This window comes from Flavobacterium sp. (assembly GCF_031409475.1).
Taxonomy (GTDB): Bacteria; Bacteroidota; Bacteroidia; order Flavobacteriales; family Flavobacteriaceae; genus Flavobacterium.
This window is the reverse complement of the sequence record NZ_JANNXH010000023.1, coordinates 1-87,289: the sequence shown is the minus strand read 5'-3', so window position 1 is coordinate 87,289 and position 87,289 is coordinate 1. Positions and strand designations below refer to the sequence as shown.

Genomic DNA, 87,289 nt, shown 5'->3' with positions numbered 1-87,289 from the left:
AAGGTGGTTATTGCGGCGGGGCTCACCTCTTCCCATCCCGAACAGAGTAGTTAAGCCCGCCTGCGCAGATGGTACTGCAGTTATGTGGGAGAGTATGTCGTCGCCTTTCTTTATGAACCCCAACCCGATAAGGTTGGGGTTTTTTTTATAAATTTTTATAATAGCTGCAATTTCTATTCATAACACACGCTTCACAGTTTGGTTTTGGTCTACAAATTTCTTTTCCTAAAAAAGAGATTGCCATCCCAATTTCTCCCCAAATTTCTTTTGGTAGCAGTTGCATGAGTTGCTTTTCTGCTTTGATACCATCCAAAGTTTCTGGAATTAATCCAATTCTTGGCGCTACTCTAATGACATGTAAATCTGCTATAATTCCTTCGGCGGAAACATCTGATTCTCGCATTATGACATTGGCAGATTTTCGGCCAATGCCTTTTAGAGCAGTTAAACTATCCATCGTGAGCGGAATATTTTCATCGTTTTTGATGGTTTTGGCTATTTCTAGTAACCAGCTGGCTTTGGTGCCAAAATTCCTTACTTTTGAAACATAAGGAATTAATGCTTCTAAATTTGACAAAGCTAAACTTTCTATATTGGAAAAGTTTTCGAATAAAGCAGGAGCAATTTTATTGATATTGGCATCAGAATCTTGAGCGGATAAAACAACCATTACTAGTAACTGATAAGTATTTTTAGCTTCTAATGGATGTTCTCGTTGGTTGTATTTTTCTAGAATCGGAGTTAAAATTACTTTCCAATTTGGCACTTCTTCAAACAAATTTTCCATTTTTTAAATATTAAATTTTTTTGAAACATTTGATTACTATTTATTGTTTGTTCTTTAATTTGAAAATGTAAAAATACTTATTTTGTTTTACTATTATAAAAAAGAATTTAGCGTTGTATATTTGAAATCCGATTTTTCAAAAAGTTATCAAAATGATTGTAAAACAAAGGGTTAATTTGACTATTTTGCAAATTCAAGAATACGGTTTATGAGCACAAAAAGACACCTTTTGATTATTGGTTTTGTATGGCCAGAACCTAATTCTTCTGCTGCTGGTGGTCGAATGTTACAATTAATTTTGTTGTTTAAAGAACAAGGTTTCAGCATTACGTTTGCTAGCCCAGCTTTAGATAGTGAGTATATGATAGACTTTGAATCTATTGGAGTTGCCAAAAAATCTATCACATTAAACTGTTCTAGTTTTGATATTTTTATAAAAGAGTTTAATCCTGATATTGTTTTGTTCGACCGTTTTATGATAGAAGAACAATTTGGCTGGCGTGTTGCCGAAAATTGCCCTGATACTTTGCGATTGTTAGACACCGAAGATTTGCACAGTTTGCGTTTGGCACGCCAAAAGGCATTCAAAGAAAACCGACAATTTGAAACCAATGATTTGCTAGTTGAAGATGTTTCCAAAAGAGAAATTGCCAGTATTTTGCGTTGCGATATTTCGTTTATAATTTCTGAGTTTGAAATAGAATTATTGGAGACGGTATTCAAAATTGATAAAACGTTGCTGTATTATTTGCCTTTTTTATTAGAACCGACTCCTGTTTCAACTATTCAAAATCTGCCTTCATTCGAAGAGCGAAATAACTTTATTTTTATTGGAAACTTCCTTCATGAACCCAATTTGAATGGGGTTCAATATCTAAAAGAAACGATTTGGCCACTCATCAGAAAGCAAATGCCGAAAGCTGTTTTGCAAATTTATGGTGCCTATCCTTCTCAAAAAGTATTGCAATTGCACCAACCAAAACAAGGTTTCCATATTATGGGTCGAGCCAATGATGCTCAAGAAGTGGTCCGAAATGCCCGAGTGGTTTTAGCGTCTTTACGTTTTGGAGCAGGAATAAAAGGGAAATTAGTAGAAGCAATGCAATGCGGAACACCAAGCGTAACAACAACAATTGGAGCTGAATCAATGTGTGGCGATTTGCCGTGGAATGGTTTTATTACTGATGAACCACAACTTTTTGCCGATAAAGCTGTGGAATTGTATCAAGACAAAATCCTTTGGATAAAAGCCCAAGAAAAAGGATTTAAAATTATAGAAAATCGCTATTTGAAATCTTTTTTTGAGAATGATTTTGTTGAGTATATTTTAAAAAAACAAACCCATTTAAAACAACATCGATTGCATAATTTTATGGGGACACTATTGCAACATCATACTTTGACAAGTAAAAAATACATGTCGAAGTGGATAGAAGAGAAGAATAAGAAATCCTAGATTAAAATACTATAAATATAATTGTTCCGATAAAAGCATACAAAATGCTAAGCAATATTTCTAAACGAAATTTTTTGATTGTATTTTCCATAATTTGAAGTTTTATTCTACAATAAGTTTTTTTGAAGCTAAACCCTCTCCTGTATTTATTTTTACCATATAAATTCCTTTAGCCAAATCAGAAACATCGTATTGATTTTGATTTTTGAAGGCCTTAATTAATTGACCTTGTAACGAATAAACATTGACTTCGTTGATAATAATGTTTTTATTGGATGATAATTCAAAATTATTCTTCGAAGGATTTGGATGCATTTTAAACGAATCATTAATTGTAAATATGTTAGTTGAAAGTGCTGTTGTGTAATCGTAAATTCTAGCATGACCAGTTGTGTTATTTGAAACAGGAGCACCAACCACTACTTTATTTCCATCTGCACTTATTGCCAAGGCAGTTCCTAATTCATCATTAGTTGCAGAACCCGTTACAACCGTTCCTACAGATGCCCATGCAGTTCCATTATGTTTGTAATAAACCATTAGCCCCGCAAAAGTAAATGAACCATTTATGTAGTTTGGCATTCCCACAACCATAGCGTCTCCTGCATCTGTTATACTTACCGATGTTCCTAAATTACCACCATTCACCCAGCCACTAATAGTTGACCCAAATTGAGTCCATGCAGAGCCACTATATGAATATACTTTTACATTTCCTTGACCAGATGCACCAGCTAATGGAGCACCCACAACAACTCTATTTCCATCGGAAGAGATACTTACACTTGATCCTGATTTATCTGTGCCACCATCGGATATTGTTACTCCTTTTTGAGCCCAAGCTGTTCCGTTCCATGTATATACTTCTACATAACCGTTTGACGAATTTGCCCATTTGCTTCCTGCAACTAAATTAACTCCGCTTGGAGACATTGCGATAGATTCTCCAAATTGATCATTTGCTGCATTACCATTAATATCAACACCTTTTTGAGTCCATGCAGTTCCATTCCACTCATAAATCCTAATATGTCCACTGTCTTCGGTCGTACCGTTTAAATTATTTTTTGGAGCACCAACAGCAATTATAGTCCCAGAATATGAAATTGAAACCGTTGTGCCAAACTCATCTCCTAAAGCTTCCCCATTAATATCTGCACCCATTTGAACCCAAGTAGCAGTTCCAGAATCAAAAGTATAAACTCGAACATGTCCTGAGTTTGCTCCGTTACCATCATTAAATTTTGCTCCAACAATTAATCTAGTCCCGTTTCCTGATAGTTGTACTTCTCCAAAAAAATCACTTGCGGCTTCTCCGTTAATAGTTTGCCCTAACTGATTCCAAACCGTTCCACTTCGTTGATAAACTCTTACATAACCAGACATAGTAGTTGCTAAATCATTGTAAGGTGTTCCAATTGCAACACGGTCACCTAAAATTGTTGAAGATATTGAAACCGATGTTCCTGTATCTTCACCTAACACTGCGCCAATAATATTGGAACCAATTTGTGTTTGTGCAACGGCAAAATTTGAAAATGCCATAACAAACATTCCGTAAAGTATTTTTTTATTCATGATTTGGGTTTTTAATGGTTGTATTTCAACAAAGCAATAAAAAACAATATAAAAGTTGAGATAAAAATGAAAAGTGATATACTTGGGTTTGTAATTGTGCTAATTCGTATTAAAACTGATGGATTGTTCATTATAAATGTTGTCCTTAAAAAAGGAGGTGTTGATTTTTAATTCTAAATTTGTTGAATACACGATAAAAATGATAAGAAAATCCATAATTTTTATTCTCCTCTTATTTTTTCAGAAAAACCATTCCCAAGAACCCTATTCTATCAATATTAATAGAAAAGATGGCTTGCCTACAACAAATGTTTATGCCTCTTTTCAGGATAAAAACAACTTTATGTGGTTTGCAACTGATATGGGAGTGATAAAATATAATGGATTTACTTTTAAACATTTCAGCACTGATGATGGGCTTTCTGACAACGAAAATTTTAATTTTTTTGAAGATTCTAAAGGACGAATGTGGTTCAATTCCTATAATGGGAAATTATCATTCTTTCAGAATAATAAATTTTATAATGAAAAAAACACTAAAAAATTAGCCCAATTAAAGGATTTGGGTTTAATCATTCAAATTTCAGAAAACAGTCATGGCGATATCATAATTACGTATCGCAACGGAACAATTTATACGCTGAATTTAAATTCAAATGGAAGTTATTTAACATTTGAGCAAAATCCTATTTATTTCACTTTGCAAAATGGCAACTACTTTACATCAAGAGGGATTTGTAATAAATACGGAAAATGCATAACGCCTTTTATAAATATCAAAAACATTTCTAATTTTAATATTAAAAATTTCAAATTCAAAAACAAACATTATTTTGCCTACAACAACAAAGTTTTTGTAATAGAAAACAATCAAATTAAAAAAATAACCGAATTCGATTTTAAAAACAATGAGATTATTAGCCTTTTTATAGACTCAAAATCAATGTTATGGATTGGCACAAGAGATGGGGTTTTTGAAAAAAATTTAGATAAATGGAACGCCAAAACTAGTTGTTATTTTAAAGGGAACACCGTTTCGAGTGTTAATGAAGATTTTGAAAATAACATTTGGATTACCACTTTAGAAAACGGAATCTATTTTTTGCCAAACAGAAACACATCAATATTAAATGACCAAAACAATCAAATACTCAATATTAATTGTTTGTCAAAAGATAAGTTCAACACACTTTGGGCTGGTTCTAATGATAACGATTATTTTGCCATAAAAAATAGTTCTGTTGCTAATTTCAAGGCTACTTCAACATCTAAGCCTAATAATATAATCTCGCAGATTTACCACACAAATCAGAAAACTGTAGTTATAGGAAATCATGCAATTCAAATTAAAGATAATAAGAGTACGAATACAATTCAATTTGTGGGTGGTAGATGTTTCCTTGAAGATATTGAAGGAAATTATTGGCTTGGCGCTTCCTATTTGTTTAAATTAAAACCAAATTATTTTCAAAAGTTGACTAATCTGGGACTACTTTCTACAAATTCTTCGGTAATGATAGCCAACAAAACTACTTCTTTAATACAAAATAAAGAATTTATTTGGGCTGGAACAAACAAAGGAATTTTTTGTCTAGAAAACCGCAAAACTATTAATATCTCAAAACAATTTCCAGAAACGGCTACAGCAATTTCTGATTTGTATTTTCACGAAAGTACGCAAAATCTCATTGCTGGCTCTAACTCAAAAGGGATATTTGTTTTTAAAAACAATAAATTAATAAAGCATATTTCTAAAAAAAATGGACTTTCTAGCAACACAATTTATGCTATTAAGAAAGGCTTTCTAGATAATTCAGTTTTAGTATGTAATAATTTTGGAATAGATGCAATCAATTTCAAGGCAAAGAATTATACAGTTAAAAACTTAAACAGCACTTTTGGTATAGAGGGAACTAAGATAAATGATGTCGAAATAATTGGTGACAACTTGTATATTGCCTCTGATAACGGATTGCTAGTTGTGAATTATAAAAACTTAAAACAAAATACGATTAAACCTAAAATCGTAATTGAAAGATTTGTTGTTGAAAACAAAAATTATTATTTGTCAAAAAACAAACGCTTTAATTACAATCAAAACGATATCACTATTTCATATATTGGGCTGTCATATAAATCACAAAAAAATATTCAGTATCAATTCAAACTTTTAGGAAGTGATAAAAAATGGACAAGATCAAAATCATCTGAAATAAACTATAAATCACTTTCACCTGGCAAATATGAGTTCGTAGTTTATTGCGTTAATTCTAGTACTATTTATAGCAATCCTGCTAAAATTTCATTTATAATAAACAAACCATTTTGGTCAACCTATCCATTTATGTTTTTAGTTGGTGCAATTTTAATTGCAATTGGATATTATTTTTGGAAACAAAAGGAGCATTCTATTAAGCGAAAATTTGAAATAGAGCGCAACCAAATTCAGAGCGAAAGAGATAAAGCGAATATCGAAAAGCAAATCATAGCATTAGAACAAAAAGCGCTAAGAATGCAAATGAATCCGCACTTTATCTTCAACGCTTTAAACACTATAAAAGGATACTATTCAGAGGGAAATGATGAAAAAGCAGGAGATTTTATTTCTAAATTTTCTACACTTTTGCGAATGTTACTAGAAAACACAGAACAAATAATTCCGCTTTCGACAGAAATAAAAATGTTATATTTATACATAGATTTAACTAAAATTAGATATAAAAATGCGTTCGAATATAAAATTGAAGTTGATCCAGCAATTCATCAAGACGAAGTAGCTATTCCTATGCTTTTATTACAACCCATTGTTGAAAACGCGATTATTCATGGTCTTTCGCCAAAAAAAGGACATGGTTTTTTGCTTGTTTCTTTTTATAAAAAAGGCAAACAATTAGAATGTGTTGTAAAAGATAATGGGATTGGTAGAATAGCTTCGGCAGAAAAACAAAAACACAAGCTGCATGAATCGAAAGCCATCGAAATTACAAAAGAGCGACTAAATTTATTAGAAAATGATGAAAATATAAAAGCTGATTTAGTACTTGAAGATTTATTGGATGACAATAATAATTCAACTGGAACTTTAGTAACGATCAATATCCCATATAAAAACATTTGGTAATGCGCACAATACTCATTGAAGACGAAGATCAAGCAATTTCTGCACTACTAGCAGATATAAAACAACATTGCCCAGAACTAGAAATTATTGGCACTGCGGGAAGTGTTGAAGAAGGGGTTAAACTTATTCAGAAATTAAGTCCTGAACTCGTTTTTCTTGACATTCAGCTGTCAGATGGATTGGGTTTTGATATTCTGGAGACATTTAAAAACAATAATTTTAAAATAATATTCACCACAGCTTATAGTCAATACGCCATTAAAGCTATTAAATTCAGCGCTTTGGATTATTTACTTAAGCCTATCAATACAGGTGAATTAAAGATTGCGGTAAAGAAAGCTTTCGATACCAATAAAGAAACCAATCAGGCTCAAATTGAAAATTTTATTAAAAATCAAAACTTATTAAACCCTAACAAACGAATTGCTTTGCAAACCTCTCAAGGGGTTTTTCTTTATGAGTTACAAACCATCATACGCTGCAATTCTGAAGGAAATTATACCTCTATTCATTTTACAAATGGAAAACGGTTGTTAATTGCAAAGCCATTAAAGGAATATGAGGATATTTTATCTTCATTTGGATTTGAAAGAATACATCATTCTCATATTATTAATCTGAATCATTTAGTTAGCTACCTCAATAAAGATGGCGGTTATGTAGTTTTAAGTGATAATACTTCTTTGCCTGTTTCAATAAGAAAGAAATCACAATTGCTAAAAATTTTAGAAAGTTTTAATACGTAAACAAAAAATCCCGTTTTGAATTTCAAAACGGGATTTCATATATAAACCAACAAGCTATTACGCTAGCATCGTTACTGGGTTTTCAATATATTGTTTCAAAGTCTGCAAGAACTGTGCTCCGGTTGCACCGTCGATAGTTCTGTGATCGCATGCTAGAGATAACATCATCGTGTTTCCTACCACGATTTGTCCATTTTTTACCACTGGTTTTTCTACAATTGCTCCTACGGATAGGATGGCAGAATTCGGTTGGTTGATAATGGAGTTGAATTCAGTAATACCAAACATTCCAAGGTTAGAAATCGTAAACGTACTTCCTTCCATTTCGGTAGGTAATAATTTTTTGTTTTTGGCTCTTCCTGCAAGATCTCTTACACTTGTTCCAATTTGAGATAAACTCATTCCATCTGTAAAGGGCAATACAGGCACAACTAATCCGTCTTCAACCGCAACGGCTACACCAATATTCACGTGATAGTTGATGGTAATTGCATCAGCAGACCATTGTGAATTGATTTTCGGGTGTTTTTTCAAAGCCAATGCACTTGCTTTTATTACCATATCGTTGAATGATACTTTGGTATCAGGAACGCTGTTAATAATTGCTCTTGATTTCATTGCTTCGTCCATTGTTACCTCAATTACTAGGTTGTAATGTGGTGCAGTGAATAAAGATTCTGCCAAACGTTTCGCAATGATTTTACGCATTTGCGAATTTTTGATTTCTTCTGTAGCAATTTGACCTGCTGGAATGTATGGTTTTGAAACGATTGTCGGTTGTGAGTTGTCGGTTGTGGGTTGAGCAACTTGGCTTGGCATTGCTGAAGCTGATGGTGTGAAATTCTCGACATCACTTTTGGTAATGCGTCCGTTTTCTCCTGAACCTTTTACTTGTGATAATTGAATTCCTTTTTCGCTTGCAATTTTCTTTGCTAATGGCGATGCCAAAATGCGTTGTCCGTCAGTTGCAACTTCTTGTAAAATAGCAGTGGCAGTTTCTGCTGATGCTGCTTTTGCTTCTTCTGGTGTTGCAGTCGCTGGAGTTTCACCAACTTTATAATTTTCGGCAATACCGCTAATGTCTGTTCCTGCTGGTCCAATTATTGCTAATAAACTGTCAACTGGTGCTGTATTTCCTTCTTGAATTCCAATGAATAATAACGTTCCTTCATTGAAAGATTCAAATTCCATGGTGGCTTTATCGGTTTCAATTTCGGCAAGAATATCGCCTTCGGCTATTTTATCACCTACTTTTTTTAACCAAGTCGCTACAGTTCCTTCGGTCATCGTATCGCTCAAACGAGGCATTGTTACTACGATTACACCAGAAGGAATTTCTGATTTTTGAGTAACGATTTCTGATTTTTGATTTTCTAAAAATGGGGTTTCAGCTACAACTGGCACTACAGAACCTCCAGTAATTAAAGCTGAAACATCTTCGCCTTTTTTTCCTATTATTGCTAATAATGAATCTACTGGTGCGGTTTCACCTTCTGGAATTCCTATGTATAAAAGTGTTCCTTCATTAAAGGATTCAAATTCCATTGTTGCTTTGTCGGTTTCAATCTCGGCAAGAATATCGCCTTCACTGATTTTGTCGCCAACATTTTTTAGCCAAGTTGCTACCGTTCCTTCCGTCATAGTATCGCTCAAACGAGGCATTGTTATAATTGTTGCCATAATTGATTAAAGTTTATGAGGGATAAATGGATAGTTTTCTTGGTCGTAAACAACATCGTATAGTTGTTGTATTTCTGGATAAGGTGATTCTTCGGCAAATGTTACACATTCTTCAACCAAATCTTTCACACGTTGATCAATTGCTTCAATTTGTGCATCAGTAGCAAACTTTTGATCTTTGATTACATCTAAAACTTGAGTAATTGGGTCAATTTTTTTGTACTCTTCAACTTCTTCTTTCGAACGGTATAATTGTGCATCAGACATTGAGTGTCCTCTGTAACGGTAGGTTTTCATTTCAAGAAAAGTTGGTCCGTCGCCGCGACGTGCTCTTTCGATAGCTTCGGTCATTGCTTCAGCAACTTTTACTGGATTCATTCCGTCAACTGGACCACAAGGCATTTCGTATCCTAAACCTAGTTTCCAAATATCAGTATGATTTGCGGTTCTTTCTACAGAAGTTCCCATAGCATAGCCATTGTTTTCTACGATAAATACTACTGGAAGTTTCCAAAGCATTGCCATGTTAAAAGCTTCGTGTAAGGAACCTTGACGAGCTGCGCCATCACCAAAATAAGTCATGGTTACACCACCAGTTTCAAAATATTTGTCGGCAAAAGCCAATCCAGCACCAACGGGAATTTGTCCTCCTACGATTCCGTGTCCACCATAAAAACGGTGTTCTTTTGAAAAAATATGCATAGAACCACCCATTCCTTTTGAAGTTCCGGTAACTTTTCCTAAAAGTTCTGCCATTACTCTTCTTGGATCAACACCCATGCCTATTGGCTGAACGTGATTTCTATACGCCGTAATCATTTTGTCTTTTGTCAAATCCATGGCATGCAATGCACCAGCAAGAACTGCTTCTTGACCATTGTATAAGTGTAGAAATCCTCTAACTTTTTGTTGGATGTATAATGCTGCAAGTTTGTCTTCAAACTTTCTCCAAAGGAGCATGTCTTCGTACCACTTTAAATAGACCTCTTTTGTAACTTCTTTCATATGGATTGTTTCTTTTTACTAAAATTTAATGTTATCAATTATCACCTAATAACACAAAATAGTTTACTCACACAAATTTGCATCCCAAAGGTTTGGAAAGCAAAAATAAGACATTCCAAGTAAGTACTAAAACTTATCGTGCAATTTTTATTTTTTTACAAGAATTTTTTATCAAACATAAAGGGAAGTAAGTTTTTTAAGGAGTCAGACTTGTAAATAAGACCTATTTCTCCCATAAAATAAATCTCGATTGGAGTTTCTTGTTTAATTTCATATTCGGCTATAGATTGCCTGCAAGCACCACATGGAGGAATTGGCGCAGTTGTCTTATTAGTGTCCGAAGCTGCTGTAATGGCCATTTTTAAAATTTTTGCATCTGGATAAATTGCTCCTGCATGAAAAATGGCTACGCGTTCTGCACAAAGTCCCGATGGGAAAGCTGCATTTTCTTGGTTTGATCCCAATACTATTTTTCCATTATCCAAAAGAATGGCAACTCCCACTCTAAATTTTGAGTAAGGTGCATAGGCATTTTTTCTAGCTGCAATAGCCTGTTCCATTAGATTATGAATTTCATGAGGTAATTCCTTGATGGAATCAAAAACAAAAAATCGACTGGTTATAGTTATTTCTTTCATTATTTTAAAGTAAAAAAATCCAAATTTAGGTAGCTACTACTCAAAATTTGGACTTTTAATGTATAAATTAATTGCGATTAATATTCATCATATTTGTCTCCAAAATTGAATGTAAGTGAAAATCGTAAGGTGTTCTCTAATGGGTTTTTTACTTTGGATGCTGAAAATAAATAAGAGACATCTACTTTTACTACATTATATTTAAATCCTGCACCAAGTGATAAATAGGCTCTAGCTCCTTTTACGGGACTTTCATGAAAATATCCTAAACGCATGGCAAACGAATCTTGGTATAAATATTCTGCACCAACTGAGTAGGTAAACTCTTTTAATTCTTCACTGAAACCGCCAGGCGCATCATTAAACGACTGGAAAACACCCGATGACCAGCCAATTGAACTGTAATTATCTAGGTTTTGAGCTCTTTCGTCTGGTGTGATTGTTCCATTTCCATCTAAATCTGGGTTTTGAGGTGTAGGAACTAGTAATTTATTTAATTCAATATTTAGGGCTACCTTATTATAATCATCGAGAATAAAATCAAATCCAGTTCCTATTTTTAAATTTGCTGGCAAAAAATTAGTGCTGATTTCGGTATTGTCATAACTGATTTTTGGGCCTAAATTTTGAATATTAAAACCCGCTCTCCATCTTCCGTTAAAATCATTGTATGCAATTTCTTCGGATTGATAAAAACCAGCTACATCAACCGCAAAAGAACTTGCTGGTGAAGCATCGCCATTATCAGTAGCCACTTTTAAACTAGAACGAATGTATCTTCCGGCAACAGCCATAGAGAATTTTTCGCTTAATTTTAAGGAGTAAGATACGTCAAAAGCAAATTCATTTGGTGAAACTATTCTTGGTACTTCGTCAGGATTTCCTGTCTCGCGTAGTTCGATTTCGCCTAAACCAAAAAATCTAAAACTTCCTGCAAAAGCACTTCGCTCGTTTAATCTATTATAATAATTTACTTGCCCTAGTGAAATATCGTTTACTAAGTCTGTAAGATATGGTGTGTAACTTATTGCGAATCCTTGTTTGTCAAGAGCAAAAGCATATTTAGCAGGATTCCATTGTTGTGAGAATGCATCTGCTGATGTGGCAACGCCGTTGTCTGCCATACCTGCAGCTCTAGCATCTGCAGCAACTAATAAAAAAGGAACTCCAGTTGTGATGACGTTTTCAGGGGTTTGTGCTTTGGCAAAAGATACAAAAAACAAACAGATTAAAAGGGCGGTAATTTTTTTCATTCTAGTAAATTATAGATTAAACAAATATAGTATTTTATTAAAGTATTACAAGTTTTTCATATTTTTCGGTTCTTTTATTAGTTAGGCTCGATTTTACACTGAGCTTGTAAATGTAAACTCCTTTTCCAATTTTATCTCCAAAATCGTCTTTGCCATCCCAAGTAATTTCTTTTGATAGAAATCCTTCGGTGTTGATGATTTGATTTTTTGACCAAACGACTTTTCCGGTAATTGTCATCACTTGAATTTGTACCTCTAAAGGTTCATAAGGGTGATTGTGTGTAAACCAAAATTCAGTGTAGTTTACAAATGGATTGGGATAATTCAACACATGTGTCAATGTTAAAGATTCATCCCCAATAACGATAAACTGAATTTCGGCCGATATTGGATTATTGTATACGTCCCAAGCCTTAAAGGTTATGGTGTGTAATCCAACGGCTAAATTCCTAAAAGGAAACCGCAGTGTTCCTTTTGTAATATCATCAAGTGCAGTTTGATAATAGTCATTTAGTATATAGGGATTATTTACATCGCCATCAAGAATTGCAACAATATCATGACCAATACCACTTGCAGTATTTATTCCGTTTTCATCTTCTAAAATGGCCAGTAAAAAAGGCGATTCATTTGTAATGCCACCAGAAACAAATGTTTCGTCGTTCATATATAACTTAACTGTTGGACTTATATTGTCTGCGATAGCATTTTCATTTACTCCGCCAATTTTTATAATGGTATCAAATCCAGTTTGATTCTCTAGGATTAGATTTTTTTTAGAATAAAAACTAATTTTTCCATTAGACAAAGGAACTCTTATGTCCCTTGGAACAACAAAATTAAATTCAAATTGACCATTTGTAACCGATGCATTTCCTCGAAAAATTGTTTCTCCTAATGCATTAAAAGCTATTGGTGCGCCATTCCCATCGTTGTTTAAAGTTGCTCGGGTAATTTTTTTATCAAATATGGTTGTAGAAAGCGCTCCAGAATAGTTTGTAAGTGGGTTGTTATTTTCATCGGTAATTTCACCCGTTATTTTCATTCGAGCCAGTGATTTAAAATCGTCTATAGGTTGCGAAACAGGTACATCGTTTACTTTTGTCAATCGAATTCTAGGTTTTGGTATGGCTAGCATTATGGCTGGATCACCTATATAAAATACTACGTTTGTAGATGAGTTTGGGTTGCTGTTTTTAGATATTCGCAAGGCTTCTGCTATGGAGTTGTATTGGTTTGAACCATAAGAAAATAAATTTCTAGCTAGAAGATCGTTGAAATTTTCTGCACTAAATTGTCCAATTTCTCTAATGGTTGTAATCATAGAAATGGCGCCGCCTTTTGGGTTCCAATAGGTATATTCGCCTGCTGTAGGTCTTGAGGGATTGTCAAATCTAGAAAAATCACAGGTAATAGTTATAAATAATGGATATTTATATTGATTGCTTAAGTTTTGACCATCGGATTTTTCCCATATTCGCTCGCTCGATAATCCGTCTTCACCACCATGCCCTAAATAATTAAAGACTAAAGCGCCTTTTTCAAAAGCACTAAATATATCAGCTCTAGCTTTAGAATATCTAAACCCGCCAGCCGACGCTTCTTGTGTGTAGGAATCTAAAAGAATTTTAGTAACATTCAAAAATGGTTTTTGGCTGGTTATAACATCTGCTAGTTGATTTTGTCTGCTTTGTAACGAAATATCAGAGGCTTCATCTATATCATCGCTAATTGTTACATAATTATTTCTCCAACTTCCGTATGATTTTAGGTCATGATATTCAATTACTTTGTTTACCATTTCTTCGGCTTGTTTATTGTCGCCAACTAACATTCTTCCCACAGCGATATCAATTCCTCCAAAAAAGTTGATAACATTTCCTTCGCTTTCATCCATCAAACCAAAGAAATCATCAGATGCAAAGGAAGATTCTCCAATGGAATTACTGTTTAAAGCATGGTAAATGGGAACAATATTCGTATTATTCGCAATTCGGTTTTTATAATCATAGGAAGCATCCCCAAAAAGGTTTACGTATTTTATTTTTTTTGCAGGATTTAGTGGGTTGTCATAAATATATTTTATACAATTTCTAATAGCAGCAATGTCTTGTTTTCCGGATGAAAATTCTTGATAAATAGATTCAAGGGTTATTACTTTTACATTCAAATTAGAATAGGATCTATGGAAAACAGCTAATTTTTCGGCTTGAGGCACTAAAAAAGCTGGAGCGATTATTACATAATCTATAGTATTCTCAGAAAACATGCCTTTCAAATTCTGGTTGGCAATTTTTGGTTTGTTGCCTTTTAATGGAGTAAAATAATCTGCAGTATCTAGAGCAACATATTTCCGTATTAGACCTAAATTTGCCTTAAATACAATTGAACTTTGATTTAAGTTTTCAACTTTAGTTACATTATAGATATCGGTTACATCCCAAATTTTTGAAATCGTATTTGCATTGGAAATGGTATAAGTCACAATGCCAGAATTAGCTCCAGCTAAATCATATTGAAAGTAAAATTGTTTGCCGTAACCTTGTAGTTTTCTTTTGGCAACGAGTCGAATATTATCAAGATATCCTTTTGAGCCTGGAACTCCGTTGTTATCGTAAGTCAGTTTTATTTTTACGTTTTCGGTTGCAGTAAAATTAGCGTTAGGTAATGATCCAGCTATAAATTGAGTTCCAGAATTAACGACTAATGACGGAAAATTCATAGTGCCCAACTCTTGACCATTTGCGGCAACTTTAAAACTTGTATTTGTAAAAGCTGCAGAAGCTGTAGTTGTACTTAATTTTATAGGAGTTGCAGCGTCAATATTTGGAAAATTAAATGAAAATTCTTGCTCTTGATTAATTTCAAAAGATTCGCCAAACCATTGTCTGCCAAGTCGAGCGATATTTATTAAATCTAATTCATGATATTGATGATCGTCAAAAGTGTCTAGATTTAAAGTACTACTTCCTGAAGGTTGAGCCATTGTTGAGATTCGTTTACCCGTTCCACCTTGAACGGTTACATAATAATAGGATTTTGTATCATATAAATTAGAATTAGTTTGACTTTCGGCGTTATAAGTATCAACGCCTTCTCCATAGAACAAAATATAGTCTTCATTATTAAATACACCATCAATCTCGCCGGAAATTTCAATGGCGTTTTCGGATAAATCCAATGGATAAAAGGTGCTATTCGCCAGTGGAAGCATACGTCCGCCGTTGCCAAAAATTTTTATATTTCTTGGATCAACAGCACTCATGTTTAGGCCTAACTGCTGTAGGAAATTTTTAGAAATTTTGTAAACACCTGATTTTTCTATATAAAATTGATACCAATCTCCAGTAGACAAAATGGAGTTTGTTATAACATTTGTATTTGTGATTTTATTCATTTGGTAATTTCTGGCGCTGCTATTACTCAGAGAATAGGAAAATGATTTAATTCGTTTGTATCCAAAATCATCTTTGATTATTGGAGAAAGAACAAGAAACGACTGACTAACATTGCGTGATTCAGTGTTTTTTATAGTTGCTTTTATTTTTTTTGGAATATTCTCTTTGGATAAATCTCCTAATTGAGACTCTAACAGTGTTTCATAAACAACGTTAGTTATTTGTAGTGAATTATCATCGAATGATGCCGAGCTAGATAAATTTAAAACATAAAAGATAGATTTATTCAAAGCGTCATAACTATAAGTATTTCCTACAAACTGAGGAACATTGACTTTATAATTACTCGTAGAATTTTCTTTTTTTTCATGCCATTCAATAGCAATATCACCTTTGATTTGAGCAATTGAAACAAAAGGCAACAAAACTAAATATAGTATAAATTTTTTCTTCATTATTCTCTTAAACGGGGTTTATGGCTAAATATTACAATCAGTAAAAATATATCATTTAGTGTTATTGTAAATAATAAATAGTATAAATTTGCGTTAGTGTAATGTAAATTAATTTATGTAAATTGTAATCTAAATTAATTCAATAAATGTTGTGGCAGTTTAATTGTTAATTATTATATTGCGACACTGAATTATCACCTACTAAAACAATATGAAAGTAAACAAAATTAATGCCCTGCGACTGATGTTATCATTGTTATTGATAGCTAGTTTTGCTAGTTGTAGCAAGAAATCCAGTACAAATAATACTTCAAGAGCAACGGGTTGGAACGACCCAAAGGGTAAATCAAATAAAGCTTCGGGTAAAAAACAAATTGCTGGACCAGGTCTTGTATTTGTTGAAGGAGGAACATTTACTATGGGTAAAGTCGAAGACGATGTTATGCATGATTGGAACAATACTCCAACTCAACAACACGTTCAATCCTTCTATATGGATGAAACTGAAGTTACAAATTTTATGTATATCGAATATTTAGATTGGTTAAAACAAGTATTTCCTCCAACCGAAGAAAACTATAAAAACATTTACGAAGGTGCATCACCAGATACATTAGTTTGGAGAAATAGACTGGGTTACAACGAAACCATGACTAATAATTATCTAAGACATCCCTCTTATGCAGAGTATCCAGTTGTAGGAGTAAACTGGATTCAAGCAAATGAGTTTAGTAAATGGAGAACGCAACGTGTTAACGAAGCCCTATTAGAAAAAAATGGTTACTTAAAGAAAAACGCAAAAACTTTAGATGTAACTGCAGAAAGCAATTTTGATTCTGAAACTTATTTAAACTCACCAACTCTTGCTTACGGAGGAAATGAAGATATTGTATTGAAAGGTCGAAAAGGAGCAAGAAAAGCACCTAGAGCCGGTAAAGACGGTAAAGTTGTCGAGCCAAAAAATATCTACGCACAACGTTCATCAGGAATATTATTGCCAGAATATAGACTTCCTACAGAAGCTGAATGGGAGTATGCAGCAGCTGCAGATGTAGGTCAAAGAGAATATAACATATACAAAGGGCAAAAAAAATATCCTTGGTCAGGAAGTTATACTCGTTCAGGAACAAGACAAAGCAAAGGAGATCAATTGGCCAATTTCAAACAAGGAAATGGGGATTACGGTGGTATTGCAGGTTGGTCTGATGATGGAGCAGATATAACACAAGTTGTTAAGTTTTATCCGCCTAATGATTTTGGATTATACGATATGGCAGGAAATGTAGCCGAATGGGTTGCGGATGTATATCGTCCGATTATAGATAATGAAGCGAACGATTTTAATTATTTTAGAGGGAATCAATACACCAAAAATAAAATTGGTCAAGACGGTAAAATTCAAGTTGTAACAAAAGATAATATAAAATACGACACTTTAAGCAACGGAAGAATTGTTGCAAGAGCATTTCCAGGTACAATTGCTCAAGTTCCAGTTGATGACAAGGAAACTTATTTAAGACAAAATTTTGATAAAAGTGACAATGTCAATTATAGAGATGGTGACAGACAATCCTCTAAATATTTTAAATTTGAATCTTCAGACTCCGAAGACACTAAGAGTAAAGATGAAAAAACCATGTATAACGCACCCAAACATAATGTGTCAACAGATAGTTTAGGAAAAATGGTAAGGAAATATGACAAAACAAACAAGCGAACCACTTTAATAAATGACAACGTAAGAGTATATAAAGGAGGTTCATGGAGAGATAGAGCCTACTGGCTCGATCCGGCACAAAGAAGATATTTCCCACAAGATATGGCTACAGATTATATAGGATTTAGATGTGCAATGTCGAGAGTTGGAGCAAAATCTGATAAAAGAAAATCAGCAAGAAATTAATTTTTATATATAATCGAAATAAAAGCCCTTTAATTAGGGCTTTATTTTTTTAATAGTTTTTAAAATGGACATCAAATACATTCATAGTTGTTTTTTAAAATGTAAATCGGTTTCAATTGATACGCGTAAAATAGAGTCAAACTCATTATTTATTGCAATAAAAGGAGAAAATTTTGATGCAAATACTTTTGCTAAAACCGCTCTTGGAAAAGGGGCCAGTTTTGTTATAATTGACAATAAAGATTACTACATTGATAAAAGAACAATAGTAGTCGAGAATAGCTTAAAAGCACTTCAAGAATTAGCAAGTTACCATCGTCAATATTTAAAACTTCCCATAATAGCTTTGACAGGAAGTAATGGGAAAACTACAACAAAGGAATTAATACAAGTAGTACTTTCAAAAAAATACAATGTAAAAGCAACACAAGGAAACTATAATAATCATATTGGTGTTCCATTAACAATACTTTCATTTTCTAATGAAACCGAAATAGGAATTGTAGAAATGGGAGCCAATCACCAAAAAGAAATTGAGTTTTTATGCGAAATTGCACAACCTAATTATGGTTATATAACAAATTTTGGAAAAGCACATTTAGATGGATTTGGAGGATTTCAAGGAGTGATAAAAGGAAAAAGTGAAATGTACCAGTATTTGATTGAAACAAAAAAAGAAGTTTTTGTAAACTTAGATGACGCTATTCAAGAAGAAAAAACAAGAAACCTAACTCGTTATACCTTTAGCCATAATAAACATCCAGCAACTGTTAATATTGACTCAATAGAAGCCAATCCTTTTGTTGCTATTAGTGCTTTAGGGACAGAAATAAATTCAAAATTAATTGGCTTGTACAACGCTAATAATATTAATGCAGCATTAACAATTGGCTTTCATTTTGGTGTAGCTATTGATGATATAAAATCAGCCATAGAAAATTATATCCCTGATAATAATCGTTCTCAAATGATTGTAAAAAACTCTAACGAAATTATTTTAGACGCTTACAACGCTAACCCAAGTAGTATGTCAGTAGCTTTAGAAAACTTCATTCAATTAGACAAACCTAATAAATTAATTATTATAGGCGACATGTTCGAATTAGGAACCGAGAGTTTTAATGAACACCATTATATAGTAGAAATGTTAAAAAATAAAACTTCAATACAAAGCCATTTTATAGGAAAAGATTTTTACGCAAATACAATAGAATTACCCAATTTTAATTTCTACAACACATTTGAAGATTTTGTAAAATATTTATCTTCAAATAAATTTGTAAACAAAACAATTTTAATCAAAGGTTCAAGAGGAATGGCTCTTGAAAGAACATTAGAATTTATATAAAAAAAAAACTCCACTATTTCTAATGAAGTTTTTTGTGGGCGATGAGGGGTTCGAACCCCCGACCCCCTCGGTGTAAACGAGGTGCTCTGAACCAGCTGAGCTAATCGCCCTAATGCGAGTGCAAATATAAAGCACTTTTTTAAATATACAACTAAAAAAGAATAAAAATTACAAAATTTCCGCGACTACAAAAGTACTTCCCCCGATATATAAAAAGTCTGTTTTTGCAGCCATACGTAAAACTTCATTATAAGCTTCTGAAACAGAAATGAATACTTCGCCATTCAAGCCATGTTCGTGAGCTTTTTGTTCCAAGATAGTAGCTTCTAGACCTCGAGGTATATTGGGTTTGCAGAAATAATATTTTGCTTTTTTGGGAAACAAAGGTAAAATTTCATCCAAATCCTTATCGTTTACAACACCTAAAACGATATGCAAAGTGTCAAATGTTTCTTTTAATATTTGATTCATGACGATTTCTAGACCGTGTTTATTGTGTGCTGTATCACAAATTATTTTTGGGAAATTACCCAGTTGTTGCCATCTTCCTTGAAGTCCAGTGTTTTTTACAACGTGCAATAAGCCATTTTTGACAGCAATTTCACTAATTTTAAATTCCTTTTGAGAATTTAAAATTGCAATAGTTTGAATAACAGTTTTCTTATTATGTAGTTGATAATCTCCTAGTAAATCCGATGGTTGCGTTTCTGATATCAATTCCGAAGCAAAGTAAATTTCTGAATGATTTTCTTTGGCTTTAGCCAAAAAAACAGGTTTAGTTTCAGGCGTATATTCTCCTATAACGACAGGAATATTAGGTTTTATAATTCCTGCTTTTTCTCCCGCAATTGCCTCGAGTGTGTTTCCAAGAAACTGTGTATGGTCAATGCCAATATTTGTAATTACGGAAATCAATGGTGTAATTATATTCGTTGCATCCAATCTTCCCCCTAATCCTACTTCGATTATAGCGATGTCAACTTTTTCTTTTTTAAAATATTCAAATGCCAAACCAACTGACATTTCGAAGAAACTCATATCGTTTTCTTCGAAGAATATTTTATTTTTTTGGATAAATTCACAAACAAAATCCTCCGAAATTTCTCCCGAAGCTTCGGGAGCATTTATTTTGATCCTTTCCCTGAAATCTTTGAGATGCGGAGAAGTATAAAGTCCTACTTTATACCCAGATTCTTGCAGTATTGAGGCTAACATGTGCGATGTAGAACCTTTGCCGTTAGTTCCAGCGACATGAATGCATTTTATATTTTTATGAGGATTATCAAGGTGTTCAGCCAATAAATGAATATTTGTCAAATCTTTTTTATAAGCCGATGCGCCTTGAATTTGGTACATTGGCAACTGATTGAACATCCAATTTGTGGTTTCTTGATACGTCATCTTTTCTATAAAATAAGCTGGGATTAAAATATTTTTCACTTTTTTTAGTTTAATACTTTAGTGAAAAGTATCTTTAGTGCAAAATTGAAATATTTTTTAGAATTAATCCATAAAATACAATAATAATATATGTTTAGTTTAATACAACTACAAACCGACACTCTTGCTACGGCAGCATCAAACCTAGTTATCGAAAAAATTGCTCCAAATACTGAAATCTCTGTTTTAGGCTTTATTCTAAAAGGAGGTTTTTTCTTAATTCCCATTGCCATCTTACTGTTTTATACTTTTTATGTAATAATTGAGCGCTATTTATACATTAGTAAAGCCTCAAAAATTGATAATAACTTGATGCGGGATGTTCGAGAGAATTTGAATTTTGGTAAATTAGATTTGGCGCAAACTATTGCTGAACGAAGCAATTCAGCATCAGGAAATATTCTTAAAGAAGGAATCCTAGTTATTGGCAGACCAATTGCTGAAATCGAATCGAATATGGAACGCGCTGCTAATATCGAAATTGGCGAAATGGAAAAACGTTTGGGACATCTTGGGCTTATTGCAGGAATTGCGCCTACGCTTGGATTTATTGGAACAATTTCGGGAGTTATAAAAATATTTTATAGTATTTCCGTAACCGAAAATATTAGTATTGGTAATATTTCTGGCGGTTTGTACGAAAAAATGATTAGTAGTGGTGCTGGATTGTTAGTGGGTATTATTGCCTATAGTGCGTACCATTTGCTAAATGGGAAGATTGATATTTTTGCTTTAAACATACAAAAGCAAGTGTTAGAATTTGTAAATATTATTCAAAGACCAAGCCATGTCAATAAAACGAAGTAGAAGATTTCATGCCGAAGTTGCCACTTCGTCCCTGAGTGATATCATGTTTTTTTTGTTGTTGTTTTTTCTAATTATTTCTACTTTGGCAAATCCAAATGTGATTAAAATGACCTTGCCAAAAGCCAAAGCCAACGAAAAAACCAACAAACAATACATCAGTTTATCCGTAACCGAAGACAAACAATTCTTCATAGACAAGCAACCCGTAACTTTCGAAGCATTAGAAACCACCTTAATGTCGAAAATGAATGGCGCAACCGACCAAACGGTTATTGTGCGAATTCCGTTTAATTTACAAGTACAAGATTTAGTCGATGTGTTGCAAATAGGAGTGAAGAATAACCTGAAATTTGTGATTGCTACAAGCCCGAAGTAGAGTTTTTTTTGGAGTTTTCACGAAGCAATATAATTGTTATACACCATTTTATTTATGAGTAAATTATCAAATCTCGACATCGAAGAAATATTCAGACAAGATGCTCAAAAAATAATTGATGCTAGAAAGCGCTCAAAAGTGATTCATGCAACAAGTGATATTAAAGCTTCGGGAAATGAAGTGGAGCATTCTGTACGTGATTTTTTACGAAGTAGAATGCCAAGTAATTTCTATGTTGGTCATGGACATGTAGTGGATTGTAATCAACAAACAAGTCCACAGTTTGATGTATTAATATCTGATAATACTTTCATTCCAATACTTTTAAGAACTAATGATTCTACAGAATATTTTCCATGCGAATCACTTTATGCGATCGGAGAAATTAAATCAACATATAATAAATCTGAAAAACCAATTGAAAAGTTTTGCGAGAATTTAAAACTGGTAAAGGAAAATATGAAAAGAGAAGAAGTATTTAATACAGCATATAAAGGAGAATTTAGCGATTCAACACTAATGCGTGATATGATTTTACAAAAAAACAATAAAGTTTTGAATGCGATTTATTCATTTATGTTATTTGTAGATTCGGAGAAATTTGACATAAGCGAATTTAATGATTGTTACAAAAAATATGGAAACAAGTATCTCCCAAATCATATTATTTTGTTAGATAGAGGCGTTGTTTTTTTTGGAAAAATAACAGAATCACAAATGATATTTGAAAGATATCCAGAATATGATGAAAACGAAGAAAATGAATGGATATTATCAGCTTTTGGCTTGAATGAAGAAAAAGAAAAAGCTGGAAATCATCTTGGATTTTTGTATTACAATTTATTAGAACACATGAATTCAAGTTTGTTAGAACCTATAAATTTGATGCCATATTTTAACAGCTTATTCACTGGAAGAAAAAGTAAAATGATTAAAATAAAAAACAGTGTATAATAACAGTTGATTAAAGTTGGTTTTTATTTGTGCCAATTTTTTTAATCTTTGCAATCCTTGACCCATTCCCCTAATTCAAATTGAAATTATAAACAATCTTCCCAACTTGTTTTTCTGGCGCATCACTACTGGGTTGCCATTTAGTATTCATAGCCGCCATTCTGGCTTGGTCTTTCAAGCATTTTGCCGTAATATTTGTTCCTCGTATTCCCGCAATAGCACTTATGGTATTGCCATTTTTATCAACAGTTACTTCTACAACAACCATTCCTGTTTCGTCGCTACAACTGCTGTTGGGCAAAGGTTTAGAGAGTGCTTTTCGGTTTCCTAACGAGTAACCGCCACCAGAACCAGAACCAGTTCCGCTTCCATTTCCGGAGCCATATCCGCTTCCTGTACCTATTCCGTTTCCAGTTCCGTTTCCTCCGCCAGTTCCACCACCAGAACCGCCAGTTCCATAGTATTCTTTAGAGTTTAAGGTTCCGTTTGCTTTTCCTTTGTTTCCAGCTACTTTGTCATCGCCATCGCCGCCTTTGTTCGACCCTTTTAAAATACTTGACAAAGCATCATTCGTATTATTAGAAACTTTTGGCTTTACAACAACTGGTTTTACCGTTTCTTTTACAACAACTGGGTTTTTTACTTTTTCTTTTATTGGAATAACAACACTTTCTTCGGTGGTGTTTTCTTGGGATAAAATGGCTTCGTCGGGCGTGTTTTTTGTAGGAGTTTGTTTGGCTTGGTTTTTTACATTCAAAACTTCGCTTATATAATTCGCGCCAGAACCCAAATCGCTATCGCCAAAATTTACAGTAACGCCACCACCACCGCCACCGCCAGTTAATTCAGCCAAGTTTGATGGTGGCCAAAACCGAATAAAAAATAAAATCAGCAACAAAGTTCCGTACAAAAGAATTGTAATAAGGAGTGATTTTTTATGATCGGAAGCAATAGTGGAACTCATTTTGACTTTATAATTTAAAAAAGGAATACATGCATTAAAACGTTGAAATTTACTAAAAATTGTTAATAGAAAAAAGCGATACGCTTTTGTTTCTAAAAATTTTACCGCAGATTCACAGATTTTAAATAATCTGCGAATCTGCGGTAAAATTTAATACATTTAATAGTAGTACAGACTTCAGTTTGCTAACAAAATTTGAGAAATTCAAGTCTATAATGTTTTATTTTAAGTAAGCTGTTTCAATGCTATTTCAAAAGCGGTTGCGCTAATATTTGTTTTCGATGCATTTAGCGTATGTGTTTTTTCTAAAGCTTTTTTTATCGTTTCCGATATGTCTAAAAACACAGCTTCATCAGTCATTTGCACTTTCTTTTCCATGAAATAAGCAAAAACTCTTGCCATACCACAATTCGAAATAAAGTCGGGAATTAGGCTTACTTCTTGGTCAACATGCTCCATGATTGGTCCAAAAAAGATTGCCGCATCGGCAAAAGGAACGTTGGCACCACACGAAATCACTTCGAGTCCATTAACAATCAAACTATCAATTTGGCTTTGCGCTACTAATCTTGAAGCCGCACAAGGGGTGAAAATTTCCGCACCAATGGTCCAAATCTTTTTGTTGATTTCTTCAAAAGGAATCATGTTTTCGGCAACTAATTTGTTTCCGTCTTTGTCTAGAAATAATGTTTTTATTTCGTCGAAAGTAAAACCATCTTCGTTAATCAAACCGCCATCTCTATCAATAATACCTATGATTTTTGCACCCATTTCTGCCAAATAAAAAGCAGCAGCCGAACCCACATTGCCAAAACCTTGCACAATGGCTTTCTTTCCTTTTACATCGCCACCATAAATACTATAATAATGACGCACGGCTTCGGCAACGCCATAACCAGTAATCATATCAGCAACGGTGTATTTTCGAGTTACATCTGGAGAGAATTTTGGGTTTTCAATTACCTTAATAACACCTTGACGCAACTGCCCAATTCTATTAATTTTGTCGGCTTCAGTAGGTTTAAAATGTCCGTTAAAAACACCTTCTTGCGGATGCCAAACGCCACATTCTTCGGTCATGGGAATCACTTCGTGAATTTCGTCTACGTTCAAATCGCCGCCAGTTCCGTAATAACTTTTCAATAAAGGAGAAACCGCTTTGTACCAACGTTGCAAAACGCCTTTTTTTCTTGGGTCGTTCGGGTCAAAATTTATTCCTGATTTTGCACCACCAATTGCTGGTCCAGAAACCGAAAATTTCACTTCCATAGTTTTTGCCAATGACAAAACTTCATTCATATCCAACCCTTTTCTCATTCGAGTTCCGCCACCAGCTGCGCCACCACGAAGGGAATTGATTACTGTCCAGCCTTCGGCTTCAGTTTCAGCATCTTTCCAGTTGAAAACGATTACAGGCTCTTTATTTTCGAATTTCTTTAATAAGTCTTTCATTTGTTGCGATATGTTTAATTTTGGCAAATATAAAAAATAGAATAATGCGAATTATGTATTTGGTGTTTTATTTGAATTTGTATATAACTCCAGAGCTGTGATTTGTTTTTGCTCCCGTTACGCTACTCAAAACATTGATTTCGTTGCGCAATTTTAGCACGCCAAGTAATCCAAAAATCAAAGCTTCTTTGAATTCTAGAATTTTACTTTCGGGAATAATAAGGTTCATTTCGGGTAAATAAAATTGCATTCGCTCGATAAGAAAATCATTGTAAGCTCCGCCACCAGTTATAAAAAGACTGCCCTTCTTGTCAGGCAAAGCCAAAGCAATTTGAAAAGCCACATGTTCTGTGAAAGTATGTAATTTGTCTTCGATAGTGATTTGAAAACTTTCGATTAGTGGTAAAACAGTTTCTTTTACAAACTCAAAGCCTAAAGATTTTGGGTATTTTTTTTGATAATAATCCAAAGCGTTTAGCTCGTTTAACAAATCTTGGTTGCAATTTCCTGTTCTTGATATTTGCCCTTTATCGTCATAATCCAAGCCTAATTTGTTTGCATAAAAATTCAAAACGGTGTTTACAGGTGAAATGTCAAAGGCAATTCGGGTATTATTTTCTTCGAAAGAAACATTCGAAAAACCGCCTAAATTAATGCAATAATCGTATCCTGAAAATAATAGTTGATCACCAATAGGTACTAACGGCGCACCTTGACCACCAAGTTGTACATCTTGAACTCTAAAATCACAAACCACAGTTTGATGAATCAAAGTGGCAATTTCGGGTAAATTCCCTATTTGTAACGTGAACCCGTTTTGGGGTTGATGCAAAATCGTGTGTCCGTGTGAGCAAAGGGCATCGAGGTTTTCGATTTTATGTTTTTGGATAAATTCCGAAATAATTTTTGCTAAAAGTTGCGTATAGTTTTGGTTTAAAACTTCGAGTTGTTCTTTTGTAAAATCTACTGCGTTTTTTAACTGCTGAATCCAGTTTTGGCTATAGCCAACTGTTTCACATTCAAGGATTTTGAAAGTCCATTTCTGGTCCACAATTGCAAAGTGAATATGGGCTAAATCAACGCCATCAAGAGAAGTTCCAGACATTACTCCGAAAACGTTGTAGTTTTCTTTTTTCATTGTTCAAAATTACACAATAAAAAAATTATCTTTGCTGAAATATTCAAACAAATCACAACTTTTTATATAAAATTATTATGGATTTTAATCTTACCGAAGAGCAATTAATGATTCAACAAGCAGCCAAAGATTTTGCTCAAATCGAGTTGTTGCCAGGTGTTATTGAGCGTGATGAACATTCTAAATTTCCAACAGAGCAAGTAAAAATGATGGCGGAACTTGGATTTTTAGGCATGATGGTTGATCCCAAATATGGTGGTTCAGGATTGGACAGCGTTTCGTATGTTTTGGCTATTTCCGAAATTGCCAAAATCGATGCTTCGGCTGCGGTAATTATGTCGGTAAACAATTCTCTGGTTTGTGCCGGAATGGAAAAATATTGTAGCGAAGAGCAAAAAATGAAATACTTAGTGCCTTTGGCTAAAGGAGAAGTTATTGGCGCTTTTTGTTTGTCAGAGCCAGAAGCCGGAAGTGATGCGAGTTCGCAAAAAACTACTGCCATCGATATGGGCGATTATTATTTGTTGAACGGAACTAAAAACTGGATTACAAATGGAGGAACAGCATCTACCTATTTAGTTATTGCACAAACGGATATCGAAAAAGGACACAAAGGCATCAACGCTTTTATAGTAGAAAAAGGTTGGGCTGGATTTGATATTGGTCCAAAAGAGAAAAAGATGGGAATTCGCGGAAGCGACACGCATTCCTTATTATTTAATGATGTGAAAGTTCCAAAAGAAAACAGAATTGGCGCCGATGGTTTTGGTTTTACTTTTGCGATGAACGTATTAAATGGAGGCAGAATTGGTATTGCATCACAAGCATTGGGCATTGCAACTGGAGCTTATGACTTGGCATTAAAATATTCACAAGAGCGAAAAGCTTTTGGAAAAGAAATTTTCAAACACCAAGCAATCGCTTTTAAATTAGCCGATATGTTTGTCAAAATAACTGCGGCCAAATTATTAATTATGAAAGCGGCTTGTGAGAAAGACGAAGGAAAAGACATTGCACATTCTGGCGCTATGGCAAAATTATACGCTTCGGAAATTGCTCTGGAAGTGGCAAATGAAGCCGTTCAAATCCATGGCGGAAACGGATATGTTGCTGAATATCATGTAGAAAGAATGATGCGTGATTCTAAAATAACACAAATCTATGAAGGAACTTCAGAGATTCAACGTATTGTAATTTCGAGAGGATTAGTTTCTTAAAACGAACAAAAAAATAGTATAAACCATTAAGAAATTAAGTTTCATTAAGCGAAATAATGCTTAGTTTTCTTAATTTCTTAATGGTTTTTAAATTAAAAAAAAGTTACATTTACCCAAAGAATTTTTATGTCCGAAGAATTAAAATATTGGTACTTACGGGATCACAAACTGTTTTGGACATTAAGCATGTCTCAAATCAAACAATTGTGTATTATTACAGGCTTTAAAAAAGCCAAAAAAGGAGATGTTATTTACTTTTCTTCTTCAGATGTGCCACGTATTTTTTTACTCAAAAAAGGAAATATCAAAATTGTAGAAGTCGATGAAGACGGAAACGAAACCATAAAAGACATTATTCAAAAAGGGGATTTATTTGGTGAATTGACATTAGAAAACGATAGAAATTCTAACGAATATGCCAAAGCACTTACAGATGAAGTAGCTATATGTAGCTTTTTGATGTCGGATTTTGAAAATTTAATGTTGCAAAATCCGAATCTAGCTTTGACCTATACCAAGTTTGTGGGACTTAAAATGAAACGCATCAAAAACAATTACTCCAATTTAATTTCTAAAGATGCCAAAACCCGATTGTTTACTTTTATAAAAGAATGGGCTGAAAAAGAAGGCAAGAAAGACGGCAACAAAATAGCTATTGAAAACTACTTGACCCAAGCCGATATTGCTCAAATCATTGGAACTTCACGCCAAACAGCAACACAATTACTCAACGAAATGGAAGAAAATCAATTGATTTTTTACTCTAGAAAAACCATTTTGATTGATGATATTACAAAATTGTAATTATTTTACACGATTTGTAAACTAGCTGACAAAATCCAAATTGCATAGTTATTACGTTTGTATAAATATAAATAACTATCATCATGAAAAAAACAGTCTTACTTTTAGTATTTTCAACATTTCTGATTTCCTGTGAGGAAGAAGGTATTTTGACACCAGATATTGTTCAAATCGTTCCTATTCCTGTAAATACAACTCCTGTAAATGAGGGATTATTTATGCCTACTTCGGGGATAAATGTAACTGGCGGCGCTAAAATTTATCAAGAAAACGGACAGTACAAAGTTGTTTTAGAGAATTTTAGTATTTCGGGTGGTCCAGATTTAAAAGTGTATTTATCCAAAACAAATACACCAAATGAATTTGTCAATTTAGGAAATTTAACAGCAGCCACAATTTATGCCATTCCTCAAAATGTAGTATTGTCTGATTATAAATATGTATTAATTCATTGCCAGCAATACAATCATTTGTTTGCGGTAGCTCAACTTAAATAATGATAAATATGAAAAAGATACTATTTGTAATAATTACAGTTTTGAGTTTTACTATTACAACTGCGCAAGGTTGCAGTGATGCAGGAATTTGTTCTATAAATAATGGTTTTGTGCCAAACGAGAAAGAACAAAAAAACACCATTGAAATAGGAACTGTTTTTGGAGCAGGCGAAGCAGATGTTACTTATATATCTCCCTATATTTCCTATTCAAGAAAATTGAATGAGCGTTTTTCTTGGAGTTCTAGGGTTACATTTTCGTCCGCCGATGGAAGTTTTGGAACACGTGCTGCTTTTGGGGATGCGTTTTTAATTGGTAATTATACTTTTGTTGCGAAAAACAATACCCAATGGAGTGCTCTTGCAGGCTGGAAAATTCCGTTTACAAGCGCTAATTTAAAAATAAATGGGTACTCACTTCCGTTAGATTATCAATCCAGTTTAGGAACTTTTGATTTGTTTCTGGGAACGAATTTAAATTATAAAAATTGGAATTTTAATGCGGCCGTTCAAATCCCAGTTTTCAATAACAATAAGAATTCCTATTTCTCAGCGTTCTCTGGAACCAATGATTTTCCATCGACAAACTTATTCGAACGTAAATCTGATGCTTTGTTGAGAGCTACATATTCAATTAAAACATCTAATAAAAAATTTATTTTCAAGCCAAATATTTTATTTATTTATCATTTAGGCGAAGATACTTTTGAAAATACTTTTGGCAAAAGAGAAACGATAATAGGATCAGATGGGTTAACTGTGAACGGAAATTTAATCACTGCTTATGCAATAAACAATACGAACAGTATTGAACTTTCATTAGCTTCTCCATTTGTAATAAGAGATAGTAGGCCTGATGGTTTAACTAGAAGTTTTGTTTTGGGTTTGCAATATCAACATTCATTTTAATAGCATTACTAAATTTAATTCAATATGAAAAAATTACTTGTGCTATTTGTGGTTTTGACGACTATATCCATTTTTGCTCAATCTAATTTAAAAAACGGATTGGCACTTCAAGGATTTGACCCAGTTGCTTATTTTGAAAGCAATAAAGCAATCGAAGGGAAAAAAGAAATTACTTCAGCATATAATGGCGCTGTCTATCAGTTTTCTTCCGAAAGTAATAAAGAAATATTTCTTAAAAACCCTTCACATTATGAACCAGAATTTGGTGGTTTTTGTGCCTACGGAATGTCAGAAGGTTATGAAGCTCCGGTCAAACCTGAGGCTTTTACTATTGTTAAGAATAAATTATATTTAAATTACAATTTAAAAGTAAAAGAAATGTGGGCAAAAGAACAAAATTCTAGAATAGAAAAAGCTATTGTGAATTGGGAGAAAATAAAAAACGAATAATTTTTTTATCCCTAATGCAAAGTAGCAGACAAAACGCTTTTAGGATCTATTTTATATTTACAGTATCAAATCAAAAAACATAAAAAAATGAAAAAATTAATAATTGTCTTATTTGTTGGTTTATTCTCAACAATTACATTCGCTCAATCGGCAGCAAAACGAGTAAAAGAATTTAATATTGAAAACAAAGTTGCTATTCAAGGGTATGATCCTGTAGCTTATTTTACCCAAAAGAAAGCCGTGAAAGGAAAAGCGACAATTGCATCAACAAATGAAGGTGTTACGTATTATTTTTCATCACAAGCTAATAAAGATATTTTTACAAAAACCCCAACAAATTACGAGCCGCAATATGGTGGTTGGTGTGCTTATGCAATGGGGTCAACGGGCGAAAAAGTTGAAATTAATCCAGAAACTTTTAAAATAGTCGACGGAAAATTGAATTTATTTTACAATGCTTTTTTTAACAACACCTTAAAAAGTTGGAATAAAGAGGAAGTGAATTTGAAGAAAAAAGCAGATTCAAACTGGAAAAAAGTCATTAATTAATTTAAAATAGTGTCATGAAAAACTCAATTTTTATTTGGATTATTAAAATAGTTGCAGTCGTAATTCTTTTACAAACATTGTATTTTAAATTTACTGGAGCAGAAGAAAGTGTTTATATTTTTACTACTTTAGGAATTGAACCTTATGGCAGAATAGGATCTGGATTGGTCGAATTAATTGCGTGTATTTTAATTTTAATTCCAAGAACAACTTTGTTAGGTGCGCTTTTAGGAATTGGCACGATGGTTGGTGCTATTTTTTCGCACCTTTTTGTTTTAGGGATTGAAGTGAAAAACGATGGTGGGGAACTTTTTATTTTGGCAATAATTACCTTTCTTTGTTGTTTAGTATTGATATACAATCAAAAAAATAAAATTCCAGATTTATTAAAGTTTAAAATTTAATTCTAGCTATTTTAAAAACTATATATGCTTATTCCTTCTATTCATAAAACTTTAAACGAGTTGTCTGATTTACTTTCACAATTTAACGATAGTGATTATACTAATCCTTGTTTTGGACTAAGCAATGCAACCGTTGGGGAACATACGCGACACATTATTGAAATGTTTCAATGTTTAGAAAATCAATATGAAAGTGGAATTGTCGATTATGATAAACGTAAAAGAGATTATCAGATCCAAACGGATGTTTTTTTTGCAAAAGAAACGATTAATTCAATTTTAAATCAATTAGACAAACCTAATAAAAATTTGCAACTACAACAAATTGTTGACGGAGAAGAATTACTAATTGATAGCAATTATAACCGAGAATTACTTTATAATTTAGAGCATTGTATTCATCATCAAGCCTTAATAAAAGTGGCTATTTTGCAAATGGATCACATTCAAATTGATAAAAACTTTGGTGTTGCTCGTTCTACAATTGAATATAAAAAGCAATGTGTACAGTAAGTTTTGTTTCAACGAATGGTAAAATTATTATTACTTCAAATCGGGACGAAAAAGTAATTCGACCAAGCGCAATTCCTCCAAAAAATTATGTTGTAAACGGGAAAAATATTATTTTTCCAAAAGACCCAAAAGCCGGAGGAACATGGTTTGTAGTTGATGCTCAAGGAACAATTATAGTTTTATTAAATGGAGCAACCGAAAAGCATGACGTTAAATTGCCTTATAGAAAAAGCCGTGGTTTAATAGTTTTAGACGTAATAAGCAGTAACTCTCCAAAGGATTTTTGGCAAGAAATCGAATTAGAAAACATCGAACCTTTTACATTAGTTTTATTCCAAAACAGCAAACTTTACCAACTACGCTGGAACGGAATTGAAAAAGAAAAAATTACTTTAGATTCAAATAAAAATTACGTTTGGTCTTCATCAACATTATACCCAAAAGAAGTTCGCGAAAAAAGAGCCAAGTGGTTCGAAACTTTTTTAGAAACAAATCCAGAAATTTCCGAAACTAAAATGCTCTATTTTCATCGGTATACTCAAGAGGAAAATCAAGAAAATGGATTGGTTATAAACCGCAATAACGAAATGAAAACCTTGAGTATTACCCAAACTGTGGTCGAACAAAATAAAGTGGTTATATTGCACAGTGATTTAACAGCAAACATGGATTTTGAAACCACATTTATAACAGTTTAAACTAATTTTATAATTTGAAACTATTTCTACACAAACTTACACACTGGGAATATTGGCCTTTTCAGATTGTTTATATTCCAATTTATTTTTTGTGGATTTATTATTCCATTAAGGCAAAATCGCTGTTTTTCTTTAATGCGTCTAATCCAACAATTAAAAATGGAGGCTTTATAATGGAAAGTAAAAAAGCAATTTATGATTTAATTCCCCAGCAATATTATCCAAAAACAGAACTTATAAAAGAAGCAACCTCTCTTGATGAAATCCTAAAAATAATAGAAAAGTCAGCAATAAAATATCCTTTAATTGCAAAGCCAGACATAGGATTGCGGGGTTCGGCTGTAAAAAAAATTGATACTATAGCAGATTTAAAATCCTATTCCCAAAAAGCTAATTTTGATTATGTAATCCAAGATTTAATTCCTTATGCAAACGAAGTTGGGATATTTTACGTGCGTTATCCTCCCGATGCTTCGGGAGAAAATCAAGGGAGAATTACTGGAATTGTTGCCAAAGAATTTCTAATAATTACTGGCGATGGAGTTTCGACAACCCAGGAATTAATAAAACAAAATCCACGTTACGAATTGCAATTGAAAGTTTTAAAACAAGAATACGGTAAGAAATTATTAGCCATTTTGCCCAAAGGCGAAAAATTAAATTTAGTTCCTTATGGGAATCATGCTCGAGGAGCAAAATTTATAGATGGAAGTCATTGGATTAATCCAAAATTGACAGCCGTGATTAATGAAATGTGTCTGCAAATTCCCGGGTTTTATTTTGGTAGATTGGATGTAATGTACAATAGTTGGGAGGAATTATTGAATGGTAAAAATTTCTCGGTAGTAGAATTAAATGGTGCTGCGAGTGAACCTACACATATTTACGACCCAAGACATTCATTGCTATTTGCATGGAAAGAATTGGCACGACACATCACTTTTATGTATGAAATAAGTGTTGAAAATCATAAAAAAGGCTCTCCCTATTTGACATACAAAGAAGGAATTAATGAATATAGATTGCATTTAAAGCAAAGCAAAAAGATTGTAAATTTTTAAAAAGCAACGCACTTGTTGTTATTCTGAGGCACGAAGAATCTTATGATGAGATGAGTTTCTCTCTATCCCAACGACAAGTCGAAATGAAAAATTATGCAAAAATGATACAACTCAAAAACATATTAGTTGGATTTTTAGTCAGCTTTGTTGGTTCAATTCCTTTGGGATATTTGAATATTGTGGGTTTTGAGATCTACTCAAAATTTGGGATAAACAGTTTGTTTTTCTTTTTATTTGGCGTGATGTCTGTTGAGGTTTTTGTAATTTATTTTACGTTGATTTTTGCAAACTCATTAGTAAATAATAAAAAACTGATGAAATTCATTGAGATTTTTGCTGTTTTCTTTTTATTAATTATGGCCTATTCTTTTTATTCACATTCAAAATTAACAGGAACAAATCAGGATTATTTATCAAGTTATATTGCCTATTCTCCTTTTTTAATTGGAGTTTTACTCAATTGCTTGAATTTTTTGCAAGTACCGTTTTGGACCGGTTGGAATCTGTATTTGATAAATTCGAACTACATTTTAGTAGACAAAAATTTAAAGTTTTATTACATTGCAGGAACTTTGTTTGGCATATTTTTAGGAATGTTGGCATTGATATTGGCGTTACATTCCATCTCCCAAAACTCAGGAAGTATTACCCAATATTTTATGCCCGTAATTATTCCGTTATTTTTTATTGGATTGGCTTTGTTTCAAGTTTACAAAGTGTATAAAAAGTATTTTAAAGCATAATTATCTCTGAACACTTATTTCAAATACAATTACACTTATATATTTTATCCTAACGGTTATCAATTTTTCTATTTATTTCTTTTTCTATTTGACAAATACAACTCATAAGGTAGAATTATTCCTTATTTTTGATATTCAAATGATTTCTTCACTATTTGAAAATCAATTTCTATGATAAATAACAAATACTTTTTTAAATTACTTATAGTATTGTTTGTCAGCGTTTTTCCTAAAATTACGTTTGCGCAAGAGGAATGCAATTGTGAGATTCTCTCTAATAACATAAAAGAAAATATCGTTGACGACAAAGATTCACTTGAGGTGTTTAAAAACATTAATTTGCTTAAAAAGTCAAAATTCAAAAGTTGTGTTTTTGAAGGTTTTCAGATTGAATTCGACTATTATATAAGTAATAGAAATTCTAAAAAGGGATATTATGTACTTCAAAAACAACAAAATTTATTAAAAAAAATGAATTGCAAAGGGCAGTTTGATTCTGCTATTTATTCCAATAAAGCTTACTATTACAAAATAATAAATGATCTTGAAAAATTATCTTTTTATGCTTTTAAATCCTTAAAAGTTGCTGAAAAAAGTAATAATCCAGAGAAGCAAATTCAAGCCATTCAAGCATTAGTTTATTTGTTTACAAAAATGAACGAACACGACAAAAATTGGATTTATATAAAACGAGCTCAAAAATTAATTGAGGTTCAAAATGCAAGTAAGCAAAACGTACGAAATTATAGATGGTTAGCCTTTGAGTATGAGTCAAAGTACACACTTATCAAAAGAAAGACGTTACTAGATTCCGCACTTATATTTGCAAATAAATCAAAAATTGGAGCCTTTAGATATAAAATGTACAACGAAATTACTAACTTTTATCGAGTAAAAGAAGCCTGTTCGTATCACAAAGGCGATGTAAAAAACGCTTTAAAACATATCGATTCGGCTATTTTCTTTGCAAAAAAAGTAAAAGGGAATAAAAACATGGCTCCATTGTATTCTGCTAAAGCTTGGGATCATTTAGACAATGGACAATTAGCAGAAGCAAATAAATGGATGGATACTGCTTTAGTCGTTGTCGATAATTCAAAAGATTCTGCTGGCAAGATGATGATGTATTTTGACTCTTCAAATTTGTATTCGAGCACTGGAAATATTAGTAAATCTTTCGAATCTTTCAAGATATATACCAAAATGAAAGATAGCGTTTGGAACATTAAAAAGGTAGAAAAAGTAAACGAATTAGAACAAAAATACAACAAAGCCAAAAATGAAAAAATGATTTTTGAGTTAGAAAAAACCAAACAATTATATACATTTTTGATTATTGGTGGCGTGTTGGCTTTATTAGCTTTGATTTTCTTTTTCAGGCAACGTACGCTTCAAAATAAGCAAAAAATTATGCAAACCGAACAGCGTTTGAACCGAGCGAGAATAAATCCTCACTTTTTTTTCAATGCTATGGCTTCTTTACAGAATCTATCCCTGCAAGAAAAGAGTACAAAAACAACCTTGTTTATTTCTCGTTTTGCAAAAATAATGCGCCAATCTCTGGAGAGTACGTATGAAGAATTAGTTTCGGTCGAAAGTGAAATTGATTTTATTACCCAGTATCTTGAGATTCAAAAATTGCGTTTCCCGTCAAAGTTTGACTATCAATTTCATGTAGATGATACTTTAGAAATTAATGAATTGAAAATCCCAGGAATGATTATTCAACCTTTTGTAGAAAATGCAATCGAACACGGTTTTAAGGATGTTGATTACAAAGGCAAAATCGATATTACTTTTGCTGAAAACGGAGACCAAATCAACATTATTATAAATGATAACGGTAGTGGGCATAATTTAGAAAAAAAGGATATAAAACATAAGTCAAGAGCAATGCAAATTATTAAAGATCGATTGTATTTATTCAATAAACAAAATGGTTCAAATGCATCTTATCATGTACAAGATTCGAATGGAACAAATGGTTTTATAATAATTGTATCTTTACCCAAGACCTATTAATATGAAGATACTTGTAGTAGATAACGAAACCAACATTCGCGAAGGCATTGTAGAGCTTATAAAAAACTTTTGCCCGTTTAAAGCGCAAGTATATGAAGCAAATGGCGTAGATTCAGGATTAAAATCTATTGCTGATATTAATCCGGATATTCTTTTTCTGGATGTAGAACTGGATGATGGGACAGGAATGGATTTACTGTCTAAAATAAACGAAATCAATTTCCATCTTATTTTTATAACGGCGCACAACAAATATGCTTTGGATGCTTTTCGATTTAGCGCCATTGATTTTTTATTAAAACCTATAAATCCAGAGGAATTAATTGAAGCTTTTGATAGAGTAAACAAACATATAAAAAATAGTTTTCTGCAAGATCAACTTCTGATAATGCAAGAGAGTTTGAACAAAATTACCCATAGAGAGAGAAAAATCGTACTCAAAGACAGTAATTCTATCTATTTTGTCAACGTTAATGAAATTATCCGATGCGAATCAGACGGACAATACACCGAGTTTTATATCGAAAACACAAAAAAAATCGTCATTTCTAAATCTTTAAAAGAGTACGAAGAAATGTTAGAATTGTACGGTTTTATTCGTCCACATCATTCTCATTTAATCAATACCCATAAAATTTTACGTTTTGACAAAGTGGATGGAGGCAGTTTGATAATGCAAAACAATGATGAAGTTCCAGTTTCTCATAGAAAAAAAGCACAAATACTACAAATTTTAGATTCACTATAGTTTTACTTTTTTGTTATAAACGATAATTGATCCAATCACTTTTTGAAAAATAGGTTACAGTTATCAAGTCATTTGAATCGTTTGTATATGTGTTAATTTTTCGGTTTATATAAGTATGATTTTTGAGTAAACTTTAAATCTACTCATTATGAAAAAATTATTACTTTTTACTTCGATTTTGCTTGCATTTACTTCAAACGCACAATTTAGACTTGTAAGACAATTGAGTAATCAACCAGATTATGGACCAAGTGGTTTTCTTGAATATAATGGTAAATTATATTTTAAAGATTCTAATTCAAGTTATGTTTGGTATTCAGATGGAACCACAGCTGGAACTCAACAATTAACATTAAATGGTAATCCCCCAACTCAATCTGGAGTGACAAATGGAATTGTTGCTACTACTAAGGTTTTTAATGTTGTAAAAAACGGAGAGTTATTTTTTCAAGGCAATACAACATTTGGACAAACGGATATTTATAAATTGACATCTACAAGCTTAACAAATGCTGTCGTAGCTACTACTTTAGATAATAATTTATATCCAGGTTTAAGCTCAGCTTTTTTTTATCCGGAACTTATAAATAATTCAATTGTATTTTCTCCTGCAAATCCAAATCTTACTGGAGTAGGTGTTGAACCAGCTTACTATGATGGAGCTAATCTTGGATTTTTGAAGAATATAGGCGTTGACCTTCCTAATAGAAGAGGTTCTTATCCTATTTTTGGAGATAAACTGAATGGGTATCTTTATTTTTCGGCAACTGACGGAACTTATGGAACAACAGGTCGAGAATTATATAGGACTGATGGTACTGCAGCGGGAACTGATCTTTTTCTAGATTTAAATACGGGTATTACAGATAGCAATCCTACTAATATTAATTTGTTAGGAAATCAATTAACTTTCGTTGGTACACATCCTACATTAGGAAGAGAATTATTTAAAACAAATGGGAACATAAGTAATTTAATATTGATAAAAGATATTAATACAGCTGGTGATAGTAATCCGTCAAATGTTGCTAATGTTGGTGGAACTCTATATTTTTCAGCCACTAACGGAACTTCGGGACAGGAGCTTTGGAAATCAAATGGGACAAATTTAGGAACTGTTTTAATAAAAGACATTAATGCTACAGGAGATAGTAATCCAAATAACTTTACACAAGTTGGTTCAGATATTTATTTTACTGCTGACGATGGTATTAATGGTATTGAATTGTGGAAAACAAATGGGACTTCATTAGGAACAGTTTTAGTAAAAGACATAACTCCTTCTGGAAGTACTGTTTTTAGTGATTTTATTTTGTATAACAACAAATTGTTTTTTATTGCTACTACAAGCGCTTATGGAAGAGAATTGTGGTCTTCAGACGGAACAAGCACCGGAACCATTGTACATGAATTAAATGCTGGAGCTTTTTCTAGTGAAACTAAAAATATTTTTCTGTATAACAATGAATTATATATAGCTACACGTGGGCCAAGCTTCGGGACAGTCCTACATCTATATGCTTATATGGATCCAGCTTTATCAACTAATAAATTTCAATTATCTGACAAAGCAATTGCATTATTTCCTAATCCTTCAAAAACTTATTTCGAATTATTGGGAGAAGTAACAATTGAGAAAGTACAAGTCTATTCAATGTTAGGGCAATTAGTAAAAACATTCGAGAAACAAAATCAATATGCAATTACTGATATAGCAAAAGGGAATTATATTGTAAAAATAAACACAGCCGATGGGGAGTTAAGTAAAACGTTGATAATTGAATAATCAATTTTAGAAATTGTTGTTGGGGTTTAATTAGATAGAAAACATTTTTCTTGAGGTGTTTTCTATCTTTTTTTAAAAAGAAAAAAAATATAAACTATGTACAGAGACCTTAATAAATTTCTAGAAGTTATTATATTTTCCTTTTTTGCTTCTAGTGTTTATTTAACATTTAGCTCTAGTTGGTTGGCAAAAACCATCAATCAATTGCAAATGCAACTTTGTGCAATCGTGAAATTTTCGCCAGCAATTACTGTTTTCTTAATTTCATTACTACCAATTTTATGGGCTTTTCGGCAAAAAAAGATACTACCAAAAAAATTATTGAAAACTAAATTTTCATGAAACCTCTCGTCTCTTTTATCGAAAAATATCGTTTGGAAATTTTATTACTACTATTATATTCGTCATTTGCAATAGTAATAATCCTAGTTTGCATCTAAAAATTTAAGAACTCTAAATATTAAACCACAGGCACTTTCATATCATACCCTAAAATAAAATAGGCATTATTATTGAATTCGAAATCACCAATAATTGTCCATTTAAGTTTTTCGGTGTGGGCTTTTGTCGAAGGAATATTGTTTTTGTTGATAAAAGTCAAACTCAACGGATAGCGTTTTACAATATGAATTCGCATAAACTCAAACAGCGTATTTATCAATCCTTGACCACGGTATTTTTTGTCGATACAAATTGGTCCATACTGAAAACTGCTTGTAGTTGTAATCTCGAAATCTAAAAAAGAGAGTTTAGGAAACAACGTTATCATGTACTCAAAAATAGGATATTGACTAAAAAAATCCCAACTTTCGGCAAAAATATAAGCAATTACTTTGTCGCTGTCTTTAGCCAGAAACAAACCTTCGTTATTGATTACAAAACTCAATTGTTCAACAGAAAAAGGCGTGGTTACAAAGCCAGCTTTCTTTTCTTCCTCCGTTAAATTTGATACGAGATATAGTTTTTGTAAAGCTAAAACACCATCAATGTCACTTAATTTTGCTACTTGGAGTTGTAGGTTATTCATCATTATTGTTTAAATTAGTCATGCAAAAATAGGACAAATTATTTTGGGTATAAATATTTTAGTACATTTGATAAAAATTAAATATTATGGCAACTATTCAAGATATTCAATTTGAGAATGATGCAAATGGAACTCCACTTTTTGTAAAGATAAATCTCCAAAAATACGGCTCGCAATTGGAGCCATTTCTAAAACAAATTGGAGTTTTAGAAGAAAAGGATGATTTTGATTCCGAATGGGATAATGCAGTTACGTCTGAAGAGTTTTTAAAAAGAGCAATTGACACCATCAAAAAATTGCCTTGGAAAAAATAACCGTTTCCTATACAAACTATGTTCAAGATTATTTTGACGAATTAGTTGTAACCCTTTTTGATAAAGAATATTTCAGTTATCAAGAAAACGCGATTAATTATGTTCAAAAATTAGTCTTTTATATTGAAGAGAATATAGATGTGTTACCTCACAAGAAATCTCCAAAAACATTCCTGAAATATGGTAATTTTTATATTTTTTACCAGTCTAATAATCGAACTACTTGGTATATTTTCTTTTCTAAAAAGAATAAAAAGTATTTGATTAAACATCTTACAAACAATCACATTTTCGAAGCTAATTTTTTAAATATACTCCAATCAAATGAGTAAAAACATCATCATCACAGGAACTTCTAGAGGAATTGGTTACGAATTGGCTTTGCAGTTTGCAAATGCGGGACATCATGTTTTAGCGATTTCCAGAAAAACACCTCAAGCTTTATTGGGCAACAAAAAAATCACTTGTCTTGCTGTCGATTTATCTAATGAAAACGAAATGCAAACAGTTCAAAATTTCCTTTCTCAATCATGGAAACAAGTCGATATTATAATTCACAATGCTGGAAGTTTATTGCTAAAACCGTTCTCCGAATCTACTCAAGAAGATTTTGAGAACATTTACAAAGTAAATGTGTTTGGTGTGGCCAATTTGACTCGTGCGTGTTTGCCGTATTTGCAAAAAGGCTCTCACGTGGTTACTATAAGTTCCATGGGTGGAATTCAAGGAAGTCTCAAATTCGCTGGGCTTGCAGCTTATAGTTCCAGTAAAGGTGCTGTTATTACCTTGTCAGAATTACTCGCCGAAGAATATAAGGAAAAAGGAATTGCCTTTAATGTTCTAGCGCTTGGAGCAGTACAAACCGAAATGTTGCAAGAGGCTTTTCCGAGTTACGAAGCACCAATTTCTGCTCAAGAAATGGCAAATTATATTTTTGATTTTGCCTTAACTGGGAATAAATATTATAACGGAAAAGTACTTCAAGTTTCATCAACAAATCCATAAACATGAAATTATTTTTGTATTATGTACCAGCTTAAAACTTATAAAAATGACAAAAGTAAACGCCATACAATTATTCGAAAATAAAAAAGTTAGATCCATTTGGGATGCTGAACAAGAAAAATGGTATGTTTCTATTGTTGACGTAGTTGCTGCTTTGACTGATAGTCCAAATCCAAACAATTATTGGAAAGTTTTAAAAAATAGACTTAAAAAAGAGGGTAGTCAGTTGGTTACAGATTGTAACCAACTGAAAATGGAATCTTCAGATGGAAAATTTTACAAAACCGATGTCGCTGATACAGAACAACTTTTTAGACTAATTCAGTCTATTCCTTCTCCAAAAGCAGAACCATTTAAACTTTGGTTGGCGCAAATTGCATCCGAAAGATTAGACGAAATGCAAGACCCTGAACTCACCATTGATAGAGCTTTAGAACAATATTTGCAATTGGGATATTCTGAAAACTGGATAAATCAACGATTAAAAAGCATTGAGGTTCGTAAAGAACTTACCGATGAATGGAAAAGTAGAGGTTTGAAAAAAGGACAACAATTTGCCACTTTAACAGATATTATTTCTAAATCTTGGTCTGGAAAAACGACCAAAGAATATAAAGTTCTGAAAGGATTAAAAAAAGAAAACCTTCGGGATAATATGACAAATACCGAATTGATTTTGAATATGTTAGCCGAAGCATCGACCAAAGATATTTCGCAAGCGGTAAACCCTGAAACTTTTGAGGATAATAAAAAAGTGGCAAAACAAGGTGGAAATGTTGCCAAAGTTGCCATGAAAGCATTGGAAGCAAAAACAAACAAAAAAGTGGTAACAGGATTAAATGCTAAATCTTTATTGGAAGCTAATAAAAAGATTGACAATTGAGCGAAACCCTTTCAAAATACCTGCCAGAACATTCTGTAAAACCAGTTTTTGACCTGATTGTAGCCAATCAAGTGCATCTCAAAATCGTGAACGAACGCGTAACTCGACACGGTGATTATCGAAAAGGATTGAGCGGAAAACACGAAATTACGGTCAACGCCAGTTTGAATAAATACAAATTCCTAATTACGTTGGTTCACGAAATTTCGCATTTGGTTGCTTTTGAAAAATTTGGTCGCAATATCAAACCACATGGTAATGAGTGGAAACATTCCTTTCAACGATTGATGGTTCCGTTTATTCGCCCAGAGATTTTCCCCAATCATTTATTACCATTGTTGGCTCGACATTTCAAAAACCCTGCAGCAAGCAGTGACACTGACGCCACTTTGTCATTGGCTCTCAAACAGTTTGATGAACAAAACGATAAAAACTATATCTTTGACATTCCCTACGGAAGTGTTTTTAGAATTCATAACGGAAAAATATTCAAAAAAGGAGCTTTAAGAACCAAAAGATTTGAATGCTTAGAAATAAACTCAGGAAGAACCTATCTTTTTAATCCCAATGCTGAGGTGGAATTATTGCCGAGTTGAGGTTTAATGCTATAATTTAAAAATCAAAAATTCAATTATTAAATAAGAGTAATGATAAAAAGCACATTCGAATTTTTAATGATTTCAGGAGTATTACTTGGAATTATTTTTATAGTTTCCACACAATTTTCTAAAAACGGAAGGGATAAATCTATCATTTATTTGAATTTAGTAGTTTTATTTATAATACTCAATAATCTACAAGCATTTTTACTCGAAACCCTTTTTACTGATGCCAATTTTTTTATTCACAAACTACAAGTCCCATGGTATGTTCTCATTTTTCCTTCTTTTTACACCTTTTTAATCTATTATTTAAAGATTGAAAAGAAGATTTCCTCATTTGTGTATGTTTCTATTTCACTATTTATTATTGAAATAGTTGTAAGGATATCTTTAATTCCAAATTATTTTAATGAAAAGAATAATTTTTTTATTGCAAAATATGTTCAAATAGAAGAAATTATAAACGCTTCCTATTCAATATTTCTTTTTATAAAAGCGTTTATTATTCTTTTTAAATATTCAAAATTATATCAAGAAATACTCACTTTTGATAATACAAAATGGCTTAAAAATTTCATGTTTCTGGGGTGTGTAGTTTTGCTCATGTGGGTTTGTGCGATATTATTAAATCTAGACAAAGCGTTAAATCCTCAAGTTTTTATTTATTATCCTTTGCGGTTAAGTACTACGATTTTGCTGTATTGGGTAGGTTATCAAGGATTTTATAATTATTCATTAATGACTGAAAGGGTAAAATTACGAGCCGAAATTGCCAAAGAAAATATTGGTATTGTTTCTAATTTTAGTGCCAAAGAAATTCAAGAAGATAGATTCACCGCAATTAAAGAATATATCAAGAAAAATAAACGTTTTCTAGATCCTTTATTTAGCCTAGAATGTTTATCAGAAGAAATGGATATCAGTACCAGTAAATTATCATTGCTCATTAACCAAGAAAGCGGAAATAATTTCTCCGACTATATTAACATATTACGGGTAGAAAAGGCAAAAGATTACTTGATTAATAAAGATTATGCTGATTATACCATTGTAGCAATAGGTTTAGAATGTGGTTTTAACTCTAAATCAACATTTTACACTGCTTTCAAGAAATTTACTAATACTACGCCTACCGACTACAAAAAGCAAAAAAGCACTACTGTCCTAAATTCTTAAATTTGTCCTAATTCTTACAAATTGGATAATCTCGGACAGTTTTTTTTGAATCTAATTTTAATTTTGAGTGTGAATTTAAAACTCAAAGTTATGAAAAACACGATCTTTTATTTACTCATTGTTTCGATTTTTTTGCAAGGTTGTTATAGCTACAAAACAATAGATTTAAACCAAACAAAATTACAAGAAGGCAAAATTTATAAAATTAAACAAGAAGATAAATTTGTAAAAGCAACTCTAAAAACGTTAAACGTTAGTACAACAACTTTTTTGGTGGGTAAATCCGAAAAACAAATTCCCATTACAAGTATTAAAGAAATTAAAGTTAAGAAGTTTTCGGTTTTGAAAACGGTTAGTTTATTTCCTATAACTATTGCCGTTATTGTAATTGGTTTTACTGCAACATATAACGGACCTCAATTGGGTCCAATTCAATTCCCTAATTAATATACTTATCGATTAAATGTAAAGAAAAATATTTTCAAGACTAATTTTAAAAAACTAAACTTATGAAAACAACAATTTTATTCTTACTATTTGTTATTCTTGCGGGATGCTCGAATGACAGTGATACTGAATATTTCGACAAAAATGTTCCTTATTACAAGTTTACTAATTCAGATTCTAATTATTTGATAGATTCTTTTAATACTATAGGCGAAGTAATATCTTATAAAAACCAAAACAATCAAATACTTAAATTTAAAGTAATGTCTAAAAAAATTGAAAGAGCGGAAGAAAGAACGGGATCTTTTTCTGGGGGAAATTTACTTAATTATTATTATGATATACAAAGAACAGAATTACTTTCAGTAGAGTATCCTTATGAACATTCAATCTTAAGAATGGATGTGAAAAAAAATAGTTCTACGGTAGTAATAGGTGGTTTTAATTTTCATTTATGGAATGGGTATGAAAATGAAGTGAATTTTAATTTATTATCCTCTCCAACTACAAGTTTAACGATTAATAGTATTATTTATAATAAAGTAATTGTAGTTGAGTCAAAAAACAATTATGCATTTCCTAATGATTATTACCCCAAAAAGGTTAACAAAGTCTTTTATGATATCAATAAAGGTATTATTGGATTTGACGATTTAGACAATAACCAATGGAGGATACAGAATTAGCAAGTCCAATTTTTACTCCACTAAATAAATTACTGCAAAAAAGGGTTGCTACAGCATTAGCAACCCAATAAATAGACCAATAAACAATTTTATTAATCAAAAAATCAAAACAAAAGTATGAAAATTTTTCATTATTTTATTTTGGCTTTTATACTTTGTATTAAAGTCAATGCACAAACTGTTCCAGCGGGCCAAAATATAAGTTTAGACCAGCAATTGTCTAATGTAAACCTGTCGAGTGTTACAAGTGGTATTATTTACGAAAGAGTGATGCAAATATCTAATTTGTATAATTTTAATCAATCAACTACTTTTAACACAGCCAATTTTAGCTATTTCAAGCAGTCTTTGATGGAAATGAATAGAGCTAGTAACGGTTTGAAATTTAATACGTTGCAAAATTTTAAAAATATGATTGCTACTACAATATTAGATAGCGAGGTTGATGTTGCTATACTCAATACACAGTTTAATATACTCAATTATAATGAAGATAATCCTTCTCTTGGCGGTTTGACTTATAATCCTACAACTTTTAAATTTGCTCAAATTAGTGGAGCAGTACCTTTTTATATGTTACACAATACTGTTGTTTCTCCCACTAAAGATAATGTTTCAGGTTCTGCTGTAACTTACAAGATTAGGAATGATTTATTTTTTCAAAATGGTACTAAAACTATTAAAACTTTGACGGCTAATTTTGGGGATGGGGTAAATCGAACATTAATAAGTAATGGAATATTTACCAATCAAAATTGTATTGTAAATTATACTTCAAGTGGGGAAAAAATTAGTACTTACACAATTACTTATTCGGATAATACTACGCTTACAACTTATGGTAAGATATACTTTAATTATGTAAGCAATGATCCAATATACAGAACTCTAGCAATAAGTTGTTCTCCAAACACGCAAGATTTTGATTTGCAAGCAGACATTCCATTTACTGGATATGAAGTGGGAGATCCAACAATAAAAGCAAAAATAAAATACCGTATTTATTTTGCAAATACTGACCGAAAAATAAGAAAGCCTATCATCATTATAGATGGGTTTGACCCAGGCGATAAACGAAAATTTGAAGATTGTGATTGTGAAGCAGATAAAGATTGTGCTGACAAAAACACAACAAATGGAGTTTTTGACCCATTAAAACATCGAGCTATGGTTGATTTAATGGAATATTATGATTTAAATCAAACAAAGGTCAATCTGATACCACAACTTCGAGCTTTAGGCTATGATATTATTATGGTCAATCATCCTAAATATACAACGACTAATTTGCAAAATAATCAACAAGTTGCCATAGACGGTGGTGCTTATTATATAGAGAGCAATGCAATGGCATTGGTAAAATTGATTTCTCAAACCAAACAATTGCTTACTACAAATGGAAGCGCAAACCAAATAGCTATTGTTGGACCAAGTATGGGAGGGCAAATATCACGTTATGCACTAGCTTATATGGAAAAAAACAATATTCCTCATAATACCTATTTATGGATAAGTGTAGATAGTCCCCATCTTGGAGCAAATATTCCAATGGGAGATCAGTCATTGCTGAATCTTGCCAAGAAATTCAGTGATGAAGCCAAAGATTTCTATGAAAAAGATTTGGCTTCTCCAGCAGGACAGCAACAGCTAATAGAATTTCATAAAGAAAAATTAGAATATGTTACTCTTTTTGGCACAACTTTTCCAGTAAATAATTATCATTTAGTAGATCAAAATTATTTAAATGCACAAACTGCTTCACAAGGTTTACCTTTAGATCGAGGGAATTCCTATTTTCAGCAACATTATAACAATCAGAACTCTAATGGTTTACCTAACTCGCATGGGTGGCCAGTAAATTTAAGAAAAATTGCTTTAGTCAATGGTTCACTTTCTGGTTCTAAAGCAGCAGTTGCATTAAATGGGCAACAAATTACGCCTTTTGCAAACGATGGTGAAAAAGTGTTGAATTTGCGAGGGTTTCAAAGAATAACCATACCTCTTTTAATTGGTCAAACAACTATGAGAGTTCATATTGCTTCACTTGAAGTTAATTATATGCCTTTAGTAGGTAGCGAAGCTAGAATTGCAAGGTTAAAAAAACTTTTCGATGATAAGACGACAATTGCAACTAACATAAATTCAAGAGGGAATATGGATAATGTTCCAGGGGGATTTCTTGATGCCCAAAACCTAATTGCTGGGCCAATTTTAGGTAAAGACCCTGTGCCAGGAGTTAATTTATATAATACTAGTAATTGGTCATTAAGTAATATTTCTATTGAAAATATATTTAGGTCTATTAGCGAAAGATTGGGTGGATCATATTGGGATGTTGCTGCATTTAATCCAATTCATTCATTTATTTCAACTTTTTCGGCATTGGGACATTTACAACCCAATCAAAATTGGAGTAATCCATTAAATAGAAATTTGACTTGCTCTTCTAATATACTTACTCCTTTTGATAGTTATTTTGGCACAGATAAGAACTCGCAACATACTTCTTTTACAAAAGAAAGTGTCGATTGGTTGCTTAAAGAATTAGCAGGACAGCCACAAACTCCAACATTTCCTATTCAAGGTAATCAGCTAACAGGAGCTTCGGCAGTTTGTTTGGGAATGAATGCTACTTATACTTTTGCAGACATTTGTAAAATACCAAGTACAGCAACTTGGACAGTTACTTCAAATATTCAAATTGTTAGTTCGACAGGATATAGTTTAACAGTTAGTGGTTTGTCCGGTGGTAATGCAACAATTACAGCAACCTTTCAAAATGGTTTGACTTTTACAAAAACCATTTGGGTTGGTACTCCTAGCGCTCCCACATTTTTAAGAGGTCCTGCAGCAGTTACAACTGGAGCATTAGTAAATTATAGTGGAGGTACTTCTGTTGGAGCAACTTCGTATGAGTGGTGGCTGCCTTATCCTTATGATTCTGTAGATACTTTTGATTTTTATGGAAATAACTGGCAAAAACTAACCAATTATAGTGATACAAACTCAATTCAAGTATTTACAGGATTTGCTCAAAACTCGGGACTGATTCAATTTATGGGAAAAAACACTTGTGGCTGTGGTGGTGTTAAATCTATGGCGGTAAATCACGGGAGTATAGGACCAGGTGGTGGCGGTACACCAAGATTAGCAAATCCAGAAAATGCGTGGTACACGATTTATCCTAATCCAACTAGTGATATTATCAACATAGCATTAGTAAATGAAGCTCTAAAACCCGAAACGACATCAATAATTATGGCAGAACTTTATGACATTCAAGGGCAACCTAGAAGAAAAGTTCAAATAAAAAACAATATAGCCTCTATTAGTGTTGTGGGTTTACCAAAAGGGATTTATATCCTGAATATAAATATTGACGAAATGACAGAAGGTCATCAAATTATAGTTGAATAAATTTTAATAAATTTATTTCTTTATAGCGGTTTTAGTACAATTCTAAAACCGCTTTTTTATTTTCTGTTTGAACCAAATGATTTACTATTTTTGTAAAAAATGATTGCTACGTTCTGAACTGCAATCAGAATTTGCAATTACTATGAATAAAAATTATTACGCAATTTTAATGGCTGGTGGAGTTGGTTCTCGATTTTGGCCTGTTTCCACAGCTGATTTCCCAAAACAATTTCATGATATGCTGGGTTCTGGCGATACATTAATCCAGAAAACTTTCAGTAGATTATCAAAGTTAATTCCTGTCGAGAATATTTTGATTCTGACGAATGAAAAATACAATTCTATAGTTTTAGAGCAATTGCCATTGGTAAAACAAGAACAAGTTTTGCTCGAGCCAGCCATGCGAAATACGGCACCTTGTATTTTATACGCGTCTCTAAAAATTCAAAAGCAAAACCCAAATGCAGTTATGGTTGTTGCGCCCAGTGATCATTGGATTGAAGACGAAACAACATTTGTTCAAAATTTACAACAGTGTTTCGACTTTTGTTCTAGTGAAAATGCGTTGATGACTCTGGGTATTCAACCCACTTTTCCCAACACAGGTTTTGGTTATATTGAATACGATAAAACAAGTGTAAATCCAATAAAAAAAGTCTCTCAATTTAGAGAAAAACCCGATTATGAAACGGCAAAATTATTTTTAAAAAGCGGTAATTTCCTCTGGAATGGCGGTATATTTATCTGGAGTGTGAAAGCAATAACTGCTGCTTTTGAACAATTTCAACCACAAATGAATGCTTTGTTTTTAAAAGGACTAGAATCGTATAATACTTTTAACGAAAAATCTTTTATTGATGAAAATTATGTAAATGCAGAAAACGTCTCAATTGATTATGCTGTAATGGAAAAGGCCAAAAATGTATATGTTCTGCCTGCAACTTTCGATTGGAATGATCTTGGAACTTGGGGTTCGTTGCACGAAAAATTAGATAAAGATGAAAATAATAATGCCGTTGTAAACGCAACAGTTTTATTGAATAATTCATCAAGCAACATTATAAGTACTTCCAAGGATAAACTGGTAATTATTGATGGACTTGAAGATTATATTATTGTTGACAAAGACAACGTGTTATTGATTTATCCCAAAAGTAAAGAACAAGAAATAAAAGGAATTGTTTCACAATTAAAATAGTTAAATCACTTTAAGCAATCAGTTCAAATTGAATAAAAACGAAAATAAATTCCTTATTTACCTTGCTTTTGCAGCCATTTATATCATTTGGGGAAGCACTTATTATTTTATATTTTTAGGATTAAAAACGATACCACCATTTATGATGATGGGAATTCGATTTATAATATCTGGTTTGTTATTGTTTTTTATCCTTAAAATTCAAGGGAAATTAGCACAACCAAAACCAATTGATATTTTAAAAAACTCAATATACGGTACGCTATTACTTGTAGGAGGAACTGGCTCTGTAATGTGGGCTGAACAATATGTGCCTTCTGGAATTGCATCCATTGTGGTTTGTAGTTTGCCGTTTTGGTTTTTGGTTTTGGATTTTCCAAAATGGAAAGTAAACTTCTCAAATTTCAGTTCGTTATTAGGATTGGTAATTGGGTTTATTGGTGTTTATATTCTTTTTTCTGGAAATAATTCAGTTGTTTCCTCACGATTTGTTTTAGGAATAAGTGTAATAACTGTAGGTGGAATTATGTGGGCATTAGGCTCTTTGTTTTCAAGATATTTTCCAACCTCATTATCTACTTTGTTCAATGTTGCCATTCAGTTTGTAGGTGCAGGAATTATTTGTTCGGTAATTTCTTATTTTACGAATGAAACAGAAAATTTTAAACTTGCCGATGTTTCATTAGACTCTTGGTTGAGTACTTTGTATCTGGTCGTTTTTGGAGTTGTAGCTTATGTAGCTTATTTGTGGCTTATTACAAAGAGATCATTAATATTAGTGGGAACTTATGTATATATAAATCCTATAATCGCACTATTTTTGGGTTGGTTATTTGCCAAAGAAAAAATAAGCCAAAAAGAACTTTTAGCATTATTTATAATATTGCTAGGAGTTGTTTTAATAAATTATCGTGATTATCGTGCAAAATTAATAGAATTGAAAAAAAATAATTAACCTTTTAAATAAGCTTCTCGTACTTTTTTGAATAAATTTGAAGAGTAAACGAAATCAACTATTGCTTGGTTGTCGGTTCTAAAAATTTCTTCTTTAGTACCTTGCCATGCTTTCACTCCATTTTTCAGAAATAAAATGTTTTCACCAATTTCCATTACCGAGTTCATATCATGCGTATTTATTACTGTAGTAATATTATATTCTTCGGTGATTTCTTTGATAAGATTGTCAATCAATGTGGCGGTATTTGGGTCTAAACCAGAATTGGGTTCATCGCAAAACAAATATTTTGGGTTGTTTACAATTGCTCGAGCTATAGCAACACGTTTTTGCATTCCGCCTGAAATTTCGGATGGTAACTTATGGTGTGCATCAATAAGATTTACTCTTTTTAGCACAAAATCTACTCGGTCTTGTATTTCTGAATTGGAGTTTTTTGTAAACATTTTTAATGGAAAACCCACATTTTCTGAAACCGTCATGGAGTCAAACAAAGCACTTCCTTGAAAAACCATGCCAATTTCAGTGCGAAGTTCTCGTTTATCCTCTGGAGATAACTCGGAATAGATTCTGCCATCAAAACATATTGTTCCTACTTCTAAAGTGTGTATTCCGAGTAAACTCTTTAACAAAACTGTTTTGCCAGAACCACTTTGTCCAATAATTAAATTCGTTTTTCCAGTCTCAAAAACAGCCGAAACATTTTTAAGGACTTTACTATCACCAAATGATTTTTCTGCGTTTTTTACCTCTATCATGATCCTAATAACAATTGAGTTAGTATATAATTGAAAAGGATAATTGTAACTGAGGTCCAGACAAAGGCAACTGTACTAGCTTTTCCTACTTCGAGTGCTCCGCCTTTCATATAATAACCATGAAAAGATGGAATAGTAGCCAAAAGCATTGCGAAAATCAGCGTTTTTATAAATGCATACACAATATGAAACGGAATAAAATCGAGTTGCGCTCCATTTATAAATTCATCACTCGAGGTAAAACCACCATAAACACCAGCAATCCAACCACCAAGAATTCCTAAAAACATGGCAATTCCTATGACAAATGGATAAAGTAATAAGGCTATTATTTTTGGAAAAACAAGATAATTCAACGAGTTTACACCCATAACTTCAAGTGCATCAATTTGTTCTGTAACCCTCATAGTTCCTATGCTGGATGTAATAAACGAGCCCATTTTTCCTGCCATAATTACCGAGATAAAAGTGGGGGCAAACTCTAACACTATCGATTGACGAGTGGCAAAACCAATGAGGTATTTTGGAATCAAAGGATTAGTCAAATTCAATGCGGTCTGTATTGCAACAACTCCTCCAACAAAAAAGGATATGAAAGCCACAATCCCAAGTGAATTTATAATAATATCATCAATTTCCTTAAAGATAAGATGTTTCATAACCGACCATTTGGTCTGTTTAATGAAAATCTCTCTTAACATTAAGAAATATTTTCCTAATTGTGATATGTATCGAATGAGCATCATAGTTTTGCAAATAAAGGCTAAAGTAAAAAGAAGTTATGAGTTATGAGTTATGAGTCATGAGTTTTTTCAAATAATCAAATTAACTTTTCTTTCATTTTTTGTAATCTATAGTTTCTAATGAATTTGGCTTGCTCTTTTGTAACCAATAAAGGAGTTTTTGCTGATTTAGCTTTCCAAAAACCTTTGATGTAATCTATAAATAGTAATGGCTTTTTCTTCATCATCGCCAGTTTTGCAGCTGCAATTGCCGTGATAAAAAACCCGTAACCAAGTGTGTAAAACGCTTCGCCTTGTTTGTAACGAGCGGTTTTATTGTAGTTTGCGCCTGTTGGTTTTAAGTGTTTTACTTTTAGAGTTGCATCAGTTACTACTTTCCAATTGTAAAATTTACAAAGCAATTCATCCACAGTATCCCAACCCATTGCCGGTTTTAATCCGCCAATCTGTTTGAAAGTTTCCTTTCGGTAAGCTTTAAAAGCGCCACGAATGTGATCTTTATCGGTTAGGTTTTCAAGAATAAATTCACTGTTTTTTTCGATATAAGCAAATCCACCAACCATTCCTATTTTGTCGTCTGATTGAAAATGCTGGATAATGGTTTCAAAATAATTATTTGGAAAAATCAAATCGGCATCAGCTTTTACAATAAAATCATAAGCATCATCAAGACTTTCAAAACCTGTCTGAAACGCCTGAATCACTTTGCTTCCCGGAAGATGTAGGAGCGCTGAAGTTTTTTCTATTAAATCTATAAAAGGATATTTCGAAATAAAATCTAAAACAATTGGTGAAGTTGCATCGCTTGAATTGTCATTGACAACTACAATTTTAGTTGGTAAAACGGTTTGTTCTACCAAAGATTGGAGTGTCAAAGCGATGAAAGCTTCTTCGTTATGTGCTGGAATGACAATGTAATAGTTCATATTTTTTAATCTAAAATCGGAACTCTAAAATCTAAATTCTTTCGGCGTAAACAATATAATATCTTGGTGTAAAATAGCGCAATAAAGGCCTGAAACCAATTTTTTTTACGGGATGTGTAAATTTTTCACGAGCGGTAATTTTCCATCCTGTTTTTTCTAAAAGCCAGTCCAGTTGCCAATCTTCAAACTCGTGATAATGTCTGTCCCACAGATCTGTTTTACTTCGGTATGCTGTTGAAAACCACAATCGCAACGGAACTGAAATCAGCAATTTATCACATTTTACATTTTGCAAAATAGTGTAAGGATTCAATAAATGTTCGAAAATTTCAAAGGCTGTAAAAACGGTATAATCCTGAGTTTGCAAAGCAGTTTGATTGTTGTCTAAATCTTCGCCTGTGGTGTTTTTTACGGTATAGCCATTTGCTGACATTATTTTAGAAAATGGATTTGGAACACCTAAATCAAAAATTGTTTCAGAGGTTGCAACGTGTTTTTGTAAAAATTCTAAGGTGTGTTTGAATCTTTTATTAGGAAATGTTTTTTCGTACATGTTGTGTTTTTAGCCCCGATAGCAGTGGAAATCCTTATTGTTTTTTCTTTAAAAACAATAAGATTGCAACGAATAGCGGGAATAGCTTCTAAAAAAATTAATATCTATAAACAAATGCGTTGACATTCATTCCTGCGCCAACGGATGCAAAGATAATAACATCTCCTTTATGTAGTTCTTGATTTTCGATTTTTCCTTGAATTAATAGGTCAAAAAGTGTTGGTACAGTCGCCACACTGCTGTTTCCGAGTTCGTGAATGCTCATGGGCATGATGTCTTTGGGCGGAGTTTTGCCGTATAATTTGTAAAAACGGAGAATAATTGCCTCATCCATTTTTTCATTAGCTTGATGAATTAGGATTTTTTTTACGTCGTCTATGGCAATATTACTTTTGTCTAAACAGCTTTTCATCGCCGCTGGAACTTGGCTTAATGCAAATTCATAGATTTTTCGGCCGTACATTTTTATGTAACGTGTGTCGGGATCTAAATCTGGATTGTAGGATTTCCCGAAGAATAAATAACCTGCTTCTTCATAAGCGAAAGTGGCACTTTCGTAGGATAACATCCCGGTTTCGTCATCCGAAGCTTCAATAATTGATGCTCCAGCACCATCAGAATATATCATGGAATCTCTGTCATGTGCGTCAACTACTCTAGAAAGTGTTTCGGCACCAATGACTATACAACGTTTTGCCATGCCTGATTTTATAAAAGCATTGGCTTGAAGCACACCTTCTATCCAACCTGGGCAACCAAAAAGAATATCATACGCGACACATTTTGGGTTTTTTATTTGTAATTTATGCTTTACACGTGTGGCTAAACTGGGCACCATATCAGATTGAGTTGTCCCAAATTTTACATCGCCAAAATTATGAGCCAAAATGATGTAATCTATTGTTTCTGGGTCAATATTTGCATTTTCTATTGCTTTTTGCGATGCAAAAAACGCCAAGTCCGATGAATCTAAATGATCTTCAGCATAACGTCTGTGTTCTATTCCGGTAATTCCCTTGAATTTATTAATTACGACTTCGTTTGGATAACCAAAAGGAGTTCCGTCTTCATTTAAGAATACATGCTTATCAAAATCTGTGTTGCTTATTTTTTTTTCTGGAATGTAACTTCCTATCCCGCTTATCTTTATTTTCATCATTCTGTTTTCCAAATTACTAGGCAAAATTAAGTAAAAAAAACAATTATCAGCCACGACATTTAGTATGCGTGCATATAATAATGAAATAATCAATTTTTAGCGTTTAAAATGCGAAAAACGCAATTTATTGAATTTTTTGAGCGATTTTAATTTGCATAATGGTAGCAATGCTCAATGCTTGGGTTTTTATTTTTTCGGCTTTTTCTCCCATAAAATTTTCATCAACTGTTGCGAAAAAGTGGTTTAACCAAATTTTGAATAGCTCTGGAGTTAAAGGTTCTATATTGTCAATATCCAAATGAATTTGGGTCAAGTTTTTCACATAACCGCCAGTTCCTAAAATGGCTTGCGACCAAAAAGTGACTAAAATAGGTAAATGTTCTTCTAAATGAATTTTGACAACATCAGTAAAAATATAACTTATCGAATCGTCCGAAAGTAGTTTTTTATAGAATTCGTTAACAAGTAAATATAAATCCTCTTGGTTTTGTATGTCGTTCATTTTGAATGTTTAAAAGTTTAAAAAAGTATAAGGGTTTAAGGTTAATAGATACAACTTTAAACCCATAAACAATTTTAAACAAATCTAAAACTTATAGATAAGCTTCAATTGGAGCACAACTGCAAACTAAATTTCTATCGCCATACGCTTCATCAGCACGACGAACTGTTGGCCAGAATTTATTTTCTGCAATATAATCTAATGGAAATGCGGCTTGTTCACGAGTGTAAGGATAAATCCAATTATCAGTAGTAACCATCATTAAAGTATGAGGTGCATTTTTCAAAACATTATTTTTATCTTCAATTGTTGCTGCTTCAATTTCTTTTCTAATTGAAATCATAGCATCACAAAAACGATCTAATTCTTCTAGATTTTCACTTTCTGTAGGTTCAATCATTAGTGTTCCCGCTACCGGAAATGAAACCGTTGGTGCATGAAATCCGTAATCCATCAATCGTTTGGCGATATCGGTAACTTCAATTCCTTTTTCTTTAAATGGTCGACATTCCAAAATCATTTCGTGTGCTGCGCGACCCATTTCTCCAGAATACAACGTATCGTAATGTCCGTTTAACTTTTCTTTGATATAATTGGCATTTAAAATAGCATATTCAGTAGATTTTTTCAAACCTTCTGCACCCAACATACAAATATATCCGTAAGAAATTAAGCAAACTAAAGCTGAACCCCACGGAGCAGCAGAAATTGCTGTAATAGCATGTTCGCCACCAGTTGGAATTATAGGATTTGTGGGTAAAAACGGAACTAATTGTGGCGCAACGCAAATGGGACCAACACCTGGACCACCACCACCATGAGGAATTGCGAAGGTCTTATGTAAATTTAAGTGACACACATCAGCTCCAATTGTTGCAGGATTTGTTAATCCAACTTGAGCATTCATATTGGCACCATCCATATAAACTTGTCCGCCATTATCGTGGATAAGTTGTGTAATTTCTTTGATAGCACTTTCAAAAACGCCATGAGTTGATGGATACGTTACCATTAAACAAGAAAGATTGTCTTTGTGTAAAAGTGCTTTTTCACGCAAATCTTCTACGTCAATATTTCCGTTTTCTAATGTTTTTGTAACAACAACTTGCATTCCCGCCATGGCGGCCGAAGCCGGATTTGTTCCGTGTGCCGATGACGGGATTAAAGCAATATTTCTGTGATGATCGCCACGAGATTGATGATAAGCACGAATAACCATTAATCCTGCATATTCTCCTTGTGCACCAGAATTGGGTTGCAAAGTGGTACCAGCAAAACCTGTAATTACGTTTAATTGTTGTTCTAATTTAGTCAGCATTTCTTGATAACCTTGTGCTTGATCTAATGGTGCGAATGGGTGAATGTTATTCCATTGTGCCATGCTTAAAGGCAACATTTCTGATGCAGCATTCAATTTCATGGTACAAGAACCAAGCGATATCATAGAATGATTCAACGCTAAATCTTTGCGTTCTAACATTTTGATGTAACGCATCAAAGCCGTTTCTGAATGGTATTTGTTGAAAACGTCGTGTTGTAAAAAAGTAGATGTTCTTTCTAAATTCGATGGAATTTGAGTTCCGTCTTGTAATTCAGATAGTGTTGAAGCTTGTTTGCCAGTTGCTTCGGCAAAAATGGAAACTATTTTATTTATATCGGCAATACTTGTCGTTTCATTCAAAGAAATTGAAACGGTTTTTTCATCAACATAATAAAAATTCACTTCATTTTGTTCGGCAATTGTACGTACTTTTTTAGCATCAGTTTTGATAACGATTGTATCAAAATAAGCGGTATTAATTTGGTATAAACCTAATTTTTCTAATTCATTTGCCAAAGTTACTGCCGAAGAGTGGACTATATTTGCTATATATTGTAGACCTTTTGGTCCGTGATAAACGGCATACATTCCAGCCATTACTGACAATAAAACTTGCGCTGTACAAATATTTGAAGTTGCTTTGTCACGTTTGATGTGTTGTTCACGAGTTTGTAACGCCATACGAAGCGCCCGATTCCCGTTTGTATCAACCGTAACACCAATAATTCTTCCAGGCATACTACGTTTGTATTCAGCTTTGGTTGCAAAAAATGCAGCATGTGGTCCGCCATAACCTAACGGAATTCCGAAACGTTGTGTAGTTCCAAAAACAACATCAGCACCCATTTCTCCTGGAGAAGTTAGTTTTACCAATGATAAAATATCGGCACCAACGGCAACTTTAATCTCGTTAGTTTTTGCTTTAGCAATAAATCCAGCGTAATCATTTACTTGACCAAATTTTCCTGGATATTGAAGAATTGCGCCAAAAAACGCTGCCGAAAAATCAAATTCTTCGTGATTTCCTATCACTAATTCTACACCAATTGGAGTAGAACGTGTTTGTAAAACCGATAGCGTTTGTGGTAAAATTTCTTCAGAAACGAAGAATTTATTCACGTTATTTTTCTTTTGGTCGCGAGTACGAACATCGAATAATAACGCCATAGCTTCGGCAGCAGCTGTACCTTCGTCAAGAAGAGATGCATTTGCGATTTCCATTCCAGAGAGTTCAATAACCATAGTTTGAAAATTCAAAATCGCTTCTAAACGTCCTTGTGCAATTTCTGCCTGATATGGTGTGTATGCAGTGTACCAACCTGGATTTTCAAAAACATTTCTTTGAATCACAGCAGGAATAATCGCTTGGTTGTATCCCAAACCAATATAGGATTGAAACATTTTATTTTTATCGCCTAGCTTTTTTATGTGATTTGCAAATTCGTATTCGGTCATTGCAGGTTCTAAATCTAAATCTGCTTTTAAGAGAATATCACTCGGAATAGTTTCAAAAATCAGTTGGTTCATTGTTTCAGCACCAATAGTTTTTAACATATATTGTAGGTCGTTTTCACTTGGACCAATGTGGCGTAATGCAAATGCGTCTGTTTTCATAAAATCTGAGAATGTGTTGTATTCGATTGCAAAAATAAATATTAATCTGCTAACATAATGCTTTTTTACAATCGTTTTTCTGTTGATTTTTCAACTAATTCCGATTCTTATTAACACTTTGATTATTTTTGTTGAATGAAGGTTTTTAAATATATTCTTGATTTGTACATTAATGCTAGTATTCACGTTGCGATTGCGGTTTTTTCATTGATTCAACTAACGAAATATGCGTTAAACAGTTCTACAAATACGAATCTTGATTTTTTCATTTTTTTTGGAACTATTCTAGGGTATAATTTTTTAAAATATTTCGAAGTTTTTTGGAAACAGGTTTTTACTTTCAAGAAAAATTATGCCATCCTACTTGTAAGTTTGACGGCAATTATAGGAATGTTTTTTTGTTTTTTTCAATTAGAAAAAATAATTCAATTAGAATTTATAAAAATTGGATTATTGGTCTTAATCTATCCGTTTATTAGAAAATTTGGACTAATTAAAATGATTTTTGTGAGTTTATGTTTGACTTTGATTACAGTTTATATTCTAGAAATTAATCACAATTACATTTATCTGTTTCAAAGATTTGCAATTATTTTCTGCTTGTTGATTCCTCTAGAAATTTGCGATTTTGAAGTTGATTCAAAAACTATAAAAACGTTACCGAAAATTATAGGAATTCAGAATTTGAAGGTTTTGGGTTATTTATTATTGGTTTTATTCTGTACTTTGGATTTTTTATTTTTTAAATTAAATCTCACGATAGATTTTGTTATTGCAATTGTTATTGCCATTTCAATCTTTTTTTCAAATGAAAATCGGTCAAAATATTATACCAGTTTTTGGGTAGAAAGCGTGCCTGTTTTTTGGCTATGCTTATTAACATTCACCAAATAAATACTAATATTGGTGAACATAATCACCAATATTAGTATTTATTTGGTGAATATAATCACTAAAAACATATAAAATTTGGTGATTATAAATATTATTTATATGTTTGTGAAAATTTAAAGTAATGATTTCTAGAAGATTATTAGAAAATGTAAAGTCAAGACTCAATAAAGGCAAAGTAATTGTCTTGATTGGGCCACGTCAAGTTGGTAAAACAACAATGATAAACGCTTTGTTAAAAAACGCACCGTATCTATTTCTTGACGGTGATGATTCGTCAGTTTGTGATGAATTGTCAAACGCAAATACCGAAACGCTGAAAAATATTATAGGCGATTATAAATATGTTTTTATAGACGAAGTGCAACGCATTCCGAATATTGGCTTGAAGTTGAAAATTATGGTCGATCAAATCAAAACGGCTCAGATAATTGTCAGCGGTTCATCGGCATTGGATATTGGAAATTTGACCCAAGAGCCGTTAACAGGCCGCAAATTTGAGTTTCAAATGTTTCCGATTTCTTGGAATGAATTTGAAGGGAACGTAGGATATATGAAAGCCCAACAACAATTAGAATTGAGGATATTATACGGCATGTATCCCGATGTAATTAATAATTTGGGTAATGAATATGAAATTCTTAAAAATTTGGTTTCTAGTTATTTATACAAAGATATTTTAGCGTTAACAGGAATAAGAAAATCAGATGTTTTAGAAAAAATTCTTCAAGCATTAGCGTTACAAATCGGTAGTGAAGTAAGTTATAACGAAATTGCGCAATTAGTTGGCGTTGATAAAAACACGGTTAATAATTACATAAATTTATTAGAGAAAAGCTATGTAATTTTTAAATTAAATAGTTTTTCTAGAAATGCTAGAAACGAAATAAAAGCCAATAGAAAAATTTATTTTTATGATAATGGCGTTCGGAATATGTTGATAGGAAATTTCAATAATTTAGCATTGCGGCAAGACAAAGGCGCATTGTGGGAAAACTTTATGGTTTCCGAAAGAATGAAGTTGTTGAGTTATGAAAACAGCAACAAACAACCCTATTTTTGGCGTACAACACAACAACAAGAAATTGATTATATCGAAGTCGATGCTGACGAAGTTGATGCTTTTGAAATAAAATGGAAAGTTAAAAAAGCAAAATTACCAAAAAGTTTTTCGGATTATTACAAGGGAAGTTTTGAGATTATAACAGCGGATAGTTTCAGAGATTTTTTGAAGTAGGAAGTTTTGAATAACCCTGTCAGAGTTTTAAACTCTGACAGGGTTTAAAATTATAAAAGTCCAGCTCTTTTCAGCAAAGCATCCGCTTTTGGTTCTTGACCACGAAATCGTTTATACAATTCCATTGGCAATTCGGTTCCGCCTTTAGAAAGTACATTGTCTTTGAATTTTGTAGCAACTTCTTTGTTGAAAATGCCTTTTTCTTGGAAATAGGCAAACGCATCCGCATCCAGAACTTCTGCCCATTTATAGCTGTAATATCCTGAAGAATATCCACCAGCAAAAATGTGTGAAAAGGAAACCGACATACAATTTTCGGCAACATCAGGATATAAAGTTGTGCCTTCAAAAGCTGCTTTTTCAAATGCTTTTATGTTGGTAATTTGGTTTGGATTGTTGCTATGGAAAGCCATGTCTAACAATCCAAAACTAATTTGACGCAACGTTGCCATTCCTTCTTGAAAACTCGCACTTTCTTTGATTTTTTCGACATATTCTTGCGGAATAATCTCACCAGTTTCGTAATGTTTGGCGAAAATTGCCAATGCTTCTGGTTCGTAACACCAGTTTTCCATAACTTGGCTAGGTAATTCTACAAAATCCCAATAAACTGATGTTCCTGACAAACTTGGATAAACCGTATTGGCCAACATGCCATGCAATCCGTGACCGAATTCGTGAAATAGAGTGGTTACTTCATTGAAAGTTAATAAAGATGGTTTGGCTTCCGATTTCTCGGAAGTGACAATTGGTGGAGTAAAATTACAAACATTAGAAATATGTGGTCGTTCGTTTACTCCGTTTTTAATATGCTGTGATTTGAAACTCGTCATCCAAGCGCCATTTCGTTTTCCTTTTCTTGGGAAGAAATCGGCATAGAAAATGGCAACCAGTTCGTTGAATTCGTCTTTAACTTCATAAGTTGTAACGTCGGAGTGGTATTTATCAATATCGAAAACTTCGGTAAATGTTAATCCGTATAATTTTTGGGCAATTGTAAAAGCACCATTTAAAACGTTTTCTAATTGAAAATAGGGTTTTAGTTTTTCGTCATCTAAATTGAATAGTTTTTGTTTCAATTTTTCTGAATAATAAGAACCGTCCCATTTTTCGAGTTGTTCAATTCCGTCTATTTCTTTGGCGAAAGCTGATAATTGGGCAAATTCACGTTCGGCTGCAGGTTTTGCTTTTATCAATAAATCATTCAGAAACGATTTTACTTTATCTGGATTTTGCGCCATTCTTTCTTCTAAAACAAAATGCGAATGGGTTTCGTATCCTAATAAATTGGCTCTTTCGAAACGTAATTTCGCAATCTTCAACGTGATTTCCTGATTGTCAAATTCGTTATTTTGAAATGCTTTTTTTCCAGCTGCGATAGAAATTTCTTTTCGCAATTCACGATTTTCAGCATAAGTTACAAATGGTAAATAACTTGGCATATCTAAAGTAAAAACGTAGCCATCTAAATCTTTGTTTTTTGCCAAAGCTTTAGCAGCTTCGATTGTTCCTTCTGGTAAACCTTTTAAATCATTTTCGTTGGTAATATGCAATTGATAATTATTGGTTTCTGCCAAAACATTTTCACCATAAGTCAGTTTTAACTTTGCGAGTTCTGTGTCAATTTCACGAAGTTTTGCTTTTTTTTCTTCGGATAATAAAGCACCGTTTCTAGAAAAACTTTTGAATTTTTTGTCTAGTAAAGTCGCTTGTTCTGTAGATAAATTTAAACTGTCTTTTTGTTCGTAAACGGTTTTTATTCTTTTAAATAAATTTTCGTTTAATGTAATGTCGTTGCTAAATTCAGTTAACAAAGGTGTTACTTCTTGTGCGATTTTTTGCATTTCGTCGCTGGTTTCTGCTGAATTCAAATTGAAGAAAATAGAAGATAATCTATCCAAAGCATCTCCTGAAAAATCCAAGGCTTCGATGGTGTTTTCGAATGTTGGAGCAGCTGGATTGTTTATTATGGTGTCGATTTCTATTTTTGCGGAAGCGATATTTAGTATAAATGCGGGTTTATAATCTTCCATTTTTATTTGAGAAAATGGTGCTGTATCGTATTTTGTGTTGAATGTTTGGGTTAGGGACAAGTCGCGACTTGTCCGTACTGATGATTGATTATGGTTCATTTTAAAAATATCATTTGTTATTTGCAAGAAGTCATAGCCCAGATAGCGGTGGAAATCCTTTTATTTTTTTCTTTAAAAAATTAAAGATTGAAACGTATAGCTGGAAATAGCTCCTAAAAAAATTATTTTTTTAAATCTTCGGATGATTTATTTACGTTGTCTTTCAAACTTTCTTTGTAGGAAATAATTTTGTCTAAAATCGATTTGTTTGAAGAACCAATGATTTGAGCAGCTAGAATCCCAGCGTTTTTGGCACCATTTAAAGCTACTGTTGCAACCGGAACGCCACCAGGCATTTGAAGAATCGACAAAACTGAATCCCAACCATCGATGGAATTGCTTGATTTTACAGGAACTCCAATCACGGGCAACGGAGACATGGATGCAACCATTCCTGGCAAATGTGCAGCGCCGCCAGCTCCAGCAATAATAACCGAAATACCTCGAGTGTGGGCGTTTTTGCTAAAATCGAATAATTTTTCGGGTGTTCTGTGTGCCGAAACAATATCGACTTCGGTTTCTATATCAAATCCTTTTAAGATGTCGATGGCTTCTTGCATGACTGGCATGTCGGAAATGCTTCCCATTATGATGGCTACTTTCATTTTTTTTGATTATTTAAGCATTATATAAATTATATATATGAAAAATACTATTGCTATTATTGTAATTAAAATTGACAGAAAACTTAAAATTTTTTTTCCTAAATATTCATTTTTATCAGTCAGTGCATTATAATCTTTTCTGATATAATGTGAGTTATCATAAACTCTAAAAAAATTAAAAAGTGCATCTAAATAATCCATTCTTTATTTTATGAGATTCTTCCTTCGTCAGAATGACAAGTTTGTAAAAGAAACTGCCAACTGCAACTGAAATCTGAATATTAATTAACTAATCACTCTTATAGTATTCTTAACTTCTTCTGCAATTTTTCTAGCTTGCGTCATGTCTTCATTTACAATAGTTACATGTCCCATTTTTCTGAACGGACGCGTTTCTTTTTTTCCATAGATATGAGGCGTTACTCCGTCAATCGCCATGATTTTTTCGATGTTTTCGTAAATAACTGGTCCAGAAAAATTTTCTTCGCCAACCAAATTTACCATAATTCCAGCTACTTTGCTATCGCAATTTCCTAAAGGAAGATTTAAAATCGCTCGCAAATGATTTTCAAATTGCGAGGTGTAACTAGCTTCGATGGTGTGATGTCCTGAGTTGTGTGGTCTTGGCGCAACTTCGTTTATTAAAATCTCATCGTTTTGTGTTTGAAACATTTCTACAGCTAGTAACCCAACATGGTTGAAATGTTCTGAAACTTTCAATGCAATTTCTTTTGCTTTTTGTGCCACTTTGTCATCAATTCTTGCAGGACAAATTACGTATTCTACCTGATTTGCTTCTGGGTGAAACTCCATTTCTACAACTGGATAGGGTTGCACTTCGCCTGAAACGTTTCGTACCACAATTACTGCTAATTCGTTTTTGAATGCAATCATTTCTTCGGCGATGCATTCTACGTTGGATAAATTTTCTAAATCTGAAGCTGTTCTTACTACTTTTACGCCGTTTCCATCGTAACCAAATTCAGTACATTTCCAAACAAATGGCATTTCGACTGCGCTCGATGTGACAGCAAATTTCAGTTCTGTTAAATCATTAAATCTTTTAAATCCTGAAGTAGGAATATTATTTTGAATATAGAACTCTTTCTGAATGCCTTTATTTTGAATGAGTTTTAAGGTTTTTGGGGACGGATAAACTTTTAAACCTTCGGATTCCAATTTTTCTAATGCATCAAGGTTTACTAGTTCTATTTCGAAAGTTAAAACATCAACTTGTTTCCCAAAATTATAAACAGTTTCAAAATCCATTAAACTTCCTTGAAAAAATTTATTGCAAGCAATTTTGCATGGCGCATCCTTACTAGGATCAAGAACATAAGTTTGTATGTCAAATTTTCTAGTTTCTGCAAGAAGCATTTTACCTAGTTGTCCGCCACCGAGAATTCCTAATTTGAAATCGGAAGAAAAATAATTCATTGATTTATATTATCTGTTGTTTGTTTGCTATCAGGCATATTCATGCAAAGATACTTTATAATCATTTAAAAGGAAAATGCTTTTTAATTAACTTCAATTTGCCTCGGTTCTATTTTTATAAGTTAGCCATTATTGCGCTATTTTTTTATGATTAAGGTCTAAAACAACAAGTCATTTTAGTTAAATACAGTTTTTTTAAACGTATAGAATTCAGTATATTTGCAAATTATTTTTAAATCTAAAAAATGATACAATTACACGATAAACAATTTGTTCCTTTTATTTCAGCACAAGAAATAGACTTTGCTGTTGCTAAAATAGCTGGACTTGTTCATGATGATTTTGCAGATGAAACACCCATTTTTGTTGGTGTTTTGAATGGTGCTTTTATGGTAGTTTCAGACTTCATGAAATATTATAAATCACCTTGCGAAGTAACTTTTATTAAAATGGCTTCTTATGAAGGAACTTCTTCTAGTAATGAAGTAAAGCAACTTATAGGTTTAAACCAAGATTTAACGGGAAAAACTGTTATTATTCTAGAAGATATTGTAGACACGGGAAATACTTTGGTGGCATTAAAAGAATTATTTAAAAAGCAAAATGTAAAACATTTTAAAATCGCAACACTCTTTTTTAAACCTGAAGCCTACAAGCAAAACATCAAAATTGACTATGTAGGAATTAGAATACCTGATAAATTTATTGTTGGTTATGGTCTGGATTACAATGGTTTAGGAAGAAATTTACCTGAAATATATCAATTGAATGATTAAAGTATAAAGGTTAAAAGTTATTTGTACAATACACGTAACTCCTAACTCGAAAAGAAATAACGCAAAACACTTAACTTTACAAAATGATTAATATTGTTTTATTTGGAAAGCCTGGAGCAGGAAAAGGAACTCAAGCAGAATTTTTAAAATCAAAATACAATCTTACCCATCTTTCGACTGGAGATATTTTTAGATTTAATATCAAAAATGAAACCGATTTAGGCAAATTAGCCAAAAGCTATATGGACAAAGGAGACTTGGTTCCAGATGAAGTTACTATAAAAATGTTGGAAGATACAGTAGATAAAAATCCAGATACGAAAGGTTTTTTGTTTGATGGTTTTCCTAGAACCTTGGCTCAAGCTGTAGCTTTGGATGCATTTTTGGCAACCAAAAATTGGCTAATTACAGCAACAATTGGATTAGATGCTGATGATGAAATTTTAATACAACGCTTGCTCGAAAGAGGAAAAACTAGCGGACGAGTTGACGATCAAGACGAAGATAAAATCAGGAATCGATATCAAGAATACAACGAAAAAACAGCTCCTCTTATGGAGTATTACATTTCACAAAATAAATATTGTCCAGTAAATGGGATTGGTTCTATTGCCGAAATTACGGAGCGTTTAAGTGCCGTAATTGAAAGTTTATAAGCAGAACATACGTTTTCTAATTAATTATGGAAATTTTAATAATATTATTTTTAATCATACTAAATGGTATTTTTTCTATGTCTGAAATCGCCTTGATTTCAGCACGGAAAAACAGATTAGAAAGTGCCGCAAAAAAAGGAAATAAGAATGCCCAAATTGCATTAGATTTAGCAAACGCTCCTAATAAATTTTTATCAACAGTTCAAATTGGCATTACACTCATTGGAATTCTAACCGGTATTTATAGCGGTGATAAAATAACTAAGGATGTTGAAGCTTTTGTTGTTGGATTTGAAATGCTAAAACCTTTTGCACATTCAATAGCTGTTGGAATTGTAGTGGTGGTTTTGACTTTTTTCTCTTTGGTTTTAGGAGAGTTATTGCCTAAACGAATTGGTTTGAATCATCCAGAATCAATTGCAAAAGCGGTCGCTCTACCCATGAAAATAATTTCGATTATTACGGCACCTTTTATTTGGCTATTAACACATTCGACAGATTTTTTATTGAATGTTTTACAAATAAAACCAACAGCGGACGGTAAAGTAACCGAAGAAGAAATCAAAGCCATTATAAAAGAAGGTACCGAAGGCGGGGAAGTTCAAGAAATTGAACAAGATATTGTGGAGCGTGTTTTTCATATTGGCGATAGAAAAATAAATTCGTTAATGACTCATAGAAAATCAGTGGTTTTATTGCCATTGCATTCAAATAAAAGTCAGGTTAAGGAATTTATGCTCAAAGAGCTGCATTCTATTTATCCTGTTTACGAAGAAAATCACGATGATATAGTGGGAGTCGTGAATTTGAAAAGCATTTTTGCCAATATAGACAAAGAAGATTTCAATTTGCCGGATATTATGACCGACGCACCATTTATGATGGAACAAACTACAGCATATAAAGCTTTGGAACAATTTAAAAAATCAGGGATTCATTATGCTTTTGTTTCTGATGAGTACGGTGTTTTTCAAGGAGTAATTACTTTAAATGATATTTTAGAAGCCTTAGTAGGAGATGCCTCAGATTTTAATAAAGAAGAATTTCAGTTAATAGAAAGAGAAGATGGGAGTTGGCTTGTTGACGGACATTATTCATTGCATGATTTTTTAACTTATTTCGATTTAGACGAGTTAACTAATGACTACGAAGTTACTACAGTAAGTGGATTAATAATGACAGAACTCTCTCATATTCCAAAACAGGGAGAGAAATTAATTTGGCAAAAATTCGAGTTGGAAGTCATAGATATGGATGGCGTGAAGATTGATAAAGTGATGGTGAAAACCGTAAAATAATAGTGTTCAGTATTTAGTATCCAGCAAACACACTGACCACTAAAAACAGATGGCAGTTTGCAGATTTCAGTTTTTTTTGGAATCTAAAATCTAAAATCTAAAATCTAAAATTAAAATGACAGAAGGAAATTTTGTAGATTATGTAAAAATATATGTTTCTTCTGGAAAAGGAGGAAAAGGTTCTACACATTTACATAGAGAAAAATTTATCGAAAAAGGTGGCCCAGATGGTGGTGATGGAGGTCGTGGTGGACACGTATATTTGGTTGGAAACAAAGGACTTTGGACATTATTTCACTTAAAATTTGCTCGTCATATCAAAGCAGGTAATGGTGGAGACGGAAGTGGAGATCGAAGTACTGGTGCTGATGGCGATGATAAATACATCGAAGTGCCGTTAGGAACTGTAGTCAAAGACAAAGAAACAGGAGAAACCTTATTCGAAATTACCCAAGAAGGCGAGAAACAAATTCTATCCCGAGGTGGAAAAGGTGGTTTAGGAAACTGGCATTTTAGAAGCTCAACTAATCAAACACCAAGATATTCTCAGCCCGGTTTGCCGGGTATAGAAATGGATGTTATTCTAGAATTGAAAGTATTGGCCGATGTCGGTTTGGTCGGTTTTCCAAATGCAGGAAAATCAACTTTATTATCGGTTTTGACTTCTGCTAAACCAAAAATTGCCGATTATCCGTTTACCACATTAAAACCTAATCTAGGAATCGTGGCATACCGTGATTTTCAATCGTTTGTAATCGCCGATATTCCCGGAATTATCGAAGGTGCAGCCGAAGGAAAAGGTCTTGGTCATTATTTTTTAAGACATATCGAAAGAAATTCAACTTTACTTTTCTTAGTTCCTGTTGATACGCCAGATATCAAAGCCGAATATGATATTTTAGTAAACGAATTGACAAAATACAATCCTGAAATGTTGGATAAAGAACGTTTGTTAGTAATATCAAAATGCGATATGCTAGACGATGAACTCAAAACGGAGTTAAAAGTGGAACTCGATGTTGCTTTTGCAGCTGTTCCCTATATGTTTATTTCATCTGTAGCTCAACAAGGGTTGACGGAATTGAAAGACAAACTTTGGAAAATGTTAAATGATTAAATGTTGAAAATCTATATTGAAGGGTTCTTTTTCTAAAGAGCCTTTTTTTGTTTTATTAATTGTCTTTTCTACGGAAATGACAAACTAAATCTTATAAAACAAAAAAATTATTGGTGATAAGTATCAAACAAATACTGCAAGGTTTCTGGGATGTTATTGGCTTTCATTTTTGGATAAATTATAGTTGAATTTAACCAATTTTCTATAATTAAATCGAAATCATCGCCCACTTCATAAACCACGGGAACTCCCAATTTTTTTAAAGCCGCAACGTTGCATTCTTGTTCGTAATGACCTCGAATAGGAATGCTTAGTATTTTTTTCTCGAGATATAAAGCCTCAGCAGGAGTTTCGAATCCTCCACCTGTAATAATTCCGTGGCAACTAATTAAGCTTTCGTTAAAAAGCATTTGATTTACGGGATAATAAGTAATATTTCCCTCGCTGTATTTAAAAGCGATATCATTCAAGAACCAATGAAATTTCAAATCCGAAAGTTTGTTAAACGCTTTTTCTAAACAATCTTTTTGGAACGAAGGCAAATAAACTGTGATATGTTTTAAGTCTTTAGATTCAGCCTGAACTATTTCATCTTTAATAATTGGAGGACGAATAAAGGAATCGTATTTTTCAAAATGTAACCCTATGTGTTTGGGCGAAGGTGCGTAATGTTTAAGAATCATTTCGCCCATTATGCTCTTTTTTTCTGGTCTTGGAGTATTTTTAGAAATAAAACTAGCTTGATGTCCAAACTGTACCGAGTGTACTTTTTGCACTCTACAAGCCAACGATGTAATAGAATCAAAATCGTTTATGACGACATCATACTTTTTTAAGGGCAATGATTTAGCATCTTTATACATTTGAATTGGTTGAATATTCTTGACAATTCCCCAATAATCTAATCCACCACATTTACTGTAATGCAAACTGCAACCGTCACTTTTGAATTTTACGGGCAAGTCAATATTTAAACTTGCATTATTGCCGCTCAAAAAGAAATCTACAGAACCAAATTTTTGTAGATAAGGAAACAATTGAATAGCTCTACTAATGTGTCCATTGCCAGTAGCTTGAATTGCATAAAATATCTTCATATATTTCTAACAATTTACTACAAAAGAGTTTCTCTCGCAGAGTTTATATTTGCAAAAATAGTCTAGCAATGTTATGTCAATGTGTTTTTAGTATGAATTCATTTGTCATTTTTTAGAGTGTTTATTTCATAATAAAAAGTATTAGAGGCTTATTGTTCAGAATAATTTTATGTTAAACCTTTTGAAATGTTACAGGAAAGCAATTATAAATTTCCCTATTTTTGATGAATGAAAAAAATAGTAGTGCTCTTTTTATTATTTCCCAAACTATTTCTTGCGCAATCAGATTTTGAAATAGGCGAGAAGCTCTTTCGAGATGAAAAATTTGATCAAGCACAATTGTTTTTTGAGGATTTTTCTAGAAAGAATCCGTCTAATTTGAAAGCGATTGAATATTTAGGAGATATCGCTGGGCACAACAAATCTTGGGATAAAGCTATTGTTTATTATAAAAAGTTAAAAGTGTCGAAACCAACTGAGGCTAATTATCATTACAAATATGGCGGAGCAGTAGGTATGAAAGCTAAACAAGTAAATAAGTTCAAAGCATTAGGAATGATTGGTGATGTCAGAGGATCTTTCGAAAAAGCAATTATATTAAACCCAAAACATATCGAAGCACGTTGGGCTTTGGTTTTTTTATACATTCAATTGCCAGCAATAGTTGGTGGAAGTGAATCTAAAGCCTTAAAATATTCAAATGAATTATTGAAATTATCACCCATAGATGGCTATTTATCAAAAGGACAAATTGACGAATATTTTAAACGATATAACTTGGCTGAACAACAATATAAAAAAGCAATTGAAGCTGGAAGTTTTAAAACAGGTACGCAAATGCTAGCAAATTTGTACAAAAACAAAATGAATAATCCAGAAAAGGCAAAATCAGTTTTAGAGGAATATAAAAACAAAAAAGGGTAACTATATAATATAATAATGAGAACACATTTCATAGCAATAGGCGGAAGTGCCATGCACAATCTAGCTTTAGCATTACATAACAAAGGATATCAAGTTACTGGAAGTGATGATGCCATTTTTGAACCTTCAAAATCCCGTTTGGACAAAAAGGGGATTTTACCAGTTGCATTAGGTTGGTTTCCAGAGAAAGTTACTTCGGATGTCCAAGCCGTAATTCTAGGAATGCACGCCAAAGCCGATAATCCGGAGTTACTAAAAGCACAAGAATTAGGCTTAAAAATATATTCTTATCCAGAGTTTTTATACGAGCAATCTAAAAACAAAACACGAGTAGTTATTGGTGGTTCACACGGAAAAACAACCATTACATCAATGATTTTGCACGTCATGCATTACCACAATATTACTGTAGATTATATGGTTGGCGCTCAGCTTGAAGGTTTTGATACCATGGTTCATCTCACCGAAGAAAACGATTTTATCGTTCTTGAAGGCGATGAATATTTGTCTTCGCCAATAGACAGAAGACCTAAATTCCATTTATATCAGCCTAATATTGCGCTGATTTCTGGAATAGCTTGGGATCATATTAATGTGTTTCCAACCTATGAAAATTATGTAGAGCAGTTTGAAATTTTTATTGCTAAAATCACCAACGGAGGAATTCTAGTATACAACCAAGATGATTCCGAAGTACAACGTGTTGCTGAAGCGGCAATAAATCCAATTCGAAAACTAGCTTATCACACACCAAATTATAAAGTTGAAAATGGCATTACTTTATTAGAAACGCCAGAAGGCGATATGCCAATTGAAGTTTTTGGGGCGCATAATTTAAATAATCTGGCTGGAGCCAAATGGATTTGCCAAAACATGGGCGTTGATGAAGCTGATTTTTATGAAGCCATTGCCAGTTTCAAAGGTGCGTCAAAACGATTGGAAAAAATTGCAGAAAGTAGAACCAAAGTGGCTTACAAAGATTTCGCACATTCGCCAAGTAAAGTTACTGCCACTACAAAAGCCGTGAAAGAACAATATCCAAATAGAACTTTAGTCGCTTGTTTAGAATTACACACTTACAGTAGTTTGAATGCTGAATTCTTGAAAGAATATGAAGGAGCACTTGAATACGCTGACGTGGCAGTAGTTTTTTATTCACCAGATGCGGTTAAAATTAAGCAACTCGAAGAGGTTACTTATGAACAAATTGCCAGTGCTTTTAACAGAAAAGATTTGATTATTTATACCAATCCAGCGGAATTCAAAACATTTTTATTCAATCAAAATCTGGAGAATTCAGCTTTGTTATTGATGAGTTCCGGTAATTATGGCGGATTAAATTTTGATGAGGTAAAAGAATTAGTACAATAAATAGTTCTTTAAAAAACAGGTATGAATAACCAAATAACAATTACCAAAACAACCAGCGAAAATCCTGATTTCATCAATTTGATTGCAGTATTTGACGCTTATTTATGGGCAAAATATCCTGAATTAAAAACGAATTATTGGGGGAATAACATCCTAGAAATAAACCCTAATGTCATAATTGTTTATCTCGATGAAAAGCCTGTTGCTTGCGCTTGTTTCAAAAAATATAATAAAAACACTATTGAGATTAAACGAATGTTTGTTTCACCAGAAGCACGAGGTTTGGGTTTAGCACAAAGGATATTGCAGGAATTAGAGCTTTGGGCAAGTGAATTAGGATATTCCTATTCGGTTTTAGAAACGTTGCAAAATCAAACTGCAGCTATAGCATTGTATCAAAAAGCAGGTTATGCTATTGTTGATAATTACGAACCGTATGTAGGTTTAGAAATGAGTGTTTGTATGAGGAAGAAAATTTAGTCTTCATACTTAAAATGACCAACTATTTGATAATTAAATAAACAATCCTCCAGTACTTGACCGTTTCCAACGTTATGAACAATCATAGGTCGCTTTCCGTCTGGGCTTTTTTTGTTAGTTACTATTCCAATATGAGGTAATTTATGATCAATCATCCAAGTTACTAGTTCACCTGTTTTGTAATCTTTTGAGTCTCTGGTAACAGTTAATTTTTCTCCTTTTCGAGTAAAAAAGACTTCCAAGTTTGGAACTCTTCGATGGTCAATATTAGTATCTGTTTTTTTCAATCCCCATTTTTTTAAATTAGGATATTTCGAATAATTTTTTACCATATCTTCATGAACTTCTTTTTGTAAATCAACACCTAATTTTCGATAGGAACGAATAACAACATCTGTGCATACACCTTTATTTTTCGAAACATCTCCATTTGGATATTTTATTGAAATATAGGATGGATCGTAAATGATAGAATTGTCTATTATAGAAATTGCAGCATCAGAAAGTTTTTCTGAAAATGTTTTTTCGACAACAGTAAACGAAAAAAAAATGATAGTGGTTACTAAAAGATAAAAAGGTTTCATTACATTAGTTTTTTTAAATAACGGCAAAATTTCTCTTATATTTCAACTGAATATTATTAAATGGAGCAAGATAATTTCCCGATAACGAATTGGCACGAAGACGACAAACCTCGCGAGAAATTAATGCTCAAAGGCAAGAATGTTTTGAGTGATGCGGAGTTGATTGCGATTCTCATTGGTTCTGGGAGTAGAAATGAATCGGCGGTAGGATTAAGCAAAAGAATTTTGGCAAGTGTTGACAACAATTTGAATATGCTAGGAAAATTATCTATTTCACAATTGATGACTTTTAAGGGAATAGGTGAGGCAAAGGCAATTTCGATACTTGCTGCCATGGAACTAGGAAGACGGAGAAGGTCAGAAGATGCGGTTGAACTCCAAAAAATAAATTCTAGCAAAGCAGTTTTCGAGATTATGCAACCTATAATTGGGGAACTGCCACACGAAGAATTTTGGGTTTTGTATTTGAATAATTCCAATAAGGTGATTTATAAATCACAAATTAGCAAAGGCGGAATTACCGGAACAGTTGCAGACACCAGAATTATTTTCAAAATAGCTTTAGAACAAAACGCGGTTGGATTAATTTTAACACACAATCATCCATCAGGAAATTTAAAACCAAGCGATGCCGATATTCAAATTACCAAAAAATTAAAAATTGCCGCAAACCAATTAGAGCTTAATATTCTTGACCATATAATTATAACCGAAGCGAGTTATTATAGCTTTGCAGACGAAGGAATTTTTTAAAAATGAAAACAACAAACATAACTATAACCGACGTTTTTTTTGATTTAGATCACACGCTTTGGGATTTCGAAAAAAATTCGGCTTTGGCATTTGAAACCGTTTTAAAAAAACACAACATACCAGTAAACATTCCGGATTTTATAGCGGTTTATGTACCTATAAATTTAGAATATTGGAACAAATACCGAAAAGATGAAATCTCCCAAATTGAACTACGATTTGGTAGATTAAAAGATACTTTTGATGCAATAAATCATCGAATTGATGATGCTACAATTGTACTTTTGTCAGAAGAATACATTCATTATTTGCCAAAATTCAATCACTTATTCGATGGTGCAATCGAAATTTTAGACTACTTGAAACCTAAATATAAGTTGCATATTATAACTAATGGATTTGCCGAAATTCAGGATAACAAACTGAATAACTCTTACATTACGCCGTATTTCATGACAATTACAAATTCAGAAATGGCTGGAGTTAAGAAACCCAACCCGCTTATTTTCGAACATGCTTTGGCTAAGGCCAAAACCAAAAAAGAAAATAGTATTATGATAGGAGATTGTATTGAAGCCGATGTACAAGGTGCTATAAACGCTGGGATTGATGCTATTTTTTTTAATGAAAATAATTCAAAAGTGGCCAATGATATTAAACAAATTACCCATTTATTAGAACTTAAAAAATACTTATAAACATGAAAAAACTATTCTTACTCATACTTTTGTTTATTGTTAGTCCTATTTTTTCACAAACCGTAAACGATTATAAAGCGGTAATTATTTCTAGGCAATTTGATTTTCAAAAAAGTGAAAATCAATACAGACTTCAGACCATTACTAAATTGAATTTACAAAAAGCTGGTTTTCAATCTTTTTATTCAGGAGAACCAGCTGCAACTGAATTTAATAATAAATGTGAACTTTTAAATGTTGATGTCAAAGAGGAAAAAGCTTTTTTAGTAACAAAGCTCTTTATTGTATTTAAGGATTGTAACGGTATTATTATATACAAATCTGCTGTTGGTAAAAGCAAAGAAAAAGAATTTCAAAGTGCTTATTCAGGTGCGTTAAATGATGCATTTAAATCAGTTTATGCTTTGAATTATAAATACAATACTACTAGCTTTACTACAAAGCAAGTTGTAATTCCAGAGCGTATAGTAGTTTTTGAAACCCCAATTCCAGTAATTCCTATTTCTCCTGAAGCCATAAAAGTTGTCGATACGGAAGTTGTTGAGGCTGTAATTTTAGAAAACACAAATCTAAATTTGCTTTATGCTCAACCAACAGCATATGGATATCAATTGATTAATAACGAGCCAAAAGTGATTATGAAAGTGTATAAAACATCAAATTTAGAAAGTTATATAGCTACAAAAGGAAGTTTACATGGTGTCTTAATTTCAAAAGACAAACAATGGTTTTTCGAATATTATCAAATGGATCAATTAATCTCTGAAAAGATAAATGTGAAGTTTTAGGTACAGATTTCAAATCATGAAGATTTAGCATCTTATTTTAGCTCTAAAAAATATCGCAACACTAATAACCATACTTACTTTTCCATCTGTTTTTCAAAAATTCTCTAGTACTATTTTCTCTAGAATTATTTCCAGGATTATAAAGAAGTGTTTCTGAAATAGCCTCAGGAAGGAACTCTTGCTCGGCAAAGTTATTAGCAAAGTCATGAGAATATTTATACTGGTCACCATAACCTAGTTCTTTCATTAATTTTGTTGGTGCATTTCGCAAATGAATAGGAACGGTTAAATCTCCGGTTTGTTTGACCAACTGTTGTGCTGAGCTAATGGCTAAATACGAAGCATTACTTTTGGGCGAAGTCGCTAAATAAATGGCGCATTGGCTCAAAATAATTCTACTTTCAGGATAACCAATGGTTGCTACAGCTTGAAAAGTATTATTAGCCATAATAAATGCCGTTGGATTTGCATTTCCAATATCTTCACTCGATAAAATAAGCATTCTCCTGGCAATAAATTTTACATCTTCGCCGCCTTCAATCATTCTTGCTAGCCAATAAACCGCTCCGTTTGGATCGCTACCCCGAATCGATTTTATAAATGCCGAAACAATATCGTAATGTTGCTCGCCTGTTTTGTCATATAAAACGGTGTTTTGTTGTACGAGTTGTAAAACTTTTTTATTTGTAATCAAAATTACGTCTTCACCAGAGGCATTTACGACCAATTCAAATATATTTAATAGTTTGCGTCCATCGCCACCTGAAAGGCGCAATAAAGCTTCGTTTTCTACTATTTGTATATTTTTTGATGCTAAATAGGAGTCCGTTTTTATTGCACGATTTAATAAAGTTTCTAAATCTACTTTAGAAAATGCATTCAAAACATACACCTGACATCGAGACAGTAGTGCAGGAATCACTTCAAAACTTGGGTTTTCTGTCGTAGCTCCAATGAGTGTTATCCATCCTTTTTCTACAGCTGCTAATAGTGAATCCTGTTGCGATTTGCTAAAACGATGAATTTCGTCGATAAATAGAATTGGGTTTTTGGCAGTAAAAAGTCCGCCGCTTTGTTTCGCTTTTTCGATTACATCTCGAATGTCTTTTACGCCTGAATTGATAGCGCTTAAAATATAAAACGGTCGCTTGGATTCTTGTGCAATAATTTGTGCCAAAGTTGTTTTGCCCGTTCCTGGTGGACCCCAAAAAATAAGCGAAGGAATAATTCCTTTTGCAATTTGCTGTGTCAAAGCACCAGTTGGTCCAACTAAATGCGATTGACTCACATAGTCGTCTAATTTTTGTGGTCGTATGCGTTCAGCTAGAGGTGTTTCCAAAGTGATTTTAGATTTAAACATTCAAATTTATGATTTTGAAATTATAAATATGCCAAATTATATTAAACTTATTCAGTCTAAAATCTATTTTCTTGTATCTTTTTTCTAAATATGACAAAATAGCATTAAATTAGTTTTGGATTCATTCTTGAATAATATAAACTCTAAAATTTCTCCATGAACGACAACCATTTCAAATATACCAATTCAGTTATAGGGCTTCCACTTTTTTTTGTTTGGGTGTTGTGGTTTGTTTATTGGCTACAAATTAAATTTGATTTTGATTTTGTTGAAAACGGAATTTTACCAAGATCTTTCTCTGGTTTACAAGGTGTTATTTTCAGTCCATTCCTACACGCTGATGCGCAGCATTTGTATAACAATTCAATTCCATTATTGATTTTGTTAGCTGCTTTACGTTATTTTTATTCTAATCTTTCTTGTGCTGTTATTGGGTATGGAATTTTAATTTCGGGATTAATTACTTGGGTTATAGGCAGTGATAATTATCATATTGGAGCCAGTAGTTTGATTTATGTTTTGGTTAGTTTTATTTTTTTTAAAGGAATCCAAACTCGATACTATCGCTTGGTAGCCTTGTCGCTTGCCGTAGTTGTTGTTTATGGAGGATTGGTTTGGTATGTTTTTCCAAATCCTAATTCTTTAATAGACGACAAAATCTCGTGGGAAGGACATTTAGCAGGATTAATCACAGGTTTTGTGCTTTCACTTCTTTACAAAACACCCGAATTTAAAAAAGTTATTAAGTATGACTGGGAACAACCAGATTTTAACTCGCAAGACGACAAGTTTATGCAACGGTTTGATGAAAACGGAAATTTTGTCAATATTTCAAAAGTAGAACCTGATGTAGAACCTGAATCTTATTTTTATTCTAGTTTGCCGGTAGATTACACTATCGTTCATACTATAAAAAATGAATCAAAACCAAAGTCTTAATTCATATTTTATAATTTCTTAAATTTTAAATCTTTAATCTACAATCAGTAATCAGCAATCTAACTTCTTTGTCTTACCGCTTCATATAAAAAAGCACCACTAGCTACAGAAACATTGAGTGAACCAATTGTTCCAAACATAGGTAGTTTCGCTTTTTCATCTACAATTTTAAGTACCGAGGGATTGATTCCTCTATCTTCAGAACCCATAATAATAGCAACAGCTTCCTTCAAATTTATATCATAAATATTTTGATCAGTTTTTTCTGTAGCAGCAACAGTTTTTATTCCTGAGCCTTGCAGATAGAAAATAGCATCTTTGATGTGTTCTACTTTACAAATAGGTACATTAAACACAGCACCGGCTGATGTTTTTACGGTATCACCATTCACTGGGGCAGAACCCGCTTTTTGGACAATAATTCCGTTTACACCTGTACATTCTGCAGTTCTGATGATGGCGCCAAAATTGCGTGCATCAGAGATTTGGTCTAAAATTAAGAACAAAGGTTTTTTTCCTGATTCAACGGTAGCATCTACTAAATGTTCTAAGTCTATGAAGCCTATTGGAGAAATAGAGGCTACAGCGCCTTGATGATTGTTGGGAGTTAATCGATTCAATTTTTCGACAGGAACATAAGAGAAATTCACATTGGCACGTTTCATCACTTTCATTAAATCTTTCATCAATTCGCCGGATATTTCTTTTTGTATAAATACCTTATCAACTTCCTTTCCTGATTGTATGGCCTCAATTATGGCTCGTATTCCGAATATTAAATGCTCTTTTTCCATGTGGCAAAGGTATAAAAAAAAACCACCACTTATTAGGTGGTGGTTTTTATGATTTGTTTTAAAATTTAACTTCCAGCTTTCACTAAAGTAAATCCTTGTTTTGTAGCGTTATAACCACCACTAAAATCTAAACTTAAGTTGATGTCACCAGTACATGTTCCTACAGACCCTGTTCCTCTTACAGTTGTAGGAGGAACTCCATAGTCAAATGGTTCATTTGAAAGTACAGTTGCTCCACCAGTTGCAGGATTGATAGTAACTGCCATCCAACTCGTTCCAGGGTTGTTGATGTATATATTATTAGTGCTTCTAATTCTAAAAGTATAAAGCCCATCAGCTGCATTATATTGTACTGGAACTATTTCTCCAGGATTATAATCCGCCCAAGCATCAGTAACTACTTTATAGTTCCCAGAAAAGCTTGATGCATTTGCTAGCGGACAAAAGAATTGTACAGAATATTGATACGGAGATCTAAAATAAGACCCTCCAGTAATTGTAGGAGAACCATCCGACAACGTAAATTTTCTACCGTCAGTTAGAATTAATTCTAATCGAATTCTCATTTTATCTGAAGCGGTGTATTGCCCTGTTGTTAAACCCAGTGCAGTCAATACTTCAGCCAATGAAGCGGTTACATCACCTCGCAGATATCCATCGTTAGGTCCTGCAACAAATGTTGATGCTGCGTAACTTTTAAGGAACTTCTCCGTTTTGTTTACACCACCAGTAGTTTGACGAGCATATAACTTTACTTCTGCTAACAAAGAGCCATTTGCGGCATCTTGATGTTCTAAAGTAACAGACCATTTTGCAGATGGATCAAAAAAGTTAAAAGTAGCTTGATTTACTTTTATAGTTCTTAATATAGCACCAGCAGTGACGTCCGATTGAATTTTGCTCGATACACTTTCGTCGCTTGAGCAAGAATTCAAGAAAATAAAGCATAATGCTATTACGCTTAATCTTATTTTGTTTATAAATGTTTTCATTTTTATTTATTTTTTAGTTAGCTACTGGAGAAGCATTCGTGTTCCAAAAAACAGGAACAGATTGATTTGCTTTTTGATTTATGTTCACATTCGTATCTACAGCTGCAGATGGATAATATAAAGATCTAATGTAACCTCCAGGACTTGCAGATCTATTTGGCTGTAAGCTTGTAGGATAACCCGTTCTTCTATAAAAATTATAGGCTTCTACTCCGTTACCATAGTCAGCTATTAAACTTTGTACACCAAAAATATTCCATTTCCCTACAGTATCAGCATCATCCCAACTTGAACTTATAAAATTGATATAAGTAGTAATTCTTGTAGCAGTAGGAACTCTAGGCGAAGCTGGATCAAATGCTGGATCTTTAGGTCCAAATGACATTACTTTTGCAATAGATTTATTGATTCCATTTATCATTTCTGTTTTTGCAAGTGTTGGGTTATTTTGTACCAACGCTACTTCTGCTTTCATTAAATCAACCCATGAAGCCAATAATATTGGTGTAATACCTTTTCCTGAAGCTCCTGCAGTTGCAGAAATATTTGCAAAATTACTATTATCAAATTTTCCACCTGCTGGATATACTCCCCAAGTTGTTTTTAAGAAACCGTCTGGTGGAGTTCCGTCTGAATCTCCATGATCTCTACCCCAATAACCACTTGGTAAGCTACAAAACGTAAATCCTCCTGCTACATAGTGAGCTGGCGCAATTGATAATGAACATTTTAATGTTTGCTCATCTGGAGCAACTTCTTGACCTGGTACTGCATTACGTTGTCTGTAGAAGAAATATCTAATACGTGGGTCAGTTGTTGTGAACATCGTATTCATTAACCAGTTTGAACAATAATCACCAGCTCCAGTTGCAGTGTAATTCAAACCATAGCGTGGGTGACGATTGTCAGGATTTGAAGCACTTGTTCCACCCCAATTGTACACTAAATCATCTGCTGTAGCAGTAATATAATTTCCTGAGGCTACAATTGCATTAAATTTAGTAATAGCAGTAGCATCTACTAACCTTGTTTGCAAATACAATTTCATTTTTAATGTATTAGCTGCTTTAATCCATTTAGTAAAGTTATTTCCATAAAACAATTCTGTTTTAGGATTTGTAGCTGCTGTAGATGGGCTTGAAAAATTTGTAATTGATTTATCAAGTAACACTATTGCCGCTGCATAAACAGAAGCTCCAGTATCGACTTTTGGGTTCAAATTTTCCACTCCAAGATTGGCTTCAGAATAAGGAATATCCCCATAAAAATCGACCATAGCCGTCATAGTGTATGCTTCAATAAACTGAGCAATCGCTATGTGTTTATTTCTTCCTGATACTGTTGCTAGTTTTGTCATTGCAATACTATTAGCACGTATACCTGCATAAAAATTCGTCCATTCATCATCAGAATCAGTATCACCATAAGCAGAAGCATAACTTTGTGCATTAGTATTTGCTAAAGCAACTAATCTAGTTAATTCCATTCCGAATAATGACAAACCATCTCCATTAGTTGAACCACCTGATCCCCAGTTGTCTCCTGCGCTGTAATCAGCATCTCCTTCAAGTTGTCTAACAAAATCTTCTTCAATTCCATTGAATAAGAAATCAACGTCAGCTTTGTCTGGAGTAAGTGCAAAAGGATTGTTAGATTTATCTAATTCAATCGTCTCACAAGACGTAAAAAATAATAAGCCAATAATTGCTATCAACTTTGTATATAATTTATTTTTTTTCATTTTTTTAATTTTTAATTGTTAAAATGTTGCTTTTACAGAAAAGCCATATCTTCTGGAACTAGGACCATTGAGGTAGTCAAATCCAGATCCATTTCCTACACCTGTACCAGAAGTGTTTGGGTCAAAATTCGCTCCTTTAGGTGTATTTATCGCTCTGTAATATAAGTTATTCCCTGACAATTTAAATGAAACAGAACTAAAAGCTGTTTTGTCTAAAAATTTAGAAGGGATTGAATACCCGAAAGAGGCTTCTTGCAATCTAATTGTTGTAGCATCATAAATTTGCAATTCACTTGGTCCAAACAAGACGTTCGTAAAGAAATAATCCGAGTTGTTAATTTGAACATTATTAGGTTGACCTGCTTGATTTACACCCGGCAAAATGAAGGTTCTTTCTCTATCTAATGTTTCAGTTATTAAACCTCTACCTAATAGAGTGGAAATTGTACTAGAGTAGATATCACCACCGTGAGTATAACCAATTAAACAACCTAGACTAAAGTTTCTGTAAGAAATAGTATTTCCAACATTCATAATCCAATCAGGATTTGCATCGCCAATAATTTTATTCACTGGATCTTGTATGTAATTTCCATTACCGTCTACAACTAATTCTCCGTTTGCATCTCTTAAAATAGCACTACCATATATAGACGATAATGATTCTCCAACAATTGCTGCGTTACCAAGATTTGAAAATCCACTATAAATAACTCTATCCGTATCGAGACCTAAATCTTTTACAATAGCTTCGTTTTTAGTGAAATTAAGATTCATATCCCAATTAAGACCTGTACCAGAATTTTTAACAATTGTTGCGGTCGCATCTAACTCAATCCCTTTTGCTTCTATTTTACCAATATTAGTTAAAGTTTGGGTATATCCTGTTGCAGGATCTAAAGGTCTGTTCACAATTAAGTCTTTAGTAACACGGTTGAATAAAGACAATTCAAAACCAAATCTATTTTTAAAGAATTTAGTTTCAACACCTACTTCATACTCTGTTAATAATTCTGGTTTTAAACCTGAATTACCAAGTGTTTGTCCCACAGCATTTGTAATAATATTTTGTCCAGCACCATCTTGATTGTCTCTAACATCTAAAGTAAGAATGTCTGAAACAGGATAGCTTCCAAAATTTCCAAAATTTGCAGAGGTTCCTATACCAGCTCTTAATTTCAAATAGTTCAATCCATTATCGGACATGATGCTACTAAAAGCAGCTGTTGGAATAAATGCAACACTTGCACTAGGATAAAATTGTGAATTATTTCCAGAAGCAAAATTAGAAACCCAATCCTTTCTTCCTGATAATGTCAAAAATAAGTAAGAGCTATAATCAAATTCAGCTTGAGTATATAAACCTACTATGTTTAAATCAGCAAAAGCTTCAATAGGAGTTGATTTTGAAAAATTATAATGTCTTTTTACTCCAAATATTTGTTGACCATCACTGGCTACACCATTTCTTGAGTAAGTTTCATTTCTGGTAGTTGCACCAATATTGAAATTTACATCTAGTTTGTTTGCTAAATTATACTTACCGTTTAAAACAACGTTATGATCCCAAATAGTATTGGTATTAGTCCATGTTTCGTAAAAACCACTTGCAGTTCTTGCATCACCACTGTTTCCATTTACACCACCTCTATTCTGATATCTCAAGTTACTTTCGGTATAATTATCTATACCTGCACGATATTGAAGGTTTAAGTGAGAGTTAATATCATACGTTACAACAGCATTTCCAAAAACTCTATCGGTATTTTGTTCAAAACCAGAATTGTTCAACGTCCAAAGTGGGTGTTGAATACTATTATTTTGTCTGTAGTAAGTACTTCCACCAGTAGCTGGATTAGAATATGGTAATGCAAAAATATCAATACTTCTAGGGGTAAACCATAAATCACCAAATATAGATGAACCAGTACCAGTTGCACCATTTCCTTGACTCAAAGCAACCGGAGGTGAGGTGAAGTTTGTTTTTGATAAGTTTAAAGTTCCAGAAACTGTAAATTTATTAGAAAACTTACCTCTACCACCAATAGATAAAGTGTTTCTTAAAACACTATTTCCTGGAGTAAAACCTTGATCATCATTATGTCCATAATTTACATTGTATCCAAAATCTCCATCAGCAGATTGTCCAGCGAAATTCACAGATGTGTTTGAGATAACTCCTTTTCGGAAAAAATCTTTAACGCTAGTTTGTGCTTTCCACTCGTATCTTTTTCCTGCAAATTCTGGAAAAGCTGCTGCAAAATTACTTGTTGAATAGGGATGAGGTAAAGTTCCGTTAGCATCAAATGCTGCGCTGTTTCCCCAACCTGTAGTGCCTGACTTTTCGAATTTTGGTCCCCAGTTACTAAAGAACCAGCCAAAAGCTTGATCAAAACCATTACCATATTTATTTTGATAATCTGGCAAAGATGCTATTTCATTAATAAACAATGAAGTAGATACTGTTATGTCGCTACCTTTTCCGCCTTTTTTCTTAGAACCTGTTTTGGTAGTAATTAATATTACACCATTTCTACCTGCAGAACCATATAAAGTAGCTGCGGCAAGTCCTTTAAGAACACTCACATTCTCGATGTTGTTTGGATCTAAATCCAAAAATCGGCTCGATCCGTTATTTCCATTTATAAAACTTCCTTCTGCGTTGGTGTCTGAACTGAACGGTACACCATCAACAATGAATAAGGCTTGGTTGCTTGAGCTAAAACTAGATAATCCTCTAATTACGACACTTGTACCAGAACCAGACAAGCCACTTTGTGAAATGATGTTCACACCTGAAGCTTTTCCGCTTAGTACACGTGCAATATCTGAACTTTCACGTTGTTCTAAATCTTTGGCTTTTACTTCGCTTACTGCGTAGCCTAATTTCTTTTTTTCTTTTCTAATACCTTGTGATGTTACAACAACTTCCTCAAGTGCTTGAGCTGCGTCTTGTAATTTCACATTGATACTGCCCGAACTAGCTGTAACTTCTTGGGTTTTCATCCCAATAAAGCTAAACACTAATACTTGACTAGATGTTGCTTTGATCGAAAATTTTCCGTCAAAATCTGTTTGAGCTCCGGTCTTAGTTCCTTTTACTAATACACTCACGCCAGGTAAAGGCAATCCTGCATTATCAGAAACAACACCCGAAACAGTTCTTTCTTGCGCAAAGGTAATTTGCGCCATTAGTACTACTAAAAGCACTAAAAATCCATTAAACTTTAGTTTCATTTTTAATTATTTTGAATTAGTAAAACAAAAATCTTAATAATTTGTTAACTTTCCTAATGATTCATAAAGTTTTTTATGCATGCATTCAAAATTTAACATTATAACAAATTGTAGCAATACTGTTATTTATTTTTATTTCTTGGTTTTTTGCACTGCCATTTGCAATAGATAATTTAAGAACCCCGTTTTTTGTTTGTACACCTATTCCTATGCCTAGACCTAACAGGTTGCTTTTGCTATTAACACTTTTATCCTGATAATAAGCATAATCTATTATAGAGTGTAGGTATAAACTTGGCAAAATTATGTAGCGATATTCTGTAAGTATTGAAGAAATAAAATGTGCTTGTAAACTATTTTCGGCAAAGCCTCGAATAGAATTTAGGCCTCCAAAACGGTATAATTCATTAATAATATAAGTGCCACTTTCTAAATAATAATTCTGACTATTTAAATTAATACAGTTTTTTCTATTCAAATAGAAGTTGTGCATCACATTGATATTGATGAAAGTCTGGTTACTTGTCTCTAATGTTTCTTCAAACCCGTTTGTTGTTCTTTTGCCTGTTCCTAGTGTAAGCGAAAGACTCGTTTTTTTCGGAAAAGTCGAATTTTTGTAATCGAATTTCGAGTATTCTAAATTTGAAGTTAGGAACGAATTTTTGTAATCGCTAATGGTGCTATTATTTGTATTTTGGATATCGCTGGATTCAGTAGATTGATATCCTAAATAAATCCGTGTGTTGTAATCTACAAAATAGCCCAAATCAATTGATGTTTTAGTGTTTTGAAAGACGCTGTCTTGCTTGAAGATGAAAATTTGTGCTTTCAATCCAAAAGGACTTTTAAATAAATAAGGTAAATCGATACCAGCTTTGAATGTTTTTTGATTGTTTCCATCGCTTTTCCAATTAAGCGAAAACTGTTCTCCAGCTTTTAGGGCATTTTCTAATGTTAAATCTAAATAGCCGTTAAAAACTAATTTGTTATTTTCGTTATTGGTAAAGCCAATGAATCCATCAAAAGTATTGGACTTTCTCTTTTCTAAGTACACATAAACTTTGGTGGTATCTTTCGTGAATAATATCTCGGGATATTTTATTTGGTTTACAAAACCAAATTTATCAAAATCATCGTGAATCTTGCGAACGATATCTTGATTGAAAGAGTTTTTATTATATTTTCGATTCATTTGTTTTATATGCCCTTCAGGGAATTTATTGTTTTCACTAAACTTCACCACAATTGCATTTAATTGTCGTTTTTGTCCCGATTCAAATTGTAATTCTGCATGCAGCGAATTGTTTTTCTTTTGGATATTAATCAATTTAAGTTTGGCGAGCGCGAATCCGTTTTGTTCTAATTTTTGTAAAGTATTATTTAAAAAAGACTCTATTTCAGGGTATAGAAGTATTAAAGTGTCTTTTGTTTTATCCAGTGATATTAAATCTTTTATTTCTGAATTTCTACCTATATATACACGAATCGATTTTACTCTTTCTCCCAAGCTGAATTTCGCTGAATAACTAGAATCGTTTTCTCTAATATTTTCAATGAGTTGGTTCTCAATATATCCTTTTTTCACTAGTTTTTCGGAGGTCAAATTTATCTCGTCGGTTATGGATTTGACATTTAGGTGTTTTGGGATATAATTAATTGAATCAATAATTTTATTTTCAGAAATTGAACTGCCAGTTAATTTCAAATGAAAATTCTGGGCAGTACAATTCAATCCAAAGGTATACAGCAAAAGGGTTAGAATTAGAGTTTTCAAGTAGCGTTAAATTTCAATAAAAGTAATGTAAATAGGTATGGTTTTTATGCTATTAATTAGATTAAACAATTCTAACGAAATTGCGGTAAAACTATTGTTTTATTTCAATAAAAAATTGTTCTAAGGTATATTCTGTATAGTGTTAAAGTACAAATATTTACTTCTTGTAAAAATTAATTAATTATGGTTTGTTTAGAAAAAAATAATTACTACATTTGCAACCCCGTAAAAAGCGGGAAATTTAATATATAAGTAATTTTTAGTATTAATTATGCCAACAATTCAACAATTAGTAAGAACAGGAAGAACTCAAATAACTAAGAAGAGTAAATCGGTTGCTTTAGATTCTTGTCCTCAAAGAAGAGGGGTTTGTACGCGTGTTTACACTACCACACCAAAAAAACCAAACTCTGCAATGCGTAAAGTAGCGCGTGTACGTTTGACTAATGGTAATGAAGTAAATGCCTACATACCCGGTGAAGGACACAATCTACAAGAGCACTCGATAGTATTAGTTAGGGGTGGAAGGGTAAAAGATTTGCCAGGAGTTAGATACCACATCGTTCGTGGTGCGCTTGATACATCAGGTGTAGCAGGAAGAACGCAAAGAAGATCTAAATACGGAGCAAAACGCCCAAAAGAAGCAAAAAAGTAATTTAAAAATTATTCATATTTAGGTAGAGACACGATTAATCGCGTCTGTAGCAGAAAATTATGTTTTCTGATATCTAATACGGATAAAAAAATTAAAAAGAAAAAATGAGAAAAAGAGCGGCAAAAAAAAGACCACTTTTACCAGATCCAAGGTTTAACGACCAATTGGTAACACGTTTTGTAAACAACTTAATGTGGGACGGTAAGAAATCAACAGCTTTCAAAGTATTTTATGATGCAATTGACATTATAGAAACTAAGAAGCAAGATGCAGAAAAACCATCATTAGAAATCTGGAAAGATGCATTAACAAACGTTATGCCTCACGTAGAAGTACGTAGTCGTAGAGTAGGTGGAGCTACATTCCAAATTCCAATGCAAATTCGTCCAGACAGAAAAATTTCTATGGCAATGAAGTGGTTAATACTTTATTCCAGAAGAAGGAATGAGAAATCTATGGCTCAAAGACTAGCGTCAGAATGTTTAGCTGCGGCTAAAGAAGAAGGTGCTGCTGTCAAAAAGAGAATGGATACTCATAAAATGGCTGAAGCAAATAAAGCATTCTCACATTTTAGATTTTAATTAAGAAGAAATGGCTAGAGATTTAAAATACACAAGAAATATTGGGATTGCTGCTCATATTGATGCTGGTAAAACAACAACAACGGAGCGTATATTATTCTATACCGGAAAGTCGCATAAAATAGGTGAAGTGCATGATGGTGCTGCAACTATGGACTGGATGGCACAAGAGCAAGAAAGAGGTATT

The 87,289-nt window shown here is 32.8% G+C and carries 79 protein-coding genes, 1 tRNA gene and 1 rRNA gene; 50 read left to right on the top strand and 31 right to left on the bottom strand.

Going from position 1 to position 87,289, the window contains the following annotated elements:
* Window positions 1-109: ribosomal RNA gene (rrf, locus tag RMO53_RS04825) — 5S ribosomal RNA — on the top strand.
* 36 nt (window positions 110-145) lie between these two features.
* On the opposite strand, the gene nth is transcribed toward rrf, so the two are convergent.
* Window positions 146-787 (bottom strand): endonuclease III, encoded by a 642-nt coding sequence (nth, locus tag RMO53_RS04820; protein ID WP_310378542.1) that lies wholly within the window; start codon window positions 785-787, stop codon window positions 146-148.
* A gap of 208 nt (window positions 788-995) precedes the next feature.
* Here nth and RMO53_RS04815 point away from each other — a divergent pair, with 208 nt between their 5' ends.
* The gene (locus tag RMO53_RS04815) at window positions 996-2,243 is read left to right on the top strand and encodes a glycosyltransferase (protein WP_310378540.1); all 1,248 of its coding nucleotides are present in this window, start codon (window positions 996-998) and stop codon (window positions 2,241-2,243) included.
* A 102-nt stretch (window positions 2,244-2,345) separates the two neighbouring features.
* Here the strand turns inward: RMO53_RS04815 and RMO53_RS04810 are convergent, their stop codons facing one another.
* Window positions 2,346-3,821 (bottom strand): T9SS type A sorting domain-containing protein, encoded by a 1,476-nt coding sequence (locus tag RMO53_RS04810; RefSeq protein ID WP_310378539.1) that lies wholly within the window; start codon window positions 3,819-3,821, stop codon window positions 2,346-2,348.
* A gap of 199 nt (window positions 3,822-4,020) precedes the next feature.
* Between RMO53_RS04810 and RMO53_RS04805 the strand changes: the two genes are divergently transcribed.
* Both RMO53_RS04805 and RMO53_RS04800 read left to right on the top strand, forming a co-directional pair.
* Entirely contained in the window at window positions 4,021-6,942 is a 2,922-nt protein-coding gene (locus RMO53_RS04805; protein ID WP_310378537.1) for a histidine kinase, read from the top strand.
* Window positions 6,942-7,688 carry a LytTR family DNA-binding domain-containing protein gene (locus RMO53_RS04800; protein ID WP_310378535.1) on the top strand — a complete coding sequence of 249 codons (747 nt, stop codon included), beginning with the start codon at window positions 6,942-6,944 and terminating at the stop codon, window positions 7,686-7,688. The genes RMO53_RS04805 and RMO53_RS04800 overlap by 1 nt, the downstream gene beginning before the upstream one ends.
* Before the next feature lie 57 nt (window positions 7,689-7,745).
* Here RMO53_RS04800 and RMO53_RS04795 read toward each other — a convergent pair whose 3' ends face one another.
* The 5 genes from RMO53_RS04795 to porU all read right to left on the bottom strand — a co-directional run bounded on the left by RMO53_RS04795 (window position 7,746) and on the right by porU (window position 16,117).
* Entirely contained in the window at window positions 7,746-9,368 is a 1,623-nt protein-coding gene (locus RMO53_RS04795; protein WP_310378533.1) for a 2-oxo acid dehydrogenase subunit E2, read from the bottom strand.
* Window positions 9,369-9,374: 6 nt separating this feature from the next.
* On the bottom strand, window positions 9,375-10,373 hold the full coding sequence (gene pdhA / locus RMO53_RS04790; protein WP_310378532.1) for a pyruvate dehydrogenase (acetyl-transferring) E1 component subunit alpha: 999 nt from the start codon (window positions 10,371-10,373) through the stop codon (window positions 9,375-9,377).
* A 155-nt stretch (window positions 10,374-10,528) separates the two neighbouring features.
* Complete coding sequence (gene cdd, locus RMO53_RS04785; protein ID WP_310378530.1) at window positions 10,529-11,011, bottom strand: cytidine deaminase; 483 nt, start codon at window positions 11,009-11,011, stop codon at window positions 10,529-10,531.
* 77 nt (window positions 11,012-11,088) lie between these two features.
* Window positions 11,089-12,264, bottom strand: coding sequence for a type IX secretion system outer membrane channel protein PorV (gene porV / locus RMO53_RS04780; RefSeq protein ID WP_310378528.1), 1,176 nt, complete (start codon window positions 12,262-12,264; stop codon window positions 11,089-11,091).
* Window positions 12,265-12,301: 37 nt separating this feature from the next.
* Window positions 12,302-16,117, bottom strand: coding sequence for a type IX secretion system sortase PorU (porU, locus tag RMO53_RS04775; protein ID WP_310378527.1), 3,816 nt, complete (start codon window positions 16,115-16,117; stop codon window positions 12,302-12,304).
* A 211-nt stretch (window positions 16,118-16,328) separates the two neighbouring features.
* On the opposite strand from porU, the gene gldJ reads away from it, so the two are divergent.
* Both gldJ and murF read left to right on the top strand, forming a co-directional pair.
* A complete protein-coding gene (gldJ, locus tag RMO53_RS04770; protein ID WP_310378526.1) occupies window positions 16,329-18,020 on the top strand; it encodes a gliding motility lipoprotein GldJ in 1,692 nt (563 codons plus the stop codon).
* Window positions 18,021-18,084: 64 nt separating this feature from the next.
* Window positions 18,085-19,368: a UDP-N-acetylmuramoyl-tripeptide--D-alanyl-D-alanine ligase gene (gene murF / locus RMO53_RS04765; RefSeq protein ID WP_310378524.1), complete on the top strand. Its 1,284-nt coding sequence runs from the start codon at window positions 18,085-18,087 to the stop codon at window positions 19,366-19,368.
* Between the two features lie 35 nt (window positions 19,369-19,403).
* Here the strand turns inward: murF and RMO53_RS04760 are convergent.
* Window positions 19,404-19,478 (bottom strand) — tRNA-Val (locus RMO53_RS04760).
* A gap of 58 nt (window positions 19,479-19,536) precedes the next feature.
* Window positions 19,537-20,769: a folylpolyglutamate synthase/dihydrofolate synthase family protein gene (locus RMO53_RS04755; RefSeq protein WP_310378545.1), complete on the bottom strand. Its 1,233-nt coding sequence runs from the start codon at window positions 20,767-20,769 to the stop codon at window positions 19,537-19,539.
* A 129-nt stretch (window positions 20,770-20,898) separates the two neighbouring features.
* Here RMO53_RS04755 and RMO53_RS04750 point away from each other — a divergent pair, with 129 nt between their 5' ends.
* Genes RMO53_RS04750 through RMO53_RS04740 form a run of 3 tightly spaced genes read left to right on the top strand, consistent with a single transcriptional unit; the run spans window position 20,899 to window position 22,945 of the window.
* Window positions 20,899-21,615 carry a MotA/TolQ/ExbB proton channel family protein gene (locus RMO53_RS04750; RefSeq protein WP_310378522.1) on the top strand — a complete coding sequence of 239 codons (717 nt, stop codon included), beginning with the start codon at window positions 20,899-20,901 and terminating at the stop codon, window positions 21,613-21,615.
* Window positions 21,596-21,991, top strand: coding sequence for a biopolymer transporter ExbD (locus RMO53_RS04745; RefSeq protein ID WP_310378520.1), 396 nt, complete (start codon window positions 21,596-21,598; stop codon window positions 21,989-21,991). Before RMO53_RS04750 ends, RMO53_RS04745 begins: the two co-directional genes overlap by 20 nt.
* Window positions 21,992-22,045: 54 nt before the next feature.
* Complete coding sequence (locus RMO53_RS04740) at window positions 22,046-22,945, top strand: DUF6602 domain-containing protein (protein ID WP_310378518.1); 900 nt, start codon at window positions 22,046-22,048, stop codon at window positions 22,943-22,945.
* 70 nt (window positions 22,946-23,015) lie between these two features.
* On the opposite strand, the gene RMO53_RS04735 is transcribed toward RMO53_RS04740, so the two are convergent.
* The 3 genes from RMO53_RS04735 to RMO53_RS04725 form a co-directional block, all read right to left on the bottom strand.
* The gene (locus tag RMO53_RS04735) at window positions 23,016-23,909 is read right to left on the bottom strand and encodes an energy transducer TonB (protein ID WP_310378516.1); all 894 of its coding nucleotides are present in this window, start codon (window positions 23,907-23,909) and stop codon (window positions 23,016-23,018) included.
* A 225-nt stretch (window positions 23,910-24,134) separates the two neighbouring features.
* Window positions 24,135-25,361 (bottom strand): Glu/Leu/Phe/Val dehydrogenase dimerization domain-containing protein, encoded by a 1,227-nt coding sequence (locus RMO53_RS04730; protein ID WP_310378514.1) that lies wholly within the window; start codon window positions 25,359-25,361, stop codon window positions 24,135-24,137.
* A gap of 67 nt (window positions 25,362-25,428) precedes the next feature.
* Window positions 25,429-26,499, bottom strand: coding sequence for an anhydro-N-acetylmuramic acid kinase (locus RMO53_RS04725; RefSeq protein WP_310378512.1), 1,071 nt, complete (start codon window positions 26,497-26,499; stop codon window positions 25,429-25,431).
* Window positions 26,500-26,576: 77 nt separating this feature from the next.
* Here RMO53_RS04725 and RMO53_RS04720 point away from each other — a divergent pair, with 77 nt between their 5' ends.
* The 14 genes from RMO53_RS04720 to RMO53_RS04655 all read left to right on the top strand — a co-directional run bounded on the left by RMO53_RS04720 (window position 26,577) and on the right by RMO53_RS04655 (window position 38,899).
* Window positions 26,577-27,716, top strand: a complete 1,140-nt coding sequence (locus tag RMO53_RS04720; RefSeq protein ID WP_310378510.1) for an acyl-CoA dehydrogenase family protein — start codon at window positions 26,577-26,579, stop codon at window positions 27,714-27,716.
* 126 nt (window positions 27,717-27,842) lie between these two features.
* Window positions 27,843-28,520 (top strand): Crp/Fnr family transcriptional regulator, encoded by a 678-nt coding sequence (locus RMO53_RS04715; RefSeq protein ID WP_310378508.1) that lies wholly within the window; start codon window positions 27,843-27,845, stop codon window positions 28,518-28,520.
* An 83-nt stretch (window positions 28,521-28,603) separates the two neighbouring features.
* Window positions 28,604-29,017 carry a DM13 domain-containing protein gene (locus RMO53_RS04710; protein WP_310378506.1) on the top strand — a complete coding sequence of 138 codons (414 nt, stop codon included), beginning with the start codon at window positions 28,604-28,606 and terminating at the stop codon, window positions 29,015-29,017.
* 8 nt (window positions 29,018-29,025) lie between these two features.
* Entirely contained in the window at window positions 29,026-29,925 is a 900-nt protein-coding gene (locus RMO53_RS04705; protein ID WP_310378504.1) for a hypothetical protein, read from the top strand.
* A gap of 24 nt (window positions 29,926-29,949) precedes the next feature.
* Window positions 29,950-30,375, top strand: coding sequence for a YHS domain-containing (seleno)protein (locus RMO53_RS04700; RefSeq protein ID WP_310378502.1), 426 nt, complete (start codon window positions 29,950-29,952; stop codon window positions 30,373-30,375).
* An 87-nt stretch (window positions 30,376-30,462) separates the two neighbouring features.
* Window positions 30,463-30,924, top strand: a complete 462-nt coding sequence (locus RMO53_RS04695) for a YHS domain-containing (seleno)protein (RefSeq protein WP_310378500.1) — start codon at window positions 30,463-30,465, stop codon at window positions 30,922-30,924.
* 14 nt (window positions 30,925-30,938) lie between these two features.
* Window positions 30,939-31,328, top strand: a complete 390-nt coding sequence (locus RMO53_RS04690; RefSeq protein WP_310378498.1) for a DoxX family protein — start codon at window positions 30,939-30,941, stop codon at window positions 31,326-31,328.
* A 24-nt stretch (window positions 31,329-31,352) separates the two neighbouring features.
* Window positions 31,353-31,841 carry a DinB family protein gene (locus tag RMO53_RS04685; protein ID WP_310378497.1) on the top strand — a complete coding sequence of 163 codons (489 nt, stop codon included), beginning with the start codon at window positions 31,353-31,355 and terminating at the stop codon, window positions 31,839-31,841.
* Window positions 31,829-32,539, top strand: coding sequence for an NRDE family protein (locus RMO53_RS04680; protein ID WP_310378495.1), 711 nt, complete (start codon window positions 31,829-31,831; stop codon window positions 32,537-32,539). Before RMO53_RS04685 ends, RMO53_RS04680 begins: the two co-directional genes overlap by 13 nt.
* Before the next feature lie 173 nt (window positions 32,540-32,712).
* Window positions 32,713-33,600 (top strand): D-alanine--D-alanine ligase, encoded by an 888-nt coding sequence (locus RMO53_RS04675; protein ID WP_310378493.1) that lies wholly within the window; start codon window positions 32,713-32,715, stop codon window positions 33,598-33,600.
* Between the two features lie 83 nt (window positions 33,601-33,683).
* Window positions 33,684-34,343, top strand: coding sequence for a hypothetical protein (locus RMO53_RS04670; protein ID WP_310378492.1), 660 nt, complete (start codon window positions 33,684-33,686; stop codon window positions 34,341-34,343).
* A gap of 171 nt (window positions 34,344-34,514) precedes the next feature.
* A complete protein-coding gene (locus RMO53_RS04665) occupies window positions 34,515-36,365 on the top strand; it encodes a histidine kinase (RefSeq protein ID WP_310378490.1) in 1,851 nt (616 codons plus the stop codon).
* A 1-nt stretch (window position 36,366) separates the two neighbouring features.
* Window positions 36,367-37,113 (top strand): LytTR family DNA-binding domain-containing protein, encoded by a 747-nt coding sequence (locus RMO53_RS04660; RefSeq protein ID WP_310378488.1) that lies wholly within the window; start codon window positions 36,367-36,369, stop codon window positions 37,111-37,113.
* 148 nt (window positions 37,114-37,261) lie between these two features.
* Window positions 37,262-38,899, top strand: a complete 1,638-nt coding sequence (locus RMO53_RS04655; protein WP_310378486.1) for an ELWxxDGT repeat protein — start codon at window positions 37,262-37,264, stop codon at window positions 38,897-38,899.
* Between the two features lie 460 nt (window positions 38,900-39,359).
* Here RMO53_RS04655 and RMO53_RS04650 read toward each other — a convergent pair whose 3' ends face one another.
* Window positions 39,360-39,926 (bottom strand): GNAT family acetyltransferase, encoded by a 567-nt coding sequence (locus tag RMO53_RS04650; protein ID WP_310378485.1) that lies wholly within the window; start codon window positions 39,924-39,926, stop codon window positions 39,360-39,362.
* A gap of 86 nt (window positions 39,927-40,012) precedes the next feature.
* Here RMO53_RS04650 and RMO53_RS04645 point away from each other — a divergent pair, with 86 nt between their 5' ends.
* From RMO53_RS04645 to RMO53_RS04595, 11 genes are all read left to right on the top strand, one after another.
* Window positions 40,013-40,240, top strand: coding sequence for a hypothetical protein (locus RMO53_RS04645; protein WP_310378483.1), 228 nt, complete (start codon window positions 40,013-40,015; stop codon window positions 40,238-40,240).
* The gene (locus RMO53_RS04640; protein WP_310378481.1) at window positions 40,228-40,572 is read left to right on the top strand and encodes a hypothetical protein; all 345 of its coding nucleotides are present in this window, start codon (window positions 40,228-40,230) and stop codon (window positions 40,570-40,572) included. Before RMO53_RS04645 ends, RMO53_RS04640 begins: the two co-directional genes overlap by 13 nt.
* Window positions 40,565-41,245, top strand: coding sequence for an SDR family oxidoreductase (locus RMO53_RS04635; RefSeq protein WP_310378479.1), 681 nt, complete (start codon window positions 40,565-40,567; stop codon window positions 41,243-41,245). Before RMO53_RS04640 ends, RMO53_RS04635 begins: the two co-directional genes overlap by 8 nt.
* A 46-nt stretch (window positions 41,246-41,291) precedes the next feature.
* Window positions 41,292-42,128, top strand: a complete 837-nt coding sequence (locus tag RMO53_RS04630; protein ID WP_310378477.1) for a Bro-N domain-containing protein — start codon at window positions 41,292-41,294, stop codon at window positions 42,126-42,128.
* Window positions 42,125-42,724, top strand: a complete 600-nt coding sequence (locus tag RMO53_RS04625) for a SprT-like domain-containing protein (RefSeq protein ID WP_310378475.1) — start codon at window positions 42,125-42,127, stop codon at window positions 42,722-42,724. Before RMO53_RS04630 ends, RMO53_RS04625 begins: the two co-directional genes overlap by 4 nt.
* 51 nt (window positions 42,725-42,775) lie before the next feature.
* Window positions 42,776-43,906, top strand: a complete 1,131-nt coding sequence (locus tag RMO53_RS04620) for a helix-turn-helix domain-containing protein (protein WP_310378473.1) — start codon at window positions 42,776-42,778, stop codon at window positions 43,904-43,906.
* Window positions 43,907-43,996: 90 nt separating this feature from the next.
* The gene (locus RMO53_RS04615; RefSeq protein ID WP_310378470.1) at window positions 43,997-44,353 is read left to right on the top strand and encodes a hypothetical protein; all 357 of its coding nucleotides are present in this window, start codon (window positions 43,997-43,999) and stop codon (window positions 44,351-44,353) included.
* 62 nt (window positions 44,354-44,415) lie between these two features.
* Complete coding sequence (locus RMO53_RS04610) at window positions 44,416-45,039, top strand: hypothetical protein (protein ID WP_310378469.1); 624 nt, start codon at window positions 44,416-44,418, stop codon at window positions 45,037-45,039.
* Window positions 45,040-45,156: 117 nt separating this feature from the next.
* On the top strand, window positions 45,157-48,456 hold the full coding sequence (locus RMO53_RS04605; protein ID WP_310378467.1) for a T9SS type A sorting domain-containing protein: 3,300 nt from the start codon (window positions 45,157-45,159) through the stop codon (window positions 48,454-48,456).
* 142 nt (window positions 48,457-48,598) lie between these two features.
* Entirely contained in the window at window positions 48,599-49,654 is a 1,056-nt protein-coding gene (locus RMO53_RS04600; protein ID WP_310378465.1) for a mannose-1-phosphate guanylyltransferase, read from the top strand.
* 28 nt (window positions 49,655-49,682) lie between these two features.
* Window positions 49,683-50,609 (top strand): EamA family transporter, encoded by a 927-nt coding sequence (locus tag RMO53_RS04595; RefSeq protein WP_310378463.1) that lies wholly within the window; start codon window positions 49,683-49,685, stop codon window positions 50,607-50,609.
* Here the strand turns inward: RMO53_RS04595 and RMO53_RS04590 are convergent.
* The 7 genes from RMO53_RS04590 to gcvP all read right to left on the bottom strand — a co-directional run bounded on the left by RMO53_RS04590 (window position 50,606) and on the right by gcvP (window position 58,185).
* Window positions 50,606-51,367 (bottom strand): ATP-binding cassette domain-containing protein, encoded by a 762-nt coding sequence (locus RMO53_RS04590; RefSeq protein WP_310378461.1) that lies wholly within the window; start codon window positions 51,365-51,367, stop codon window positions 50,606-50,608. The two genes, RMO53_RS04595 and RMO53_RS04590, sit on opposite strands and share 4 nt — an antisense overlap.
* Window positions 51,364-52,113: an ABC transporter permease gene (locus tag RMO53_RS04585; RefSeq protein WP_310378460.1), complete on the bottom strand. Its 750-nt coding sequence runs from the start codon at window positions 52,111-52,113 to the stop codon at window positions 51,364-51,366. The genes RMO53_RS04590 and RMO53_RS04585 overlap by 4 nt, the downstream gene beginning before the upstream one ends.
* Before the next feature lie 74 nt (window positions 52,114-52,187).
* Window positions 52,188-53,036 carry a glycosyltransferase family 2 protein gene (locus RMO53_RS04580; RefSeq protein WP_310378459.1) on the bottom strand — a complete coding sequence of 283 codons (849 nt, stop codon included), beginning with the start codon at window positions 53,034-53,036 and terminating at the stop codon, window positions 52,188-52,190.
* Window positions 53,037-53,067: 31 nt separating this feature from the next.
* Window positions 53,068-53,589, bottom strand: a complete 522-nt coding sequence (locus RMO53_RS04575; RefSeq protein ID WP_310378457.1) for a methyltransferase — start codon at window positions 53,587-53,589, stop codon at window positions 53,068-53,070.
* A 97-nt stretch (window positions 53,590-53,686) separates the two neighbouring features.
* Complete coding sequence (locus RMO53_RS04570; RefSeq protein WP_310378455.1) at window positions 53,687-54,745, bottom strand: ketoacyl-ACP synthase III; 1,059 nt, start codon at window positions 54,743-54,745, stop codon at window positions 53,687-53,689.
* Window positions 54,746-54,872: 127 nt separating this feature from the next.
* Window positions 54,873-55,250, bottom strand: a complete 378-nt coding sequence (locus RMO53_RS04565) for a group III truncated hemoglobin (RefSeq protein ID WP_310378453.1) — start codon at window positions 55,248-55,250, stop codon at window positions 54,873-54,875.
* Window positions 55,251-55,341: 91 nt separating this feature from the next.
* Window positions 55,342-58,185 (bottom strand): aminomethyl-transferring glycine dehydrogenase, encoded by a 2,844-nt coding sequence (gene gcvP / locus RMO53_RS04560; RefSeq protein ID WP_310378451.1) that lies wholly within the window; start codon window positions 58,183-58,185, stop codon window positions 55,342-55,344.
* A gap of 135 nt (window positions 58,186-58,320) precedes the next feature.
* On the opposite strand from gcvP, the gene RMO53_RS04555 reads away from it, so the two are divergent.
* Both RMO53_RS04555 and RMO53_RS04550 read left to right on the top strand, forming a co-directional pair.
* Entirely contained in the window at window positions 58,321-59,079 is a 759-nt protein-coding gene (locus RMO53_RS04555) for a hypothetical protein (protein WP_310378450.1), read from the top strand.
* A gap of 121 nt (window positions 59,080-59,200) precedes the next feature.
* On the top strand, window positions 59,201-60,313 hold the full coding sequence (locus RMO53_RS04550) for an ATP-binding protein (RefSeq protein ID WP_310378448.1): 1,113 nt from the start codon (window positions 59,201-59,203) through the stop codon (window positions 60,311-60,313).
* A 50-nt stretch (window positions 60,314-60,363) separates the two neighbouring features.
* On the opposite strand, the gene RMO53_RS04545 is transcribed toward RMO53_RS04550, so the two are convergent.
* The 3 genes from RMO53_RS04545 to RMO53_RS04535 all read right to left on the bottom strand — a co-directional run bounded on the left by RMO53_RS04545 (window position 60,364) and on the right by RMO53_RS04535 (window position 64,487).
* On the bottom strand, window positions 60,364-62,445 hold the full coding sequence (locus RMO53_RS04545; RefSeq protein ID WP_310378446.1) for a M3 family metallopeptidase: 2,082 nt from the start codon (window positions 62,443-62,445) through the stop codon (window positions 60,364-60,366).
* A gap of 122 nt (window positions 62,446-62,567) precedes the next feature.
* Entirely contained in the window at window positions 62,568-63,050 is a 483-nt protein-coding gene (purE, locus tag RMO53_RS04540; RefSeq protein WP_310378444.1) for a 5-(carboxyamino)imidazole ribonucleotide mutase, read from the bottom strand.
* A gap of 285 nt (window positions 63,051-63,335) precedes the next feature.
* Window positions 63,336-64,487 carry a 5-(carboxyamino)imidazole ribonucleotide synthase gene (locus tag RMO53_RS04535; protein WP_310378442.1) on the bottom strand — a complete coding sequence of 384 codons (1,152 nt, stop codon included), beginning with the start codon at window positions 64,485-64,487 and terminating at the stop codon, window positions 63,336-63,338.
* A gap of 245 nt (window positions 64,488-64,732) precedes the next feature.
* Here RMO53_RS04535 and hpt point away from each other — a divergent pair, with 245 nt between their 5' ends.
* The 4 genes from hpt (at window position 64,733) to obgE (ending at window position 68,334) form a co-directional block, all read left to right on the top strand.
* A complete protein-coding gene (gene hpt / locus RMO53_RS04530; RefSeq protein ID WP_310378440.1) occupies window positions 64,733-65,263 on the top strand; it encodes a hypoxanthine phosphoribosyltransferase in 531 nt (176 codons plus the stop codon).
* A gap of 83 nt (window positions 65,264-65,346) precedes the next feature.
* Window positions 65,347-65,919, top strand: a complete 573-nt coding sequence (locus RMO53_RS04525) for an adenylate kinase (RefSeq protein WP_310378439.1) — start codon at window positions 65,347-65,349, stop codon at window positions 65,917-65,919.
* Window positions 65,920-65,996: 77 nt separating this feature from the next.
* Window positions 65,997-67,217, top strand: a complete 1,221-nt coding sequence (locus RMO53_RS04520) for a hemolysin family protein (protein ID WP_409024824.1) — start codon at window positions 65,997-65,999, stop codon at window positions 67,215-67,217.
* 115 nt (window positions 67,218-67,332) lie between these two features.
* Window positions 67,333-68,334 carry a GTPase ObgE gene (gene obgE, locus RMO53_RS04515; protein ID WP_310378436.1) on the top strand — a complete coding sequence of 334 codons (1,002 nt, stop codon included), beginning with the start codon at window positions 67,333-67,335 and terminating at the stop codon, window positions 68,332-68,334.
* A gap of 107 nt (window positions 68,335-68,441) precedes the next feature.
* On the opposite strand, the gene RMO53_RS04510 is transcribed toward obgE, so the two are convergent.
* Window positions 68,442-69,431 (bottom strand): glycosyltransferase family protein, encoded by a 990-nt coding sequence (locus RMO53_RS04510; RefSeq protein WP_310378433.1) that lies wholly within the window; start codon window positions 69,429-69,431, stop codon window positions 68,442-68,444.
* A 228-nt stretch (window positions 69,432-69,659) separates the two neighbouring features.
* On the opposite strand from RMO53_RS04510, the gene RMO53_RS04505 reads away from it, so the two are divergent.
* The 3 genes from RMO53_RS04505 to RMO53_RS04495 are packed head-to-tail and all read left to right on the top strand — an operon-like array spanning window position 69,660 to window position 72,206.
* Window positions 69,660-70,355 (top strand): hypothetical protein, encoded by a 696-nt coding sequence (locus RMO53_RS04505; protein ID WP_310378431.1) that lies wholly within the window; start codon window positions 69,660-69,662, stop codon window positions 70,353-70,355.
* A gap of 15 nt (window positions 70,356-70,370) precedes the next feature.
* Window positions 70,371-71,726 carry a Mur ligase family protein gene (gene murC, locus RMO53_RS04500; RefSeq protein ID WP_310378429.1) on the top strand — a complete coding sequence of 452 codons (1,356 nt, stop codon included), beginning with the start codon at window positions 70,371-70,373 and terminating at the stop codon, window positions 71,724-71,726.
* Window positions 71,727-71,747: 21 nt separating this feature from the next.
* Window positions 71,748-72,206: a GNAT family N-acetyltransferase gene (locus RMO53_RS04495; protein WP_310378427.1), complete on the top strand. Its 459-nt coding sequence runs from the start codon at window positions 71,748-71,750 to the stop codon at window positions 72,204-72,206.
* Here the strand turns inward: RMO53_RS04495 and RMO53_RS04490 are convergent.
* Window positions 72,203-72,790: a DUF1287 domain-containing protein gene (locus RMO53_RS04490; protein WP_310378425.1), complete on the bottom strand. Its 588-nt coding sequence runs from the start codon at window positions 72,788-72,790 to the stop codon at window positions 72,203-72,205. The two genes, RMO53_RS04495 and RMO53_RS04490, sit on opposite strands and share 4 nt — an antisense overlap.
* Window positions 72,791-72,850: 60 nt before the next feature.
* Here RMO53_RS04490 and radC point away from each other — a divergent pair, with 60 nt between their 5' ends.
* From radC to RMO53_RS04475, 3 genes are read left to right on the top strand one after another with little or no spacing between them, the layout of a single operon-like run.
* The gene (gene radC, locus RMO53_RS04485; RefSeq protein ID WP_310378423.1) at window positions 72,851-73,543 is read left to right on the top strand and encodes a RadC family protein; all 693 of its coding nucleotides are present in this window, start codon (window positions 72,851-72,853) and stop codon (window positions 73,541-73,543) included.
* Between the two features lie 2 nt (window positions 73,544-73,545).
* Window positions 73,546-74,241: a YjjG family noncanonical pyrimidine nucleotidase gene (locus RMO53_RS04480; RefSeq protein WP_310378421.1), complete on the top strand. Its 696-nt coding sequence runs from the start codon at window positions 73,546-73,548 to the stop codon at window positions 74,239-74,241.
* A gap of 2 nt (window positions 74,242-74,243) precedes the next feature.
* A complete protein-coding gene (locus RMO53_RS04475; RefSeq protein ID WP_310378419.1) occupies window positions 74,244-75,029 on the top strand; it encodes a hypothetical protein in 786 nt (261 codons plus the stop codon).
* Window positions 75,030-75,090: 61 nt separating this feature from the next.
* On the opposite strand, the gene RMO53_RS04470 is transcribed toward RMO53_RS04475, so the two are convergent.
* Entirely contained in the window at window positions 75,091-76,368 is a 1,278-nt protein-coding gene (locus RMO53_RS04470; RefSeq protein WP_310378544.1) for a replication-associated recombination protein A, read from the bottom strand.
* Between the two features lie 177 nt (window positions 76,369-76,545).
* Between RMO53_RS04470 and RMO53_RS04465 the strand changes: the two genes are divergently transcribed.
* Window positions 76,546-77,328, top strand: coding sequence for a rhomboid family intramembrane serine protease (locus tag RMO53_RS04465; protein WP_310378417.1), 783 nt, complete (start codon window positions 76,546-76,548; stop codon window positions 77,326-77,328).
* A gap of 59 nt (window positions 77,329-77,387) precedes the next feature.
* On the opposite strand, the gene rlmB is transcribed toward RMO53_RS04465, so the two are convergent.
* The 5 genes from rlmB to RMO53_RS04440 all read right to left on the bottom strand — a co-directional run bounded on the left by rlmB (window position 77,388) and on the right by RMO53_RS04440 (window position 85,866).
* Complete coding sequence (rlmB, locus tag RMO53_RS04460; RefSeq protein WP_310378416.1) at window positions 77,388-78,122, bottom strand: 23S rRNA (guanosine(2251)-2'-O)-methyltransferase RlmB; 735 nt, start codon at window positions 78,120-78,122, stop codon at window positions 77,388-77,390.
* A gap of 65 nt (window positions 78,123-78,187) precedes the next feature.
* Window positions 78,188-79,114 (bottom strand): hypothetical protein, encoded by a 927-nt coding sequence (locus RMO53_RS04455; RefSeq protein WP_310378415.1) that lies wholly within the window; start codon window positions 79,112-79,114, stop codon window positions 78,188-78,190.
* Between the two features lie 13 nt (window positions 79,115-79,127).
* Window positions 79,128-80,855 (bottom strand): SusD/RagB family nutrient-binding outer membrane lipoprotein, encoded by a 1,728-nt coding sequence (locus RMO53_RS04450; protein ID WP_310378413.1) that lies wholly within the window; start codon window positions 80,853-80,855, stop codon window positions 79,128-79,130.
* Between the two features lie 18 nt (window positions 80,856-80,873).
* Complete coding sequence (locus RMO53_RS04445) at window positions 80,874-84,092, bottom strand: SusC/RagA family TonB-linked outer membrane protein (RefSeq protein ID WP_310378410.1); 3,219 nt, start codon at window positions 84,090-84,092, stop codon at window positions 80,874-80,876.
* A gap of 85 nt (window positions 84,093-84,177) precedes the next feature.
* Window positions 84,178-85,866, bottom strand: coding sequence for a hypothetical protein (locus RMO53_RS04440; protein WP_310378408.1), 1,689 nt, complete (start codon window positions 85,864-85,866; stop codon window positions 84,178-84,180).
* 271 nt (window positions 85,867-86,137) lie between these two features.
* Here RMO53_RS04440 and rpsL point away from each other — a divergent pair, with 271 nt between their 5' ends.
* From rpsL to RMO53_RS04425, 3 genes are all read left to right on the top strand, one after another.
* Window positions 86,138-86,521, top strand: a complete 384-nt coding sequence (gene rpsL, locus RMO53_RS04435; RefSeq protein ID WP_007136570.1) for a 30S ribosomal protein S12 — start codon at window positions 86,138-86,140, stop codon at window positions 86,519-86,521.
* A 104-nt stretch (window positions 86,522-86,625) separates the two neighbouring features.
* Window positions 86,626-87,102, top strand: a complete 477-nt coding sequence (gene rpsG, locus RMO53_RS04430; protein WP_143391055.1) for a 30S ribosomal protein S7 — start codon at window positions 86,626-86,628, stop codon at window positions 87,100-87,102.
* Window positions 87,103-87,112: 10 nt separating this feature from the next.
* The coding region (locus RMO53_RS04425; protein ID WP_310378543.1) for a GTP-binding protein at window positions 87,113-87,289 on the top strand (177 nt) is incomplete at its 3' end.

What these genes read in the sequence shown, in the direction of transcription:
- RMO53_RS04620 (WP_310378473.1), top strand. Translation starts at nt 42,776, where the DNA reads ATGATAAAAAGCACATTCGAATTTTTAATGATTTCAGGAGTATTACTT.
- RMO53_RS04660 (WP_310378488.1), top strand. Translation starts at nt 36,367, where the DNA reads ATGAAGATACTTGTAGTAGATAACGAAACCAACATTCGCGAAGGCATT.
- RMO53_RS04710 (WP_310378506.1), top strand. Translation starts at nt 28,604, where the DNA reads ATGAAAAAAACAGTCTTACTTTTAGTATTTTCAACATTTCTGATTTCC.
- RMO53_RS04495 (WP_310378427.1), top strand. Translation starts at nt 71,748, where the DNA reads ATGAATAACCAAATAACAATTACCAAAACAACCAGCGAAAATCCTGAT.
- RMO53_RS04610 (WP_310378469.1), top strand. Translation starts at nt 44,416, where the DNA reads ATGAAAACAACAATTTTATTCTTACTATTTGTTATTCTTGCGGGATGC.
- RMO53_RS04755 (WP_310378545.1), bottom strand. Translation starts at nt 20,769, where the DNA reads ATGACGTATCAAGAAACCACAAATTGGATGTTCAATCAGTTGCCAATG.
- RMO53_RS04650 (WP_310378485.1), bottom strand. Translation starts at nt 39,926, where the DNA reads ATGAATAACCTACAACTCCAAGTAGCAAAATTAAGTGACATTGATGGT.
- RMO53_RS04720 (WP_310378510.1), top strand. Translation starts at nt 26,577, where the DNA reads ATGGATTTTAATCTTACCGAAGAGCAATTAATGATTCAACAAGCAGCC.
- RMO53_RS04555 (WP_310378450.1), top strand. Translation starts at nt 58,321, where the DNA reads ATGAAGGTTTTTAAATATATTCTTGATTTGTACATTAATGCTAGTATT.
- porU (WP_310378527.1), bottom strand. Translation starts at nt 16,117, where the DNA reads ATGAAGAAAAAATTTATACTATATTTAGTTTTGTTGCCTTTTGTTTCA.
- RMO53_RS04445 (WP_310378410.1), bottom strand. Translation starts at nt 84,092, where the DNA reads ATGAAACTAAAGTTTAATGGATTTTTAGTGCTTTTAGTAGTACTAATG.
- RMO53_RS04585 (WP_310378460.1), bottom strand. Translation starts at nt 52,113, where the DNA reads ATGATGCTCATTCGATACATATCACAATTAGGAAAATATTTCTTAATG.
- RMO53_RS04675 (WP_310378493.1), top strand. Translation starts at nt 32,713, where the DNA reads ATGGAAAGTAAAAAAGCAATTTATGATTTAATTCCCCAGCAATATTAT.
- RMO53_RS04680 (WP_310378495.1), top strand. Translation starts at nt 31,829, where the DNA reads ATGTGTACAGTAAGTTTTGTTTCAACGAATGGTAAAATTATTATTACT.
- RMO53_RS04805 (WP_310378537.1), top strand. Translation starts at nt 4,021, where the DNA reads ATGATAAGAAAATCCATAATTTTTATTCTCCTCTTATTTTTTCAGAAA.
- RMO53_RS04550 (WP_310378448.1), top strand. Translation starts at nt 59,201, where the DNA reads ATGATTTCTAGAAGATTATTAGAAAATGTAAAGTCAAGACTCAATAAA.
- RMO53_RS04570 (WP_310378455.1), bottom strand. Translation starts at nt 54,745, where the DNA reads ATGAAAATAAAGATAAGCGGGATAGGAAGTTACATTCCAGAAAAAAAA.
- RMO53_RS04670 (WP_310378492.1), top strand. Translation starts at nt 33,684, where the DNA reads ATGAAAAATTATGCAAAAATGATACAACTCAAAAACATATTAGTTGGA.
- obgE (WP_310378436.1), top strand. Translation starts at nt 67,333, where the DNA reads ATGACAGAAGGAAATTTTGTAGATTATGTAAAAATATATGTTTCTTCT.
- RMO53_RS04810 (WP_310378539.1), bottom strand. Translation starts at nt 3,821, where the DNA reads ATGAATAAAAAAATACTTTACGGAATGTTTGTTATGGCATTTTCAAAT.
- RMO53_RS04510 (WP_310378433.1), bottom strand. Translation starts at nt 69,431, where the DNA reads ATGAAGATATTTTATGCAATTCAAGCTACTGGCAATGGACACATTAGT.
- RMO53_RS04735 (WP_310378516.1), bottom strand. Translation starts at nt 23,909, where the DNA reads ATGAGTTCCACTATTGCTTCCGATCATAAAAAATCACTCCTTATTACA.
- RMO53_RS04800 (WP_310378535.1), top strand. Translation starts at nt 6,942, where the DNA reads ATGCGCACAATACTCATTGAAGACGAAGATCAAGCAATTTCTGCACTA.
- RMO53_RS04695 (WP_310378500.1), top strand. Translation starts at nt 30,463, where the DNA reads ATGAAAAAATTAATAATTGTCTTATTTGTTGGTTTATTCTCAACAATT.
- RMO53_RS04475 (WP_310378419.1), top strand. Translation starts at nt 74,244, where the DNA reads ATGAAAAAACTATTCTTACTCATACTTTTGTTTATTGTTAGTCCTATT.
- RMO53_RS04525 (WP_310378439.1), top strand. Translation starts at nt 65,347, where the DNA reads ATGATTAATATTGTTTTATTTGGAAAGCCTGGAGCAGGAAAAGGAACT.
- RMO53_RS04725 (WP_310378512.1), bottom strand. Translation starts at nt 26,499, where the DNA reads ATGAAAAAAGAAAACTACAACGTTTTCGGAGTAATGTCTGGAACTTCT.
- murC (WP_310378429.1), top strand. Translation starts at nt 70,371, where the DNA reads ATGAGAACACATTTCATAGCAATAGGCGGAAGTGCCATGCACAATCTA.
- hpt (WP_310378440.1), top strand. Translation starts at nt 64,733, where the DNA reads ATGATACAATTACACGATAAACAATTTGTTCCTTTTATTTCAGCACAA.
- RMO53_RS04480 (WP_310378421.1), top strand. Translation starts at nt 73,546, where the DNA reads ATGAAAACAACAAACATAACTATAACCGACGTTTTTTTTGATTTAGAT.
- RMO53_RS04705 (WP_310378504.1), top strand. Translation starts at nt 29,026, where the DNA reads ATGAAAAAGATACTATTTGTAATAATTACAGTTTTGAGTTTTACTATT.
- murF (WP_310378524.1), top strand. Translation starts at nt 18,085, where the DNA reads ATGGACATCAAATACATTCATAGTTGTTTTTTAAAATGTAAATCGGTT.
- RMO53_RS04655 (WP_310378486.1), top strand. Translation starts at nt 37,262, where the DNA reads ATGAAAAAATTATTACTTTTTACTTCGATTTTGCTTGCATTTACTTCA.
- gldJ (WP_310378526.1), top strand. Translation starts at nt 16,329, where the DNA reads ATGAAAGTAAACAAAATTAATGCCCTGCGACTGATGTTATCATTGTTA.
- RMO53_RS04690 (WP_310378498.1), top strand. Translation starts at nt 30,939, where the DNA reads ATGAAAAACTCAATTTTTATTTGGATTATTAAAATAGTTGCAGTCGTA.
- RMO53_RS04600 (WP_310378465.1), top strand. Translation starts at nt 48,599, where the DNA reads ATGAATAAAAATTATTACGCAATTTTAATGGCTGGTGGAGTTGGTTCT.
- RMO53_RS04590 (WP_310378461.1), bottom strand. Translation starts at nt 51,367, where the DNA reads ATGATAGAGGTAAAAAACGCAGAAAAATCATTTGGTGATAGTAAAGTC.
- gcvP (WP_310378451.1), bottom strand. Translation starts at nt 58,185, where the DNA reads ATGAAAACAGACGCATTTGCATTACGCCACATTGGTCCAAGTGAAAAC.
- RMO53_RS04490 (WP_310378425.1), bottom strand. Translation starts at nt 72,790, where the DNA reads ATGAAACCTTTTTATCTTTTAGTAACCACTATCATTTTTTTTTCGTTT.
- radC (WP_310378423.1), top strand. Translation starts at nt 72,851, where the DNA reads ATGGAGCAAGATAATTTCCCGATAACGAATTGGCACGAAGACGACAAA.
- rlmB (WP_310378416.1), bottom strand. Translation starts at nt 78,122, where the DNA reads ATGGAAAAAGAGCATTTAATATTCGGAATACGAGCCATAATTGAGGCC.
- RMO53_RS04630 (WP_310378477.1), top strand. Translation starts at nt 41,292, where the DNA reads ATGACAAAAGTAAACGCCATACAATTATTCGAAAATAAAAAAGTTAGA.
- RMO53_RS04700 (WP_310378502.1), top strand. Translation starts at nt 29,950, where the DNA reads ATGAAAAAATTACTTGTGCTATTTGTGGTTTTGACGACTATATCCATT.
- purE (WP_310378444.1), bottom strand. Translation starts at nt 63,050, where the DNA reads ATGAAAGTAGCCATCATAATGGGAAGCATTTCCGACATGCCAGTCATG.
- RMO53_RS04505 (WP_310378431.1), top strand. Translation starts at nt 69,660, where the DNA reads ATGAAAAAAATAGTAGTGCTCTTTTTATTATTTCCCAAACTATTTCTT.
- RMO53_RS04575 (WP_310378457.1), bottom strand. Translation starts at nt 53,589, where the DNA reads ATGTACGAAAAAACATTTCCTAATAAAAGATTCAAACACACCTTAGAA.
- RMO53_RS04615 (WP_310378470.1), top strand. Translation starts at nt 43,997, where the DNA reads ATGAAAAACACGATCTTTTATTTACTCATTGTTTCGATTTTTTTGCAA.
- RMO53_RS04455 (WP_310378415.1), bottom strand. Translation starts at nt 79,114, where the DNA reads ATGAAAACATTTATAAACAAAATAAGATTAAGCGTAATAGCATTATGC.
- RMO53_RS04645 (WP_310378483.1), top strand. Translation starts at nt 40,013, where the DNA reads ATGGCAACTATTCAAGATATTCAATTTGAGAATGATGCAAATGGAACT.
- RMO53_RS04665 (WP_310378490.1), top strand. Translation starts at nt 34,515, where the DNA reads ATGATAAATAACAAATACTTTTTTAAATTACTTATAGTATTGTTTGTC.
- RMO53_RS04450 (WP_310378413.1), bottom strand. Translation starts at nt 80,855, where the DNA reads ATGAAAAAAAATAAATTATATACAAAGTTGATAGCAATTATTGGCTTA.
- RMO53_RS04730 (WP_310378514.1), bottom strand. Translation starts at nt 25,361, where the DNA reads ATGAAAGACTTATTAAAGAAATTCGAAAATAAAGAGCCTGTAATCGTT.
- RMO53_RS04750 (WP_310378522.1), top strand. Translation starts at nt 20,899, where the DNA reads ATGTTTAGTTTAATACAACTACAAACCGACACTCTTGCTACGGCAGCA.
- RMO53_RS04745 (WP_310378520.1), top strand. Translation starts at nt 21,596, where the DNA reads ATGTCAATAAAACGAAGTAGAAGATTTCATGCCGAAGTTGCCACTTCG.
- RMO53_RS04795 (WP_310378533.1), bottom strand. Translation starts at nt 9,368, where the DNA reads ATGGCAACAATTATAACAATGCCTCGTTTGAGCGATACTATGACGGAA.
- RMO53_RS04715 (WP_310378508.1), top strand. Translation starts at nt 27,843, where the DNA reads ATGTCCGAAGAATTAAAATATTGGTACTTACGGGATCACAAACTGTTT.
- RMO53_RS04465 (WP_310378417.1), top strand. Translation starts at nt 76,546, where the DNA reads ATGAACGACAACCATTTCAAATATACCAATTCAGTTATAGGGCTTCCA.
- nth (WP_310378542.1), bottom strand. Translation starts at nt 787, where the DNA reads ATGGAAAATTTGTTTGAAGAAGTGCCAAATTGGAAAGTAATTTTAACT.
- rpsG (WP_143391055.1), top strand. Translation starts at nt 86,626, where the DNA reads ATGAGAAAAAGAGCGGCAAAAAAAAGACCACTTTTACCAGATCCAAGG.
- cdd (WP_310378530.1), bottom strand. Translation starts at nt 11,011, where the DNA reads ATGAAAGAAATAACTATAACCAGTCGATTTTTTGTTTTTGATTCCATC.
- rpsL (WP_007136570.1), top strand. Translation starts at nt 86,138, where the DNA reads ATGCCAACAATTCAACAATTAGTAAGAACAGGAAGAACTCAAATAACT.
- RMO53_RS04520 (WP_409024824.1), top strand. Translation starts at nt 65,997, where the DNA reads ATGTCTGAAATCGCCTTGATTTCAGCACGGAAAAACAGATTAGAAAGT.
- RMO53_RS04815 (WP_310378540.1), top strand. Translation starts at nt 996, where the DNA reads ATGAGCACAAAAAGACACCTTTTGATTATTGGTTTTGTATGGCCAGAA.
- porV (WP_310378528.1), bottom strand. Translation starts at nt 12,264, where the DNA reads ATGAAAAAAATTACCGCCCTTTTAATCTGTTTGTTTTTTGTATCTTTT.
- RMO53_RS04605 (WP_310378467.1), top strand. Translation starts at nt 45,157, where the DNA reads ATGAAAATTTTTCATTATTTTATTTTGGCTTTTATACTTTGTATTAAA.
- RMO53_RS04635 (WP_310378479.1), top strand. Translation starts at nt 40,565, where the DNA reads ATGAGTAAAAACATCATCATCACAGGAACTTCTAGAGGAATTGGTTAC.
- RMO53_RS04565 (WP_310378453.1), bottom strand. Translation starts at nt 55,250, where the DNA reads ATGAACGACATACAAAACCAAGAGGATTTATATTTACTTGTTAACGAA.
- RMO53_RS04580 (WP_310378459.1), bottom strand. Translation starts at nt 53,036, where the DNA reads ATGAACTATTACATTGTCATTCCAGCACATAACGAAGAAGCTTTCATC.
- RMO53_RS04685 (WP_310378497.1), top strand. Translation starts at nt 31,353, where the DNA reads ATGCTTATTCCTTCTATTCATAAAACTTTAAACGAGTTGTCTGATTTA.
- pdhA (WP_310378532.1), bottom strand. Translation starts at nt 10,373, where the DNA reads ATGAAAGAAGTTACAAAAGAGGTCTATTTAAAGTGGTACGAAGACATG.
- RMO53_RS04545 (WP_310378446.1), bottom strand. Translation starts at nt 62,445, where the DNA reads ATGAACCATAATCAATCATCAGTACGGACAAGTCGCGACTTGTCCCTA.
- RMO53_RS04740 (WP_310378518.1), top strand. Translation starts at nt 22,046, where the DNA reads ATGAGTAAATTATCAAATCTCGACATCGAAGAAATATTCAGACAAGAT.
- RMO53_RS04535 (WP_310378442.1), bottom strand. Translation starts at nt 64,487, where the DNA reads ATGAATTATTTTTCTTCCGATTTCAAATTAGGAATTCTCGGTGGCGGA.